Source organism: Olleya sp. HaHaR_3_96 (assembly GCF_019278545.1).
Lineage (GTDB): Bacteria > Bacteroidota > Bacteroidia > Flavobacteriales > Flavobacteriaceae > Olleya.
Genome location: NZ_CP058987.1, coordinates 1,627,301 through 1,742,643 on the forward strand (window position 1 = coordinate 1,627,301; position 115,343 = coordinate 1,742,643).

The following is a 115,343-nucleotide window of genomic DNA, read 5'->3' on the forward strand; positions in this document are numbered from 1 at the left end:
AAGTAATTAAAGTCACACTAAGTACAGTCTAAGTGTTGTATAAATTTAAAAAGCCTTTCCAGTTTGGAAAGGCTTTTTTTTGGTTGTTGATTAATAACGTTATTGATTAATTTTTCCCTTAACAAATAACTAACTATTTATAAGTCTCTGAAGTATTCAATTTGTTACCCTTTTTAATGATTTTTTTTTAGGCTATAATGATGTGAAACAAGTGTTTTACTTCAATTCTACTAGAAAAGAAACATTACTTTGACTAATATTGAAAACTTTACAGAGAAGTTTAAGTAGTTTGAGTGGAATGAGAAATTGATCTAAATAAAAAACAATATTAATTGTTTATCAATTAACAATTACATTCATGATAACCGTTACCTAATGTGCTTCCTGCAGAGAGTAACTATCCAGAACAAAATCCTTCAGAGACGAAGTGTTCACAATATGGGGCTTTTGTTTTTAATTTTTTAAGACCTCCATTGATGGTTTTTTGTTCCGATTGAGTTAAAGTTTGTCCTAAGTTTTTTAAATTGTTCCTAATTAAAATTTACGTAATATTAAATAAATTGTGATCTTTTAAAGATAGTCACAACTTCTGTCTGTTCCCTGCGAGAGACTGTTTTTATTTAAAAATGTCTTTCACTTGATAAAAGAATCGTTCTGTTAATCTTAATTTTTCGGTTATAATCTCAGCAGAACCTCTCATTTCTTGTTTGAATTCTATAGGTTTTTTATAGGATGTAATTAACTCTGATGGTAGTTCCGCTAGAATAAGATAAAACCCTTCACTGTCTGGGATAGGTGAAATACGATTTACTTTAGCTTGTAGAGTTCCAAACTCGGATGTCGGATAATTTTCTAGTTGAATGTTAACACTTTGCCCTATTTTTAACTTTCCAGAATTAGTGGCAGGTGTTTTTAGTTTTGCAATAAAAGTTGAGCTTTCACTCGGTATAATGGTAAATACTAAATCCCCTTGATTGACGGTTTGATTTGGACTCCAATAATTGGAGAAGGCTACTTTGCCATCTATATTAGATTTTAAAACATAGTTTGTTTCCCAAACTCTAATTGCTTTTTTGAGTTGTCTAAAAGATTGAATGACACTTTTTAATAACATCATTTCTTCTTTTGTTTTATTTATTTCTGTGCCTTTTGAAGTGTTATTAGCATTACTAATAGATTCTCTAATTTGCGAAATTGAAGATTCAAAGCTTTTTAGATTTTGTTCTGCTTGAAGAAATTCTACTTGTTTGCTCTCATATTCTAAACGAGCAATAGTACCTTTTTCAAATAGTGTTTTATATCTGTTTAAGTCTTTTTGCTTTAAGGTTAATTGTGATCTATTTAATTCTAATTGTTCTTTGCTGCTTTTAAGTCTTCTGTGTAATTCTGATATAGAGTTTCTATTTGCTATGGCATCATTAGAAAATGGTTGTAAGCTTTTGTTTAAAGTATACTGTATGTAGTTGTTTTCAAATAAGGCATACTGTGTATCTATATCTCCTAGAAATAAAACGGGTAGTTCGTTTACAGGAAAATAGAAAGATTTTGTGTTTACTTTAATAGTATCAATTATAGATTTTAATTTATAAACGTCTTTAAAGTTAGAGGTGTTTTCTAAAATGGCAATAGGACTATTTTTAGCAATAATACTATTGTCACTAATTAAAATGGTCTCAAACTTACCTGTGGTTTGTGATAATAGTTTTTCTGGTGGTATTTTAGTGGTTAGTAAAGCTTCTGCAATTATAACATCAGGGTATTTTATTAGCCAGCTTAAACTGAAAAATAAAATTATTAAACCTAAAAATAAGAGGTTGCCATAGCGTATCATCCAATGGGGGACATAAGATAATATATCTTGTACTTGCTCGCTTCTTAATTCTATTTCTTCTAGTTTTTTTGACATTAGTTTTATAGTTAGGCAGTATCTATGTATTTCGGTCTTTTTTATATTTTTATGTGATTCTGAAATAAAATCACCATAGCGTTAATTTTTTTTTAAACTTTGTTTCATAATTTTGAATGGTTCTAATTCCCAAGTTCTAGTTGGTTTTTAACCAAGTGGTAATAGTTGCCTTTTTTTGCAACTAAGTCTTTGTGGTTTCCTATTTCAACTATTTTTCCGTGTTCTAGAACTACTATTTGGTGTGCGTTTTTTACGGTACTTAGTCTGTGTGCTATCACAACTACAGTTTTGTCTTCAAAAAAAGTGTCAAGATTTTCCATAATAACCTTTTCGTTATTAGCATCTAAGGCTGAGGTAGCTTCGTCAAAAAATAGATAATCAGGATTTTTGTAGACTGCTCTAGCTATAAATAATCGTTGTTTTTGTCCTGTACTTAAACCAGAACCTTCTACTCCAATTTTTGTGTTGTAAGATAATGGTAGCGATTCTATGTAGTCTTTTATATTAGCGACATCAATGGCGTGTGCTAATCTTTTTTTATCTACCATGTCTTCTCCAATAGCTATATTATTTGCTATAGTATCATTAAAAATATAGCCTTCTTGCATGACTACGCCATAATGATCTCGCCATGTTTTTTGAGAGATATTTTGTAATGAAAATTGATTTAATAAAATGTCGCCTTCATTAGGTTTGTAATAGCCCAAAAGCAATTTCATTAAAGTAGTTTTTCCGCTTCCACTTGCGCCAACAATTGCAGTGGTTTTATTTGCAGGAATATTAAGATTTAAGTCTTTTAAAACTTCAATGTCAGATCCTGTGTATTTAAATGTTAAGTCTTTAATAATGATTTTTTCGCTTTTTGGAATATCTTTTATTTTATTCTGTGGATCAATTTCTTCATTTTTTATATTATGAATTTCACCTAAGCGATCTAAAGATATTTTTGCGTCTTGTAATTCTCTAACAAAATTTATTAGTTGCTGTACAGGACTATTTAATTGCCCAACAATGTATGATATTGCCAACATCATCCCTAAAGTGATTTCTCCATCTATTACTAGTTTGGCAGATAGAATAGTAATAAAAATATTTTTTAATTCATTTATAAAAGAAGAACCTACACTCTGTGTTTGCTCTAATGCTAAACTTTTAATAGAGACTTTAAATAGTTTGGCTTGTGTGTGTTCCCAAGCCCAGCGTTTTTGCTTTTCTGCATTATGCAACTTGATGTCTTGCATACCGTTAATTAATTCTATAACTGTACTTTGCTCTTGGCTTAAAGCCGAAAAACGTTTGTAATCTAAAGTGGCTCGTTTTTTTAGAAATATTTTTATCCAAACAAAATATAGAACACTACCAATTAAAAATATGGTGAATATTTGTAAGCTATAGTAGGCTAACACGAAACTGAATATTATAAAATTGACCATTGAAAACAAAACGTTTAATGATGAGGTAGTTAGTATTTTTTCAATACGTTTATGGTCATTAATACGTTGCATTAAATCTCCTGTCATTTTTACATCAAAATAGGAGATGGGTAATAGCATTAATTTAATAAAGAAATCTGAGATTAAGGAAATATTGATTCTTGCGCTGACATGTAATAATATCCAACTTCTAATAGTTTCTATTGCTGTTCTTCCAATAAATAAAGCAACTTGCGCAAATAAAATAAGATAGATAAAGTTGAGGTCGTTATTTTCAATACCTACGTCTACAATGCTTTGCGTTAAAAATGGAACGACTAATTGTAATAAACTAGCAGCAAGTAATCCAATACAGAGTTGGATAATAAAGTATTTGTATTTTATTAAATATTTTGATAAGTAAGTGAAATCAAATTTTTGTGTTTCATTTTCCTCAAAGTCAGTGTTATAAAATTTAGGTGTAGGATCTAGTAATAATGCAATACCATCTTGTGTATTTGCTGTTGCATTATTCCCAATCCAGAATTTTAAAAACTCATCTTTTGTGTAACTTGTTAAGCCATGTGCTGGGTCTGAAACATAAAAAGTGTTTTTTTTTATTTTATAAAGCACCACATAATGATCCTTGTTCCAATGTAGGATACAAGGTAGTGGTGCTTTTTTTAATTCTTCTAAAGTTAATTTAACTCCCAAACTTCTAAATCCAATTATCTCACTAGCATCACTTAAATTTAATAAATTACTACCTTCTCTAGTGGTTTCACTAATATTTCTAATTTGTGCAATAGATAGGTTTTTATCATAATATTTAGTAATGATTTTTAAGCATGTTGGTCCACAGTCTTTTGACTCGGCTTGTTTGTATTTTGGGAATTTTTTCAAATATTAATTTTTAGGTGAATAGCTTATGATATTACATATCCTTTTTGAATAAATTAGTGACATTTTCCAGCCTCACAAGTACCAGTAGCAGTTTGCATTTGATGGACAGTCATACCTGTATTAAGACTGGTTGATTGACAGCTATCACTTGATGAGCAAGGACACCCAGGTGGGAGAAGGGAATCGGCTACAGAACAATACTCATCATACACTTTTAAATAGCTTAGACCTCCAAAGACAGTTTTTTGCTCATTTCGGGATAAAATTTTCCCTAAGTTTTGTAATTTTTTCATAATTAAAAATATTTGTAAATTATATTTGCTGTGAACATTAAAGACACTCACAGTTTGTGTCTATTCTTCGCGAGAGAATGTTTTTTGAGTAAAGCCCTTTAATTAAGGTTTTATTGTTTTTATAAATTTCCTTGTAATTGTTTGGTCTTTTGGGTGTTGTAAGTGTCGTATAGATCTTCTATAAAATATATTAAATCGGTTCTTTCGTAAGCCTTTGGATAGGATTTACTGTTAATTAAAATAGCTGGTGTAAAATTAATATTGTTGTCTAAGCACCATTTGTTTTCAGCTTCAAGACTATTAATATAATTAGCGATATCACCGCATGTTCCCCATTTAGATAGCCATGTTTTAATGTCTCCATCATTATAAATATCGTGCATTGCCTCAAGGCATTTAATTTCTCCTTCCGTGTTAAGAAGCTCCATTAATCTGCTAGTAACTTGTACGGCGTTACTTTTTATATTGCTAGTATTAATATTAAATCTAACTGTAATATTGATGTTGTTATGGTGCTTTTTTAAAATAGATTCAATTAGATTGTGAACACTTTTGCAATGTCCGCAAAAAGGATTTGTGACTACAGTAACTTTTAAAGGGGCATTTAAGTTACCAAAAACTATTTCAGGAGTATTTAGTATGCTAGTGTTTACCTTTTTTGACTTTTGTAGTAAAGTATTAAATAAATCGAAATTTTTTTTAAACTTGCTTGACTGTATTTTTAGTTTTTTAAAGTCTTGTTCTTGTTTTAATTTTGAGCTAATAAATAACCAAATTGAAGCTATGGTAATAAACGTAAATCCAATTATTAAAACTGTTTTTATATCTGTTACAGAAAATGATGAGTTAGAAAAGAAGTAGATAGAAGCTTGTGAAACTAAAACTGAAGCTATAGTTAAACATAAAACACACCAGTTTTTAGATATTTTTATTTGGTAGTAAATGGAGTATATTACAACAGGAGTTGCTGTTAAGCTTATTATATATAATGTGCTTATAGTTTTGGTAGTAAGGCTAATAAAAACGGCAGATATGCTAATAGCTACAAAGTAAACAAGGCTTAGATCACTAAGTTTTATGTTTTTGTATATGGTTGCTCCTTTAGAATTTAAAACAGCATTGCAGTTTGTGGTTTTGCTTTCTTGAGAGCAAATACTATCTATTATTTTTGAGCTTATGCCAAGGTCATGTTGTATGATTAAAAGGCTTACGACAATACCGACTATGGTTAATCCAAAGTATAAGGACACATATATTTCTGGAGTAGAATAATAAAATAAAATAATTAATAAAGCTAAAGCTAAAGCTGTAGCAAATAAAGGTTTTTGAAAGCTACTAGTGGGGATTTTATTTGTATTTTTTATATCGTCTTTTTCGACACCAACAATAATACCTGTAAATTGCTTTAAAAAGTTAGATTGGTTTAAAGATTTTTTTTCTTTGTTATTATAAATGGTTTTGTAGTTATTCCCTTTTTTTACAACTAAAGCAAAATTGGTATTGCCGTTATTGTCCAATTGAGCGATAAAACTATTGGGAAGTTGTTCCAATGTTTCTGTATCTATAGGAACTCTTATGGCAATATTATCAATATCAAAATGGCTTAACACGCCTGTTATAGCATGTAAACTAGGATAAGAGGGATGGCTTTGTATTTGGAAGTCCAGCTCTTCACTATCAATATTTATTTTGTTTTTTTGAAGAAGGGACTGTACTAAAAAGGATAATGTGTCTTTCAAATTAATTAAGAATTTGGTTGTTTTCTTAATTGTTCATACTTGTATCTATTTGTTACCCTTTATTATTTGTTTTTTTAATATAAAGACTAGTAATAAAGTGAATAAAATACTTATAAGTTTGTAATTCAGTGGTTTACTAGGTGTTTTTATTGGAGAATCATCACCTATTAAAATTAAAGACGACCAATAATAAGGAGATATTTGGCTTAAACTATGTGTGTTTAAGTAATCTAATTTAGCTTGTCTTAAGGCAGTATTTTTAGACTTGCCTTTTTTTATGTATTTATAGAAAGACACTGTTATTTCTGAATTGGATTTATCATTAACATTCCACAAGGAGGAAATAACACTATTAGCACCTGAATAGAAAAAGCCTCTTGCAAGACTAAAAACACCTTCTCCTTGGTTTGATTCTCCTAAAGAGCTTTTGCAAGAACTTAAGAATACTAATTCAGCCTGGTTTTTTGTCGTGTATAGTTCGTTAAGTTGTAGTTTTGTGTTTTTGAATGCTATCCAAGGGGGTATTGAATCGTTTGTGTCCGAATGGGTAGATAAATGTACTATTTTATAGTTATTTATGTTTTTTAGAAAACTATTTTTCGTGGCGTATTCATTATTTCTTGATTCTCCGGAAAATAAATTAGCTATAGTTTCAACTTCAGATTTACTCTGTGGTAAATTTATAAGATTATCGTAGTTAAAATTAATTGGAGCAAAACTGATAAAAGTATTTTTAGGATTTCTTTTTATTCTATTGTTCTTTAGTAAGTGAGTGGCTGAATAGGCATAGCTTATTTCGTGGTTTTTTATTAAGTAGTCGTTATTTTTAGTCAATAAAGCCTCAAAGGGAATGCTTTGTAAGTCGCTGTCAGGAATAATTAACAACTTATTATTGACTAAAAGTGGTGTTATTTCTTCGGGTAATAAGTCATTGTACAATGATTTTGCTATGTTTTCAAATTCAGTTTTTTCTTTTAAGCTTGATATTGGCTTTTTTATAAATTTTTTAAATTCGGTTATTTTTCTATCAAATAGTTTAAGATTATTTATTTTGAATAAAATAGTCTTATCCTGGGTAATAGCAATACCGTATAAAACATTAAATTGATTTTCTGTCTTATCCCATAAATAGGAGATTATACAAGTGTTTTTTTCTTTTATTGTATTTTGTAATGCTCTTAATGAGAGGATTTGATTTAGATTGTTTTTTGAGTTTTTATATGTAGGATAGTTTGCTTCTAGAGAGTCAGTTAATAATTTTAAAGTAACTTGCGTTTCAAATAAGTCCTTTTTTGCTTTTAGTAGTGCTTCGTTTTTTAATATATTTATTTCATTCTCGAGTAAGTAGATAGTCTTTTTTAGAAGAGTTTCTCTGGTTTTTATACTATCAGGTAGTATAGGTTTGCTATTAAATGTTATTTCATTTAGTAAAAGCAAGGCTTTACTTTTTTCAGAAAAATAGAAAGCAGATCCAATATCATTTATTTCATGACTAATATGTATCCCTAAATAATAAAAATGATATGCTCTTTTTCTCCAATGTAATTTTGTTTTTTCCGATTTTGTTTCTTTGAAGAGTAAATCAAAAATTTTGTCGGCTAATTTTATAATGTTTAATCCTTTTGTTAGATGCTTTTTGTCTTTTAATTTTATTAAAGCATAAGTTTTTTCAAATAAAGTGTTTAATAGGAGCTTTTTATTCTTGCACTTTTTGACATCGTTTAAATTTATAAGATCACCATTTTTTGTTTTTGTTAAAATTTCAATAGCTCTATTGTGATTTTTAATAGCTGTTTTATAATCACTTAATAGATAGTTTACTATGCCTAAATTTGTGTATATATCAGGGAATGAAATGGAGTCATAACTAAGTGCTGTTTTTATAGTGTTTTGAGCTGTTTTTAATTGTTTTGAAGATGCATTTATGTTTATGTTTATTGTGGAAATATTTGAATAAGTTTTTGATATTTTTTTTGAGTCATTTAGCTTTTTTGCAATAATAATAGCTTTTTTGTAATATTTTATAGCATAATTAAAATTAGATAACGCTTTGTAATAATTGCCGATATTATTACAAAGCGAATACTTTATTTTATTGGTAAGACTGAAACTTTTTTCTATTTCTAAAGCTTCTTTTAAAAAACTAATACTCTTGCTTATACTTTGTTTAGTGTTTAGCTTCCTGTATGCTTTCGCTATATCTAGATAGTTTGTAACAAGATTTTCGCGTTTTTTATTCTTATTATTAATATAAATTACTCTTTCTAAGTAATCTATTTCTTTGTAGTAGTCATTTAAATTGTTATAACATTTGGCTATAAAATTCAGATTTTCAACATGTGATAAATCACATGTTTGCAATGTGTTATTTATAGCTTCTTGATACCGTTTGTTTTGCGCTAATGACTTGGATTTGTTACAGTCGCTATTTTTTTTTTTGATTTCGACGCTATTGAATGAAAAGTAAAGGAGAATTAAGGAAATAAGCAATTTCACAGGCAATTATATTTTTTATTGAATTGTATTACTGGAAAGGACTGAAGGGTAAAATTGCTCTATTTTATCGTCAATTTCGTTAGCGACACAACAAGCTCTTGTAAACCAAAGTTCATTATTATTTACGACAGGTGTTGTTCCGGGTGCGGTTATAAAACCAACATATTCAAAATTTCTAATTTCAAGTAGAAATTTAGTTTCATCATTTTTGAAGTCTTCTCGTATATCAGATTTTTGAGCCTCTGTTTTGTCTACAAGATAGTTTATTCTCATTACGGTTATATAATCTTCGTTTATATCAGGGCTCTCTATGATTAAAGGGAAAGAAGAATTAATATAATTAATTATTGTAGTTAAATTAGTGTTTTGATATCTAAGAATATCATAGTCTATTTTTTTTGTCATAAATTCAATCTCGGTAAATGTTGCTATAAGGTTAGCTCTAAATATTGTTCTTTCATTCACAGTCATATTTGGTTTGTAGCGAATTATAAAGAAGTGATCTCGTGGATCAACAATGTAATTTCTATTTATTGCGCTTTTTGGATTAAGTGCTGTTTTTTTACTGGTTTCAGTAGGGGATAATGTAAGGGGTATTTCACTTTCAATATTTTCCTTTGGTAAATGTTCTCTGGTGCAACCCGTAAATAAAGCTAAACTTATTATTAATAGTAGAAGGGCTTTTCTCGTTTGATTCATTTTCATTTTGTTTAGTATGTATGTTAATACAAAAACGTTCATAAATATATATATTTGTTACCCAGTTGCAAGATCATTTTACGAAATCATTTTTATTATACCTTTTTTGGTGTGATTTTTGGGGATAACAAATTACTAACAAATTTTTCTTTTAATGAAAAAAACAAATTACTTTATTAATGGTTTGAAAACTAAAAATGAAAAAGTAATATTAGAAATCTACAGGACCATCTATCCAAATGTTAAACGTTTTGTGCTGCAAAATTCGGGACAAGAACCCGATGCCGAAGATGTTTTTCAAAAAGCTATTGTACAAATTATGGCTAGGGTGCAAGTCCAAAACATAGAAATTAACGCAACATTTGATGGTTATTTGTTTACGGCCTGTAAGAATTTATGGCGCAGAGAATTAAATAAATCAAAACGGATGGTAACAATTGATCAACCTATCGAACTTAATAGTGACGCTAACGATATGGCTACATCTGTTTTAGAACAAGAACGTTGGGAGTTTTTTCAAGAAAAGCTTGAGTTAATTTCTGGTAATTGTAAAGAGATTTTAAAACGTTTTTTTAAAAAAGTAGCTTATAAGGACATTGCTGTAGAGTTAGATTATAATGATGAAAATGTAGTGAGACAGCGTGTATTTAAGTGTAAAAAGAAATTAATAGAGATGATTACAAAAGATAGTCGTTTTAATCAACTAAAGACATTATGAGTTTATCTGACAACCTACTTAAACAAGCAGATAATTATTTAGAGAAACTATTGTCTGAATCAGAAAGTGCTGCTTTTGAAATAGAATTGTCTACTAATACAGAGTTACGAGAGTATTTATCAATAAACAAAGAACTTGGAATACAGTTTGACAATAAAGACTGGCAGTTTGTTGATACTTCAAAATCACCTCAAGTTAAAGATTTAGAGGATTACTTTAAAAGTGAAGAAGCGCAAGCGTTAAAAGCAGTATTGAATAAAGTTGAGAATAATTATAAGGACACCCCAAAATCTAAAAGTAATAATAAAATAAAACGATATACTATTTTTGCGATAGCAGCTTCTGTGGTCTTGCTTATTGGTTTGTTTTTTTTTAGTAATAATCAGAATATTTATAATGATTATAATTCTTGGCAAGAGTTACCGTCCTTAATAGAGAGAGGGGATTCTGAAAGCATAACATTGCAAGACGCGGAATTGGCATTTATAGCCAAAGATTATTTGACGGCAACTACTTTATGTAGTAAATACCTTACGGAAACAAAATCAATTAATATTAATGTATACCTATATCTTGGAATTGCTCAACTAGAGTTAAATCAAAAAGAAAACGCTTTGTCTTCTTTTGATGCGATGTTAAAAAGTGATAGTATCGATTTTTCTAAAGGTTTTTGGTACAAGACTTTAGTGTATTTAAAAGCTAAGGATACAAATAACGCAATTAAGCAATTAGAGTTAATTGTTAAAGATTCTACTAATTATAAATTTTCTGAGGCAGAAAAGATTTTAAAGCGGCTTAAAAATTAAGAGGAGTTTAGTTAATGTTCTTGTTTGAAAAGACTTACAGTTTTTTAAGCCTTTCATATAAATATTAACCTTAAAACGTATTTCTTTAACATTTTATCGGATTAAAAGTGCGTTTTGACGAGTTGTTTGTCATTTCGTCGATTATAATTGCATTTCACGGAGTTATTTGTCTATATTCGTCGCGTGTTTAAATGTTGAATAATTATGATTAAAAATGTCTCGTTAACAATAGCGTTTGTCTTATTGATGCTATTGCCTATTTGTTTATTAGCTCAAACAGGTCCTGGTGGTGTCGGTGATGCAACCAATCAAGTATTATGGTTAAAGCCTGATGCTTTCTCTGTTGTTGATGGTGCAAGTATAGATACCTGGGATGATGATTCCGGAAATGTTAATACTTTGTCTCAGCCAGATGTTACCTTTAGACCAATAGTCAAAACTAATATATTAAATAGTTATGATGTTGTTAGGTTTGGAGTGGGTAATAGAAGATTGAGAAAAACTAATTTTACAACTTTTCCAACGACCCAAATTACAACTTTTTATATTAATAAAACAACTGACAGTAACGATGGGGTTTTATCTTATGCATCATCTGCTCATAATAATGATTACCTTATTTATAGGAGTAATAGTTTAGAGTATTATCGTAGTAATCAAACAAATATGAATATTGACGCTAACGATGGTAATTGGCACATGGTAGATATGAGTTGGAACAGTGCAGGGGTGGGATTAACGTCTTATTTGGATGGGACGTTAAGAAGAACTGTTGGATTTAAGCTTGGAACCTCAATAACATCCGGTGGTAGTTTAGCATTAGCTGGAGAACAAGATTCTGTAGATGGCAATTATGTTGCTAATCAATCACATCAAGGTGATTTTACTGAGGTTATTATTTTTAATGAAGCTCTAAGTACTGCTAAAAGAGTAATCGTGCAAAATTACCTTACTGCAAAGTATAGTTTAACACTAAATAATGCTGTAGATTTTTATACTCAAGATAATCCTGCAAACGGTAATTTCGATTTTGACGTTGCAGGAATAGGTCAAGCTTCAGATGGGAGTAATCATACAGATTCTCAAGGAACCGGAATTGTAAAGATTAATACACCTTCAGCATTATCAAATGGTGATTTCTTATTCTGGGGAGAGGAAAGTAAGGATCCAAGTTATGGTTTTGTGACAAACGCTTCTAATTATAGTGATGAGCTTAATTCTAAATGGAGAGTTAGTAAGGTTGGAGATCTAGGTACGGTATCTGTCGTTTTTGATGTTTCTGGCATGTCAGTGGGTGCTATTTGTGGCAATTTACAATTAGTTGTAGATAACGATAGTGATTTTAGTAGTCCAACAGCTTACAATCTAACCGTTTCAGGGACAACAGCAACAGCGACAGGTGTGTCATTTTCTGATGCAGATTATTTTACATTAAGATATCCAGATCAGATAGTATGGAATGGAACCGCTTTTTTTAATGGTTCAGGAGCTTTAAATGCGCCAGATAACACTGATTCCTGTTTAAAATTGACCGTTAAATCTGGAAATACAGCCGTTTTAACTGCAGATGCATCTGTAAGAGAGATAGAAGTGGAGCCGGGAGCAACATTACAAGTCAATGATGGTGTATTGCTAGAAGTGGACAATGGAATATTTAATCAAGGTACAATAGAATTTTTAGGAGAAGCCCAGCTAATCCAAAATCATACAGGAGTTTCTTTAAATACAGGAAGTGGAGATTTAAAAATTAGACAAGAAGGGACTTTTAACTTATATAACTATAATTATTGGAGTGCACCAGTCCATAGAAGTGGTGATTGGCAAGTTGGTTATTTAGAAACAGAGGCTGGACCGGTTGGGTTTACGGGAGGGTATGATGCTAATCCATCTGCTAGTCCTATTGAATTAAGTAGTTATTGGTTGTATACATTTAACGATTTAATAGATAATTATTATGGTTGGAATCATATCACTCCAACTACCGGTGTAACTCCAGCTATGGGGTATCTTATGAAAGGTTCTGGTAATACGACACCAACACCAACGACTGATCAAACTTATGTTTTTAGAGGTACGGCAAATGATGGCGATTATAGTATTCCTGTTATTAGTGGTAATCAAGTTTTAATTGGTAACCCTTATCCATCAGCAATAACAGCAACAGCTTTTATTAATGATAATTCGGCTGTAATCGGTGGGTCTATTTATTTTTATGAGCATTTTCAGGAAAATAACACTCATATATTAGCTGATTATCAAGGCGGATACGCTACTCGTAATTTACTAGCAGGTTTAGAAGCACCATCTTTACCTTCTACTGGTAACTCGTCGTCAAAAGGAGCGCCGGAAGATGGTGTTGCAGTTGGGCAGGGTTTCTTTGTCAAAATTCAAAATACCGGTGCTGTTCAGTTTAGTAATAGTCAACGTGTATATGCTCGAGAATCTTTAAGTGAATCTGTGTTTTATAGGTCAGCACAAAATACGCCTACAGATGATAGAATTATATTTTGGCTTAAATTTAAAGACCATTTAAATAACGAATCAACAATAGCTTTAGGTTATGATACTAATGCGAGTGAAGACTATGATAATGGTTATGATAGTGAGTCTTTTAATGAGTTACCAAATGAATTGTATTGGCCAATAATAGACAAAAAAATGTGTATTCAAGGATTGAATAATTTTGATTTTTCAGATGAAATACCATTAGGTATCGACATCACAAACTCAGGAGATTTTACTTTTGAAATTGATAGAACAGTAAACTTCCCTGCTAACGAAACTATTTACTTAAAGGATAATCAGACTAATTTATTTTATGATATACAATCTAACCCTATAACGTTAAGTTTAAGTGAGGGTGATGATGAGTCTCGGTTTTCTATCGTTTATCAAAATGCAGAAAGTTTATCTACAGATGATTTTGATAGTGACGCCTCTGGATTGTATTATAATGTAAATAAGGATGCTTTAGTTTTTGCAACTTTGGATAATTTAAATAACATTGAGGCTATAACTATTTATAATGTATTAGGTCAAAAAGTAAAAGTGTTAGATGATGTAAATTCTAAAGAAGTTGATCTTTCATTTTTGAAAACTGGTATTTATATTGCTGAAATTAATGATAGTTTTTGCCGAAAATTAAAATTTATAAAACCATAGTGGAAAACAAAATAAATGTGTATTAAATAGTTGTCGTTAAATGATTTTTGTGATGTAAAGATTCTAAAATAAAGACGACTAATATTTAAATAATAATGCGTGATAAAGTAGTCTCTAAACTTCAATAAAAATCAAAATTTTGAATATTTTTTATATTGAAAAGGTTCTTTTTTAATTATATATAAAATAGGAAGTGTGGTTTTAACCACAGTAGTCGGTAGTATTTACCTTTCATCGAATTTTATTAACTCCTTCTTTAAAAGCAGTTTAGATTTTATATATTCGCAGCCCCTTAAATCGTTAATAGCATGTTTAAAAATTCTTTATTGTCAATAATGCTTGGTGCATTATTGTTATTATTACCTACTTATTTATTTTCTCAAACAGGTCCTGGCGGTGTCGGTGATGCAACCAATCAAGTTTTATGGTTAAAGCCTGACGCTTTCTCTGTTGCAGATGGTACAAGTATTGACTCTTGGGATGATGATTCCGGAAATATTAATACATTGTCGCAACCAGATGTTGCCTTTAGACCAATAGTTAAAACTAATATCGTAAATGGTTACGATGTGGTTAGGTTTGAAGTAGGAAATAGGCGATTGCGAAAAACTAATTTCACGACTTTTCCTTCTACGGAAATAAGCACATTTTACATTAATAAAACAACTGATTCTGGAGATGGAATCTTATCATATAATTCTGCTGGTCGCGATAATGATTACTTGTTGTTTAACAGTGGAAACTTAAATTATTATCGAGCGACAAATACGACGCTTAATATTGATGCTAATGATGGTAATTGGCACATGGTGGATATGAGTTGGACAAACACTGGTACAGGTTTATTTTCTTATTTGGATGGAGCGTTAAAGAAAAATGTTGGTTTTAGGAATGGTAATTCAATTACTCCGGGAGGAAGCTTAGCTTTAGGAGCAGAGCAAGATGCTGTAGATGGTTCGTATGCAGATAATCAATCGCATCAGGGTGATTTTACTGAGGTTATAATTTTTAATGAAGCTCTAAGTACAGCTAAAAGAGTCATTGTTCAAAATTATTTGACTGCGAAATATGGAATAACTTTAAATAGCACAGTTGATTTTTATACACAAGATAATGCTGCAAATGGAAACTTTGATCATAACGTCGCAGGAATAGGGCAAGCTACAGATGGAAGTAATCATATAGATTCTCAAGGGACTGGAATTGTTAGGATTAATACGCCTTCGGCATTATCTAATGGAGACTTTTTGTTTTGGGGGGAAGATATTAAGGATCCAAGTTATGCTTTTGTAACAAATTCTTCTAATTATAGTGATGAACTAAATTCGAAATGGAGAGTCAGTAAAGTAGGAGATTTGGGTACGGTAAACGTGTCTTTCGATATTTCAAGTATGCCTATCGCTGTTGTATGCGGAGGTTTGCAATTAGTAGTGGATAATGATAGTGATTTTAGTAGTCCTACATCATATAATCTTACGGTTTCAGGTACAACAGCAACAGTTTCAGGTGTGTCATTTTCCGACTCGGATTATTTTACATTAAGATATACGGATCAAATTGTTTGGAATGGGACAGCCTTTTTTAATGGTTCAGGTGCTTTAAATGCACCAGATAATACCGATGCGTGTTTAAAGTTGACGGTTAAATCTGGAAATACAGCAATTTTAACAGCGGATGCACATATTAGAGAGGTCGAAGTAGAGCCAGGAGCCATGTTACAAGTTAATGATGGTGTATTGCTAGAGGTGGACAATGGAATATTTAATCAAGGTACAATTGATTTACTAGGAGAAGCTCAGTTAATACAAAATCATACAGGAACTTCCTTAAATACAGGAAGTGGTGATTTAAAAATTAGACAGGAAGGGACTTTTAATTTATATAATTATAATTATTGGAGTGCACCGGTTAACAGAAGTGGTAATTGGGAAGTAGGATATTTGGAAACAGAGTCAGGGCCTATTGGGTTTACTGGAGGGTATGATGCTAATCCATCTGCTAGTCCTATTGAATTGAGTAGTTATTGGTTATATACTTTTAACGATTTAATAGATAATTATTACGGTTGGAACCATATAACGCCAACTACAGGGGTGACACCAGCAATGGGATATCTTATGAAAGGTTCTGGAAATGCAACACCGACACCAATGACTGATCAGACTTACGTTTTTAAAGGAACAGCCAATGATGGAGATTATAGTATTCCTGCTATAAGCGGTAATCAAGTCTTGGTTGGGAATCCTTATCCATCCACGATGAGTGCAAAAGAGTTTATTAATGATAACTCATCTGTAATTCAGGGGTCTATCTATCTTTATGAGCATTTTCAAGAGAATAATACACATATATTAGCCGATTATCAAGGAGGGTACGCCACTCGTAATAATCTTACCGGTGTAGAGGCGCCATCATTACCTTCTACAGGTAATGCTTCTTCAAAAGGAGCACCTGAAGATGCTGTCGCAGTTGCTCAGGGTTTCTTTGTGAAAATTCAAAGTACAGGGACTGTTCATTTTCGTAATAGTCAACGGGTTTTCGCAAGAGAGTCTTTAGGTGAATCTACATTTTATAGATCTGCACAAAGCACGCCTGCAGATGACCGAATTATATTTTGGCTTAAATTTAAAGACCATCAAAATAACGAATCGACAATAGCTTTAGGTTATGATACTAATGCGAGTGTAGGGTTTGATAATGGTTATGATAGTGAGTCTTTTAATGAGTTGCCAAACGAGGTGTATTGGCCAATAATAGATAAGAAAATGTGTATTCAGGGATTGAATAGTTTTGATGTTTCAGATGAAATTCCATTAGGTATTGCTATCTCGGAATCAGGAGATTTTACTTTTGAAATTGATAGAACATTAAATTTTCCTACTAACGAAACTATTTATTTAAAGGATAGCCAGACTAATACATTTTATGATATACAATCTAATCCAGTGACTTTAAATATAAGTGATGGAGAGAGCCAATCTAGATTTTCGATTGTTTATCAAACTACAGAAAGTTTATCTACAGATAATTTTGATGCTGACGCAGCGGGATTATATTATAATGTAGATAAGGACGCTTTAGTTTTTACAACTTTGAATAATGTAAAGAACATTGAGACTATAACTATTTATAATCTATTAGGTCAAAAAGTTAAAGTATTAGAAGGTGTAGATTCTAGAGAAGTTGATCTTTCATTTTTGAAAACTGGTATTTATATTGCTGAGATTAATCAGGATTACGGTCAGAAAATAACACTTAAATTTATAAAACCGTGAGTACTTTAGGATACCAAGGTATAGGATTAGTAAAAACTTAAAATTATTATGTAGCATAGTAGGAGGACTAAAGTTTATAGTTAGTTTATAAATGTTTTATCCTGATGTGATATGTAATTAGGCCTCATAAATTAGGCAGTACTTTTTGTCTACAATCTGTTTTTAGCTGTGTTTGCCGATTAAACTATATTTTTTACTGCATCTTATCTGACTTATATGTTCTTTGTCGATTTTTATTAATAGTAATATTAAAAACATCTGACAGTCTTTTAGTTTGTATATATTCGTAATGCCCTAAAATTATTACTAGCATGTTAAAAAAATATTTATTATCACTAATACTTTTTGCCTTTTTATTACCTACTTATTTATTTGCTCAAACTGGGCCAGGTGGAGTTGGTTCCAATGATGGTAGTTCAAGTTTAATTATATGGTATCGTCCAGATAACGGTATTTCGACTTCAGGCTCATTAATAGATTTATGGACTAATTCAGCAGGAGTTACTGCTTTTGATATTAGTGAGACGGCGGGCTATAGACCCACATTAAATGTAGCAGCTGTAAATGGTTATGACGAAATAGCGTTTAATGGCGCTAATAGACTTAGAACAGGTTTAACATTAACTACATCTAATTTTGTTACAAATCAAGCTTCTTCATTTACGGTTGCAAAGGCTAACAATACATCACAGAGGTCAGTGGTTTATACTACAGATCCATTAGTAGGGACTACTAGATTTTCTAATCATATTCCTTGGAATGGAACGGTTTATTATGATATTGGTACTTGTTGTGGTGCCGCTGGACGCATCCAGGTCGGAGGCTTGACTGATTTATTGGATTATTCTATATGGTCTTATGATGCGGACCCTACAACAGGTAAGCAGCTGTATCGAAATGAAGATTTACTAGCCACAGTTGCAGGAAGTTCTACTTATAATTCGCATAGTTCTCAAAGATTTAATTTAGGAGGAAATACAACAAGTACTAATGGTTTTTCAGGTGATATTACCGAGTTAGTCATTTTTAAAGAAAAAGTAAACGCATCCCAGCGCATTATTATTGATAATTATTTGTCTTCTAAATTTAATCGTTCTTTAACAAGTAACGACTTATATACTCAAGACAATCTTGCAAATGGTGATTTTGATCATGACGTTGCAGGAATAGGTCAAGCAGCAGATGGAAGTAATCAAACAGATTCTCAAGGAACCGGAATTGTAAGGATTAATACGCCTTCGGCATTATCTAATGGCGATTTTTTGTTTTGGGGAGAAAATATTAAGGATCCGAGTTATGCTTTTGTAACAAATTCTTCTAATTATAGCGATCAACTTAATTCTAAATGGAGAATCAGTAAAGTCGGAGATTTGGGTACGGTAACCATGTCTTTTGATATTTCAAGTATGCCTATCGCTGTTATTTGTGGTGATTTACAATTGGTGGTGGATAACGATAGTGATTTTAGTAGTCCTACAGCTTATAATTTGACCGTTTCAGGAACAACAGCAACAGTTACAGGTGTGTCATTTTCGGACGCTGATTATTTCACATTAAGATATACGGATCAAATCGTTTGGAACGGAACTGCTTTTTTTAACGGTTCAGGTGCTTTACATGCACCAGATAATACCGATGCTTGTTTAAAGTTCACCGTTAAATCTGGAAGTACAGCCATTTTAACTGCAGATGCACATGTTAGAGAGGTTGAGGTGGAGCCAGGAGCAATATTGCAAGTCAATGATGGCGTGTTGTTAGAGGTAGAAAATGGAATATTTAATGAAGGTACAGTAGAGTTTTTAGGAGAAGCTCAGCTAATTCAAAATCATACAGGAGTTTCTTTAAATACAGGAAGTGGAGATTTAAAAATTAGACAAGAAGGGACTTTTAATTTATATAATTATAATTATTGGAGTGCACCAGTCCATAGAAGTGGTGATTGGCAAGTTGGTTATTTAGAAACAGAGGCTGGGCCAATAGGTTTTACAGGAGGGTATGATGCTAATCCATCTGCCAGTCCTATTGAATTAAGTAGTTATTGGTTGTATACTTTTAATGATTTAATAGATAATTATTATGGGTGGAACCATATCACCCCAACTACCGGAGTAACTCCAGCTATGGGTTATCTTATGAAAGGTTCTGGTAATACAACACCAACAGCAACTACTGATCAGACTTATGTTTTTAGAGGTACGGCAAATGATGGCGATTATAATATTCCTGTTATTAATGGTAATCAAGTTTTAATTGGTAACCCTTATCCATCAGCAATAACGGCAACAGCTTTTATTAATGATAATTCGGCTGTAATTGGTGGCTCTATTTATTTTTATGAACACTTTCAGGCAAATAACACTCATATATTAGCTGATTATCAAGGAGGATACGCTACTCGTAATTTACTAACAGGTGTAGAAGCACCATCTTTACCTTCTACTGGTAGCTCGTCGTCAAAAGGAGCGCCGGAAGATGGGGTTGCAGTTGGGCAGGGTTTCTTTGTCAAAATTCAAAATACCGGTGCTGTTCAGTTTAGTAATAGTCAACGTGTATATGCTCGAGAATCTTTAAGTGAATCTGTGTTTTATAGGTCAGCACAAAATACGCCTACAGATGACAGGATTATATTTTGGCTTAAATTTAAAGACCATCTAAATAACGAATCGACAATAGCTTTAGGTTATGATACTAATGCTAGTGTAGATTATGATAATGGTTATGATAGTGAGTCTTTTAATGAGTTACCAAATGAGTTATATTGGCCAATAATTGACAAAAAAATGTGTATTCAAGGATTGAATAGTTTTGATGTTTCAGATGAAATTCCATTAGGTATCGACATCACAAACTCAGGAGACTTTACTTTTGAGGTTGATAGAACAGTAAACTTCCCTGCTAACGAAACTATTTACTTAAAGGATAATCAAACTAATATGTTTTACGATATACAATCTAATCCTGTAACGTTAAGTCTAAGTGAAGGTGAAGATGAGTCTCGATTTTCTATCGTTTATCAAAATGCAGAAAGTTTATCTACAGATGATTTTGATGCTGAAGCCTCTGGATTGTATTATAATGTAGATAAAGAAGCCTTAGTTTTTACAACTTTGAATAATGTAAATTCTATTGAAACGATAGCTATTTATAATGTATTGGGCCAAAAAGTAACAAATTTAGAAGATGTAGACGATAGAGAAGTTGATCTTTCATTTTTGAAAACAGGGATATATATTGCTGAGATTAGTAAGTATTCTGGTCAAAAATTAAAGTTGAAATTTGCAAAACAATAATGTCTAATAAAACGAAATACTCTTTATTAACGGCATTAATCATAATAGCAACTTACGGTACAAAGGAATATTTGGATGTAAGAGATAAAACGGAAGTTGTCGAAGAAGGCGCTACCGTAAAATCTGACACAAACGAATACTTTTTACCAACAAGCACCACGGGGCAAATTGTGCATCATGATGGTTATAGTTTAAGTTATAGCGAACCGCATGAGCAAGCAGAGTGGGTGGCTTATGAACTTAAAAAAATACATTTATCAAAGAACGACTTTAAAAGACCTTATTTTGAAGTGGATGATGCTGTAAAAACGGGTGCTGCACATTGGCGTAATTATAAAAAATCAGGCTATGATCGTGGACATTTATGTCCTGCGGCAGATAGGAAGTTTAGTAAAGCAGCGCATGACGAAACTTTTTTAACGAGTAATGTTTCTCCGCAACGACATGATTTTAATGCCGGTGTTTGGAATCGATTAGAACAGAAGACACGGTATTGGGCAAGTAGGTATGATGGTGTTTTTGTTGTTTCTGGGGGTATTCTAAAAGGTAAAATGAAAACTATCGGCACAGAAAAAGTAGCTGTTCCTAATCAATTTTATAAAGTATTAATAGATAATAATTCTGGTAAAACTAAGGTTATTGCCTTTTTGATGCCGCATCAAGAGTCTGATCAACCATTATATAAATTTGTAACGTCAGTTGATACTATTGAGGATTTAACAGGAATTGATTTCTTTTCAGAATTAGATGATGCTACAGAGAATAGATTAGAAGCGTCAAGTGATTATAAAGGCTGGAGTTTTTAGATTGTTTTAAAAGTAGTAAGTATAAAGGCAAAAGAGAGAAGGTAAAAGGCTGAAGCTGTCAAGAAAAACTTTAAAAAATGATGCTTTCACTAATTAATAGATTTTCTGTAATGTCTAATCAGTATTTTCTAAAATAATTTTTTCTTAACACCGGTCCATCGCAAGTTTCTAATAAATTGACCTTCTTCAATGGATACTAGTTGTTCTGGTTTGTTTCTGGCAGCTTTTAGGTAACCAATAATATAATCTTTAAAGTATCTAAAGCTTTTCTTTTTTAAGCCCATTTTTAAGGCTGTTATAAGTGTAAGTGTAAAACCATAACGCATCTTATACATGGCTTCACCTTGTAGGTGTTTTGCGCCTTTATTATAGCTTGCACCTGTAGGTTTTAAATGTTTGACGTGTAATGTCTCGTCCAATACAATATCATACGTATTATATTTAGCTAATAACTCGTCAATAGTATCCCAACCCATCGCTCTTTTAAGTTGTCCAATAGCTTCAAAACAATCTTTACGGTACGCTTTAAGTGCACCTCTAATATGGTCCTTTCCTGTTATAGGCTCTAAAACCCAATCGTTATTTTTTTTAATATAACAATAGCCAGCAACCATCCCAATGGTTTTACTTTTATTAAAATGAAGCGCTAATGTTTCTAAATAATTTAAAGGAAAAATAAGATCGGCATCAAATTTACAAAGCACATCGTAATTGGTATTCAAAAGCTCATAGCCTTTGTAAAAGGCGTTGATTATTTTAGTTCCTGGTAAGTGTTTGTTTGATGACGTAACGTTAACTAAAGTGATACAATCATGTTGTTTCTGAAAGTCCTCTACAATCGTTTTTGTGTTATCTGTAGAGTTGTCATTAACCACCACAATTTGTTTAGGTGGTAACGTTTGGTCTACTAAAGACTGTAGCGTTAGTCCGATAGAAGATTCTTCGTTATGTGCTGGAATAATAATACTGAAATTCAAAATAGAAAATATTAGAATTTAAAGTTAGATGTATTTAAGCGCGTTCAGCATAAATAATGTAATATCTAGGGGTAAACCATCTTAAAATTGGTCTAATCCCTAGTTTTTTTGTTGGATTGGTCCATTTTTGTCGGTCTATAATTTTCCATCCCGTTTTTTCTAATAGCCAATCTAATTGCCAATCTTCAAACTCGTGATAATGTCTATCCCATGTATCCGTTTTGCTTCTGTAAGCGGAAGAAAACCATAATCTAAGGGGAACACTTATTACTAATTTGTCTGCTTTTATACTTTGTAAAACAGTAAAAGGATTTAGTAGGTGTTCAAAAATTTCAAAAGCAGTGACTACTGTCGCATCTGAGTTTTTTATAGCAGATGTATCAAAATCTAGGTCTTCACCTTTGGTATTCTCAACTACAAATGAGTGGTCCTTTAAAATTTTGGTAAACGGGTTTTCTACACCTAAATCTAACACCGTTTCAGATTTAGAAATATGTTTTTCTAAAAATTGATAGGTTAGTTTAAAGCGTTTATGCGGAAAGGTTTGTTCGTACACAAAAATAGATTTTCGTCTGAAACGGATTCAGATTTTTATTGTTTATAAACTATAGCATTAATATTCATACCTGCACCAACACTAGCAAAAAGGATAACATCCCCTTTGTTAATCTCCTGGTTTTCTAATTTACCATTTAAAATCAAATCGTATAAAGTAGGTACCGTTGCAACACTTGAATTACCAAGTGTACCAATACTCATAGGCATAATACCTTCAGGCATTTTCATGTTATGCAATTTGTATAATCGTTTTACGATAGCTTCATCCATTTTTTCGTTAGCTTGATGGATCAAAATCTTTTTAACATCTGTTATATCGTAACCACTTTTCTCTAAACATGATTTTAAAGCTAATGGTACGTTGGTTAGCGCAAATTCGTAAATTTTACGACCAAACATTTTAATATAACGACGTTGACTATCGGTTTCAGGTTTATTAGTTTCTCCGAAGAAAATATAATGTGCTTCGTCATAAGCAAAAGTGGCAGATTCGTGAGCCAAAATACCACCTTCTTCAGTAGTTTCTTCAACTATGACAGCGCCAGAACCATCACTATAAATCATAGAGTCACGGTCATGTGCATCAATCACTCTTGATAAGGTTTCGCTACCAATAACTAAACAACGTTTAGCTATGCCAGCTTTAATAAAAGCATTAGCTTGTATAACGCCTTCTATCCAACCTGGACAACCAAAAAGTAAATCGTAACCAACACATTTTGGGTTTTTAATTTTTAAAAGGTGTTTTACACGAGAAGCTAAACTTGGCACGGTATCACTTTGTTCCGAGTCTATTTTTACATCACCATAGTTATGTGCTACAATAATATAGTCTAAAGTTTCTTTGTCGATGTTTGCATTTGCAATAGCCTTTTCTGCTGCGAAAAATGCAATGTCAGAATTTGATAGTTCAGGTTTAACATAGCGCCTTTCTTCAATACCTGTTATCGCTTTAAACTTCTCTACGATAACCTCATTTGGGCTATTTATTTTAGAACCATCAGCATTTAAAAATTCGTGATTATAGAAATCTTCGTTTTTTTCTATAGTGCTTGGTATATAACTTCCTGTACCTGTAATCTTAATATTCATAAAAAAAGGATTGCCTTTAATTGTTTATCTGCTAAGATAAGCAGTAAAAATTAAAGGCAATTTTAATTGATTAATTATTTACGATGTTCAACGCTTAGTTTGCCTCTACATATGCTTCAATAGGCGCACAAGTACAAAATAAATTACGGTCTCCGTAAGCATCGTCAACACGACGTACTGAAGGCCAGAACTTGTTGTCTATCACGTAGTCAAGTGGATATGCTGCCTTTTCTCGAGAGTAAGGTAATAGCCATTCGTCACTAGTTAACATCGCTAAAGTGTGCGGTGCATTTTTTAACGGATTATTATCGTCATCCTTTGATGCGGCATCAATTTCTTTTCTAATAGAAATCATAGCATCACAAAAGCGATCCATTTCTGCTTTGCTTTCGCTTTCCGTTGGCTCAATCATCATCGTTCCTGCAACCGGAAAAGACACTGTTGGTGCATGAAAACCATAATCCATCAAACGTTTTGCAATATCTACAACTTCGATACCATTTGCTTTAAACGGACGACAGTCAATAATCATTTCGTGGGCTGCACGACCTTGCTCTCCAGAATACAACGTTTCATAAGCGCCTTGTAATCTGTGCTTGATGTAATTGGCATTTAAAATAGCAATTTCAGTTGATTTTTTTAAACCTTCTGTAGCTAACATTTTAATGTAACCATAAGAAATTAAGCATACTAAAGCTGATCCAAAAGGCGCAGCAGAAATAGCAGTAATAGCTTGATCTCCTCCCGTTTTGATTACTGGGTTACTTGGTAAAAATGGCACTAGTTGTTTAGCCACACATATTGGTCCAACACCAGGTCCACCACCACCGTGAGGTATAGCAAACGTTTTGTGTAAGTTTAAGTGACAAACATCTGCACCAATGTTACCTGGATTAGTTAAGCCTACTTGTGCATTCATGTTGGCTCCGTCCATGTAGACTTGACCACCATTATCGTGTATTATTTGTGTGATAATTTTAATTCCAGACTCATAAACACCATGTGTTGATGGATAGGTTACCATTAAGGCTGCTAAATTATCTTTATGTAATTCTGCTTTTTCACGTAAATCGTCAATATCGATATTACCGTTTTCATCTGCTTTAGTAACAACCACTTTCATTCCTGCCATGACTGCACTTGCAGGATTGGTTCCGTGAGCAGAACTTGGTATTAAACAGATGTTTCTGTGATGATCCTCTCTAGATTCGTGATACGCTCTAATAACCATTAATCCAGCATACTCACCTTGAGCACCAGAGTTTGGTTGTAAAGAGGTCCCCGCAAAACCTGTAATTTCCGTTAGTTGGTCTTCTAATGCTTTTAACATTTGTTGGTAACCTTCGGCTTGATCTATTGGCACAAATGGGTGAATACTTCCCCAGTTTGGATTACTTAATGGTAGCATTTCTGAGGCTGCATTAAGCTTCATTGTACAAGATCCAAGTGCAATCATAGAGTGATTTAATGCTAAATCTTTACGCTCTAATCCTTTGACGTAACGCATTAATTCTGTTTCAGAATGGTGCGTATTAAAAACGTCTAAAGTTAAAAATGACGTTTGACGTTGGATTGAATCTTGAATATTGTTTGCGTCAGTAAAACCATCTATTGTTACTGCCGGCTTTGTTTCCGCTTCAGCGAAAATTGAAATAATCTCGTTTAAATCGTTTACAGAAGTCGTTTCGTTTAGAGAAACAGTTACTGTAGTATCATTAGGGTAATAAAAATTAACCTCACGTTGTTCTGCAATTGTTTTTACTGCAGACGCATTAGCTTTAAGTTGGATGGTATCAAAAAAGGCAGTGTTTATTTGCTCGATTCCCATTTTAGTTAAGGCGTCGGCTAAAGTAGAGGTTGCATTATGTACTTTATTAGCTATAAACGTCAAACCTTTTGGACCATGATACACGGCGTACATACCAGCCATAACAGCTAATAATACTTGTGCAGTACAGATGTTAGAGGTTGCTTTGTCACGTTTAATGTGCTGCTCTCTAGTTTGTAAAGCCATACGTAAGGCTCTGTTACCATTAGCGTCTTTTGTAACACCAATAATACGACCAGGAATATCACGTTTGTAAGCTTCTTTAGTTGCAAAATAAGCGGCGTGTGGACCTCCGTAACCCATTGGGATACCAAAGCGTTGTGTAGTACCAACCACCACATCTGCACCAAATTTACCGGGTGCTTCTAATTTTACTAAACTTAAAATATCTGCAGCTACCGCTACTTTTATGTTATTAGCATTTGCTTTTTCGATAAAAGTTTTGATGTCTGTAATTTGACCATCTTTTCCTGGGTATTGTAAAATAGCTCCAAAAAAGTCAGAAGAAAAATCAAATGATGCTTCTGTACCAATAACTAGCTCAATTCCAATTGGAGTAGCTCTGGTTTGTAATAATGAAAGTGTTTGCGGTAAAATAGCATCACTTACAAAAAACTTGCAAATCCCTGCTTTTTTCTGGTCACGTGCTCTAACCGAGAATAATAAACTCATAGCTTCTGCAGCAGCAGTACTTTCGTCTAATAAAGAGGCGTTTGCTAATTCCATTCCTGTTAAATCAGTAATCATGGTTTGGAAGTTAAGCAATGCTTCTAAACGTCCTTGCGCAATTTCTGCTTGATAAGGCGTGTAAGCTGTATACCAACCCGGGTTTTCTAAAACGTTACGTTGTATAACGGCCGGTAGGATTGTAGGGTGATACCCTAATCCAATGTAGGTTTTATAAGTTTTGTTAAGTTTTGACAGGTTGTTAATATGATTTGAGTATTCATATTCTGTCATGGCTTCGTCTAATTGTAACTCTTTTTTAAGACGAATGTTTGCAGGAACGGTTTCAGAAATTAGTTGTTCTATTGAATCTGCATTAACTGTTTGAAGCATTAGTTTTTGATCATTTTCTCTAGGACCAATGTGACGTAATGCGAAAGCGTTTGTATTCATTTGTGTTGTGTTGTTAATGTCCTATTTTAAAGGACTGACAATAAATTATAGTTGCTTTTTTAATGATTGCAAAATTAACAAAATCTAATAGAAAGTTTTGTTAAAAATTGAAAGTTTTCAACTATTAGGCTCCTTTATTAACAGATTAATTATTTTTGCCTGATGAAGGCGTTAAAACAACTTTTAGATTTTTACATAAATAGCAGTGTCCATGTTGCTTTAGCGGTGTATGCATTAAGCTGGGTGACTCTTAAAAAGTTTGATGTCAATTATGATAGTAGTGTCTTGTGGTTTAATTTTTATGCTACGATTACTGGTTATAATTTTGTAAAGTATTTTGGGATTGCCAAGTGGCACCATAGAAGCTTGGCGAGTTGGTTGCGCGTCACACAAGTGTTTTCTTTAGGCTGCTTTATTTTAATGTGCTATTATGCCTTACAGTTAGCGGAGGAGTCGTTGATTTTGATTGCGATTTTTGGAGGTGTTACTTTTTTATATGCCATTCCTTTTTTACCAAAAAAATGGTATTTGGATACACAACAAAATCTAAGAGATATTAGTGGGTTAAAAGTATATGTTATTGCTTTGGTGTGGAGCGGGGTAACCGTTATTTTGCCACTAGTAAATAACCAAGTAGGTTTTAGTGAGGACGTTATCGTGTCTGTAATACAAATCTTTATATTTGTAATTGCCTTAATGTTACCTTTTGAAATTATAGACTTACGGTATGATAGCCTCAAATTAGCAACGATACCTCAGAAAATAGGAGTGAAGCGTACAAAACTATTAGGATTTGTATTGTTACTAGTCTTTTATGTTTCAGAATTTTTTAAAGACACTATTAAAACAGACTATTTGATAATACAATTAATAGTCTGTCTAGTGTTAGGTCTATTTATGCTATTTGCTAACCAAAACAGAACAAAATATTATACGTCCTTGTGGTTAGAAGCTTTGCCTGTTTTTTGGCTAGTGTTGATGCTTATTTAATTCTTTTTCAAAAGACGACTTAATGGTATCTTTTTCTGTAGAAGATAAGTTTTTTGATTTCACTTTTTCGATTAAAGCCGTAAGCTTACCGTTGGTTTCGGAATGCTGCCTACATACTTTACATATTAAAGTATGAAATTTAAACTTCACTTTTTCCCATATTGAAGCTTCGTGATATTGTGCTTTGTCACAAATGTGACCGGATTCCTCGCAAGAAATCATAAATTTATTCTTCATTTTTAAAACCAATTATTTTGTAAACAACTTGCCATAGATACTCGGGCTCTGTGTATTATAACCCATAGATTAGACGCAGTAATTTCTAATTCATTACAAATAGTTTCCGTTTCGTAATTTAAAATCGTTTTCATTTCAAATATTTGAGCTTGCTTTTTCGGTAATTTTGATAAGCAATTTTCAATTGCATCGGCTAACTCTGTATTTTCAATTTGGTCTTCAGCTGTTTTATCATAGGGATCTGCAACGCGTTCTTCTAACCAATCACCTTCAGTTTCGCTGTCACTATTATAGGACATTCTAACTTCTGCTTTTCCTTTGTTAGAGTTGATTTTACGATAATGGTCAATAACTTTTCTTTTTAAAATGGAAACTAACCACGTACGTTCGCTGGCTTCGCCTTTAAAATTTTTCATACTTTTTAGGCCAGCTAAAAATGTTTCAGAGACTAAATCTTGCGCGATAGCCCTATCATTTACACGTGTGATGGTGTAATTAAACAGGTAATCGCTGTATAAATCAATCCATTTATTGGGATCTATTTTGTGATTAGGCATATAATTAATTTTTCTTTTTCAGGCTAAAAATAGTAAAATTAGAATAAACCTTAAGTTTTATTTTTTTATTAAATCTTTTAATGCTGTTTTTATGTTTGTATACTTAAATGTAAATCCATGCTGAAGCAGTTTTTCAGGGAGTACATTTCTGCTTTTTGTAACTAATTCTGTTTCTGTACCTATAAAAAAGGCCCCTAATTTTAAAAGCCATAATGGATGAGATAATCCAAACGGTATTTTTAAGACATGTCTCAAATTTTGCATGAGTGTTTTGTTGTCTGTGGGTTGAGGGACACAAAGATTAAATATGCCTTCTAGATTGTTGTCCATTAAAAACTGAATAGCATTAGTAAAGTCAGTTTCATGTATCCAGCTTACTTTTTGATGTCCGGATGTTTGTTTACCTCCCAAACCAAATCGTGTCAGTTGTTTCAATGGGATTAAGGCGCCACCATTTTTACCGAATACAATGGAGGTGCGTAAGATTACTTTTTTTGTTTTCGGAGTTGTTATTGCGTTAAAAGTTTGTTCCCAGGATTTAGCAATGCTCATGGAAAAGTCATCACCTATTATTCCGTTTTTCTCGGTATTTGGTGTGTCTAATGATCCTTTATATATTGTTGCAGTGGAGGAATTAAACCAATATTTAGGTGGATTATCACATAAGTTGATAGCTAATCCAAGTAAATTGGTGGTGTCAATTCTTGAATTGTAAATTGCTTTTTTGTTTTTATCTGTATATCTACAGTCCACAGATTTTCCTGATAGATTTATTAATGCGTGTGCGTTTTCTAAATGCTTAGTCCAGTCACCAAGTTCTTTTCCGTCCCAGTGTATATCGTTTTTTGATTTTGGCTGTCTACTTAAAATCAAAACAGTATATTTTTTTTTTGTAAAATGCTTTTTTAAGGCTTGCCCTAAAAATCCAGTACCGCCAGCTATAATTATTGTTTTCATTATTTAATTTATTTAGTACAAGTTATAATGTAATACCCAAAACTTTTCATGTGCAGACCAGATAATAGAGCATAGAAAGACCCTAGTAAGTTGTGCAGACTTTCTTTTTTAAAACCTTTAAGTGTTATTAGGTTTTTTAGGAAGAAGCCCATAATGGTAAACGGAACATGTAATACAGAAGGGGCTACTCTAAGTGAAGCATCTTCTATTTTAATATTTGTAAAGCCGACAGATTGAAGCTTTTTAACCATGTTGTTTTTGGTTTCTAGCTTTTCTAAACTCCAATGACTACATAGTTTGTGATACGCGTATTTTCCACCATAACACAATTCTGTTTCTTCTTTTTTTAAGAAAGCATCAGCAATAACTAATTTGCCATCTGGTTTTAAGATTCGGTATGTTTCTTTAAGCGCCGTTCTACTGTGACCAGAATGACAGAAACTTTCTATGGCTAAAGCAGAATCAAAACTGTTAGTTTTAAACGAGGTGTTATTATAGTTTTCTTTAAGGATTGTTCCTTTTAAGCCTTTTAATAATGTATTGCCTTGTTTAACTTGAAAGTTAGATAGTGTGACACCAATAGCGGTCAGATTTTTATGTTTTCGAATAGCATATCGCATGGAGCCTCCCATACCGCAACCTAAATCTATTAAAGTTGCTTTTTTGTTGGTGTAATTAAAGCGACTGATTACTTGGTTGGTCATTTGGTTTAACATCTCATCTCTTTTAAAAGGGTTTGTTTTAAAAGGAATGTAGTAACCAAAATGCATATTAAAATCTTTACTCCAAAATTCATAGTCTTCTGTTGCTTCGTTATAAAAGTCAACCATTTCTATTTTGTTTTGTTCTGACTGATCCAGTTGTGCTGAGAGTATTGTTTTCATAAGTCTTACGTTTTAATTAATGGCATATGTTTAAAATGAGTAACCAAGTATATATAATTGCGAATGTCACAAATAAGGTGTTCATAAAGTAACTTCCTATTTTGAAAATAGTTTTTTGCGGGATGTCGTACATAGGGTAGTAAGCAATTTGCGTGGCTACTTTACCAACCCAATAGGCAGCAATTAGTCCTGTTAATGTGATTGCTAAGTGTGTTCCGTTTTTTAAATCTGTAGGTATTAGAATTGCTATTAATCCAAAAGAGAAATTTAAACCTTGGATATAACGCCCATAAGTTTTAGCAATTTCTTGATTTAAAGGTTTTAGTTGTTTAACATCATTATACCAATCAAAAACGTTATGACGGATATAAGGATAGATAAGAGCAGTGAATATTTGGCCACAGCCTCCTAAGATTATTAACCAATTTGGAATTTGAATTGTCATGATTTTGAGATATTATAAGTTATGTATAAATGAAAACAAGCTAAGTAGTATTGTAATTAAGACAGACCAATAATTGACTTGATATAAGTTTTTCTTTATTTAATAGTTAAACGCTTGTACTACCAGGTAATGCACAAACACTAAGTATAAGCCAATACACATTGGGATTATGAAAAGAAATAAATAGTTGTAGTCATTTAGCGTTAATAGGTTTGCAAATAAGACATAAGCTGTAAACCAGAGCGCTATTTGTATCCAATAGTAACTTAATAATTGTTGTAACCCTTTTGAGTAGTGGGCTGATTTAGTTTTGAGATATATGGCTATAATGAGTTGTATTATGCCTAAAGCAAACTGAGCAAGAGCGCCATATATTGGTGCTGCTAAAAATAGTAAAATGACGAATAAATAGGTGACTAGGTTAAATATGAATGTGTTTCTCATAATTATAGTTTTTATGAAACTTTCAGAAATTATTGAAAGTTAATAGTAAATTTTTTTATTTGAAAAGTTTAAGTAAAGATTTTGTAATCCAGTTTTGTTTTTGATTTACCAATTTATTTATCATCACGTCCATAGTTTCTGTTAATTCGTGAAGTGCTTTAGTTTGTTTAATTAATTCTTTAGTTTTTGCTGTTCCATCATCTGTAATACTAGACACATCGTTTAACACTTTTACTACAGGTTTGATTTCTCTTCTGCTGCGTTCTACTGCAATAATTCTTGCTAATTCTTGTACGTCTTTTTCAGTAGTAAAAAACTCTTTACGCTCTCCAGCAACTAATGTTTTGGTAACAATACCCCAATCCATTAATTGTCTTAGATTCATACTTGTATTTCCTCTAGAGATTTTTAAATCCTCCATGATCTCCTCCATAGATAATGGTTTAGTGGATATAAAAAGAAGCGCTTGTATTTGTGCCATAGCCTTGTTTATTCCCCATAAAGAACCTAAACTTCCCCAAGTACTAATAAATTTATCTTTTGCTTCTTGATATTCCATGACACAAAGATATAGTTTATTTTTAAACTTTCAGTAATTATTGAAAGTTTAATTTATTTAAATAAAAAAACCATTCCTAATTTAATTAAGAATGGCTTGATTTATTATGTTTAAATATGGATTATTTAATCAGTCCAGCACGTTTTAATAACGCTTCAGGTTTTGGCTCTTGACCTCTAAAACGTTTGTATAATACCATTGGGTTTTCTGTACCGCCTTGAGACAACACGTTGTCCTTGAATTTTTTTGCTACATCTTTGTTAAAAATACCTTTTTCCTTAAAGTAGTCAAAGGCATCTGCATCTAAAACTTCTGCCCATTTGTAGCTATAATACCCAGAAGAGTAGCCGCCTTGAAAGATGTGTGCAAAAGCAGTGCTCATACAGTTTTCTTTTACGTCAGGATATAAGTTAGTGTCTTCAAACGTTTTGTATTCGTGTGTTTTTACATCTGTAATATCCGATGGATTTATACCATGCCAGCTCATGTCTAAAAGACCAAAACTTAACTGTCTTAAGGTTTGCATGCCTTCTTGGAACGTCGCACTCTCTTTAATTTTTGCAACTAAATCCATAGGTATCACTTCACCAGTTTCGTAGTGTTTAGCAAATAACTCTAGTGCTTCTTTCTCATAACACCAGTTTTCTAACACTTGACTTGGTAACTCTACAAAATCCCAAAACACACTTGTTCCAGATAAACTTGGGTAAGTAGTATTTGCAAGCATACCATGTAATCCATGACCAAACTCATGAAACAAAGTAGTCACTTCATTAAATGTTAGTAAGGATGGTTTGCTTTTGGTCGGTTTCGTAAAATTACAGACATTAGAGATGTGTGGTCTTTCATTAATACCATCTTTAATAAATTGAGGCTTGTAAGAGGTCATCCATGCGCCATTTCGTTTTCCTGCTCTAGGGAAAAAATCAGCGTAGAATATTGAGACTAATGCATCGTTTTCATCTAAAACTTCATAGGTCATAACATCTTCATGATACTTATCTATGTTGTCAATTTTTTTAAATTGAAGTCCAAATAATTTGTTAGCCACTTGAAAGGCACCATCAATAACATTCTCTAATTTAAAGTAAGGTTTAAGTTGCTCGTCATCTAAATTAAATAATTTTTGTTTTAATTTTTCAGAGTAGTAAGCTGAATCCCATTTTTCTAATTGATCAATAGTATCAAGTTCTTTTGCGAAATTTTCTAATTCGGCAAACTCACGTTCAGCAGCAGGCTTAGCTTTTACTAATAAGTCCTGTAAAAACGTGTTTACTTTTTCTGGAGTTTCTGCCATGCGCTCTTCTAATACAAAGTGCGAATGCGTTTGATATCCTAATAGGTTAGCACGTTCAAAACGTAATCTTGCAATATCTAATACGTTGTTTTGATTGTCTAAAGCATCATTTTTAAAACCTTTAGCTCCAGACGCTTTTGCTAATTTTTCACGTAAATCTCTGCGATCAGCATACGTCATAAAAGGGATGTAGCTGGGGTAGTCTAATGTAATTAACCAACCGTCTTTGTCTTTGCTCTCTGCTAATTGTTTGGCAGCCTCTTTAGCACCTTCAGGTAAACCAGAGACTTCCTCTTCTTTGGTTAATAGCATTTCAAAAGCATTAGTCTCAGCTAATAAGTTTTCTCCAAACTTTAATTTAAGACTAGCTAATTGTTTGTCAATAGCTCTTAATTTTAATTTTTTGTCTTCAGATAAGTTTGCACCGTTTCTGGAAAAACTTTTGTATTTTTTATCTAATAATGTGCTTTGTTCTGTTGTTAAATCTAAACTATCTTTAGTATCATACACAGCTTTAACTTTAGTAAATAAGTCTTGATTTAATGTAATGTCATTTCCAAACTCTGTTAGAATAGGAGAGATGTCCTGCGCGATTTTCTGAATCTCGTCATTTGTTTCAGCCGAGTTTAAATTAAAGAATATACTCGTGACACGATCTAGTTGTTGTCCAGAAAATTCTAATGCTTCAATCGTGTTTTCAAACGTTGGTGCATTAGTATTATTAACTATGGTGTCAATATCTTGCTTAGCGTCTTCAATAAGTTTTAAAATAGAAGGTTTATAGTCTTCATTTTTTATAGATTGGAATGGTGCCGTGTTAAAATTGGTAGTAAAAGGTTTTAAAAGTATGTTCATTATAACGTTGTAGTATAAATGTTTTGTTAAAATTAATATTTTTCTTGCATATTAATTATATAAATGTCTATTTTCGCAAAGATTTTTTCCCGTGAGCTGGTTACTCACTTAAAAATTATTGATTAATAGCGATAAAAAGCCTCAGATACTTCTGAGGCTTTTTTTTTTGCTTTTTTTTTATCTTTTTCGTTACTCATCGTATTAATGTCTCTTTTAAACTAAAATAAAAAATGTTTTTGAATAACTATTAGAGTTTATTAATTAAAGTAACGTTTTTGCAACTGTTTTTTTGATATGTGTATTTATACCCATATGTATAGAAAAATAATAGCGATGGAAGCCTCAAACTTAGTTTGGGGCTTTTTTTTTGTTTAAAACCCGTGTTTTGTCGGTTATTTAGGGTTTTTTGCCGAAAGCGTTGGTTTTTAGAGGTTTCATTTCTACTATTAGAAGGATAAGTGGCAAATTTGTAATAAGTTTTTTTGATGTGAGATTATATTACCCTCATATAGAAAGATTAATAGCGATTGAAAACCCCAACTTTAGTTGGGGTTTTCTATTTTTAACTATTTAATAGCTTTAGCCGCTTGCTCTACTTTTAATTTTAAACTGTCTTTGTAAGCTATTATTTTGTCTAAAACTAAAGGGTCCGAGGCGCCTATAATTTGTGTTGCTAGGATACCAGCATTTTTTGCTCCATTTAAGGCTACTGTGGCTACAGGAACTCCTCCAGGCATTTGAAGGATAGATAATACAGAATCCCATCCATCAATAGAGTTGCTGCTTTTTACAGGGACTCCTATAATTGGTAATGGACTTAAAGCAGCTACCATACCTGGTAAATGTGCAGCGCCACCAGCACCAGCAATAATTACTTTAATGCCTCTTTTGTGTGCGTTTTTACTAAATTCAAATAATTTTTCTGGTGTACGATGTGCAGATACGATATCAACTTCAATATCTATTTCAAAATCTTTTAAAATATCTATAGCGTCTTGCATGACTGGCATATCGCTATTGCTTCCCATTATTACTGCTACTTTATTCATCTTTTATTGACTTATTACTTTTATACTGTTTTTAACCTCTTCAGCAATTTGACGTGCCGTATTTAAATCTTCGTTTATTATAGTGACATGGCCCATTTTTCTAAAAGGACGAGTTTCTTGTTTACCATATATATGAGGTGTTACACCATTCATAGCCATGATAACTTCAATATTTTTATATTTTACGGGGCCTTCATAATCTTCAGCACCTACTAAATTAACCATAACAGCCGCCGTTTTATTATCTGTCTTCCCTAATGGTAATCCTAATACCGCACGGATATGTTGTTCAAATTGCGAAGTGTAACTCGCTTCAATCGTTTGGTGCCCGGAGTTATGTGGTCTTGGTGCGACTTCATTAATCAGAATCTGGTCGTCTTCTGTTTGAAATAATTCGACTGCCAATAAGCCGACATGATTAAACGCTTCGGATGTTTTTAAAGCAATGTCTTGTGCCTTTTTAGCAACTTCAGAGGGTATTCTTGCTGGGCAAATAACATATTCGACTTGATTGGCTTCTGGATGAAATTCCATTTCGACTACGGGATACGTTTTCGTTTCTCCAGTAGCACTTCTTGCCACAATAACAGCTAGTTCATTTTTAAAAGGAACTAATTGCTCTGCTATACATTCGCCTTTAGGCAAATCTGTTAAATCCTTTAGAGATCGTACTATTTTAACCCCATTACCGTCATAGCCAAATTGTGCTGCTTTCCATACAAAGGGTAGTTTTAACCCACCGTTATCAATCGCATCTTCAATTTCTGAGACATAAGCAAATCGACTAAAAGGAGCAGTTGGTAAATTATGATCTTGATAAAATAATTTTTGCGTGGCTTTATTTTGGATACGTTGCAAAGTTTTAGAGGACGGGTAGACTTTTACGCCTTCATTTTCTAGTTTTTCTAATGCGTCAACATTAACGTTTTCAATCTCAATGGTAAGCACATTAACCTGCTTGCCAAAATTGTAAACGGTATCAAAATCCATTAAATCACCTTGTGTAAATTCGTTACAGGCCATTCGGCTTGGTGCTTCATTGCTATTATCTAAAACGCAAGTGTATATGTCAAATTTTCGAGTATCATAAAGGAGCATTTTACCTAATTGGCCACCACCTAAAATACCTAATTTAAAGTCTGAAGAAAAATAATTCATTAGTCAAGAAACGTGTTAGCTACAAAAATACATTTTAAAACCAAAACAGTACCTAAAAATCGAATTCAAATATCTCTTAAACAGTCACAATTACGTATATTTGCGCTTTAAATTTATAAAATGCAGACGATAACGCTTCACGACAAACAGTTTAAACCATTTATTTCTGAGCAAGAAATTGATGATGCAGTCACAAGAATGGCGCATCAAGTTGCGGAAGATTTAGGCGACGAAGTACCCGTTTTTATTGGTATTTTGAATGGATCTTTTATGTTAGTTAGCGATTTTGTAAAAAAATATCCAAAACCTTGTGAAGTCACTTTTATTAAATTAGCATCTTATGAAGGTGTTAAATCGACAGAAGATATTCAGCGTTTAATAGGTTTAACACAAGACTTAACGGGACGTACAGTTGTTATTTTAGAGGACATTATTGATACCGGTAACACTTTAGTCGAAGTACATCGCATTTTTGAAAACGAGAACGTAAAACAATTATTAATTGCAACACTTTTTTATAAGCCAGAAGCCTATAAGAAAGACTTTAAGTTGCATTATATTGGTATGGAAATACCTAATAAATTTATTGTAGGCTACGGATTAGACTATGATGGATTAGGAAGGGATCTACCAGCAGTATATCAATTAAAAACCACACAACATATGACTAATTTAGTGCTATTTGGACCTCCAGGTGCAGGAAAAGGAACGCAAGCTAATTTTTTAAAAGAGAAATATAATCTAGTACATATATCTACAGGAGATGTGTTTAGATATAATATCAAAAACGAAACGGCTTTAGGGACATTAGCAAAATCATACATGGATAAGGGACATTTAGTGCCAGACCAAGTGACTATAGATATGTTGGAAGCAGAAGTAGACAGAAATGCTGGTGCAAATGGATTTATTTTTGATGGTTTTCCAAGAAATGAAACACAAGCTATAGCATTAGAAAAGATAATGGAGGCTAGAGATTCTGAAGTTAGCGCAATGGTTGCTTTAGAAGTTGAAGATGAGGTTTTAGTACAACGTTTATTAGAGCGTGGTAAAACTAGTGGAAGAAAAGATGATTCTGACGAATCTATTATTAGAAACAGAATTAAAGTATATTATAACGAAACGGCTATTTTAAAAGACTATTACGCAGCACAAAACAAATATTTTGGAGTTGATGGAATAGGATCTATTACAGATATTACTAAACGTTTAAATACTGTAATTGACAAATTGTAATACAAACCAATAGGTTTGAGTTATTGAAGTATTAGTGAAAGCTTTTAACTGATAACGTTTTAATTTTTTAAATAAATTATGACTGAGGGAAATTTTGTAGACTACGTAAAAATGCACGTCTCTTCTGGGAACGGAGGAAAAGGATCTGTGCATTTACACCGCGAAAAATTTATTACAAAAGGAGGACCAGATGGAGGAGATGGTGGACGTGGAGGACACGTTATTTTAAGAGGGAACTCTAATCTTTGGACACTATTACATCTTAAATTTAAACGACACGTCAAAGCTGGACACGGTGGACACGGAAGTAAAAGTAGAAGTTCTGGAGCTGACGGAGAAGATATGTACATGGACGTGCCTTTAGGTACTGTTGTAAGAGATACTGAGACGGACGAAATTCTTTTTGAAATCACTGATGAAGGAGAAGAGGTTATCGTTGCTGAAGGAGGAAAGGGCGGTTTAGGAAACTGGAATTTTAGAAGTTCTACAAACCAAACGCCGCGTTATGCGCAACCAGGTTTACCTTTGGTAGAGCATTTTATTACTTTAGAGCTTAAAGTCTTAGCGGATGTAGGATTAGTTGGTTTCCCTAATGCAGGAAAATCTACACTTTTATCTGTAGTGACCTCAGCAAAACCGAAAATTGCGGATTACGAGTTTACGACGCTTAAGCCAAACTTAGGTATTGTGGAGTACAGAGATTTTCAAACCTTTGTAATGGCTGATATACCTGGTATTATTGAAGGAGCAGCAGAAGGAAAAGGATTAGGATACTACTTTTTACGTCATATAGAACGTAACTCTATCTTACTATTTTTAATACCGGCAGATGCACCAGATATTAATGCTCAGTATGAAATCTTGTTAGATGAATTAAGACGTTACAATCCAGAAATGTTAGACAAAGATCGCATGATTGCTATCTCTAAGTCAGACATGTTGGATGATGAGCTTAAAGCTGAAATGAAGGTAGAATTGGATAAAGTATTACCAATACCTTATCAGTTTATATCAAGTGTAGCACAACAAGGATTAACCGAGTTGAAAGATTCGCTTTGGAAAATGCTTAACTAAGTATTCAATTAGTATATAAAAAAAAGCTTCCTATTAGGAAGCTTTTTTTGTGATTAATGTTTTAGGTATTGTTTGCTATGACACAAAATCAATCTCATATAATGTTAGTACTTGCTCTAAAATCTAGCATTAATCCAATCCGACATTATTTTTAATACAACAGGAGAGAAGGTTTCTTCGTTTGTAAAATATTCATTTAAAAGCCCCGTTTTAGCTGTTTGAAATAAGTGATTGTATCCTTCTAATTGTTTTATAGTGACATCCTTATTATTTGCAGTTTTAAGATGTTTTTCAATTTCAGGCAAGTTAATTTCCGGTAACACTTGTACATCTTTTGATCCGTTTAAAACAAGAATAGGACAGTTAGTCTTTTCTAGATAAGGTTTAGGGTCTAGCTTTATAAAAGCTTGCAACCAAGGATTAGAAAGTTGTGTTTTTAATTGATTAATAGTATAATCATTAACATATACTTTAAAAGGGCTATCCTCAGTTTGTAATTTGACTTTAAATTCTTTTAAAGCATTTTCGATAGCTGTTTTTTGTTTTTCAACCTCAGTTTCAGAAAACATAGCTCGGTATGCTATAGCAGTTAATTCATTATTAAAAGCAATACCTTCATCCGTCGCTCCTTGTAATTTGCCTATCTTTTTACTTTGCGATTGTAGTATTTTTTGACCATTAACTCCGGGCCCAGCAAGCATAATAATATAGGCAACATTGGGATTTGTAGAAGCAACGATAGGTGCTATTACACCACCTTCGCTATGGCCAATTAATCCAATTTTAGACGAATCAATATCTGTTCTAGATTTCAAGTAGTTTATACCCGCTTCTACATCCTTGGCTAAATCAAAAGTGGTTGCTTTACTAAAATCACCTTCGGATTTAGCAGTACCACGTTCGTCAAAGCGCAGCACAGCAATACCTTGATTGGTTAAGTAATCCGCAATAACCCAAAACGATTTATGAGCCATCATAGTACAATCTCTATCATGTGCACCAGAACCATTTATTAATATAACAACTGGTGGTTGCTTTCTATTTTTTGGTAATGTTAATGTGCCTGCTAACGTTATGCTATCCGCGTCTTTATTTACAAACGTGACGTCTTCAATTATATAATCAAAAGGTGCTTTAGGAGTCTGTGGTTTTTCGGTTTGTGCAAAAGATATCGTGTAAATAAACAACGTTAATAAGGATATTACTTTTTTTAAAGGCTTCATATTAATAGATTTACTTGATATTTCCGTTTATCATTATTAGTTGACCGCTCATCATAATTTCAATTATAAAAGCAGATTCTGAATATATCTTTATAAAAACAAATGTAACAATTTACTGTAATTGATTACAAATAAGGTAACTACTAATAATAAAAAGCAACCATCATGAAAAAACCAAACACAAAATTAGTTTTAAGTATTTTAGCTTTGCTGCTATCCATTAGCACATTTGCTCAGGATATTTCTGGATCTTGGAAAGGGACATTGACTGCGCAAGGTCAAGATATCCCTTTAGTATTTAATGTAAAAAACGATAGTGGCATTTTGTCATCTACAATGGATAGTCCGGCACAAGGTGCAACAGGGATTCTTATGGATAAAACTCTTTTTGAAGACAACCAATTAACCATCACTTTTAAGCAAGGCGGAATTAAATATGTTGGTGTTTTAGATAAAGAAGCTATTAATGGAATATTTTATCAAGGCGGGATGGAGTTTCCTTTAAATCTAACCAAAACCATAAAAATCAAACCAGGCGATGTGTCCTTGCCATCTTCTAAAGATGCTTTAGATAAGTTGTCTTCTTTTGATAATGGAACATATAAATATTCTACTGAAGATTATTTTGAAGATCCAGCAACTAGCTCTTTTCAATTTTCGCCTAAAGGGAATTACTTTTCATACAGAGAGAAAGATGCTAATGGGAAAAACCATGTGTATGTAAAAAACACAAAAACTGATAAGGTAACACTTGCAATAGAAGAAGGTGAGGAACTAATTAGAGGTTATGGTTGGGCTAATGATAATAGATTAGTTTATGTAAAAGATAATGGGGGTAACGAAAATTATCAACTGTTTGCTGCTAATATTGATGGAAGTAATCCAAAAGCATTAACACCATTTGATGATGTGCAAGTTAATTTTTCTAACCTTTTAGAGGATCAGCCAGATCATGTTATTATTATGATGAATAAAGATAATAAACAAATATTTGAGCCTTACAAAATCAATATTGTAACGGGAGATATGGAAAAACTATTTGAAAATAAAGATGCAACTTCACCTATTGCGGGTTATGAATTTGATAAAGATGGTAATTTAAGAGGCTATACAAAACAGCAAAATGGAGTGGAGTATGTGTTAAATTACAGAACAGGAGCTGATCAACCTTTTAATCAGGTAGTAACTACTAATTGGAAAGATTCTTTTTCTATCGTAGCTTTTAATTATAATACACCTTATAAGCATGATGCTTTTGTATTAACCAATTTAGAGAGTAATACAAGCGAATTGGTTTTATACGATTTAGCAAAAAAACAAATAATAGAAAAGGTCTATAGCAATCCAACTTTTGATGTAGGTGGTGTTAGTCGTTCTAAAAAAAGAGGGTATGAAGTGGATTACTATTTTTATACAGGAGAAAAAACACACATTGTACCAGTAAGTGATTATTACAAAAAGTTAGATGAAAAATTCAAAAGGGAATTTGGAGATAAAGTGTTCTCTATTGTGGATAAAACTGAAGACGAGGATAAGTATTTGGTAATTATACAGACAGATAAGCTTTATGGAACATACTATACTTATGACGTGAAAAGTGACACGTTTACAAAGCTATTGGATTTAATGCCACAACTGCATGAGGAAGATATGGCAGAAATGAGACCTATTAACTTTATATCTCGAGATGGTTTAAAAGTCTATGGTTACATCACAATACCAAATACTATTAAAAAGGGACAAAGAGTGCCATTAATTGTAAATCCTCACGGAGGACCTTATGGTGTTAGAGACTATTGGGGTTTTAATCCAGAAACGCAATTGTTTGCAAGTAGAGGATATGCTACTTTACAGGTTAATTATAGAGGGTCTGGTGGTTATGGAAAAGAATTCTTTTTAAAAGGAAATAAGCAAATTGGGAGAAAAATGCTTAACGATTTAGAGGATGCTGTAGCTTATGCTAAAACCTTAGATTTTATTGATGGAAATAAAACGGCTATTTATGGCGCAAGTTACGGCGGACTGGCAACTTTAGGTAGCCTTGTTAAAACTCCAGATTTATATACTTGTGGGATAGATTATGTAGGTGTTAGTAATCTGTTTACCTTTTTTGAGTCTTTTCCAGAATATTGGAAACCTTACATGCCACAATTTAATGAGCAGTGGTATAATACTGAGGATGAAAATGATCAAAAGATTATGACAGAAGTATCTCCTGCTTTACACGTCGATAAAATTACTAAACCATTATTTGTAATTCAAGGTGCTAATGATCCAAGAGTTAATATAGACGAATCTGATCAAGTTGTAAAAAGTATGAGAGCTAGAAATATAGAGGTGCCTTATATGGTAAAGTATGATGAAGGACATGGGTTTTCTCATGAAGAAAATAGAGTAGCATTGTACAAAGCGATGTTAGGTTTTTTTGCACAACATTTAAAGTAAACCAGCCAAAACCAATCAAAACCAACCAATCAATTTAGTTAGTAAAAAGCCTTTTAAGCGTAATCTTAAAAGTTTTTTTTATGACTTAAAACCTCTTATTTCCGCTTAGCATAAGCTATTTACCACTCGTCATATTATCACTTTTAAATGCCTAATGTGTCTGTATATTTATGCTATCAATACAAAACGAGTAGTAATTATCAATCAAAAACAACAGTGTTATGATCAATTTAGTAAAAGCAGTCGTTCAATTAATCATTGACGCCGTTTTAAATTAAAATCAATAATTAACCTAAAACCAATACACCATGACAACATCAAAAACAAACAGAACAGACACATTTGAACAACAATTATCAAAATTTAAAAAGTTACTTATAGGAGCTAAACTGGCAAAACTATCATCAATTGTTTTGGTAACTATTTCATTAGCGTTAGCATTTAAATCTAGAGATAATAACCTATCTGTAATACTATTATTAATGGGGGCTTTAGCTATAATCTTTTTTATAGATAAATTTATGTCTCTAAAAGATATAAGACAAAAATCCTATACACAAATGTCCTTATTGGCAAGTATTACAAAACTTAAGACTTATATGTCTAGACGTAAAAAATATGAAATGTATTTTATTGCTTTTTGGATGTTAACTCTAATGCCTTTTTCAGCGACTTATTTTAGTTCAAATGTCTATGGTATTTTAGGTGTTGTTCTTTATATAGCTGTTGTTGGCTTTTTAGGTAACTTAGCTTATAAAAAATCAGATAAAGAGATTTTAGAGTTAGAAATGACTATGAGTAAAGAACTAGAAAATTTTATATAATTACATATTACTGTAAATAGATTAAAAAAATAAGCAGTAAAACTGTGTATAACAATAACGAAGCTTTATTATTGAAAAATGTTAACTGCTAAACCAACTAATATTATTTTAAACAAATGAACAATACAATAGAAATACCATTAAGTAAGAAAAAAATAATATTCGGAATTATTATCTCTTTTCTATTTGTAATAGGTGCTATGTGGATAATGTTTAACACACATTTATATCAAAATTTTCCTTTAAAATTTATGAGAGATCCTTTAGTGCTAAGAATTGTAGTAGGCTTTTGTTTGCTATTTTTTGGAGCAATAGGTGTTTATCTAGGTACAAAATATTTTGATAAAAAACCGGGGTTGATTATCAATCAAAACGGAGTTGTAGATAATTCAAATGCAACTAGTATTGGGCTTGTTAAATGGGGAGATATTACAGATATAGAAATTAAGCATGTAGCTTCAACTAAGTTTATTTTAATTAATTTAAAGAATCCAGAAGCATATATCAGTAAAGCAAATTCTAAAATAAAAGCAAAATTAATGAAATCTAACATGAGGTTGTGTGGTACACCAATTACTATAACATCAAAAAGTTTGATCTATAATTTTAATGACTTAGAGCAACTATTACAAACTGAATTTGCTAAACACAAAATCAATGCTTAATTATGAGTTTTAAAATAAAAAAGGCTATTATGATTTTAATTGTTTTGTCTATTTTGATAAGTGGCATTATAGCTTTAATTCCTTTTTTATTAGGTATGCACCATGGCTACGATTCAGCTATTTTAAAGACTGTAGTTGAAAATAGTTGTGAATGTCAAGTTTCAGCTTTAAAAGAAAACATAAGTAACACAGATCTTATTAAGGATTTAAAGTCTAAAAAAAGAGCCAAAACATTTTCATTGCAATTGGCTAATTGTAAATATCAATCTTTAGACCATTTAAAACAAGATATTTTAAATGCGTTAAAAAAACAAAATTTATGTTTGGATTTGACTATTGCATTTAAAGTTTTAATTTCAGATAGTGATGCACAAATATTTAATATTAATAATTGTAACCTATAAAAAAGATGTCTAAAAAAACAATTTATTATTGGTCAATACAAATTATAGTCTGGACATTATTAAGTGTTCTTGTAGCTTTTTCTTATTGGTTTGGAGGTAATCAGTTAGAGTTACAACTATGGCAATTAATACTGGATTTTTCTGTAATTATGGTGTTAACTGTAATTACAAGTCATTTACTAAAACAAGCATTAAATAGGTTTGTTAAGTTTGACAACTTAAAGCTAATAGATGGTTTTAATGTTCTTTGGTTATTATTTGTTTTTACAAGCCTATTTTATGTTACTTTTTTACTGTACAATTATTTAGTATACAATTATCTTTATGATAGGTCAGATGTTTTATCACATGAGTCTCAAAATTTAAAAAATAATATAATTGTGTTTATTAACTATGGTTTGTATTTTATTGTGTGGACCGTTTTTTATGTCGCCATAAAAGGATTGATGCAATTAAATAAAAGTAGAGAGGCCAGGTTAGCTTTAGAAGCTAATTTGAAGGAGTCTCAGCTCAATACATTAAAAGGACAAATTAACCCACATTTTATGTTTAATAGTTTAAATAATATTCGTGGATTAATGTTGGAAGATGTTAATAAGGCTAGAGTTATGTTAACTAATTTATCAGAAACCTTAAGGTACTCTTTAACTAAAAGCGAAGTTAATGCAATTGCTCTAGAGGATGAATTAGAAATGGTTGAAAATTATGTGGCAATATCCAAAATTCAATTTGAAGACCGTTTACAATTTACTACAGATTTAGACTCTAATACTTTAAGTTGTAAAATTCCACCAATGATTATACAAATGTTAGTTGAGAATGCATTAAAACACGGTATTTCAAATTTAAAAAAAGGTGGTCAAGTATGTTTAATTACAAAAATAGAAGAGGATCAATTAAATATAATAGTTTCAAATTCGGGAGTGTTAAATGTTGCTCAAAACTCAACACAATTGGGACTAAAAAATATTAAGCAACGTCTTAAGTTATTATATGGTGCTTTAGCCATGTTTAATATTGTAGAAATAGATAATCAAGTGGTTGCCACTATTAAAATGCCATTACTATGAAAATATTAAAAGCAGTTATTGTTGAAGATTCTAGATTGGCTAGAAATGAGTTAAAAGAGCTTTTAAAAGCACATAAGGAAATAGAGCTTATTGGCGAAGCTGAAAACGTAGACGAGGGGTTTAAGCTTATAAATGAAACTAATCCAGACTTACTTTTTTTAGATATTAATATGCCCGAAAAAGACGGGTTTGAGCTTTTAGAAATGCTAGACGAAGTACCAACTACTATTTTTACAACCGCTTTTGACGAATATGCTATTAAGTCGTTTGAGTATAATGCGTTTGATTATTTATTAAAACCCATCAATCAAAAACGCTTTTCTGCAACAATAACAAAAGCCTTAGAACAACGTCATGACACTCCAAAAACAGAAACCAAAGAAGTCGGCTTGAGCTTGGATAAAAAGATTTTTATCAAGGATGGCGAAAAATGTTGGTTGGTAAAAGTCCAGGATATCTCGTTATTTGAAATTGTTGGTAATTACACCCGAGTCTTTTTTAATGGTAACACCCCATTAATTTATAAATCGCTTGCTCAAATAGAAGAGAAATTACCTTCAGATATCTTTTTTAGAGCCAATAGACAACAGATTATAAATATCAATCACGTTAAAAAAGTAGTCTCTTGGTTTAATGGAAAATTAAAAATAGAACTGAATTCTGGAGAAGAAATTGAAATCTCAAGAAGACAGTCCTATATATTTAAAGATCAGTTAAGTTTTTGATGGCTTATTAATTATTCTACCTCAATACGAACACCTTCACTATGACTACTAAATTCTGGTGCATACATACTTTGTATGGTTGTTACACCATTACTCATATTACCAGCGTTGTTAACACGTAAATCATATTCAAAAACATAAATACCTTTTGGTAAATAGTCAAAAAAGAAATTTGTTGACGCATCCTTAGTGGCTTCGTAATATCCTAAACCATCTTGATACTTATATTTACTTAATACATTTACAGGTTCTAAACCAGCAGCACGCATATCTTTCATGTGTACAAATTCCATAGCACGATCACTTCTTAACTCTATACGGACTCTCACTAAATCGCCAACCTTAAGTTTGCTGTCTTTAGTGATTGCAGTAATAACCTCACCGGTATCTGTATTGGTTTTTAAATACAATTGCTTTTTCAGTTTTAAAGGTGTTTCTGCAGAAGTTATTTTATCTAAATCTTCAAAATATTGCCAGTATAAACTTCCCCAAGCAATACCATCTCCTTTTTTAGTCAGCTTTACATCAGCCATTTTTGGTGTAATATCAGCTCCAGACCATGACGTTTTGTAGTAACCTGTTCCAGCTTCTACTTTAACATCTTCTAAAGTCGCAGGTGTTATTTTTTCGCCACCTAAAACCACATCTACCATATCTGTAACACTTAACCAGTCATTACCTTGCAATAATAAGGCATACACCACATCTGTAGTGGCTTTAGTTGTTTTCCATCGGTTGGTCTGCTTATTTTTAAGTAACCAGATTTTAAGATTGTCAATAGTTTTTGTTTTCTCTGCTTGTGCTTCGACTGTGCTCAGTTTGGCATCAGTACTTGTTAGATCTATTTCAGCAAAAGCTTCAATCATTAAGGCTTGTGTTTCAATAGACGCTTGATACCAGTAGTAAGAATTGGTGTTTTCTTTCCAGTACATACCTAACTCGTCAGACGTAATACTGTTTTCTTTTACAGATTTTAAAATAGCATTAGACGTTGTTTTGTCCTCGTTTCTATTCATAATTAGTGCCATCATTCCTTTGGCATATAAAGGACGTTTTAGCCAGTAATTTCTAATCTGTGACAAGTAATATTGGTGTATGTCTTGTTGTTTTTTAGATAACTTGTATTCCGGAAAAAAGCTACGCATATATAAATAATGTAATTGCGTATAACTTAAATGATCTTTGGTATAATCCACGTCATTAGTATACTTTGTTAAGTCGTTATATTCTTTTTCAAATGCAGCATCTAAATAATCTAAAGCATTTTCAACCATGTCCGTAATGTCTTCATCTTTATCACTAACCACATTTAGTTTTTTAAGATGTCCAAAACCTGTAATAATATGTTGTGTGATGTAGCGGTTAACGCGGTAATCTCCAAACCAAGACCAACCACCATTGCTCATTTGGTTGTTACGTAGTTTTTTCTTGGCACGTTTTAACTCGCTATTCATTTTATTTAAATCAAATAACAATGCGATACGTTTTTTCTGTTCCGTTTCCGATTGTGCATCACGTAGCCATGGTGTTTCCTGAATTAAAATGGATTTCAAATCTTGATTTTTTTCAAGGTTACTTAATAACGCATCTGTATTTTTCCATTGGCTAAACACCTCTTTAATACGTGGATTGCTATTTACAATATGACTTGCTAAGGCATTAGCGTAAAATCTACTAAACGTTTGCTCATTACATTCATACGGATATTCCATTAAGTATGGTAACGCTTGTACTGCATACCAAGCAGGATTGCTAGTCATTTCTAAGGTTAATTTATGGTGCTTTAAAGTGGTAGAGGTGTTAGTCTTTAATTTGTCTAAAGTAAAAGTTCTGCTCTCGTTACTTCTAATCCACATGGGTAAGGTTTCTGTTACTAACATGCGGTTAGTTAAAACGGGTAAAGCGTTTTGTTCACCATCACTAAAATCGCCTGATTTAGCTAGTATTTTATATTGTACCGCACTTACATTATCAGGAATAGACAACGTCCATGTGACTTGTGTGTTGCCTTTCGCTTTCGCGGAAAAGGATTGCTGGTTTAAAGTATTGGCTAATTCCGAATCTATAGATTTCCCCGTCAATGCATCAAACAACTGAAGCACTGCCGTACCACTTAAATCTTTTGCAGTAAGGTTAGATATTTTTGTACTAATCTGAATTTGATCTCCTTGACGTAAAAAACGTGGTGCATTAGGTAACACCATCAAGTCTTTTTGCGTGACTGTTTGCATGGTTTTTTTAGCATAATTACCTTGCTTATCATGAGCAAACAAATTAAGATTCCATCTAGTCAAAGCTTCAGGAGTTGTAAAATTAAAAGATACATTCCCTTCTGTATCTGTGGCTAATTGCGGAAAGAAAAACGCAGTTTCTTGTAAATTGGTTCTTGCTTTTACTTGTGAAAATTCTTCTTTCTTCCCGTTTTTTGTAGTTATTATTACCACTCCGTTAGCGCCTTTACTTCCGTATATGGCAGTAGAAGAAGCATCTTTTAAAACAGAAACACTTGTGATTTGGTCGGAGTTTAAAGCTCTAAACTCTGCTTCTGATAAAGCAACACCATCGACTATAAAGAGAGGTTTTGATTCACCATTTAAACTACTAACACCTCTTAAGTTGATTTCTGTAGAGTCATCCTCGGAATCAGCTTGATTTGAGTTAATATTTAATCCTGAAACTTGACCTTCCAGTGTTTGTGCCAAACTAGCATTTGGTCTAGAAGATTTCCTTTTTAATGTAGAACCATAACCAGTCACTACAACCTCTTCTAATTTGCTATTTGGATTAAGAGAGATATTAATAACATTATCAGATTCAACAGTTTTTTCTAAAGAAGTGTAACCGACATAATTAAAAGTTAATACATCTCCTTTTTTTACTTTGATTGTATACTTTCCATCAAAGTCCGCACTTGTTCCCGTATCCGTTCCTTTTATTTGTATTGTAGCACTAGGAAGTGGTACTCCATTTTCGTCGTTAACAGTTCCTGCCACAAATCCTTTTTTAATTGTACTATCATAGGACGTTACAACGCGATCAATTCTAAGTTTATTTAAATACTGATTGTACACCCAACGGTTATTATTAATAGTAAATCCAAACCAATTAAATTGATCAAAGCTTTTTAAGTTAATATAACGCTCAAAAGAATAAGGATTAGTAATGTTAAAAGTGGTGGTTGCAAAACTATTGCCATTACCATGTCTGTAAGATGCGTAGTAGCTTCTTGGTGTAAAGTTGGAGTAGTTCCAATTGTGTGGTTTGAATTGATCTAAAGACGCATCGTACATACTCGCTAATACTTCGGATGCTATTTTTTCGCCTTTAGTGCCTTTTATTTTAAAACACCAAGTTTCATCTGTTCCTGGTTGTAGTTTATCTCTAAAAGTTAAGGTTTCAATCTCTAATTCTGTTTTCGGGTAGGGTACATTTATAGTCATACTACCGCCTTCATAGCTATTAAAAGCTGCTGTACTGTAATGGATCCCAAAACCTCCTAAATCGTTTTTTTCAATAGGAATACTTATGGTCTTTTTATTGTTATTTAATTGAATAACATAATTTTTTTTGATTTGAAACTCACGTTCTAGACTTACCGTAACAGTAACATCTTTTGCGGCACTTGCTAAAGTTAGTATCAGGTTATCACCAATCTGATAACTGGTTTTGTCAGCAGTTACAGATAATAATTGTTGGTCTGCTAATGTTTTGTCTTTATCAGAATATAAGGTTGTTTTAACTTCATCTTTCACATCTTGACCAAACTTATCTTTTGTGTTTAGCTCAATAAAATAAGCACCCGATAACCATTTTTTAATATTTTTTAAATCAATAGTTTTAGATTTCTCGGTATCAAAGGTTTTACTTAATACTAAATCGCCTTTTTTCCAATGTTCTGGATTATCTTCATTAGTGTAAGCGTCGTGGGGAAAGTAGTCTTTAAAAGCACCTTCTGTAAAACCAGGATAATCTGGAGCCGTCCAAGGACGTGTTCTTAAGACCGTGTTTGGAGCTTGTAATTTATAAATTTTTAAAGTGCCTTTTGCGGCTACAAATTGACCATTTAGATTTTGTGTTGTAATAGTAATTTGATTATCTTTTTTAGATTTATCAATAACGGGACTAATACCAATAGCGGCTGTTAAAGCATGGTATCCCACTTTTACAATAGTTGAGGTGCTTCTCGTTTCTCCGTTAATATCTGTGACATCTGCAGTGACTTCATAACTAAAAATAGGTAAGCCCGATTTATCTACTTTTTCATCAGGTATTGCTTTAAAAACGATATCGTAATTGCCTTCTGCATCTGTAGTCGTTTCGCCATGTGTAATTTCTTGCGTGTCACTATTGTAATTTGGTCTATACCATCTATACCATGCAGGGTATTGTACGTTTCTAACCACGCGATATACTACTTTGGCATCCGTGATTTTACTTCCAGCAAATGCGATAGCTTCTCCTTTTACAGTAATACTATCGTTAACCTTTAAAGTTTCGGTAATGGGATTAAAATTAGTTTCGAATTTAGGACGCTTATATTCTTCAACAGAAAGACTAGTGTTTCCATAAATCTTATTATCACTAATAGTAATGCTATAATTACCCGTCAGTCCATCGTTTGGTAACATAAATTCCCCAGAAATGGAACCAAACGCATTAGTTACAAGGTCTAAATCACTTACTTTTTCGCCATTAACATTGTATAATACTACGGTTACTTTTTTGTTAGTAATAACTTCCGTTTTATTGTTTTTGTTTTTTAAAGCGATGGCTTTAAAATAAACGGGTTGTGATGGTCTGTAAATACTACGGTCTGTAAAAATAAAAGCTTGATAATTAGCATCGTTATTAGCGCGATTTTTGTAGTAATTATTAATATAATAATTGCCAAAATAACCAGTGTCTGATTTTGTCTTAATAGTAAGGTTAACATTGTTACGGTTGTAATTTGTGCCTTTGTTTAATGTAATAAGACCTTCTGCATTTGTTGTTTGGCTTGTGGTTTTTGCGACTTCATTACGGCTGATATGTTCAATCTCTACTTTGATATTTGTTAAAGGTTGTCCATTATTACGATCAATAACTTGGTAGAATTCTTGATTTTGATCTTCAAAATCCACAATAGCAATGTTTGTTACTTGTGTTAATGTGGTTGCGAAAAAGTTGTCTCTTAGGTTCTTGGATTTTCCAACAATTAAATATAGACCATTTTCTAATTTTGGGACTAACGTTTCTGTTGTGTGTTTTTGGTAATCGGATTCGCTTTTTAAATTTGAATCCCATGTTTTTTCAACTTTAAGTTTGGTAATAAATGTTGTTTTTTCGTCTTCTTTGTACAGTTTTGAAAAAGCATCACGTTGTTTTCTAGTTAGTTTAAAAGCTTGAAAGGTTAAATTTTGGATGTTTTTATAACTAATTAGAAAGCGCGAATGCGTATTGACTGGTACAAACTGTTCGGCAGTAATATTTAATGAGGGCTGTACTATTTGTGACTGTAAAATTTTGCATAAACTAGCCCCTTTACTATCTGGAAAGTCGGTAATAACTTGTTTGCTTAATGTTAACGCTTCCTTGATTTTATATTGAACCTCTGGATTAGTCTTTTTATTATAACGATTACCTTGTACAGTGTATACTGTTGCTATTTTAAAATTGTAAAGTGCAGAGACTTGGTGTGTTTTGTATTTTTCAGCTGCAGCTTTAAGTGTGTTTAAATAGATAGTCTCTTTATTGTTTAAAGTCGCATGGTTGTATACATACTCTAAACGGTCTATATTAACTTCGGTTAAAGCGTATGGGTTTTTATCTTTTAAATGAAATTTAATTAAATTCTGATAGATTTTTAAAGCTTGTAATTGTAATGATGTCGAATCTTTTGAGGTAATAGTTGTTCTAGAAAAGGTGTTTGAGTCCGTTAAATAGTCGGCATTGTCAATTACAAATTTATAAGCTGGTTGTATGATTCTGTTTTCAGATGTTTTATAAAAAGTTAAAGCATTATGATTTAAAAAATCGAATAACGTTGGTCTGTAAACTTCAGAATCTTTCCCTTTGGTAATAATAGCACTAAATTGGCTAGTGTCCGTTTGTTGTAAAATTAATCCATTGCGTAACGAGCGGTCATAAAGTGTTTGGATTTCGGAGAATAAGGTTTCCAAGTCCCAAGTTCTAAAATCAATAGCATCTGCTTTGTCTTCCGTTTTGGTACGGTTGTAAAACTGATATCTATTTTGCTGAAAATATTGCCAATACAAAGTCGCTAACATATTTTCTAACACATTTTTAGTTGGTGCTTGACTTTTAGCGATTTCAGCTTTAAAATTATTGACTATACTCAATTGCGCATCTTCCTCTAGTAACAAAGCAAATTTGCTTTTAAATAGTAAAACTTTTATGCGTTGCTCTGTGTTATTTTCAGCAACAGCTTTAGTCTCGATAGTCGTGAGAATATCTAATGCACTTTTTGGTAAACCATTAATTTCATGCGTTTCCACTTCGGACCAAAGTTTGGAATACTTGTTGGTTTGAGAATAGGAGGTTGCAAATAGTAAAATCATTATATATGTTGGTATGTGCTTCATTTTATTAATTTTTAAACAAGATACTTTGGTTTTTAGGTCCGCTAAAACATAAATGCGTAAAGTAAACGTTTGAGTGAGTGACGTGGTATAAATTTAAAGTTAAATAATATTTAACAATTTAAACAAAAACAATACCAAGAGAATGCTATTTTTGTTAACCTTTATTATTCACTATAAAATGAGTATGACAAATAATTTATCGTATAATACAATCATTAATAGCCAACAACCAGTAACTTATAATAACAAGATCTATAAACACATGAAAACATTTTTAATCGCTTTATTATTTCCTGTTACTATTTTTGCACAGACTTCCATAGAAAAAGGACAAACCTATATTGCTAATAAGCAGTTTGCTAAAGCTGAAAAAGAATTGATAGCCTACGTCACTTATCATGAAGATAATTTACAAGCTATAGAGTTACTTGGTGATGCGTATGGGCATCAAAAAAAATGGGATGAAGCAGCGACAGAATATAAAAAGCTTATTGCAGCTAAGCCAAAGTCTGCAAATTATCACTACAAAGTTGGTGGTGCTTTAGGGATGAAAGCCTTATCGGTTAATAAAATATCTGCTTTAGGAATTATCGGAGATGTAAAATCGTCTTTTTTAAAGGCTGCAGAATTGGATGCAAGTCATATTGAGGCACGTTGGGCTTTAGTGGAGTTGTATATGCAGTTACCAGGTATTATTGGAGGAAGCAAAAAGACGTCTTTAAAGTATGCTAATCAGTTAGAAAATTTATCTAAAGTAGATGGTTATTTGGCTAAAGGTTATATTTATGAATATGATGATGAACCAGAATTAGCAGAAGCGTATTACCTAAAAGCCATTAAAGTAGGCGGTTCTATAACGTGTTATGATAAATTGGTTGCTTTATATGAAAAAGAAAATCAGCCAGACAAAGCTATTGGTGCTATTGAGTCTTCCGGGGTAAAGCATCAGCGTAATGGCTTAAATTACCAAATAGGAAAAGTTTGTGCAGATTATAATGTACAATTGGATAAAGGGGAGCGTTGTCTGGTAAAATATATTGATAATTATTCAGCTAAAGATGGTGTGCCAAAAGCATGGGCCAATTATCGTTTAGCACAAATCTACAAACATAAAAGTGATATAAATAAGGCGTTAACATGTATTAATTCAGCTATAGCTGAATTGCCAAATATTGACGTGTTTCAAGATTTTAAAGACGATATTTAGTGGTCAGTCACAGTCGTTTTGTATTATCAATTAGTAGTTTTTCATTCTAATAGAAACCCTTGGTGTTCTTGTGATATTTGACTTATTTATTGGTCAAATCCATGTCAAAATTAAATCCAATACTTATCTTTACTTTTTATTTATAAAAACTCTATGAACGTACATTTTATAGCAATTGGTGGAAGTGCCATGCACAATTTAGCATTAGCATTACATAACAAAGGATATCAAGTTACAGGAAGTGACGATACTATTTTTGAACCTTCAAAATCAAGACTTGAAGTTAAAGGATTACTACCTGAAACATTTGGTTGGTTTCCTGAAAAGATCACTGCTAATTTGGATGCTATTGTTTTAGGGATGCATGCTAAAGCTGATAATCCTGAGTTGTTAAAAGCGCAAGAATTAGGCTTGAAAATTTATAGCTATCCTGAGTTTTTATACGAACAATCTAAGCATAAAACTAGAGTTGTCATTGGTGGAAGTCATGGTAAAACAACTATTACATCAATGATATTACATGTGATGCATTATCATGATCGTGATGTTGATTATATGGTTGGTGCACAACTAGAAGGGTTTGATGTTATGGTTAAACTAACCGATGATAACGATTTTATAGTTTTAGAGGGGGACGAGTATCTAAGTAGTCCTATTGATAGACGGCCAAAATTTCATTTATATAAACCAAATATTGCATTGTTAAGCGGAATTGCTTGGGACCATATTAATGTGTTTCCAACGTATGAAAACTATGTAGAGCAGTTTAGCATATTTGTAGATAGCATTGTTAAAGGCGGAAGTATTAATTATAACGAAGAAGATGCGGAGGTAAAACGTGTGGTTGAAGCTTCAGAAAACCCAATCCGTAAGATTGCTTATAATACACCAGAATATACTGTTGATAATGGTGAAACACTGTTAGAAACTCCAGAAGGTCCAATGCCTATTGAAGTATTTGGAAAACATAATTTAAACAATTTAGCAGGCGCCAAGTGGATTTGCCAACATATGGGAATTGACGAAGACGATTTTTATGAAGCTATCTCTACTTTTAAAGGAGCTAGCAAACGTTTAGAAAAAATTGCGGAAAGTAAAACGAGTGTGGCTTACAAGGATTTTGCACATTCGCCAAGTAAGGTTAAAGCAACAACAAATGCGGTTAAGGAGCAATATGAAAATCGTACGTTAGTGGCTTGTCTAGAACTGCACACGTATAGTAGCTTAAATGCTGAGTTTTTAAAAGAATATAAAGGCGCTTTAGATGCAGCAGATGTTGCAGTTGTCTTTTATAGTCCGCATGCAGTAGAAATTAAAAAACTAGATTCAGTTTCTGAACAACAAATAGCGGATGCTTTCCAACGTGAAGATTTAATTATTTACACCAATCCTGAAGATTTTAAAAACTATCTATTCTCTCAAAAATTTGATAATAAAGCTTTGTTATTAATGAGTAGTGGAAATTATGGCGGATTAGATTTTGATGAGGTAAAGGAGTTGATTGGGTAGTGTTCAATTAGAATAGACTACTGTGAATTATTATAATATAGTCGTTTTTTGTTTACGTCCCAAAGCAATCAAACCTAATAGAGGTCCTAAAGCCAGTATAAAATAGATACTGTTGGAGTTGGATAACTCAACTAAGGAAGTCATAACCTGAATACTAATTATGGTAATAGTAAACCCAAGACAGTTAACTATGGTAAGTGCAGTTCCTTTTAATTCAGAGCTTGCATTTTGAGCTACTAAAGTAGATAGTAAGGGCGAATCAGCAACCACTACCATTCCCCAAAATATAAGAAAACCAATAAGAAATATTTCCGAAGTTGTAGTAAACACTAAAGGAGATATTAAACAACAGAGACACGATAAAAGCAGCACGATAAACGCTGTTTTTTTTGTGCCTATCATTTGTGCTATATATCCACTAAAGATACAGGCTAATCCTCCTAGTCCTATAATTATAAAGGATAATAAAGGGATGTTAAAGGTGACGTCTGCGTTTATAATGGTGTATTGTTTTAATATTAGGGGTACAAATACCCAAAAAGTATATAATTCCCACATGTGACCAAAATACCCAAAAGCAGCAGCTCTAAAATCTCGTTTTTGAAAAACGTTAAAAAAGGCACTTAAATTGGTGTTTTGGCTAGGTTTTCGAAAAGGTCCATCAGGCACTAATGCTAATAATGCTATGCCTCCAAAAACGGCTAATGCAGATGTTGTGATTAATACGGATTTCCAAGGATAGGTAGTCGTGAGGTCTTTTAGTAGATGTGGGAAAGCGGTACCCAACACTAAGGCGCCCACTAAAAAGCCAAGTGATTTGCCAAGACCTTTGTTGTAATAGTCCGTTGCAATTTTCATTCCTACAGGGTAAATTCCAGCAAGAAAAAAACCAGTCAAAAACCGAAGTGTAAGTAAGCTTATCAGACTATTGCTATCCCAAATGATACACAGGTTAAAAAAGGCGCCAAGTAAAGCACTTATAAAAAAGACTTTTGAAGGCGAAAACCGATCTGCAATGGTTAAAATAGCAAAAAGTAATGTGCCAATAATAAATCCAAATTGGACTGCTGAGGTTAAATGCCCTAAAGCACTTTCGTTAAGATCAAAATTTAAAACAAGCTCATTTATAACGCCATTACCAGCAAACCAAAGCGAAGTACAACAAAATTGAGAGAGGACAATTACGGGAAGTATTATTTTTGAGTGTTTCAATGCTATTACAGGATTGTGTTTAATGCAAATATAAAGTGGGTTTGTTAAACCAAGTTAAAGTAAAGGTTTTTTAACGAAAATTTGAGGACGGATTCAAGTTGCTTCTTTTGGCTAATAAGTTTAAATGCGTTTTTATCTATTCCTTCTATCTAGTTCGTCTTTTGTAATATAACCATCTTTGTTTTTATCTCGATTATTAAAATTATCTTTTAACTTACCTTTTACTTCAGATTTAGAGAGTTTACCATCAGCATTCGTATCCATTTTTTCTAGCATTTTATCAAAAGAAGGCGCTGTATTGTCTTGATTGCCTTCAACCTGTTTAGTTTTAGTGACTTCTTGGTTTAAAATGGTATTAGAAGTCGTGTTTTGTGTAATAGGTAATAACATTAAGTCTTCAGCGTATATAACTACACCAGGATAATTTTCACGTATTTGAGCAGTTGTAGCGGTTTTATCAATAGTTGTAAAGTTAAAATGGGTTAGGACTAAATGTTTGGCATTAGCTTCTTTAGCCATTTGCGAGCTTTCTGCTAAATTAACGTGTGCTTTGTGTTGTGTTCCATGGTTGTTTTTTTTATTCTTTTTTTTGGAGCTAGCTTTTGAGTCTTTGGCAATCGCACCGCCAGAATCCATTATTAGATAATCTACATTTTTAGCCAAAATAGGTAAGGATTTAGAGTATGTTAAATCGCCAGAAATGACAATCGACTCATTACCCACATCAAAACGATAGGCAGTTGTAGCAATAGTATGATTAACGGGTGTGTAGCTAATTTTTATATCTCCGATAGTAAATGTGCCATTTCCAGTGAGGTTTTTGGCAGTAAAATTGGAAGTTACATCGCTTAAGCTTCTTTCGGATTTTGATAATCTATAGTCAATATCTTCTTCATAGATGTCAATGATATTATCAATTATTGAAGTGGTTTGTTCTGGACCTGCAATAATGGTTTGATTTCCTCCAAGCAACGATTGAATAAATAGTGGTGCAAACTCTTCATTGTGGTCTAAATGATGATGCGTAAATAGCAACCCATCTAAGTCTTTGATTTTTGTGTTAATTTGGTTTAGGTTGGCCTGTGTGCCGTTCCCCATATCTACCAAAATTTGAGTGTTTTTATAAGATATAAGCACAGATGGTCCAGAGCGCTGTGTATTAAATTTTGGTGATCCAGATCCAATGATTCTGGCAGTCAAATGGTCATTAACCTCTTGTGCGAATAGTGTTGTCCCTATAAAAAAAAGTAGTAAAGCTAAATGTCCTTTCATCTTATTATTGTTTAAGACTTTGACACTTACTTGTGGTGATAGTTTAATTGGGGGCTGTTTTATTTAGTTAAAGTGAAACGATTGTGAGACAATAGACGTTCTAAAGAAAAGGAGAAATTAATAACGCTTAATGGATAGTATTTATACTAGTGTTCTACTTTTTCGACAAAATTATTACTTATCCAACCTCTTAATTTTTGATTGTCGTATTCATAATCTATTGGATTATTACAAGTTGTAGTGTTTAGGCTTGCGCTATCAATTTCGACAAACAGCCACGTTCTATTTTCCTTAATTAATTCTGCTAAAACTTTAATATTACTATTGGCCTTTAATTTGCCAATAATATTAGTTTTTGATTCGCATGAAAACATGGCGTCGTCTTCGGAATATTCTTTTATATTCGGAGAAAATCGTACATTATAATTGTTATTTATGACCTTAACAATATAGGTGGAACTTAAATATATTTCGGGTGAGATAAGTTCGTAAGTACTATTAAAAAGAACATAGTTTTCTTTAATGACTATGTTGTCAGCATTAAAATTGAAAACTCTGGTAGAAGTAAACGGGCTTTCTCCACAACAGTGATTCAATTTTACGATTAAATCTTTTATTAAATCTTGATATAAAAAGTAATTATAACAAAATTCTGAAATGACTTTGTCTAAGTTGTTATCTACATTTAAGTAAACCTCGATACATTTGGGTTCGGAGCATTGGTATAGGTAGATGTAGTCTAAATCATTATCGTTATCTAAGTCTATTTCTAGTTTTTGATAGTCGGGAATGCCATTGGAAATAATGGTTTTTTCTATCAATTCTAGTTGTGTCTGTATTTTATTTTGTGATACACTACAAAACGAAATAAAAAATAAAATCAGGCAAGTAATTGGTCGCATTGTTATTCTTTTTTTAGTAATTCTTTCGAAATTTGTTCAAAAGGAAGTATGCCTGAAATTTCTCCATCTTTAATTACAAATAAATCTTCACATAAGATTTTGGATTTATTAGCTTTATCTAGCATAATATAATTGTGTATTGCCAGAAAATGACTGAAGTTGTCATCATTTAAGTCTTGTCTTACCACAAAAATAACATCTGATAAAGGTATTGAAACAAACAACTCATCTGTGCCTAGCATTTTGTGGGCTTCTAACATGTGTTTTTTGCTAAGAATTTTTGAAGTAGATGAAGGGGAAATGGGGCATGATAAAATTTTATAGTCTAATTTTTGTCCGGTTTCATTCCAAAAAGAAAAAGGTAAATCCAATTTATCAAAATTAATTTCGCTGTTTATTCTAAGCGTATGTACATAATCTTCGTTTTCATTTTCGGTGATAATTTGAAAAGCGTCCACTTGTCCGTTAACATCAGAAGTCTCAGGATCCATAAAAATATAAATACAAATTAGATCTGCATACATGTTTTCTCTTTGATGTACTGTTCTAACAAACTCATTATTTAGTTTGTATTCGGTAGTTTTTCCTGTAGTTAGAATAGGATAGACATTATCCATATTATAATTAATGGTGCCTTCCTTTATTGTGGATTGTGTTGCTGGTTTAGGCCTTACATTTGACAGCGCTTTGGGACCTAGTCCTAATAATTTTCTGAAAAAATTCATGATATTTTTATTATATTATTGTGTTATACAAAGTGTATTGGTGCGATCAAATGTTGTTTTGCTTTATCAAAATCATTGATATATGAGGTTGCTTATTGCCTTTAAAGTTCTTCGTACAGTGTTTTTATATAGGTAGCATCATATTTGTTTTCAATTTTCCTCATTATAAAATGTCCTTTTGCCATATCTTGAAAGTGATCCATAAACATTGTGTTTATTAATGCGCCTCCAGCAGCCCCAATTATTGGAACAGATTGGCTTATCATTTTTTCCGAAATTTGTATACTAAACCTTTCAGATATTTTGGCGATTAACTTTAATAGTATGGGAGCACCTTCTTCAATAATTCCTTTTTCAGCTATAAATTTTGCTGTTTCAGAAATTGATTTAGCTAATATTGCTTTGATAGCGTAATAGCCTGTTTCTGTGCCATCATCAGATTTAGATTTTCCTCCAAGAGCAAAGACCTCCAAACAGGCTAGTTTTGTTTCAATAGCGTTAATTGGTTCGCCTTGTTCTCGTGCTATATCTGCTATTGACCGTAACATTATGGTTGTAGAAATGGGTAACTCAATAGCTAAACCTGCTAGTCCAAAAAATCCGCCAACGCCACCACTTGCAGCTACTGCTATTTTATGAGTTATATTAGAAGATTTAGTACTGGGTTTATCTTTCATTGTAAAAACAGCAACGTTGGCTGCTTTGAGTAAAGATTTTTGTGTTATATCAACTAGTTTGTCTTTCCAATCTTCAGGCAGTATTTCTAACCCTTTCTCAAAAGGTTTTCCTATAAAATTCGTGATTTTTGCTGCAAATCCAGGGTTTTCTAATAAAGCTTTAGCGTCTTTTAATTCTTGTAAGTCTTGTTGTGTAATGTTCATTTATTTTAATTTTATAAAAGACAAGGGATTTGGTTTAAAGAAAGATTTTATATCGAGATACATTTTTGTGCTTACAAGATATTATTCAATTTTCCATTCTACAAGAACTAGTGATAATATTATCTTACTTTTAAAGTTCAATTGATTGTTTTAATTGATTTTGATTTTTCAGGGCTTTCCTTTGTGGAGCGAGATTTATAGATAAGCCCAGTTTACATCGGATAGAAAGGGGTGTAGATTGTCTTCCAGAATTAGTTTGAGTGAAAGACGCACATCAAGATGTTTTAACCTACTTGAAAGTATTTTTGTAATTGACCCCAAAACAATTTTATTGTTAGTGGTTTTAACCGATGGATTTGATCGTTTTATTAGTAGAAGTGAATGATGTCGTTATGCAGGATTAACGTCTGTTATCAAGCGGAGTGGAAGTGGCGTAAAAGGGCGACTACTAATTAGTGAAATGGGCAATCAAAAGCTTAATAATTTATTATTTATGTGAAGTTTTAGCGCTTGCAAATACAACAAAGCATGCCAAGCTATTTATGAACGATTAGTTGCCAAAGAAAAGCGCAATAAACTTAGCCTTAATAAGTTTGTAATAAGCTATTAGAATAGGTGTTTGCTATTACTAAATCAGGATTAATATTTGATAAAGACTATAAAAGTACGTTAGTTAAAAATGAATCAGATTTTACTTTTTTTTTACAGCAGTACTTTTTGGCTTTAGTTTTCTGCAAATTTTATTAAAGGTTTTATATTTCCATTGTCAGCTTCTCTCAAAGCTTTTATATATTGATTTCTTGTTTCGTTAGCTTTAACCATATTTGATTGATGCCAAGAAAATATTTCATTGCCAAATATTGATTCCATAATTATATCAGCCATCATCCTTGAGTGTCTTCCGTTTCCATTTGGAAAGCAATGAATGGATACTATGCGATGTTTAAATTTTATAGCTATTTCTTCAGGTGGAAAAGTGTTGTTATCTATCCAATATTTAGTGTCGTCCAATAAGTTTTTTAATTCAATTCCAATTTGAGTCCATTTTATCCCAATGTTTTTGTCAGTCTTTCTAAATGCACCTGCCCATTTCCAAACATCGCTGTACATTTTTTTATGTAAATCTTTTATAAACTTTTCAGTCAATATTTTTTCAGGTTTTAAATTAGCACGAATAGTCCATTCTACAGCTTTTTCAATATTTAACTGTTCAAATTCATCGAGTTCTTTCTGCGTTGTTATTGATTTTATTTTTAAACCTTCTTTTTCGTCTTCATCTAAAGGTGTTTGGCCATTTGCGTATTTTAAATTTAATCCCATAATGACTTTCTCATTTCCCTTTTTATTTCATTAGCCAAGTCATTTATTGAATGATCAATTTTATCTTCACTGATTCCTTGGTCCTCTAATTTCATATTTTGATTGGTCCTTAAAACAATTTTTCGGGCCAGTTTTTCAGCCTTTAAGTTGATTAGCCTTTCGATGGTCCCATCTTTAGGAATAAAACCATAGATAAATTTCATATTCAAGGCATTGCCAACATCTTTTAGTTTATTGATGGTTATCTGACCTGTAGCTTCACGTTCCTCAATTTTTTGAATAGCTCCTTTAGTCAGGTCAAGTTTGGTGCCTAATTGGTCCCTTGTCATGTTAAGAGTAGTTCTAATAGTATTTACCCATCCTTTTTGTGGGACCAGAACCATTCCTGCATCTTTAAAATTAGTCAGTTTTTGGTCTAATTGTTCTATGAGTAGTTTTTTCTTGTTTCTCATTTGTTAACATTTTATACATATAAGTATGTAAATTTAAACAAAAGTATACAAATATGTATAAATACATAAATAAAAGAATACTTATATGTATTCTCTTATATCAATAATCATACACATATGTATGAATAAGTTTGTCTAAAAGGTTCTGATTTAAATTAAAGCCAACGTCTCGTATATGAAATGTAGCGCTGAAAATAAGCGATAAATTTCGGATGCTACACAAGCCGAATTTTTAAATTTTATTAATTATTTTATTTTTGGAAATTTGTCAAATTTAAAAATTTGGCTACTTTCCAAAAATGCCCAAGCCTTCGTGTTAGCAACGACTTGCGCTATTTTTTATATACATTGTTACAAAACGTTATTTTTTAATCAGTTTTTTTATTGAAAACTCTGTAAGGGATTTATTAGAGAGTTTCACTATATATAGACCTTTACTAAGTTCCGAAATATTAATTTTTTTGGTTACAATTCCTTGCTTGACAACAATTCCGTTTATCGAGTAAATTTTATAATTCCCTTCTAAATTTTCTGATAAATTAATTTCGTCTTTTGCAGGATTAGGATAAAAACTAAAGTAATCTTTAATGTTTGAAAAAGTTTCAGTGCTTAATGCTGTACTTGAGCAATTACTATTAAACGGTGTAAAAGTTACAATTCCAAGTGAAGTACTGTCATAAGCATCATATATACTTTGAGAAATTTCGCTTTCGATATTAGAACACCAACAATTATTCGCGATGTTAACAGGGTAACTATATAGGTGTTTAAAATTATATTGAGTATTATCACAAATTTTATTATCAAAAATATTAGCACCAGAAACTGGGGATGAGGAAACAGCAGATATACCAATGGTGTTAAATTCAATAGTTGAATTTTTTACTATTAAATCTTCTCTCATTCTAATTCCTACAGCATTATCATGAATGTGACAATTGTCAATTTCACCTTCCATATTGAATGGCCATATGCTAAAGTTGAAAAATTCAGAATTGGAAATAAATATATTCGGAATACTCGCCCAAGAGTGAATTCCTTTTTCTCCATCAGAAAAAACACTATTAGTAAGTGTTATATTCTGACCAAATATATATCCATAATCATTATTATGAACATTCAGATTGTCAAGGATAACCGTATGATTAGAATCACCATCATAACCATAAAAAGCATAATTACAATTTTTAATTTCCGAATTGCTGATATTCAAAATTTCACCACTAGATGAATTCATTATACGGATAAAATTATATGCATATTCTCCTATAATATTAGAAGCAATAATTTTACCTCCTTGATTATTCTCTACCTCTATTCCTTGCCAACCACCTCCTACTGGATTGTTAAAACTAGCTATGAAAATTATTTTATTTTCAGGAGTTCCAGAAGCAATTAATAGTCCTCGTAATAGCATTTTTGTATTATCATTAAATTTAACTGTAACACCAGGTTCAATAGTCAAAGTATAGCCTGGATATAAGGCGATATCTGAAGTTACTGTATAAGGACTTCCATTTATATCCCATGTGGTATTACTAAAAATTCCTCCGCTAACATTTGTTTGTCCGAAAAGAGAATTAGTTGTAATATAAATTAATAGATAAAGAAGTTTGTTTTTCATATTTGAATGTTTTGTAACTAGTTATATAGTGACTAAAGTACTCAATATCCCCTAAATATTACGGGATATATGGAAGTTTTGTTCCTGATTTCGGTTTTGAAAAGCTTATCTACAATTTATAAAGTAGTCTTGCAATATGCAGAACTACGTGTTTTTTATAATTATTAGTCTTAGTGATGACCTGTAATTAGTTTTTGATTACTCACTTATAACCAATATTGCGTTATTTAAAGCGTTCTAAAAGTTGGGCACCTTTATCTTTTAGTTGGTCTGCCCATAAATCTAGAATAAGTAGCTTAGTTGCTTCCTCTTTTATTAATAGGGTTACCATTTTTTTTCTTTCTTTTATAGGGGCTGCTAAATATTTAAAGGGTTGTAATGGTCTATCTGTTGCGACTATTACGCGCTTCTTTATGTTTGATAAATATGGTTGTAGCTCTGCATCAGCCATCAGTTCTTGACACATCAGTGCTAGCATGGTGTTTAACATAAAGTATTCTAAATCGTAAATTTCTTGTTCGTTTTTAGGCCATTCTTGTCTTTCTATGTCTACTAAGTAGCCTTCGTCATCTTCGTATGGTATAGCCTCTAAAATATGATAAACGTCGTTTAAGGAACAGTCGCTTTCGTCAAAAGTTTCATCCGTTATGTATTCCCAATAGTTTTCTTCAATATTTTTTGTAAGTCCTAAAGCAAAACCTTGACCTGTCCATTGTAATTGGAAGTAGGTATAGTGATCTTTTGGGTAGTTTAAAATAGCACGTTTGTATAGGGGTAATATTTTAGTATAAATCACTTCAAACCATTCGCCTTTTTTTAATGGTTCGTAATTTGTGTCATCATCATCGAATAAAAAGTCATAGCCTTTGTCTAGCATGTCGTCGGTAAGCTCGTCTATTCGGTCTTCGCAATTATCCCAGCTTTCAAACTCGGTGATGGTTTTTTGTCCCTCGGTGCCTACTATACCTTCAGTAATTATTAGGTTGTTATCTTGTCGTTCTGCTTTCCAAAATCTATTTGGCTTGCGGTCAGTTGTTTCTAAATAGGATTCATTCATTTTTACTTTTTATTTGGAGGTAACTCAACGTCACCATTAGGATGAATGCGGCAAATTACTTTATTAGCTTGATCGATTAGATTTAATACAAAGACTACAGGGCCGTCTTTTGGTAGCGCTATAAATGCGTCACTTTTAGAAATAGATTGAAGCCCTTTTAGTAATGCAGAAGCAGCATCTTTAAAGCATTTTTCTATAAAATCTTCAGCATCACTTGCAAAATAATCACCGTCGGAGTCCAGTGGAAAAAAGGATTCTAAATTTACGCCACCGCATTCGCTAAAAGTTTCGCCTTCTGATCCGGCACCATACCCCATAAACTCTAAGTCAGGAGGAGAGGTAATCTCTCCTTGCGCAGTAAACATAATTTTGCCAACTGGGCGAATGGGGTCATAGCCAGTATATTCTGTGTTTGCGAATAAGCTTAGGGAGTCTAAAAGTTCAGTCTTTATTAATTGATGTATAGCGTCATTTTGTGTTGCATTCATATTTTTTAAATTATTTATGATGTTATCAGGCTTATCAGTGTCTTTTGACAAGTGGTCCAAAATTAGTAGATAATATAATTTTACTATACCCTGTTTTCCGTGATATTTTGATACTAAGTGTTTTATTTTTGTAAACGTCTTACGGATTATTAAAGGCCTCTAAATGTATTGTGTTAGCCTTTAGTGTGGTCTTGCTTAGTGTAAGTACTATTCAATTTTTTCTTTGCAAATTTCTATAATAGTATCGCAATTGTCACACTCTAATTTTTGAAATTCTACTAACGCGTATCGACCAGAACCACTCAAAAAAACAAGATATTTTTTATCGACTTCAATTTTGGGTTTACCGTAGTGTTTTATGGATTTGAGGTCGTAAGGTTTTCCATAAATCTGATGTTCTACCAATACCTTGTAATGTGATTGTTCTGAGCGTGTACCTATACGCGTGTGTGCTACGTTTTTTATAGTGACAATAGCCACAATTCCATCGTCTGATTTAACCGTTTTAAATGTTTCTGTAGTAATGTTTATAATTTGGGCATGCATCGGTTTGTTGTTGTTTTGAGCAAAAGTAAAATTAAAAAATAATAGTAAACTTAAACTGTTTAACGACCATTTTAATGTATCTGTAATCATCGTGTTACTCGGGTTTAGGGATTTGTGTTTTAAACCTATTTAGGATGAGTCAAAACTTTTTTTGTGTAAAAAATTAATTTTATCAAGTGTATGGATAGGGAAGGGAGTCTGTCTATTTTGGATCTGTAGATAAGCGTAGAAACTATGAAAAGTAGAGTTTTTGTTAATTGCCGTATAGCGTTACTTTTTGTTGTATCCATACTTTTAAAATATTTATTATTTAATAGGGCTTACCAGTGTCTTTTGACAAGTGGTTCAAAATTAGTAAATAATATAATTTTACAATACCCTGTTTTCCGTGATATATTGATAATGACATGTTTTTTTTCTGTGGTTTTATGATAGCATCATAACTATTACCATCTGTTTTTTAAATTTAATAATGACTTGTTTTTCAAATAATTAAAGACTGTTATTTGTAAATATCAAACACTAGTCTTACATTTAACCATGCAAGAAGATTTTCTACAGTATCTATGGAAGCATAAAAAGCTAAACACCTCAAACCTACAAACCACTAATGGTGAGCAGGTCACTATTAGTAATGTGGGGACGCATAACCATAATGCAGGACCAGATTTTTTTAATGGACAATTAACTATTGCTAATCAACTGTGGGCTGGAAATATAGAAATCCATATTAAATCTAGTGATTGGTATGTCCATAACCATGAGGTAGATCCTAATTATGATAATGTCATATTACATGTCGTTTGGGAGCACGATACAGAAGTGTTTAGAAAAGATAATACCCAAATACCAACCATAGTACTTAAAGACTATGTCTCCAAAACAGCATTACATAACTACCATAAATTATTTAATAGTAAACAGACCTGGATTAATTGTGACCATAGGATTGGTGCTGTTAGTCCGTTTACGGTTACTAATTGGTTAGAGCGTTTGTTTTTTGAACGTCTAGAACGTAAAGCGAAGGAGATGGAGGAGATTCTAGACCAATCAAATAATGATTGGGAAGCGGTATTATTTAAATTGTTGGCTAAAAACTTTGGACTTAAAATTAATGGCGATTCCTTTTTAAGTTTGGCTAATAGTTTTGACTTTTCAGTAGTTAGAAAACAGCAAAGTAATTTGCAAAGTTTGGAAGCCTTATTTTTTGGACAGGCTAATTTGTTAGCGGGGGATGTCCAGGGAGGCTATTACCAAACGCTACAAAAGGACTATGGTTTTTTGAAACAAAAATTCAGTTTGGATAATAGCAGTGTTATCCCGTTTCAGTTTTTTAGATTACGTCCTCCAAATTTCCCAACCATTAGATTATCACAATTAGCTATGGTGTATCATGTGCATCACAATTTATTTTCAAAAGTGATTGCTTCAAAAAGTATAGCAGATATTTATAACATATTTTCGGTCTCTACCACCGTCTTTTGGGAGACGCATTATACGTTTGAAAAGGAGTCTAAGGCAAATAAAAAGCAAATCACTAAAGCATTTATTGACTTGTTATTAATTAATACTATTATTCCGCTTAAATTTTGCTACGCCAAACAACAAGGTAAATCTATTGAAGCCGATATTGTTAAGTTAATGACGCAATTAAAACCTGAAAAAAATAGTATTGTAGATAAGTTTAAAACATTGAAGGTCGTGTCAGAATCAGCATTACAAAGTCAAGCAGTGCTTCAGCTTAAAAACAACTATTGTGATAAAAACCGTTGTTTAAAATGCGCCATTGGTAATAGCGTACTGACACAAAAGGAGGTGTAATTGCGGTTTTGTGATTAAATCTTGACATATCTAGACTCGTAGTAGTGCAAAAGCAAGAATCTTATTATAAAATTATTAAATTTATAATTACCTTGCCATATGCAATTTTTATATAAACCATTACACTATTTTCAAAAACGAGGGTACCATGTATGCCAACGTATTGCTGACCGTCTAGGGATCAGAGCCAAAGTGGTGCGTACCAGTTTTATGTATTTAACATTTGCAACATTGGGGTTTGGTTTTGCATTATACTTATTTTTAGCTTTTTGGATGCGTATAAAGGATATTGTATATACTAAGCGCTCTTCTGTGTTTGACCTATAAATTATGACCAATCCATTAATTACGCTTTACAGATCTAAAATTTATACAGCAGTTGCATTATTAATACTGTTATTAATAGTCGGCGTCTTAGGGTTTAGATTTATGTCCAATTATACTTGGGTAGATGCCTTATATATGACCGTAATTACCATTACAACGGTGGGTTTTGGAGAAGTGCAACCTTTGGATGATGTCTCAAAAATATTTACAATATTCTTAATTTTAAATAGTGTGGTTATTGTTGGGTATGCCTTAACAATTATTACCGAGTTTATTTTAAGTAGAAATAATATAGAAGAACTAAAACAAAAGAAAATGCAGAAAAAAATTGATGCTCTTAATTATCATATTATTATATGTGGTTACGGTCGAAACGGAAAACAAGCGGCATCCAAATTATTAGCACACAAGCAACCTTTTGTTATTGTTGAAAAAAACAAGGATATTATTGAAAAGAATCAGGACGAAAACACGCCTTTTATATTTGGTAATGCAAATGAAGACGATGTTTTATTGCAAGCGGGTATTACACGGGCCAGTACTTTAATTTCGGCGTTACCTAATGATGCAGATAATTTGTTTGTAGTGTTGTCTGCAAGACAAATGAAAAAGGACTTAAGGATTATAAGTCGTGCGTCTCAAGAAACGTCTTATGAAAAACTAAAATTAGCTGGAGCTAATAACGTTATTTTACCGGATCGTATTGGTGGTGATCACATGGCGTCTCTAGTCGTTGTTCCGGATTTAATCGAATTTATTGATAATCTGGCCATCGTTGGAGAAAGCAATATTAATATCGAAGAAGTCCAAGTCGAAAAATTATACGATCCTAATACAGGAATTAAATCTATTCTTGATTTAGATTTACGTCATAAGACAGGTTGTACAGTTATAGGTTTTAAAAACGGTACTGGTGAGTATATAGTTAATCCGGAAGCCGAATTAAAATTAGTGCCTGGCTCTAAAGTTATTGTATTAGGAAGACCGGAACAAATTAAAAAATTGAATACTGTTTTTAGTTTAGACTAATGCGGTATTTAACACGTTTTCTTTTAGAAATTCATCATTTTTTTGCATCTTGCTACTCTTAAATTAAATTTTACTAACTAATAATCAAATTATGAAGAAATACCTTCTTTCAATTTTTACATTAATATTACCGCTTTTGACCTTTGCACAGGACGAAAAAGGTTTAGATCAGATTATCGACGAAAAATTCGGAGATGCTACGGGCTGGTTTGTTGATCTTATTTTTTATCAAATAGATTTTGGAGGAGGAATTAAAATATTTTGGGTACTATTCCCTTTAATTTTAGGAGCTTTATATTTTACATTCTATTTTAACTTTATCAATTTTAGAGGTTTTTTTACGTCTATAAACATTGTAAGAGGTAAGTATGACGAGTTAGATCATCATGAGTCAATGATTGCTGCAGGAGATTCTACTCCAGGTGGTGATAATATAGAAACGATTGCTATCGAAAATCATGAAGGAGAAGTGTCACACTTCCAAGCATTAACTGCGGCTTTATCGGCAACGGTAGGTTTAGGTAATATTGCAGGAGTTGCTATTGCGGTATCCATTGGTGGTGCAGGAGCAACGTTTTGGATGATTGTCGCTGGATTTTTAGGGATGGCGTCTAAGTTTGTCGAGTGTACACTTGGTGTAAAGTATAGAGATATTGGAGAAGATGGAACCGTATATGGTGGTCCAATGTACTACTTAACTAAAGGTTTAAAGTCTAAAGGAATGGAAGGCTTAGGTAAAGTCTTAGCAGTTCTTTTTGCAATATTCGTAATCGGAGGTTCTTTTGGAGGTGGTAACATGTTCCAAGTTAATCAAGCGTTTCAATTAGTAGAAAATATAACAGGTGGTGATCAGTCTTTCTTACATGGTTATGGTTGGGCTTTTGGTCTAGTTATGGCAGTTTTAGTAGGTATTGTAATTATTGGTGGTATTAAAAAAATTGCCAAAGTAACCGATAAGATTGTGCCATTTATGGTATTAATATATGTATTGGCATCGTTATTTGTAATTTTTGCTAAATATGATATGATTGGTGATGCATTTGCTCAAATCTGGAATGGTGCTTTTAGCCCAGAAGGAATGGCAGGTGGTGTTGTTGGAGTCTTAGTACAAGGATTTAGACGTGCAGCGTTTTCAAACGAAGCAGGTATTGGGTCGGCTTCTATCGCGCATTCAGCAGTAAAAACAAAATATGCTGCAAGTGAAGGGATGGTTGCTTTATTAGAGCCATTTATCGATACAGTAGTAGTATGTACAATGACAGCTTTAGTTTTAATTATTACAGGATCTTTAGCTGGAGCAGGACCTTCAAGTGATGCAGAAGCTATTTTAATGACTTCAGGAGCTTTTGGTAGTGTTATTAGCTGGTTTCCTTATGTGTTAACAGTAGCAGTTGTGTTATTTGCTTTTAGCTCAATGATCTCATGGTCTTATTATGGTTACCAAGGATGGTCTTTCCTTTTTGGAAGAACTAAAAAAGCAGAGTATACATATAAAGTAATCTTTTGTGTCTTTGTAGTGATTGGAGCAGCAGCAAGTTTAAATTCGGTTATTGGATTCTCTGATGCAATGGTATTTGCAATGATGGTTCCAAACATGATTGGATTAGTGTTGTTAGCGCCAAAAGTAAAGGCTGAACTTAAAAAATATATGGGCGTAATTAAAGCTTTTAAAGCGTCATAAAAACTATACAATGAATATTAAATCCCACTTTGTGTTTTCTAAAAAACAACGAAGTGGGATTTTTTTATTGATAGCTATTATCATAATCTTATTTGGGTGTTATCATTTTGTGCTACCTAAAGTCATGAATACCAACCCTGATTTTTCTACAAGCAGTACCGAAGTGGCTCCCTTTATAAAACAAATAGATTCGCTTAAAGCTATTGCAATAGAAAAACGTAAACCAAAAATCTATCCGTTTAATCCTAATTTTATTACCGATTATAAAGGCTACACTTTAGGGATGACTACTCAAGAGATTGATAGGTTATTAGCTTTTAGAAAACAAGACCAATGGGTCAATTCTGTTAATCAGTTTCAGCAGGTAACTAAAGTTTCGGATTCGCTATTAGCACAAATAGCGCCCTATTTTAAATTTCCGGAATGGGTTACTCATCCAAAGTCCCAAAAGAACGGAAGTACTAAGCCATTTTCCAAGACACCAAAAACAGAACGTCAGAAGTTAGATTTAAATTCAGCTACAGCTGAACAGCTTCAAAAAGTATATGGTATTGGGCCTTCGTATTCAGAACGGATTGTAAAATACAGGCAAAAAATAAATGGCTTTCATGCGTTTATAGAACTACAAGAAGTCTATGGGTTGACACCAGAGGTTATTCAAAATGTAAAAGATAACTTTACTATCAAAACACCAAGAGCAATTACTAAAATTGCTTTAAACACAGCAACAAAAGAACAGCTGGTCACCATTAAATATATTGATTACGAAGTGGCGCACCATATAATCGAAGAACGAACCTTACGTGATGGGTTTAAATCCATTGAAGAATTAACAAAAGTTAACGGTTTTCCTGTTAATAAAATACAGATAATTAAGTTATCTTTACGTCTAGATTAGAACTTAACAATAACACAACGGATTATGGAGAATATGTACTTCAGCGAAGAGCATAATTTATTTAGAGACAGTTTACGCGATTTTTTAAAAAAGGAGGTCGTACCACATATTGATAAATGGGAAAAAACAGGAAGTATAGAACGCTTTATTTGGAAGAAATTTGGCGATATGGGCTTTTTTGGTATTAGTTACCCAGAGCAATATGGCGGAATGGATTTAGATATTTTCTATATGGTTATTTTGCTTGAAGAATTACAGAAAATTAATTCGGCTGGTTTTGCTGCAGCAATGTGGGCACATGCTTATCTTGCAATGACGCATTTAAAAGCGGAAGGAAGTGATGCTATAAAAGATAAATATTTAACAGCTAGTATAACAGGAGACATGATTGGTTGTCTTTGTATTACAGAACCTTTTGGAGGTAGTGATGTTGCAGGAATGCGATCTACAGCGGTTAAAAAAGGAGATACTTATGTTATTAATGGGTCTAAAACGTTTATTACAAACGGAGTCTATAGCGATTACCTAGTAGTAGCAGCAAAAACAAATCCTGAATTAGGAAACAAAGGCATTAGTATTTTCTTAATTGATAGAGATACACCGGGTGTATCTGCAACTAAATTGGATAAATTAGGTTGGAGAGCGTCGGATACTGGAGAGATTGCATTTGATAATGTAACCATACCAGCGTCTAATTTAATGGGAGAGGAAAACAAAGGATTCGCATATATTATGCAACATTTTGCTACAGAGCGTCTAATAATGGGCGTGAATGCACATGCTAGAGCAGAGTTTGCTATAGAGTATACCATGCAATACATGTCAAAACGTACGGCTTTTGGAAAAACAATAGATCGTTTTCAAGCTTTAAGACATCGTTTAGCAGATCATATTACGGAAGTAGAAATCTGTAAAACATTTAATTATACCATTGCAGCTAGATTAGGTAAAGGCGAATATGTTGTAAAAGAAGCAACAATGTCTAAATTAAAATCAACTAAGGTTGCAGATGATGCAATATATGATTGTCTTCAGTTTTTAGGTGGTTATGGTTACATGGAAGATTATCCATTGGCACGACTATTAAGAGATAGTAGATTAGGTCCAATTGGTGGTGGTACTTCTGAAATTTTAAGAGAAATTATCGCCAAAATGGTAATAGATGGTAAGGATTATAAACCAGCGACTAAATAAATAGTGTTATCGTTTTGGCGAAAATCAAATACTGATTATCGCCAAAATGGTAATAGATGGTAAGGATTATAAACCAGCGACTAAATAAATAGTGTTATCGTTTTGGCGAAAATCAAATACTGATTATCGCTAAAATGGTAATAGACGGTAAGGATTATAAACCAGCGACTAAATAAATAGTAGTATCTTTTTGGCGAAAATCAAATATAGGTTAGCGCTAAAATGATAATTGATGGCTGGTATTTTAAGCCATCTAGTATATAAAAAAGTTATTATTTTGGCGAAAATCACAATGTTGATTTTCGCCAAAATTATAAATAATGGTACGGGTTTTGCACCCACTACCAAATAATAAAAATGTTTAAGATGAAAATAACCCAAATCAAATCCTCAGTATTTATTCTTTTTTTACTAGTAGGAAGCTTCGCAACAGCTCAAACCGAAATTAAAAATAAGGTCGCAGATTTTATGAGCATGCTACCTATTGAAAATGCAAGTGTCTATGTGCAAAATACAACTATAGGTACAATAACAAATGCAGATGGTAAGTTTGTATTATTAATACCTAAAGCATATGAGAATGATACTATTGTAGTGTCTTCTATTGGATATAAGAGTTTTAAGACAACGGTAACCGAGTTTGATAATGATTTTGATATACTACTTGAAGAAGATATTGCGTCTTTAGACGAAATTTTGATAGTTGCAGATAACAGACCTAAAACAGGAAACGATATAATGCTTCGTGCATTAAAAAGATTACAAGGAAACAGTCCTGAGGAACCGTATTTGCAAAAAGGGTTTTTAAGACATAAAGAGCGCAACAAAAAACAATTTAAGTGGTTAGTAGAAAGTGCGATTACATTGTATGACGATTCGAGTTATGTTTCTGGAGGAAAAGATAACCTTAAAATTAATGTTGATCAGGTAAGAAAAAGTTACGATTTGCGTGATGTTGATAGTTTGTTTTCTTATTCTACTTATCTAAAGTACAATGCAAACGTCAATTTAAAGCCTAGAAACTTAAGGAGAGATACCATTAAAACAGAAGCTTTGATCAAGTCTATTAAATGGAATGACACTCGTGTTAACGGCTTGGAAAATTTATTTAAGGGTAAACTTAATTTAGTTAGAAACTCAAAAAGCCCTAAAGCCTTATTTGGTGATGCTATTTTAAAAACGCATCTATTTAAATTAGATACTGTTTTAGTAGATAACGAAAGGAAGATTTATAAAATAAAGATTGAGAAAGCTGAAGAGTTTGTAGGGCTAAATACAAAAGGAATTTATAATGAAGGTTATATTGCTGAAGGATGGGTGTATGTCTATTGGGATAATTTTGCGATAAAAAAGATCGAATATCAATTAAGAGCGGGTTCTAATGCACAAAAAAGTAGAAGTAAGACCTTATTTGATACACAAGTCAATCATAAATTGGTAATATCTTATATGGAGTATCAAGATAAGATGTATCCTAATTATATCTATTATGAAACGCCAAAGCTAGTTAACGTTGGATACAAGCCAAGTGGTAAAATTAATAAAGAAGAAGAAGCACTGTTTAATAAAGAAGAACGCTTTTATTATACGATTCAGGAAATATTATTTACAGAGATAATTCAAGATCCACAAAAAATAGAAAGTGCCTTGCAGGAAGATTGGGATCCAGATATCTTTTCTGTAAAACCTTATAATAAAGAATTTTGGGATGATTATAATACCTTGTTAGAGAGTGAAGAAGATGAAAAATTGATTCAGGATTTAACAAAAAGATCCTCTTTATTTAAGAAAGAGTAAATAATTAAAAACAGGTTGATTCTTAGAATTAGCCTTTTTTTTTGTCGATTTACTAATGTAATCAGGTCTTATTTGATTATTTATTAACACGAAAACGTTTGCGTAAGCTGTTTTATTTTGTTGCCACTTGGTATTGGGTTAGCTTTAGGTATAATATAATCCCGTATAACATGAAAAAACTAAAATTAGTAGTCCTATGCGTCTCAATTATCTTTGCTTATAGTTGTAGTAAAGAAGACGTATCTGTAGAGCAAGTAAAAGATAAATCCGTCACCCCAACCGTAAGTGCACAAAGAGCAGGATTAAAACCAATAGGTTCTGGTGTTATGATGCAGGCCTTTTATTGGGATGTTCCCGCAGGTGGTACTTGGTGGAATACAGTCAAAGTAAAAGTTCAAGACTGGAGTGATGCTGGTATTGATGCTATTTGGTTACCTCCGGCGTCCAAAGCACAAAATGGACCATTCTCTATGGGGTATGATCCGTTTGATTATTATGATTTTGGAGAATATGATCAGATGGGAAGTATTGAAACGCGATTTGGTTCTAAAACAGAACTGGTGTCCTTAATTGATACAGCGCATCAAAATGGATTAAGTGTCATTGCAGATATTGTGATTAATCATAATAGTGGCGGAGATAGTGAAGCAAATCCGTACGCAGGAGTAAACACATGGACGGAATTTAATCCGCTTTCAGGTAATTTTTACAGATCTGCAACAGATTTTCATGCCAATAATGTGCATTCAAATGATTCTGGTGCTTTTGGAGGTTTTCCTGATTTATGTCATCATCAAACATATGTTCAAGATTGGTTATGGAATAATCCAAATAGTGTCGCTAAATATTACAGAGATGTTATTGGTTTTGACGGTTGGCGTTTTGATTATGTCAAAGGTTTCGAACCATGGGTGGTTAAGGCTTGGAATGATGAAGTCGGTGGTTTTTCTGTTGGAGAATATTGGGATAGTAATGTCTCTACTTTAGATTGGTGGACAGGCTCAGCAGACGCAAGTGCTTTTGATTTTGCTTGTTATTACAAAATGAAAGATGCGTTTGTAGGTAATAACCTAAATGCTTTAAGTGACAATATGCTATGGAAGCAAAATGCGTCAAGAGCAATGACATTTGTGACCAACCATGATACAGACGAGATTATAAATAATAAAATTTTGGCCTATGCTTATATATTAACGCATGAAGGGTATCCAACCATTTTTTATAAGGATTACGAAGAATGGTTAAATAAAGAAAGATTAAATAACTTAATCTGGATTCATAATAATTTGGCTAGTGGAAGTACTTCCATTCTTCATGTTGATAACGACGAGTATATCGCTAAACGTAATGGTGATAGTGCTTCAGGGTTAATCGTGTACATTAATAATTCTGATGTTTGGCAAGAAAGATGGGTAGAAACTAACTGGTCCAGTGCAACATTAAAAGATTATACAGGGCATTCAAATTGGCAGCCAGTAACACAATCTGGTAAATGGGTTAAAATACAAGCACCGCCAAAAAGTTATACTGTGTGGTCTACTTTTTAAGTTTTAAAGTATTTTTAAAATAAAAACCGAGTGTTTTAAATATCTTTTTATATTTGCACCTCAAAATTTTAAAAGAGAGGAGGTTAAGGCACTATGTTAGTAATTCCAATAAAGGACGGAGAACATATAGACAGAGCATTAAAACGTTACAAACGTAAGTTTGATAAAACAGGTACAAGACGCGCTTTACATAATCGGAAGCAGTTTGTAAAACCTTCTGTAGATAGTAGAGAGAGAGTTCAAAAGGCTCAATATGTACAACGTTTAAGAGATCAAGAAGCGATTTAATTAGTTTCTAATATTATAAAATCCCACTAATTTTTTTAGTGGGATTTTTGTTTGAATACTTTTCCGTTTCAAAAACGGTATATTTATCGTCATTAAAATATGTCACGCCACTCATGTTATTAAAAGCCTTTTTAGATTATTTACTGCTCGAAAAAAAATATTCAGAGCTAACGGTCAATGCCTATCAAAAAGATATTACTTCATTTTTGTCTTTTTTAGAGGAAGAAGAACAAAGTAATACGATTAAAGCAGTTAATTATTCTCAAATTAGATCCTGGATTGTTTTTTTAGTCGAAAAAAATATAGCCAATCGGAGCATTAATAGAAAAATATCAGCATTGAATAGTTTTTATAAATTTTTATTAAAAATTAATGAAGTTGATATAAATCCACTAGCAAAACACAAAGCACTTAAGGTTAGTAAAAAAGTGCAGATCCCTTTTTCTGAGAAAGAAATAACGACCGTTTTAGATCAAATAAATCACAATCAAGATTTTGAAGGTATAAGAAATAAATTAATTATAGAATTATTTTACTCGACAGGAATTAGACGTATCGAATTGATAAACATCACCTTAAAAGATGTTGATTTAGAAAATAAAACAATTAAGATTTTAGGGAAAAGAAATAAAGAGCGTATTATCCCATTATTACCAATGGTTATTGAAAGTATCAATAGTTATGTTTTAGAGAAAAATAAACTTGAAATTATTGAGGATAAAGCGCATTTATTTTTAACAAAAAAAGGCGTTAAAATTTATGAAACTCTTGTTTACAGAATTATAAATGATTACTTTAGTAAAGCTTCCAGTAAAGTAAAGAAAAGTCCACATATACTTAGACATTCTTTTGCGACACATCTTTTAAATCAAGGTGCGGAGTTAAATGCTGTTAAGGAGTTATTGGGACATTCAAGCTTAGCTGCAACTCAGGTGTATACGCATAATAGTATTGCAGAGTTGAAAAAAGTGTACGCGAAAGCGCACCCACGAAGCAAAAAATAAATGTTTAACCACAAAAAATTAAAGTATGAAGGTAAACACACAGGCTGTAAATTTTAATGCCGATCCCCAATTATTAGCGTTTATTCAAAAACGAATGGATAAGCTAGAGACGTATTATGATAAAGTAATACAATCAGAAGTCTATTTAAAAGTAGAAAAAAGCAGTAATAAACTCAATAAAATATTCGAAGCTAAAATAAATGTACCAGGAGATAGCCTAATTGTAAAGAAGCAGTGTAGGACGTTTGAAGAGGGTGCGGACATAGCTGTAGCGTCTTTAGAGCGCCAGTTAAAAAAGCGAAAACAAAAAATAAGAGAAAATTTTAAAAATATTTCATAAAAATGTTTTGAATAATTAAATAAATATTTACATTTGCAGTCCGTTAGAAATAGCGGGCTTTTTTTAGAAGTAAAAACTGCAGAAAAAAGCCGATGTAGCTCAGCTGGCTAGAGCAGCTGATTTGTAATCAGCAGGTCGTGGGTTCGAGTCCCTCCATCGGCTCAAAATAAAGTAAGAATAAATTAATTTTTGTTTTAACTTTGTATAAGTTCTTTAAAAGAGTGAAAAGTTTAAAATTGGGGAGATACTCAAGCGGCCAACGAGGGCAGACTGTAAATCTGCTGACTACGTCTTCGCAGGTTCGAATCCTGCTCTCCCCACTTTTTTTTACCATAAAAAAAGTAAGTTTTAAACACTAAAGGAATTTAAATAATTGCGAGAGTAGCTCAGTTGGTAGAGCGTCAGCCTTCCAAGCTGAATGTCGCCGGTTCGAACCCGGTCTCTCGCTCTAATATTTAAGCCGGTGTAGCTCAGGGGTAGAGCGTTTCCTTGGTAAGGAAGAGGTCACGGGTTCAATTCCCGTCATTGGCTCTGAATAAAGATTAAAAATTGAGAATACACTAATATTATTATATAACTAAGATTAAATTATTAAAACATGGCAAAGGCAACTTTCGATCGTTCAAAACCACACTTAAATATTGGTACAATTGGACACGTAGATCACGGTAAAACAACTTTAACTGCTGCTATTACTAAAGTATTAGCTGATGCAGGTTTATCAGAAGCAAAATCTTTCGATCAGATTGATAACGCTCCAGAAGAAAAAGAAAGAGGTATTACAATTAACACTTCACACGTTGAGTATTCAACAGCTAATCGTCACTATGCACACGTAGATTGTCCAGGTCACGCCGATTACGTTAAGAATATGGTAACTGGTGCTGCACAAATGGATGGAGCTATTTTAGTGGTAGCTGCAACTGATGGACCAATGCCACAAACTCGTGAGCATATCCTTTTAGGTCGTCAGGTAGGAATTCCTCGTATGGTTGTATTCATGAATAAAGTGGATATGGTTGATGATGAAGAGTTACTTGAATTAGTAGACATGGAAATCAGAGAATTATTATCATTCTACGAGTATGATGGTGATAATGGACCTGTTATTGCTGGTTCTGCTTTAGGAGCACTTAACGGTGAGCAAAAATGGGTAGATTCTGTAATGGAATTAATGGAAGCTGTTGATAACTGGATCGAAGAGCCAGTTCGTGATATGGACAAGCCATTCTTAATGCCTATTGAAGATGTGTTTTCAATTACTGGTCGTGGAACTGTAGCTACAGGTCGTATCGAAACTGGTGTTGGTAATACAGGTGATGCTGTTGAAATCATTGGTATGGGAGCTGAAAAGTTAACATCTACAATTACAGGAATTGAAATGTTCCGTCAAATATTAGATAGAGGTGAAGCTGGAGATAATGCAGGTATCTTATTAAGAGGAATTGAGAAGTCTCAAATCTCTAGAGGTATGGTTATTGTTAAGCCAGGTTCTGTAACACCACATGCTAATTTCAAAGCAGAGGTTTATATCCTTAAAAAAGAAGAAGGTGGACGTCACACGCCATTCCATAATAACTACCGTCCTCAGTTCTATGTACGTACAACTGATGTAACAGGAAACATTAAGTTACCTGAAGGAGTAGAGATGGTTATGCCTGGTGATAACTTAACAATTCACGTTGAGTTAATCCAAAAGATCGCAATGAATATTGGTCTACGTTTCGCAATACGTGAAGGTGGTAGAACAGTAGGTGCTGGTCAGGTAACTGAAATTTTAGACTAATTTATAGTCATTAAAATAAAAAACTAAGGCACTTCGTTAGCGTAGTGTCTTGGTTTTTATTTACGGGCGTAGCTCAGTTGGTAGAGCACTGGTCTCCAAAACCAGGTGTCGGGAGTTCGAGTCTCTCCGCCCGTGCAAATTGAGGTAAACGATATTATTCGTTTACCTCAAAATAGAATAAAGTGGTCCGCTCCAATAGGAAGACATTTAAATAAAGACATATGGCTGGAATAGTAAACTATATAAAAGAATCATTTGGAGAGTTAAAAAACAACGTAACTTGGACACCTTGGTCTGAAGCACAAAGTTTAACAATCCTAGTGGCTGTCTTTTCAATTATTTTCTCTTTAGTAATATGGGGGATTGATACTGTTTTTGGTAAAGTTATTAGTACTTACTTTAATCTTATAACAGGTAAATAATTATGGCTGAAGTAGGAGAGAAAAAGTGGTACGTAGTTAGAGCTGTAAGTGGTCAAGAAAATAAAATTAAAACGTATATTGAGAATGAGATTTCTCGATTAGGTTTACAGGATTACGTTGAGCAGGTTTTAGTACCTACTGAAAATGTAGTTCAAATTCGTAATGGAAAAAAAGTAAATAAAGAAAAAGTTTACTTTAGTGGTTACATTATGATTAAAGCAAATTTAACTGGAGAAGTACCTCATATTATTAGATCAATAACTAATGTTATTGGTTTTTTAGGTGCAACAAAAGGTGGAGATCCATTACCATTAAGACAGTCTGAAGTAAACAGAATGTTAGGTAAGGTTGATGAGCTTTCAGTAGATGCAGATGTTAACGTTGCTATTCCTTTTACAAAGGGAGAAACGGTTAAAGTTATTGATGGACCATTTAATGGTTTTGATGGTACTATTGAAAATATTAATGAAGAAAAGCGTAAGCTTGAGGTAATGGTTAAGATTTTCGGAAGAAAGACACCATTAGAATTAAGTTATATGCAAGTAGAAAAAATATAATAATTGTTACAATAAAGAATACTTTTTTTAGGCTTCCACTTAAAATGAGTATAAAACTAAATTAATTAAAATGGCAAAAGAATTAGGTAAAGTAGTTAAGCTACAAGTTAGGGGAGGTGCAGCGAATCCGTCGCCACCGGTTGGACCCGCTTTAGGTGCTGCTGGAGTAAATATCATGGAATTCTGTAAGCAATTTAATGCAAGAACCCAAGATAAAGCTGGTAAGGTTTTACCAGTTGTGATTTCTGTTTACAAAGACAAATCATTTGACTTTGTAATCAAAACACCTCCTGCTGCAGTACAATTATTAGAAGCGGCCAAATTAAAAAAAGGTTCAGGAGAACCACACGTTAAAAAAGTAGCAAAAGTTTCTTGGGATCAAGTCAAAACTATTGCAGAGGATAAAATGGTAGATTTAAATGCATTTACTATCGAGTCTGCAATGAAGATGATTGCTGGTACTGCAAGATCTATGGGTATAACTGTTAAAGGTGGTGATGCACCAAATTAACCTAAAAAGATTTTAAAAAATGGCAAGATTAACAAAGAAACAAAAAGAATCTGTAGCAAAAATTGAAAAGGATAAAGTATATTCTATCAAAGAAGCTTCAGCATTAGTAAAAGAAATAACTAATACAAAGTTTGACGCTTCTGTAGATTTAGCAATTCGTTTAGGGGTTGACCCAAGAAAAGCTAATCAAATGGTTAGAGGTGTAGTATCTCTTCCTCATGGTACAGGTAAAGACGTTAAAGTTTTAGCATTAGTAACTCCAGATAAAGAAGCAGAAGCAAAAGAAGCTGGTGCAGATTACGTTGGTTTAGATGAGTACCTTGATAAAATCAAGAGTGGTTGGACAGACGTTGATGTAATTATCACTATGCCTAGTGTTATGGGTAAATTAGGTCCTTTAGGACGTGTATTAGGTCCTCGTGGTTTAATGCCTAACCCAAAGACAGGTACTGTAACAATGGATGTAGCAAAAGCTGTAACTGAAGTTAAAGCTGGTAAAATTGACTTTAAAGTTGATAAAACTGGTATCGTTCATGCTTCAATTGGTAAAGCATCTTTTAGTGCTGACAAGATTGAGGACAATGCAAATGAATTATTAACAACAATAATGAAACTTAAACCAACTACTGCTAAAGGTATTTATGTAAAAAGCATTTTTATGTCTTCTACAATGAGTCCTAGTATAGCTGTAGATACTAAAATAGGTTAATTAGTTAAAAACTTTAGATTATGACAAGAGAAGAAAAATCACAAGTAATTAAAGACTTAACTGTACAATTAGCTGAAAATTCAAATATCTACATAGCAGATATTTCAGGTTTAAACGCAGGAGTTACTTCGGACTTACGTCGTGCTTGTTTTAAAGCAAACATTAAGTTAGCTGTAGTTAAAAATACATTACTTGAGAAAGCAATGGAAGCTTCGGATAGAGAATTCGGAGACTTACCATCGATATTAAAAGGAAATACATCTGTGATGTATTCTGAAACTGGAAACGCTCCAGCTAAATTAATCAAAGCGTTCAGAAAAAAATCTGAAAAGCCTTTATTAAAAGGTGCTTTTATTGAAGAAGCTGTTTATTTAGGAGACGATCAGTTAGATATGTTAGTAGACATCAAGTCTAGAGAAGAGTTAATTGGTGATATCGTAGGATTATTACAATCGCCAGCTAAAAACGTTATATCGGCTCTTAAATCTAGCGGTGGAACACTTTCAGGTATCTTAAAGACATTATCTCAGAAAGAGGGATAATTCAAACATTACGCACTTTTACAATTATATATTATTAAAAAATTAAAACGATAGAAAAATGGCAGATTTAAAAGATTTCGCAGAACAATTAGTTAACCTTACTGTTAAAGAAGTAAATGAGTTAGCTACTATTTTAAAAGATGAATATGGTATCGAGCCTGCTGCTGCTGCAGTAGCTGTTGCAGCTGGTCCTGCTGCAGGAGGTGAAGCTGAAGAAGCTCAAACTGAATTTGATGTTATTTTAAAAGCGGCTGGTAGTTCTAAATTAGCAGTAGTAAAATTAGTTAAGGAATTAACTGGTTTAGGTTTAAAAGAAGCTAAAGGTTTAGTTGATGATGCACCAAGTGCAATCAAAGAAGGAGTTACTAAAGATGAAGCAGAAGCTTTAAAGACTTCTCTAGAAGAAGCTGGAGCAGAGGTTGAGCTTAAGTAAGCTTACCAAATAATTTTACAAAGGTTTAGGTCTGAAGCATGCGCTTTACGACCTAAACCATTTGTCGTATATAGTGATTAGCTATATAAAATAATATTTTTTTTAATCAAAATTTCGTCCATTGATGTTAGTAACACAAGCTGAAAGATTAAATTTCTCGTCTATTGTAAATAGAACGGAATACCCAGATTTCATGGATATTCAGATTAAATCCTTTCAGGATTTTTTCCAGTTAGAAACAAAATCTGAAGAAAGAGGTGATGAAGGTTTATACAACACCTTCATGGAAAACTTTCCAATTACAGACACACGTAATCAATTCGTTTTAGAATTTTTAGATTACTTTATTGATCCGCCAAGATATGCTATTGATGAGTGTATTGAAAGAGGACTAACCTATAGCGTTCCGCTTAAAGCAAGGTTAAAGTTATATTGTACAGACCCTGAACATGAGGATTTCGAGACCATTGTCCAGGATGTGTATTTAGGAACTATACCTTACATGACTCCATCTGGTACTTTTTGTATCAATGGTGCAGAACGTGTGGTAGTATCTCAATTGCATAGATCACCGGGTGTCTTTTTTGGGCAATCTTTCCATGCAAATGGTACCAAATTATATTCAGCTAGAGTTATTCCTTTTAAAGGATCATGGATAGAGTTCGCTACAGATATTAACCAAGTAATGTATGCGTACATTGATAGAAAAAAGAAGTTACCTGTAACAACTTTATTTAGAGCAATTGGTTTTGAGCGTGATAAAGATATTTTAGAGATTTTTGACTTAGCCGAAGAGGTTAAAGTGTCAAAGTCTGGACTTAAAAAGGTAATTGGTCGTAAACTTGCTGCACGTGTATTAAACACTTGGCATGAAGATTTCGTAGATGAAGATACTGGTGAAGTAGTATCTATTGAACGTAACGAAATTGTTTTAGACCGTGATACAGAATTAGACAAAGATAATATTGAAGAAATCCTTGACATTGATGTAAAAACTATTCTTTTACACAAAGAAAGTGCACAACAAGGAGATTACGCAATTATACATAATACACTTCAAAAGGATCCAACAAATTCTGAAAAAGAAGCTGTAGAACATATTTACCGTCAACTACGTAATGCTGAGCCGCCAGATGAGGAGACAGCACGTGGTATTATTGACAAATTATTCTTTAGTGATCAACGTTATTCTCTTGGAGAAGTAGGTCGTTATAGAATGAACAAAAAACTACAATTGGATATCGGAATGGATAAGCAAGTGCTTACCAAAGAAGATATCATTACTATAATCAAGTATTTAATTGAGCTAATTAACTCTAAAGCTGAGATTGATGATATTGATCACTTATCTAACCGTCGTGTACGTACAGTTGGTGAGCAATTATCTTCTCAATTTGGTGTTGGTTTAGCACGTATGGCACGTACTATTCGTGAACGTATGAACGTTCGTGATAATGAAGTGTTTACTCCAATTGATTTAATTAATGCAAAGACGTTATCGTCTGTTATTAATTCTTTCTTTGGTACAAACCAATTATCTCAATTCATGGATCAAACCAATCCACTTGCAGAAATTACGCACAAGCGTCGTTTATCAGCATTAGGACCAGGTGGTTTATCTAGAGAGAGAGCAGGTTTTGAGGTACGTGATGTTCACTATACTCACTACGGAAGATTATGTCCAATTGAAACTCCTGAGGGACCAAACATTGGATTAATTTCATCTTTATCGGTTTACGCAAAAGTAAACTCTATGGGATTCATTGAAACGCCATATAGAAAAGTTACAGATGGTGTTGTAGATATTAAAAGTGAACCTATTTACTTAAGTGCAGAAGAGGAAGAAGATAAATTAATTGCTCAAGCAACGGTTAAAGTTGATGAGAATGGTAAGATTTTACATGATAAGGTAATTGCACGTATGGAAGGTGACTTCCCAGTAATGGATCCAAAAGATATTCATTATACTGATGTTGCACCAAATCAAATTTCATCTATATCAGCTTCTTTAATTCCTTTCTTAGAACATGATGATGCCAACCGTGCATTGATGGGATCTAACATGATGCGTCAGGCCGTACCATTATTACGTCCACAAGCACCAATTGTTGGTACAGGATTAGAAAGACAAGTAGCATCTGATTCTCGTGTTTTAATTAATGCAGAAGGAGAAGGTGTTGTACAATATGTTGATGCTAATGAGATTGTTATTAAGTATGAAAGATCAGAAGACGACGCTAAAGTTAGCTTTGAAAGTGATGTTAAATCTTATGCATTAGTAAAGTTTAGAAAAACTAACCAAGGGACTTCGATTAACTTAACACCAATCGTTAAGAAAGGTGATAAAGTTAGCAAAGGTCAAGTGTTATCTGAAGGTTATGCAACTCAAAAGGGTGAATTAGCATTAGGTAGAAACATGAAAGTAGCCTTTATGCCTTGGAAAGGGTATAACTTTGAGGATGCTATTGTAATTTCTGAGAAAGTTGTTCGTGAGGATATCTTTACTTCTATTCATATTGACGAATATTCTCTTGATGTAAGAGATACAAAATTAGGTAACGAAGAACTAACTAACGATATTCCTAACGTTTCTGAAGAGGCTACTAAAGACCTTGATGAAAACGGTATGATCCGTATTGGTGCTGAAGTTAAACCTGGTGATATATTAATTGGTAAGATTACTCCTAAAGGAGAATCTGATCCAACTCCAGAAGAAAAATTATTACGTGCTATCTTTGGTGACAAAGCAGGAGACGTAAAAGATGCTTCATTAAAGGCATCACCATCATTACATGGAGTTGTAATTAATAAAAAATTATTTTCTAGAGCTGTAAAGGATAAACGTAAGAGAGCTCAGGATAAAGAAGATATTAATAAATTAGAAAATCTTTATTATACCAAGTTTGATGATTTACAAGCGGTTTTAGTTGAGAAACTATTCACTATTGTAAATGGTAAAACATCTCAAGGTATATTTAATGATTTAGGAGAGGAAGTTTTACCTAAAGGTAAAAAATTCACTTTAAAAATGTTAAATGCTGTTGACGATTATACTCACTTAACAGGAGGTACTTGGACAACAGATGATCATACTAACAAGTTAGTTGCTGATTTAATTCACAATTACAAGATTAAAGAAAACGACTTACAAGGGTCTTTAAGACGTGAGAAGTTTACAATATCTGTAGGGGATGAGTTACCAGCAGGTATCATTAAGTTGGCTAAAGTTTATATCGCTAAAAAACGTAAGTTAAAAGTTGGTGATAAAATGGCAGGACGACATGGTAACAAAGGTATTGTTGCACGTATCGTACGTCAAGAGGATATGCCATTCTTAGAAGATGGAACTCCGGTTGATATCGTATTGAATCCATTAGGTGTACCATCGCGTATGAACATTGGACAGATATATGAAACTGTTTTAGGATGGGCTGGTCAAGATTTAGGTCGTACGTATGCAACACCAATTTTTGATGGTGCTACAATTGATCAAATTAACGCATTAACAGACGAAGCAGGTATCCCTAGATATGGACATACTTATCTTTATGATGGAGGAACAGGAGATCGTTTTGATCAACCTGCAACCGTTGGAGTTATCTACATGCTTAAATTAGGGCATATGGTTGACGATAAGATGCACGCACGTTCTATTGGACCGTACTCATTAATTACGCAACAACCTTTAGGAGGTAAAGCGCAGTTTGGAGGGCAACGTTTTGGAGAGATGGAAGTTTGGGCACTTGAGGCTTACGGAGCATCTGCAACGTTAAGAGAAATCTTGACTGTAAAATCTGATGACGTGGTTGGTAGAGCTAAAACTTACGAAGCTATCGTTAAAGGAGAGCCAATGCCAGAACCTGGATTACCAGAATCTTTCAACGTATTAATGCACGAATTGAAAGGGTTAGGATTAGACATTAGATTAGAAGAATAATTTTAAGTGAGTCGAGCAGTCTATAAATTTATTTTATAGACTGCTTTACAAACTGAACACTATAAGAATTATGGCAAAAAAACAAGATAAGAATACAGTACAGAGGTTTAACAAAATCTCTATTGGTTTAGCATCACCAGAATCTATTTTAGCAGAATCTAGAGGTGAAGTTTTAAAACCAGAAACTATCAATTATCGTACACATAAACCTGAACGTGATGGTTTATTCTGTGAGCGTATTTTTGGTCCTGTAAAGGATTACGAATGTGCTTGTGGTAAGTATAAGCGTATTAGATATAAGGGTATTGTTTGCGACCGTTGTGGAGTTGAAGTTACTGAAAAGAAAGTACGTCGTGATAGAGTAGGACACATTAACTTAGTGGTTCCTGTGGCTCATATCTGGTACTTCCGTTCTTTACCAAACAAAATTGGATACATTTTAGGGTTACCATCTAAGAAATTAGATATGATCATTTACTACGAACGTTATGTAGTAATTCAAGCAGGTAATGCTAAAAATGAAGAAGGAGAGCCTTTAAAAAAATTAGACTTTTTAACTGAAGAAGAGTATCTAAATATATTAGAAACACTTCCTCAAGATAATCAATATTTAGATGACACGGACCCAAGCAAGTTTATTGCTAAGATGGGAGCTGAGTGTTTAATCGATCTATTGTCTCGCATTGATTTAGATACGCTATCATACGAGTTACGTCATAAAGCAAATACAGAAACGTCTAAACAACGTAAAACTGAAGCTTTAAAACGTTTACAAGTTGTTGAAGCATTACGTGAATCTAATGAGCATAGAGAGAATCGTCCTGAATGGATGATCATGAAAGTTGTGCCAATCATACCACCAGAATTAAGACCTTTAGTGCCTTTAGATGGTGGACGTTTTGCAACTTCAGATTTAAATGACCTGTATCGTCGTGTAATTATCCGTAACAACCGTCTTAAAAGATTAGTTGAGATAAAAGCACCAGAAGTGATTTTACGTAATGAAAAACGTATGTTACAAGAATCAGTAGATTCTTTATTTGATAACACACGTAAATCATCTGCAGTAAAAACAGATTCTAATAGACCATTAAAATCATTATCAGATTCACTTAAAGGTAAGCAAGGACGTTTCCGTCAAAACTTACTTGGTAAGCGTGTTGATTATTCTGCACGTTCTGTAATTGTTGTTGGACCAGAACTTAGATTATTTGAGTGTGGTTTACCTAAAAATATGGCGGCAGAGCTTTACAAACCTTTCGTAATTAGAAAATTAATTGAAAGAGGTATTGTAAAAACAGTTAAGTCTGCAAAGAAAATTATAGATAAAAGAGAACCAGTAGTTTGGGATATTTTAGAGAATGTTTTAAAAGGACATCCAGTACTTTTAAATCGTGCTCCTACATTACACAGACTAGGTATACAAGCATTTCAACCTAAATTAATTGAAGGTAAAGCTATCCAATTACACCCATTAGCATGTGCGGCATTTAATGCCGATTTTGATGGGGATCAAATGGCGGTTCACTTACCATTAGGACCTGAAGCTATTTTAGAATGCCAACTTTTAATGTTAGCTTCTCATAATATCTTAAATCCAGCAAACGGAGCTCCTGTTACTGTACCTTCTCAGGATATGGTACTTGGTCTATATTATATGACTAAGCACAGATTTTCTACACCAGAGGTAAAAGTAAGAGGTGAAGGTTTAACATTCTATTCTGCAGAAGAAGTAAATATTGCTTATAATGAGAAGAGAGTTGAATTAAATGCAGGGATTAAAGTTAGAACAATGGACTTTAATGAGGCTGGAGAATTAGTTCCTCAGATTATTGAAACTACTGTTGGTCGTGTTTTATTTAACGAGAAAGTACCAGCAGCAGCAGGTTATATCAATGAAGTATTAACTAAGAAATCTTTAAGAGATATTATTGGTAATATTTTAAAGGTAACTAGTGTACCTGAAACTGCAGATTTCTTGGATGCAATTAAGACTTTAGGGTACTACTTCGCATTTAAAGGAGGATTATCTTTCAGTTTAGGAGATATTATCATCCCACCAGAAAAACAATCTATGATTGATGCTGCCAACGAAAAAGTTGATGGTGTGACTGGTAACTATAACATGGGACTAATTACAAATAACGAACGTTATAACCAAGTTATTGATATTTGGACGTCTACCAATGCAGAATTGACAGAATTGTCAATGAAACGTATTAGAGAAGACCAACAAGGATTTAACTCGGTATATATGATGCTTGATTCTGGAGCCCGTGGATCTAAAGAACAGATTCGTCAGCTTACAGGTATGCGTGGATTAATGGCTAAGCCTAAAAAATCTACTGCAGGAGGAGGATCAATTATTGAAAATCCAATTTTATCTAACTTTAAGGAAGGTCTTTCAATTTTAGAATACTTTATATCAACTCACGGTGCGCGTAAAGGACTTGCCGATACAGCACTTAAAACGGCCGATGCAGGTTACTTAACACGTCGTTTAGTAGATGTATCACAAGACGTTATTGTAAATAGCGAAGATTGTGGTACGTTAAGAGGGGTAGAAGTATCTGCACTTAAGAAGAATGATGAAGTTGTTGAAAAATTAGAAGCACGTATTGTAGGTCGTATTTCATTAAATGATGTATATGATCCTTTAAGTGAAGAAGTTTTAGCTGAAGCTGGTCAATTAATTGACGAAGAAGTTGCCGCTAGAATAGAAAAATCACCAATTGATTCTGTTGAAGTACGTTCACCATTATCTTGTGAAGCTAAAAAAGGAATCTGTGCACAATGTTACGGTCGTAACTTAGCTACCAATAAAATGGTACAACGTGGTGAAGCAGTTGGTGTTGTAGCAGCGCAATCTATTGGAGAGCCAGGTACACAGTTAACACTTCGTACGTTCCACGTTGGAGGTATTGCAGGTAACATTTCGGAAGAAAATAAGTTAGCTGTTAAGTTTGATGGTATTGCTGAAATCGAAGATTTAAAAACAGTTAAAGGAACAAACAAGGAAGGTGAAGAGGAAGATATTGTAATATCTCGTACTTCTGAGCTTAAATTAATTGATAAGAAAACAGGTATTACTTTAAGTACAAATAATATCCCTTATGGTTCTACCATTTTAATTAAAAATGGAGATAAACTTAAGGCAGGAGATGTTGTTTGTCAGTGGGATCCATATAACGGTGTAATTATTTCTGAATTTGCAGGTAAAGTGAGATATGAAAATATCGAACAAGGTATTACTTACCAAGTAGAAATTGATGAGCAAACAGGTTTCCAAGAAAAAGTAATTTCAGAGTCTAGAAATAAAAAGTTAATACCAACGCTTATTGTTGAGGATAGTAAAGGTGAAGCGATTCGTTCTTACAACTTACCAGTAGGTGCCCACATTATGATTGATGATGGAGAGAAAATTAAGGTTGGAAAAATCTTAGTTAAAATTCCTCGTAAATCTTCTAAGGCAGGGGATATTACAGGAGGTTTACCACGTGTAACAGAATTGTTTGAAGCGCGTAACCCTTCTAACCCAGCAGTTGTTAGTGCAATTGATGGTGTCGTTTCTTTTGGTAAAATTAAAAGAGGTAATCGTGAGATTATTGTAGAATCTAAATTAGGTGAAATTAAGAAGTATTTAGTGAAGTTATCTAGCCAGATTTTGGTACAAGAAAATGACTTTATTAAAGCGGGAATGCCTTTATCTGATGGTTCTGTAACGCCTAACGATATCCTTAATATTAAAGGACCATCTGCAGTGCAACAATACTTAGTAAACGAAGTACAAGAAGTATACCGTTTACAGGGTGTGAAGATTAATGATAAGCATTTTGAAGTTGTTGTAAGACAAATGATGCGTAAAGTAAGAATTATTGATTCTGGGGATACAATCTTCTTAGAAGATCAATTAGCTCACAAATCTGATTTTATTGAAGAAAATGATAACATTTTTGGAATGAAGGTAGTGGAGAGTGCTGGAGATTCTTCTACTTTAAAAGAAGGTCAGATTATATCTGCTTTCCAATTAAGAGATGAAAATTCAATTTTACGTCGTGAAGATAAGCAACTTGTAGTAGGAAGAGACGCGCAGCCGGCAACAGCAACGCCAATCTTACAAGGTATTACAAGAGCGTCTTTACAAACTAAATCGTTTATATCTGCCGCTTCTTTCCAAGAAACGACTAAGGTATTAAATGAAGCGGCGGTAGCTGGTAAAATAGATAATCTTGAAGGTCTTAAAGAAAATGTAATTGTAGGACATCGTATACCAGCAGGTACAGGTATGAGAACTTATGAGAATATTATAGTAGGATCTAAAGAAGAATTTGATCAAATGATGAAAGCAAAGCAAGAAGTTAATTATAACTAATTGTTTAACTGGAATGTATAGATTAATTTCTAAAGTATAATAATTAAAAGAATCCTGCATTACTGCGGGATTCTTTGTTTAAAAAATAAAGGTATGGCAGATAATAAGGACAATAAACCAAAACAGGGACAAGTAAATATCGAGTTAGACGAGAAAATCGCGGAAGGGATATACTCTAACTTAGCAATAATTAATCACTCAGTTTCTGAGTTTGTTGTGGATTTTGTGAGCATTATGCCCGGAACTCCTAAAAGTAAGGTTAAATCTAGAATAATATTAACGCCGCAACATGCCAAAAGATTATTAAAGGCATTGGGTGAAAATGTACAAAGATTTCAAAAAGCACATGGAGAAATTAAGGATTACGAGCAACCGCCAATTCCGTTAAATTTTGGACCTACAGGTCAAGCTTAAAATAAAAAGCCTTTTTACTAATTAGTAAAAAGGCTTTTTTTATTGGAACAAAAAAACTATAGTTTTAAATTATAGATTATTGTTTATTAATAAATTAAAATTATATATTATTTTAGAACGAGTGCTTTAAATGGGTTTAAAACAATTTAAATAAATTAATAATCACTTATATTAGGGATAGGTTAATAGTGCTTTAAAATAGCTTTATAATTGTTTTCTACTTATTCAAACTCTGATACGTAATGAAATTTGATACTTGGATATTTTTGTTCCGTCATTTGTAATGAAAACGGAGAATCTGCTAAAAAGACTAATTGACCTCTTTTATCTTTAGCTAAATAACGTTGTTTGACTCTTATAAACTCTTTGTATTCATTATTTTTCTTGTCGGCAGGATCTACCCAACACGCTTTGTAAACATTTAAGTTTTCATAGGTACATTTTGCACCATATTCATGTTCTAATCTGTATTGAATAACTTCGTATTGTAGTGCTCCAACCGTACCAATAATCTTTCTACCATTTAATTCTAAGGTAAATAATTGGGCAACACCTTCATCCATTAATTGGTCTATTCCTTTGTTTAATTGCTTTGATTTTAAAGGGTCTGCATTATTAATGTACCTAAAGTGTTCTGGCGAAAAGCTAGGAACACCTTTATAATTAAGGATTTCACCTTCTGTAAGTGTATCTCCAATTTTAAAAGTTCCGGTATCTTGTAAGCCCACAATGTCTCCTGGATAGGAGATGTCTACAATTTCTTTTTTCTCTGCAAAAAAGGCATTTGGACTAGAGAATTTTACTTTTTTATTATGTCTTACGTGTAAATATTGGGTGTTACGTTTAAATTCACCTGAAACAATCTTAACAAAGGCAAGTCTATTTCTGTGATTTGGATCCATATTAGCATGAATCTTGAAGACAAACCCAGAGAATTTATCTTCCTCAGGCTTAACAAGACGTTCTTCACTTTGTTTAGGTCTTGGTTTTGGCGCTATTTCAACAAAGCAATCTAATAGTTCTCTAACTCCAAAACTGTTTAAAGCAGAACCAAAAAACACGGGTTGTAGCTCACCTTTAAGATAAGCTTCATTACTAAATTTAGGATAGATACCTTCTACTAATTCTATTTCCTCACGTAGCGTATTAGCGGCCTTTTCTCCAATTAATGTGGTTAATTCTTCAGAATTTAAATCATTGATTTCAATAGTATCTTCGATATTTTTTCTACTGTCACCACTAAATAAATTGATATTTTTCTCCCAAATGTTATAGATTCCTTTAAAGTCATAACCCATACCTATAGGGAAACTTAATGGTGTTACTTTTAGCTTTAATTTTTGCTCTATTTCATCTAATAATTCAAATGCATCTTTACCTTCTCGGTCCATCTTATTAATAAACACAATCATTGGTATGTTACGCATACGACAAACTTCAACTAATTTTTCTGTTTGTTCCTCCACACCTTTTGCGACGTCAATAACAACAATAACACTGTCTACAGCTGTAAGTGTTCTAAAAGTATCTTCAGCAAAATCTTTGTGACCAGGCGTATCTAGAATGTTTATTTTAATCCCATCATATTCAAAAGCTAATACAGAAGTCGCTACAGATATACCACGTTGGCGTTCTATCTCCATAAAGTCACTGGTAGCCCCTTTCTTTATTTTATTACTCTTTACAGCTCCTGCTTCGTTAATAGCTCCACCAAATAGTAGTAATTTTTCAGTAAGTGTAGTTTTACCTGCATCGGGATGCGATATAATACCAAAAGTTCTTCGTCTTTTAATTTCGTCTAAGAATTTCATTAAATAAATTTTTACAAATATAGATGTATAGGTTTTAATGTCCTACCTACAAAATCATTTATTGTAAGTTAGTTTGTTTAATTATCAGTGTGTTTTGTCTGTATTTATTTGGTTTAAAACGTTTATTTGTAAGTTGAAAAGGGTGCGTATGTGTATTTAGGCATTCGTTTTTTGTTTTTAATCGTTGATAAGATATGTACGTGAATGATTTTAAATTTGTTATATTTATTTATTATAACCTATAAAGTGACTGTTTAACGAATAAATACACTTTTTAGGAGCTAATTAAATGACAAAAGTCTATTAGTCTATACATTTGTGTTTGATTGTGTTTTAAATCACAATAAAAAATTTTCCTAAAAAATTGATTATAGAATTATATGAAAAACTCTACTCCATTCTTGTTTTACTTTAAGATGTTAAAACCATTTTTTAGTGCTTCTGTAAAGTCTTTATTCTTACTGTGTTTTTTAAATTTGGGCATGACTTATGGGCAAAATAAGTCTACCGCATTAAATAAAGATCCTAATGTAAAGATAGCTCCTGTAAAATATTCCGATGAGGAGATTCATGAAGATTCGAAAGTTGACTCTTTTGAAGGTTTTTTCGGTGGCTTGTCTAAACTACAATCTGATGCTACCGCAAGAACGGTTACTTCAGTCGATTTAAATGGTACAGGTGCAGGGGTTGACAATAGTGTTGCAGCTATAGTTGGTTTTATTTATCGTACTGTCTCAATTGATAATACGGTCACAACGACTAGTGGTACGCTTAATAGTGCAACCATTACTTTTTCTAGTGATCCGTCAGGGACCCCATCCGGTGCTCCCGATCCGAATGATAGAGTATGGTTGTATGATAGTAGTGGAGCGTCTCTTGGATCTGTTACTATTAATGCTGCTTTTGGTCCTTATGTTTCACCGGGTTATGGTACAAATAGTTTTACCATACAAACTTCTGGAAATGGGGTGTATAATATTACAGAAACCAATGGAGCGACTATTTTAGTAGCTAACTTTGAAGATTTTCTTTACAATTTTGCCTATGCTCACACTGGAGGAGTCGTGACTGATGGGACGCGTTATATGATCGTTAGTGTAACAGACGCTAATAATACTTTAAGTGCAACTTCTGAAATAAATCTAGTTAATCCTCCAGCAGCAGTTGATGATGTTAATACTATTCTTGCTAATGCTACTGTACCAGTATCTGGTGATTTATTGTCGAATGATACAGATGCCACTACAGGAGATGTGTTGACAATAACTGAAATTTATGGTTTTACAACTACGGTTGATGCAACTTATGCGACTACTTATGGTTTTCTTACCGCTCAATCGGATGGGAGTTATGATTATATAGCAGATAACAATAATATAGCTGTTCGTGGATTAGGGAATGGTGCTTCTATTACAGATGTTATTTCCTATACGGTTACTGATTTAAATGGTAATGTTGATTTTGGTTATTTAACAATTACAATTAATGGGGTGGATGAATTACCTGTAGCTACAGATAACCTTAATACTGTCGCAGTTAATACAGCTATTACTGCTTCTGGAAATGTTATTTTTGATGATGACGGTTTTGGCGTAGATATTGGTGATAGACCTTTAGCTCAGTTAATATGGGAAGCGGAATATGTAGATGATGCGCCTATAAATGGAACTAGCAGATTGATAAATGGGGTTAATGTGTCTTTTGTAACTAGTGATCCCGGAGCAGTAGGTACTGCTGAGAATCAAACAGTAAATTATGGTACAAATGGTGGACACTCAGGGTATTTGTATTTTAATTCTAACCCATCAGTCAATCCTGCTCAAGATAATACGTTAATTATAAATTTTGATAGTCCTGTTGCTAATCTGTTTTTTACGATTTCTGATATTGATTATTCCCAAGGGACATCATGGCAAGATTTAATGCGTGTAACAAGTTCTTTGGACGGGGCTAATGTAAGTTATGTTTCTAGAGCTAATGGTTCTGTTGTAACTGTTGGTAGTGATACTTTTTATGGGACAGGTTCCGTTCCTGCAAATGATGCTCATGGAAATGTAAGTTTTTATTTTGATACACCTGTTGATCAGATTATTTTGGATTATAATTATGGTCCGCAAGTGACCGATGCTGATCCCAGTAATCAAATTGCAGGTCTGACAGATTTAAACTGGCAAGATAGTGCAGTGCCTAGAGTAGGAGAAGTGTATGGTAATATTGCAGACGTTGGTGTTTCTATTCCTACGGCTTATGGTTTTATTGTTTTAAATGGAGATGGAACGTATACTTATACTTTAGACACGTCGAACCCTGATGTGATTAATTTATTGGTGGGTGATACATTAACGGATGTTATTCCATATACATTAATTGATTCAGTGGATAATACTGGTAATAAAGATACCGCTAACTTAACAATGACCATTAACGGATCTGCTACGGATAGTGATATGGATGGTGTCGTAGATGCGAATGATTTAGACGATGACAATGACGGTATTTTGGATGTTAATGAATTAGAGTGTTCTGCTGGTTTTGTGGATTTAAATCAAACGTTTACTAATAACTCAACAGGAACTAATGGAGGAACAGGGACAGCAACATTGTCAAATTTATATCCGTTTAGTGGTGCTGATGTAGTAACGGCTGTTTATGAAGTTCAGGGTAATGCTAATTGGAGTTCGGGTGTTAGAAGTCTGACTGGTACTGCGGGTATTTCTGGAGCATATATAAATACACAACCTGAAAATACTGATTTTCCTAGTGGTGATGTAGGAGTGTATACTTATACTTTTTCTGAACCAGTATATAATGTAGAATTCAAATTTGGTGGTCTCGATAATCAGGATAGAGCAGATTTTTTGGCCGCGAATAGTGGTGTAAACACCTCGGTTTTTTTAAGTGATATTAATTTGGGGGCTAATGGAACATTTACAGGTCAAAATGTTGTTAGCTCAGCAGGAGGAAGTAATGCTCCTAATAATGCAATACAAGTATCTATTCCAGGTCCAGTAACAGAGGTGACTATAACGGTAGGTAAACAAGATGGTAACGTAGGTAATGTCACCATGCAATTTTATGAATTAGAGTACTGTATTGGACTAGACACAGATGCTGATGGTATACCTGATTACTTAGATTTAGATAGTGATAATGATGGTTGTTTTGATGCTATTGAAGGTGGAGATAATATTTTGTTAGCAAATGTAAATACGGATGGAACGCTAGATGGAACTGTAGATTCTGTAACAGGAGTGCCTAATAATGTTGATGTTAATAATGGACAAACTGTTGGAGGGGCTGCAGACAATACGATTTTTGATAGTTTTAATCAATGTGATCAAGATGGAGATGGGGTTGTAGATGCTAATGATGCCTGTAGTGGTTATGATGATAGTGTTGATATTGACGGAGATTTAGTTCCAGACAGTTGTGATTTAGATAACGATAATGATGGAATTTTAGATAGTAATGAAGGTAAATGTAATACACTAGAACAATCAGGCTCTTGGACAATTTCAGGTACAACAGCGTCCTACACTTTTACTAACGGTATAATAGCAAACGTAACAACTACAAATAGTGCGGGGTTTTTAGAAGATAATTTTACTAATCAAGCCTTTTGGTCAGAAGATTTAGCGAATGATGTTTCTTTAGAAAATTCATATGTATGGGGAACTACATTAACAGTCAATTATGTTGATAGTTTAGGTAACCCTATTAAAGTTACTAATCCAATTATTCATTTGGATAGATTAGGAGGGACGGAAGCTGGTATTCAAAATGGAGCGATAGTGACTTTGTTAAATGGCTCAACATGGAATGCTTTATCAGGAACATCTGATTTTAGTACGACGTCCACAACAGCTTCAGATTCAGGAATTGGTACGACTGCAGATGCTGGTCATATTCAAGATAGTACGCAAGATGATTCAGATGGTACTGCTGCAGGAACGTTACAAATTAATGGAGAAATTTCTACTTTTACTATTGAGTTTGTTCAAGGTGGTTTATTTGGAACTTCTACTGATAGTATTGAGTTAATTCTTGCTGCTTGTCAAAGTTTGGATACTGATACTGATGGAACACCGGATTATCTAGATAATGATTCTGATGGAGATGGTTGTTTTGATGCTATAGAAGGAGGAGATGATATTTTGTTAGCAAATGTTAATTCAGATGGTACGCTAGATGGAACTGTTGATCCAGTAACAGGAGTGTTTAATAACGTTGATGTTAATAATGGACAAACTGTTGGAGGGGCTGCAGACAATACAATTTTTGATAGTTTTAATCAATGTGATCAAGATGGAGATGGTGTTATAGATGCTAATGATGTTTGTAATGGTTTTGATGATTCTTATGATGTTGACGGTGACTTAGTACCGGATGGTTGTGATTTAGATGATGATAATGACGGAATTTTAGACGATAACGAACTAAGATGTGACCAACCTGCTGTAGCAAATCCAGATCCAGCAGAGGCTAATAATCCAGGTGGTGGTATTTATCAAGATCAGCTATACATATTCAATTGGTCTAATACTGTCTTTGATAATGGTATTGATAATAACGATTTTCAAGTGTTTAATCTTCCAAATGGATTAACAATAACGGCAACCTTTTCTAACGTTAATAATACAAGTACGTTTCTCCCTTCTGATCTTCAAACTTGGAGTGGAGCATTGGTTGGAAGAGAATTATATAATACAACACTTCTTGAAGAGGCTTTTTATGGTGCTGATACTGTAGATGCCACGCTAACAGTTACTTTTACAGCACTTAAAAATGGTGTTGCTTATCCTTTAGATATTGTTGCTATTGATGCAGAGTCTACTAATAATGGAACTGAATATATAGAGTTTAATACAGATGGTGAAGACTGGACTGCTTTAGAAGCTTTTGCAGGTGGTGGAGTTTGGACAGGTGTTGGCACACAAACAATACGTGCAACAGATACAGAACAATCAGGTGGAAATACAATTTATTATTCAAGAAATTCAAGTGTAATAGATATTGACATTAATTCAGGAGGTCGACAGGGATTTGCATTTGGTATATTTTTAACTTGTGATACAGATAATGACGGTACACCAAATTATTTAGATTTAGATAGTGATAACGACGGATGTTTTGATGCTTTTGAAGGTGGTGACACAATAAATGAGACTAGCATTGATACTAATGGTCAGTTAACAGGTACTGTTGATTCGACTACAGGTGTACCGAATAATGTAGATGTGAATACTGGGCAAACAGTAGGAAGTTCTACGAATGCTGCTTTTAATGCATGTACAGTCGGAACAGTAAGCGGAACAATCTTAGATGAGAATGGCGATCCAGTATCAGGAATCGTGGTAACATTAAATGATGGCAATGCAGGAACAGTTGATCCAACAGCGACTACAGATGCAAGTGGAAACTATGTTTTCACAAATGTACCAGTAGGCGAGTATACAGTAGAGCAAACAACACCAGCAAATACAACAGTAGTTGATGGCGATACAACAGATGACGGTGATACTGTAGTAAATACAGATACAACAGATAGTAGTATTCCAGTAACAGTAACCGCAGGAGAAGTTGATGCCGATAACAACTTTGAGAATAGTCCAGCACCAGGAAGCGTAAGCGGAACAATCTTAGATGATAACGGAGATCCAGTATCAGGAATCGTGGTAACATTAGATGATGGCGATGCAGGAACAGTTGATCCAACAGCGACTACAGATGCAAGTGGAAACTATATTTTCACAAATGTACCAGTAGGCGAGTATACAGTAGAGCAAACAACACCAGCAAATACAACAGTAGTTGATGGCGATACAACAGATGACGGTGATACTGTAGTAAATACAGATACAACAGATAGTAGTATTCCAGTAACAGTAACCGCAGGAGAAGTTGATGCAGATAACAACTTTGAGAATAGTCCAGCACCAGGAAGCGTAAGCGGAACAATCTTAGATGAGAACGGCGATCCAGTATCAGGAATCGTGGTAACATTAGATGATGGCGATGCAGGAACAGTTGATCCAACAGCGACTACAGATGCAAGTGGAAACTATGTTTTCACAAATGTACCAGTAGGCGAGTATACAGTAGAGCAAACAACACCAGCAAATACAACAGTAGTTGATGGCGATACAACAGATGACGGTGATACTGTAGTAAATACAGATACAACAGATAGTAGTATTCCAGTAACAGTAACCGCAGGAGAAGTTGATGCCGATAACAACTTTGAGAATAGTCCAGCACCAGGAAGCGTAAGCGGAACGATAGTAGACGAAAACGGCGATCCAGTATCAGGAATCGTGGTAACATTAAATGATGGCGATGCAGGAACAGTTGATCCAACAGCGACTACAGATGCAAGTGGAAACTATATTTTCACAAATGTACCAGTAGGCGAGTATACAGTAGAGCAAACAACACCAGCAAATACAACAGTAGTTGATGGCGATACAACAGATGACGGTGATACTGTAGTAAATACAGATACAACAGATAGTAGTATTCCAGTAACAGTAACCGCAGGAGAAGTTGATGCCGATAACAACTTTGAGAATAGTCCAGCACCAGGAAGCGTAAGCGGAACAATCTTAGATGAGAACGGCGATCCAGTATCAGGAATCGTGGTAACATTAAATGATGGCGATGCAGGAACAGTTGATCCAACAGCGACTACAGATGCAAGTGGAAACTATATTTTCACAAATGTACCAGTAGGCGAGTATACAGTAGAGCAAACAACACCAGCAAATACAACAGTAGTTGATGGCGATACAACAGATGACGGTGATACTGTAGCAAATACAGATACAACAGATAGTAGTATTCCAGTAACAGTAACCGCAGGAGAAGTTGATGCCGATAACAACTTTGAGAATAGTCCAGCACCAGGAAGCGTAAGCGGAACAATCTTAGATGAGAACGGCGATCCAGTATCAGGAATCGTGGTAACATTAGATGATGGCGATGCAGGAACAGTTGATCCAACAGCGACTACAGATGCAAGTGGAAACTATATTTTCACAAATGTACCAGTAGGCGAGTATACAGTAGAGCAAACAACACCAGCAAATACAACAGTAGTTGATGGCGATACAACAGATGACGGTGATACTGTAGTAAATACAGATACAACAGATAGTAGTATTCCAGTAACAGTAACCGCAGGAGAAGTTGATGCCGATAACAACTTTGAGAATAGTCCAGCACCAGGAAGCGTAAGCGGAACAATCTTAGATGATAACGGAGATCCAGTATCAGGAATCGTGGTAACATTAGATGATGGCGATGCAGGAACAGTTGATCCAACAGCGACTACAGATGCAAGTGGAAACTATGTTTTCACAAATGTACCAGTAGGCGAGTATACAGTAGAGCAAACAACACCAGCAAATACAACAGTAGTTGATGGCGATACAACAGATGACGGTGATACTGTAGCAAATACAGATACAACAGATAGTAGTATTCCAGTAACAGTAACCGCAGGAGAAGTTGATGCCGATAACAACTTTGAGAATAGTCCAGCACCAGGAAGCGTAAGCGGAACGATAGTAGACGAAAACGGCGATCCAGTATCAGGAATCGTGGTAACATTAAATGATGGCGATGCAGGAACAGTTGATCCAACAGCGACTACAGATGCAAGTGGAAACTATATTTTCACAAATGTACCAGTAGGCGAGTATACAGTAGAGCAAACAACACCAGCAAATACAACAGTAGTTGATGGCGATACAACAGATGACGGTGATACTGTAGTAAATACAGATACAACAGATAGTAGTATTCCAGTAACAGTAACCGCAGGAGAAGTTGATGCCGATAACAACTTTGAGAATAGTCCAGCACCAGGAAGCGTAAGCGGAACAATCTTAGATGAGAACGGCGATCCAGTATCAGGAATCGTGGTAACATTAAATGATGGCGATGCAGGAACAGTTGATCCAACAGCGACTACAGATGCAAGTGGAAACTATATTTTCACAAATGTACCAGTAGGCGAGTATACAGTAGAGCAAACAACACCAGCAAATACAACAGTAGTTGATGGCGATACAACAGATGACGGTGATACTGTAGCAAATACAGATACAACAGATAGTAGTATTCCAGTAACAGTAACCGCAGGAGAAGTTGATGCCGATAACAACTTTGAGAATAGTCCAGCACCAGGAAGCGTAAGCGGAACAATCTTAGATGAGAACGGCGATCCAGTATCAGGAATCGTGGTAACATTAGATGATGGCGATGCAGGAACAGTTGATCCAACAGCGACTACAGATGCAAGTGGAAACTATATTTTCACAAATGTACCAGTAGGCGAGTATACAGTAGAGCAAACAACACCAGCAAATACAACAGTAGTTGATGGCGATACAACAGATGACGGTGATACTGTAGTAAATACAGATACAACAGATAGTAGTATTCCAGTAACAGTAACCGCAGGAGAAGTTGATGCCGATAACAACTTTGAGAATAGTCCAGCACCAGGAAGCGTAAGCGGAACAATCTTAGATGATAACGGAGATCCAGTATCAGGAATCGTGGTAACATTAGATGATGGCGATGCAGGAACAGTTGATCCAACAGCGACTACAGATGCAAGTGGAAACTATGTTTTCACAAATGTACCAGTAGGCGAGTATACAGTAGAGCAAACAACACCAGCAAATACAACAGTAGTTGATGGCGATACAACAGATGACGGTGATACTGTAGCAAATACAGATACAACAGATAGTAGTATTCCAGTAACAGTAACCGCAGGAGAAGTTGATGCCGATAACAACTTTGAGAATAGTCCAGCACCAGGAAGCGTAAGCGGAACAATCTTAGATGATAACGGCGATCCAGTATCAGGAATCGTGGTAACATTAAATGATGGCGATGCAGGAACAGTTGATCCAACAGCGACTACAGATGCAAGTGGAAACTATGTTTTCACAAATGTACCAGTAGGCGAGTATACAGTAGAACAAACAACACCAGCAAATACAACAGTAGTTGATGGCGATACAACAGATGACGGTGATACTGTAGCAAATACAGATACAACAGATAGTAGTATTCCAGTAACAGTAACCGCAGGAGAAGTTGATGCAGATAACAACTTTGAGAATAGTCCAGCACCAGGAAGCGTAAGCGGAACAATCTTAGATGATAACGGCGATCCAGTATCAGGAATCGTCTTAACATTAAATGATGGCGATGCAGGAACAGTTGATCCAACAGCGACTACAGATGCAAGTGGAAACTATGTTTTCACAAATGTACCAGTAGGCGAGTATACAGTAGAGCAAACAACACCAGCAAATACAACAGTAGTTGATGGCGATACAACAGATGACGGTGATACTGTAGTAAATACAGATACAACAGATAGTAGTATTCCAGTAACAGTAACCGCAGGAGAAGTTGATGCCGATAACAACTTTGAGAATAGTCCAGCACCAGGAAGCGTAAGCGGAACAATCTTAGATGAGAACGGCGATCCAGTATCAGGAATCGTGGTAACATTAAATGATGGCGATGCAGGAACAGTTGATCCAACAGCGACTACAGATGCAAGTGGAAACTATGTTTTCACAAATGTACCAGTAGGCGAGTATACAGTAGAGCAAACAACACCAGCAAATACAACAGTAGTTGATGGCGATACAACAGATGACGGTGATACTGTAGTAAATACAGATACAACAGATAGTAGTATTCCAGTAACAGTAACCGCAGGAGAAGTTGATGCCGATAACAACTTTGAGAATAGTCCAGCACCAGGAAGCGTAAGCGGAACAATCTTAGATGATAACGGAGATCCAGTATCAGGAATCGTGGTAACATTAGATGATGGCGATGCAGGAACAGTTGATCCAACAGCGACTACAGATGCAAGTGGAAACTATGTTTTCACAAATGTACCAGTAGGCGAGTATACAGTAGAGCAAACAACACCAGCAAATACAACAGTAGTTGATGGCGATACAACAGATGACGGTGATACTGTAGTAAATACAGATACAACAGATAGTAGTATTCCAGTAACAGTAACCGCAGGAGAAGTTGATGCCGATAACAACTTTGAGAATAGTCCAGCACCAGGAAGCGTAAGCGGAACAATCTTAGATGATAACGGAGATCCAGTATCAGGAATCGTGGTAACATTAAATGATGGCGATGCAGGAACAGTTGATCCAACAGCGACTACAGATGCAAGTGGAAACTATATTTTCACAAATGTACCAGTAGGCGAGTATACAGTAGAGCAAACAACACCAGCAAATACAACAGTAGTTGATGGCGATACAACAGATGACGGTGATACTGTAGTAAATACAGATACAACAGATAGTAGTATTCCAGTAACAGTAACCGCAGGAGAAGTTGATGCAGATAACAACTTTGAGAATAGTCCAGCACCAGGAAGCGTAAGCGGAACAATCTTAGATGATAACGGCGATCCAGTATCAGGAATCGTCTTAACATTAAATGATGGCGATGCAGGAACAGTTGATCCAACAGCGACTACAGATGCAAGTGGAAACTATGTTTTCACAAATGTACCAGTAGGCGAGTATACAGTAGAGCAAACAACACCAGCAAATACAACAGTAGTTGATGGCGATACAACAGATGACGGTGATACTGTAGCAAATACAGATACAACAGATAGTAGTATTCCAGTAACAGTAACCGCAGGAGAAGTTGATGCAGATAACAACTTTGAGAATAGTCCAGCACCAGGAAGCGTAAGCGGAACAATCTTAGATGATAACGGCGATCCAGTATCAGGAATCGTCTTAACATTAAATGATGGCGATGCAGGAACAGTTGATCCAACAGCGACTACAGATGCAAGTGGAAACTATGTTTTCACAAATGTACCAGTAGGCGAGTATACAGTAGAGCAAACAACACCAGCAAATACAACAGTAGTTGATGGCGATACAACAGATGACGGTGATACTGTAGCAAATACAGATACAACAGATAGTAGTATTCCAGTAACAGTAACCGCAGGAGAAGTTGATGCAGATAACAACTTTGAGAATAGTCCAGCACCAGGAAGCGTAAGCGGAACAATCTTAGATGAGAACGGAGATCCAGTATCAGGAATCGTGGTAACATTAGATGATGGCGATGCAGGAACAGTTGATCCAACAGCGACTACAGATGCAAGTGGAAACTATATTTTCACAAATGTATCAGTAGGCGAGTATACAGTAGAGCAAACAACACCAGCAAATACAACAGTAGTTGATGGCGATACAACAGATGACGGTGATACTGTAGTAAATACAGATACAACAGATAGTAGTATTCCAGTAACAGTAACCGCAGGAGAAGTTGATGCCGATAACAACTTTGAGAATAGTCCAGCACCAGGAAGCGTAAGCGGAACAATCTTAGATGATAACGGCGATCCAGTATCAGGAATCGTGGTAACATTAAATGATGGCGATGCAGGAACAGTTGATCCAACAGCGACTACAGATGCAAGTGGAAACTATATTTTCACAAATGTACCAGTAGGCGAGTATACAGTAGAACAAACAACACCAGCAAATACAACAGTAGTTGATGGCGATACAACAGATGACGGTGATACTGTAGTAAATACAGATACAACAGATAGTAGTATTCCAGTAACAGTAACCGCAGGAGAAGTTGATGCCGATAACAACTTTGAGAATAGTCCAGCACCAGGAAGCGTAAGCGGAACAATCTTAGATGATAACGGAGATCCAGTATCAGGAATCGTGGTAACATTAGATGATGGCGATGCAGGAACAGTTGATCCAACAGCGACTACAGATGCAAGTGGAAACTATGTTTTCACAAATGTACCAGTAGGCGAGTATACAGTAGAGCAAACAACACCAGCAAATACAACAGTAGTTGATGGCGATACAACAGATGACGGTGATACTGTAGTAAATACAGATACAACAGATAGTAGTATTCCAGTAACAGTAACCGCAGGAGAAGTTGATGCCGATAACAACTTTGAGAATAGTCCAGCACCAGGAAGCGTAAGCGGAACAATCTTAGATGATAACGGCGATCCAGTATCAGGAATCGTGGTAACATTAAATGATGGCGATGCAGGAACAGTTGATCCAACAGCGACTACAGATGCAAGTGGAAACTATGTTTTCACAAATGTACCAGTAGGCGAGTATACAGTAGAACAAACAACACCAGCAAATACAACAGTAGTTGATGGCGATACAACAGATGACGGTGATACTGTAGCAAATACAGATACAACAGATAGTAGTATTCCAGTAACAGTAACCGCAGGAGAAGTTGATGCAGATAACAACTTTGAGAATAGTCCAGCACCAGGAAGCGTAAGCGGAACAATCTTAGATGATAACGGCGATCCAGTATCAGGAATCGTCTTAACATTAAATGATGGCGATGCAGGAACAGTTGATCCAACAGCGACTACAGATGCAAGTGGAAACTATGTTTTCACAAATGTACCAGTAGGCGAGTATACAGTAGAGCAAACAACACCAGCAAATACAACAGTAGTTGATGGCGATACAACAGATGACGGTGATACTGTAGCAAATACAGATACAACAGATAGTAGTATTCCAGTAACAGTAACCGCAGGAGAAGTTGATGCAGATAACAACTTTGAGAATAGTCCAGCACCAGGAAGCGTAAGCGGAACAATCTTAGATGAGAACGGAGATCCAGTATCAGGAATCGTGGTAACATTAGATGATGGCGATGCAGGAACAGTTGATCCAACAGCGACTACAGATGCAAGTGGAAACTATATTTTCACAAATGTATCAGTAGGCGAGTATACAGTAGAGCAAACAACACCAGCAAATACAACAGTAGTTGATGGCGATACAACAGATGACGGTGATACTGTAGTAAATACAGATACAACAGATAGTAGTATTCCAGTAACAGTAACCGCAGGAGAAGTTGATGCCGATAACAACTTTGAGAATAGTCCAGCACCAGGAAGCGTAAGCGGAACAATCTTAGATGATAACGGCGATCCAGTATCAGGAATCGTGGTAACATTAAATGATGGCGATGCAGGAACAGTTGATCCAACAGCGACTACAGATGCAAGTGGAAACTATATTTTCACAAATGTACCAGTAGGCGAGTATACAGTAGAACAAACAACACCAGCAAATACAACAGTAGTTGATGGCGATACAACAGATGACGGTGATACTGTAGCAAATACAGATACAACAGATAGTAGTATTCCAGTAACAGTAACCGCAGGAGAAGTTGATGCCGATAACAACTTTGAGAATAGTCCAGCACCAGGAAGCGTAAGCGGAACAATCTTAGATGATAACGGCGATCCAGTATCAGGAATCGTGGTAACATTAAATGATGGCGATGCAGGAACAGTTGATCCAACAGCGACTACAGATGCAAGTGGAAACTATATTTTCACAAATGTACCAGTAGGCGAGTATACAGTAGAGCAAACAACACCAGCAAATACAACAGTAGTTGATGGCGATACAACAGATGACGGTGATACTGTAGTAAATACAGATACAACAGATAGTAGTATTCCAGTAACAGTAACCGCAGGAGAAGTTGATGCAGATAACAATTTTGAGAATAGTCCAGTAGTTGGAACAGTAACAGGAACAGTAGATATTACAGATGCTTCAGTCCCAGGCGATACTTTAGATGTTGTTGTTACAGATAACGATTTAAATATAGATTCAGCAGTAATTGAAACTATCGATGTAGTTGTTGTAAATGATGTTACCGGAGAAAGTGAAATTGTAACGTTAACAGAAACAGGAGCAGATACAGGAGTATTTACAGGAACAGTTGATACAGTATTCGGAACAACAGGAGGAACAGATAATGATGGAACGATTAATACACAAACAGGAGATACAGTAACTGTAACTTATGACGATGTATTAGATGCAGACGGAAATGATCCAGTCGCCGTAACCGATACTGATATTGTAGGAGCAGGAGCAACTGGAACAGTAGATATTACAGATACTTCAGTCCCAGGCGATACTTTAGATGTTGTTGTTACAGATAACGATTTAAATATAGATTCAGCAGTAGTTGAAACTATAGATGTGGTTGTTGTAAATGATGTTACCGGAGAAAGTGAAATTGTAACGTTAACAGAAACAGGAGCAGATACAGGAGTATTTACAGGAACAGTTGATACAGTATTCGGAACAACAGGAGGAACGGATAATGATGGAACGATTAATACACAAACAGGAGATACAGTAACTGTAACTTATGACGATGTATTAGATGCAGACGGAAATGATCCAGTAGCCGTAACCGATACTGATATTGTAGGAGATACAGATACGGATGGAGATGGAGTGATTGATTCTGTAGAAATACTTAACGGTACAGATCCAAATAATGCATGTGATTATAACGTAGCAGATATTACAGAAGTAATCACGGCAACAACAGATTGTGATAATGATGGATTAACTGATGCAGAAGAAATCAACGGACCAGATGGAGATCCAACTACAGATGATGGTACTGATCCTACAGAATCAGATACAGATGGAGATGGTGTGTTAGATGGGACAGAAGTTGCAAATGGTACAGATCCAAATAATGCATGTGATTATAACGTAGCAGATATTACAGAAGTAATCACGGCAACAACAGATTGTGATAATGATGGATTAACTGATGCAGAAGAAATCAACGGACCAGATGGAGATCCAACTACAGATGATGGTACTGATCCTACAGAATCAGATACAGATGGAGATGGTGTGTTAGATGGGACAGAAGTTGCAAATGGTACAGATCCAAATAATGCATGTGATTATAACGTAGCAGATATTACAGAAGTAATCACGGCAACAACAGATTGTGATAATGATGGATTAACTGATGCAGAAGAAATCAACGGACCAGATGGAGATCCAACTACAGATGATGGTACTGATCCTACAGAATCAGATACAGATGGAGATGGTGTGTTAGATGGGACAGAAGTTGCAAATGGTACAGATCCAAATAATGCATGTGATTATAACGTAGCAGATATTACAGAAGTAATCACGGCAACAACAGATTGTGATAATGATGGATTAACTGATGCAGAAGAAATCAACGGACCAGATGGAGATCCAACTACAGATGATGGTACTGATCCTACAGAATCAGATACAGATGGAGATGGTGTGTTAGATGGGACAGAAGTTGCAAATGGTACAGATCCAAATAATGCATGTGATTATAACGTAGCAGATATTACAGAAGTAATCACAGCAACAACAGATTGCGATAATGACGGTCTAACGGATGCAGAAGAAATTAATGGACCAGATGGAGATCCAACTACAGATGATGGTACGGATCCTACAGAACCAGATACAGACGGTGATGGTGTGTTAGACGGAACAGAAATACTTAACGGTACAGATCCAAATAATGCATGTGATTATAACGTAGCAGATATTACAGAAGTAATTACAGCAACAACAGATTGCGATAATGACGGTCTAACGGATGCAGAAGAAATTAATGGGCCAGATGGAGATCCAACTACAGATGATGGTACGGATCCAACAAATCCAGATTCAGATGGAGATGGGGTGTCTGATGGTACGGAAGTATTAGTTGATAATACAGATCCAAATAACGTTTGTGATTTTGTAGTAGGGAGTATTACATTACCTCAAGATGCGTTATTCTTAACGCTTGATTGTGATGGTGACGGTGTAACAAACGGTCAAGAGATTATAGATGGAACTGATCCTATCAATGCGTGTGATTATACAGTAGGAAGTCAAGATGAAACTATGGTTTCACTTACTTGGGAAGCATTAGATTGTGATGGTGATGGTGTAATTAATAGTACAGAATTAGATGACAATACTAATCCATTAGATCCATGTGAATTTATCTTATCTAGTACTACTGTACCACAATCAGTGGAATGGTTAGAAGGAGATTGTGATTCTGATAATGTGCCTAACGGAGAAGAATTTCCTTTAGGAGATACTGATGAAGATGGAACACCTAACTGGTTGGATGCAGATGATGACAATGATGGTGTTGATACGATCAATGAAGATTATGCAGATACAGATGTTTCAGATGGGGATGTAGATCCAACAGGTGATAACGATCCAACTAATGATGATACAGATGGAGATTCTATTCCTGATTATTTAGATACGGATGATGATAATGACGGAGTTTTAACGTCTGATGAATATCCTGACCCTAATGATAATGGTATCGGGTTTGGTGATGATGCTGTTGATAGTGATGGTGATGGTTTACCAGATTATTTAGATGTAAATAACGCTTCATCTTCTGAAGATGATCTTGAAATATTTAATGCGGTTACACCTAACGGAGATGGTGATAATGATGTGTTTGTAATTAGAAACATAGAGTTATATCCAGAAAATACTGTTAAGATTTATAACAGATGGGGAGTTGTAGTTTATGAGACTTCCGGTTACGGATCAAATGGTAACTATTTTGATGGTCGATCTAACGGAAGAGTCAATGTTCAGGAAGACGAATTATTACCTGTAGGGACTTACTTCTATATTATAGAGTATACCGCAGGAACTGATACTAAATCAAGAGCAGGATATTTATATATTCAACGTTAATAATTGAAAAATAAAGAGGTAGTTTTAAACTGCCTCTTATAAAAAATAAATTCATACCTATTTATAATGAAAAATAGAATTTTAATTTTAGTAGCTGTAATAAGTACTTTTTGCTCGGTAGATGTATCTGCACAGCAAGATGCTCAATACACGCAATACATGTACAATACACTAAGTATTAATCCAGCTTATGCTGGGGCTAGAGATGGTTTAAGTGCCTTGATATTGTATCGTACACAATGGGTGGGCTTAGATGGAGCACCAGATACAGGGACATTTAATATTCATACACCATTAGGAAATGAAGGTAAGGTTGGTGTCGGACTTTCTGTTGTTAATGACAGGATAGGGCCAAGTCAAGAAACTTTTTTAGATGCTTCTTTTTCTTACTCAATTAATACTTCAGATAAAGGAAAACTATCTTTAGGAATAAATGCAGGTGGAAGTCTAATGGATATAAAATATTCAGAACTAAATCAGTATAACAATGGTGATCCATTATTAGCGACTGATGTAGATAATAAGTTTTCTCCTCAGTTTGGAGCAGGTGTTTATTATAGAAGTGCTGACACATGGTATTTAGGACTTTCTGTTCCTAATATGCTTGAAACAAAGTATTTGGATAAAGGGTCGTTATCTGAAGCTTCTGAGAGAATGAATTTTTATGTAATGGGAGGGTATGTATTTGATATTAATACAGATTTAAAATTGAAACCTGCCTTTTTAGCTAAAGCAGTTTCTGGAGCGCCATTACAGGCAGATTTAACGGTTAATGCATTGTATAAAGATAAATTTACTGTCGGTTTAGCATATCGTTGGTCTGCAGCTGTCAGTGGACTTCTAGGGTATCAGGTGTCTGATAGTGTTATGTTAGGGTTTGGTTATGATAGAGAGGTTACAGATTTAGGATTAACTAAATTTGATTCAGGTTCTTTTGAAGTCTTTTTAAGATTTGAACCAAGGGATGTAACTAAAATTTTATCACCAAGATTCTTTTAATATATTGATACTATAGATTATGAAAAATAAATATATACTTTCTGCCTTAATCATTGCACTAACGTTTACATTTTCATTTGGACAAGATGATGGTATTTCTACAGGTATAGATAAAAAGTATGATAAATTGTCATATGTAGCAACAACAAAAGAATTGTTGAAACTAGTAGAGAAAGGAAATAGAACACCAGAAGTTTATAAAAAGCTTGCTAACTCGTACTATTTTAATAGTAAAATGGAAGATGCCGCTAAGTGGTATGGTGAGTTATTCATGTTAGACGCAGTTGTAGAATATGAGTATTATTATAGATATGCAATGAGTTTAAAGGCTATTGGAGATTATAAGAGTGCTAATGCTACCATGACAAAATTTGCAACTTACAAGCCAGAAGATTCTAGAGCCATTTTATTTTCTAAGTCACCTAATTATTTAGAAACTATTGAAGCGCTTTCCGGAGATTTTGAATTAGAAAATTTAGATTTAAATTCTCGTTTTTCAGATTTTGGAACGTCTTTCTATAAAGATGGAATTGTATTTGCATCGTCTAGAGGTGATGGTGATTTATACAAATGGAATGAACAACCATTCTTAGATTTGTATTTTAAAAGTGACGACTCTGTTGCAGTAGTTCCTTTTTCAGAAAACTTAAATACTAAATTTCACGAGTCTTCAACCTCCTTTACTAAGGATGGAAATACGGTGTATTTTACAAGAAATAATTACTTCAAAGGTAAGGTTAGAAAAAGTGGAGAGAAAGTTAATGGATTAAAGATTTTTAAAGCCGAATTTGTAAATGGTGCATGGAAAAAGATGGTTAGTATGCCATTTAATAATGACGATTATAATGTGGCGCATCCAGCATTAAGTTTAGATGAAACTAAATTATACTTTGCAAGTGATATGCCAGGGACTCATGGTAAATCTGATATCTATTATGTCGATATTTTAGAAGATGGTGCTTATGGCGAACCTGTTAACCTAGGAAGTACTATTAATACAGAGGGTAGAGAAAATTTTCCTTACATAAGTAATAATGGAACATTATATTTTTCTTCAGATGGACAACAAGGGCTTGGAGGATTAGATATTTTTATGACTAATTTAGACGATCCAAATCAAGAGATTACTAACTTAGGTAAGCCAATTAATAGTTCTAGAGATGATTTCGAGTTTATTATAGACGAATTTTCTAATATAGGATATTTAACATCTAACAGATACAATGGTAAAGGGGATGATGATATTTATAGATTTCAAAGAACTTTTTGTACTCAGTTAGTCTCAGGAACGACAGTAAACAAAAAAACAAATATTATTATACCTTACGCAAGTGTAGTGGTTATAAACGAAAAAGGAGTGGAAGTCCAAAACTTAACTTCAGATCAGAATGGCGCATTTAGCTATGAAGGGGCATGTAATAAACAGAAGTATAATGTTATAGCATCTAAAGATGGTTATATTCAAGCAGACCAAACGTTTTTAGTTAATCCTAAAAAGAAAGAAGATGTTGTTTTAAAACTAAAATTAACGCCAGATACGTCACAACCTGCAGAAGTTGGGATGGATTTAGTAGAGGTTTTAAACTTAAAGCCGATATATTTTGACTTTGATAAATCTAACATTAGACCTGACGCAGAACTAGAATTAAGGAAGGTTATTGATTATATGATAAAGTACCCTTCAGTAAGAATTGATGTGCAGTCACATACAGATTCTAGAGCATCAGACGATTATAACTGGGCTTTATCTAACAGAAGAAATGTTTCGACTAAACAATATATTATCCAAAAAGGAGGCATATCTGCTGACAGATTAGAGGGTAAAGGATACGGAGAGACGATGTTGGTAAATAGATGTAGTAACGATGTTAAATGTACAGAAGAAGACCATGATTTAAATAGAAGAAGTAATTTTATTATTATTTCTAGATAAGATCACAAGTTTTAGATAAGTAAAAAGCATCTCTAGTATTAGAGATGCTTTTTTTATTAAAATAAACTAAAAACAAAATATTCAAAATTCTAATTATTAACTTTGTGTATCAATTATAATGAATGAAAGAAGAAAACGTAATTTTAGTTAACCAATTTGATGAGCAGATAGGATTAATGCCTAAAATGGAAGCGCATGAAAAAGCGCTATTGCATAGGGCTTTTTCTGTTTTTGTATTTAATAATAAAAATGAGTTAATGCTACAACAAAGAGCATTAACTAAGTACCACTCTCCTGGATTATGGACAAATACGTGTTGTAGTCACCAAAGAGAAGGAGAAACTAATTTACAAGCAGGTTCTAGACGTTTAATGGAAGAGATGGGGTTTGTAACCGATTTGGTAGAAAAGACCTCTTTTATATACAAAGCGCCTTTTGATAATGGTTTAACAGAGCATGAATTAGATCACATTATGGTTGGCTATTATGAAGACAACCCAAATATAAATAAAGAGGAAGTTGAGTGCTGGAAATGGATGCCATTAGAGGATGTGAGAAAAGATATAGAAGTACAACCGCACTTATACACCGCTTGGTTTATAATTATTTTTGATAAGTTTTACCATTTTATAAATATCAATCATGAGAGTAACAGTTAGTAGAAAAGCTCATTTTAATGCAGCACATCGATTATATCGTAAAGATTGGTCGTTTGAAAAAAATAACGAGATCTTTGGAAAATGTAATAATCCTAACTATCATGGTCATAATTATGAATTGATAGCAAGTGTTACAGGTGATATAGATCAAGAAACAGGATTTGTTATAGATGTAAAAATTTTAAAAGACATTATTAAAGTTGAAGTTGAAGATGCTTTTGATCATAAAAATCTGAATTTAGATGTTGCCGAGTTTAAAGATGTAAATCCAACTGCAGAAAACATTGTGGTTGTTATTTACAATAAAATTAAGGCACAGTTAAAACCTAGCCTAGACCTAGAGGTTACGCTTTATGAGACACCAAGAAACTTTGTTAGTTATTCTGGTAAATAACCTATTTAATATAAATAAAGGCTTTAAAATGCATATAAATAGTTCTAATTTCGAACTTTATATGTAGCTTTGCAGCTAAATAAATTTAAAAGTTATGGCAAATAAAAGAGACCTAAAAAAAGACATTAATTACGTTTTAGGAGATATTATTGAAGCAGTATATGTTTGGGAATATTCAAACACTGATAAGGACAATTCAAAAAGTGAAGCAATTATAGATGACGCTATTGAGACATTTGACGATCTTATTTCTAAATTAAACACAAAAGTTGAAGAAAATAAGAAAGCTCATTTTAACGCTATTAAGTCTGACCTTGAGGTAAAAGGACGTGCGTTAATTGAAAGAATAAATAAATTAGGATAATTTATTAAAAAAAAGTTTGGTCAATCTAATAGTTAGTACTATATTTGCCAACTCTTTTGCCGATGTAGCTCAGCTGGCTAGAGCAGCTGATTTGTAATCAGCAGGTCGTGGGTTCGAGTCCCTCCATCGGCTCCAAAAAGCTTCTCAATTTTGAGAAGCTTTTTTTTTGTTTAAAAAAGCCAAATAAAAAAAGCCATTTAATAATTTAAATGGCTTTTTTTATAACTGTAAATATGTAATCTATTGTTCTGATTTTTTAATATCTAAGATATAGTCATTTAATTGTTTACCATATTTTGAGGCTTTTACCTTAGGTGTTAAAACAGTGTTTATAGTATCTAAGTATTTAATGTTAGCGTCATATATCTCAGAAAGGGCTAAGTAAGGCGCAACCTCACTATCACTATTTGAAACGGCAAAGTTTGCAGTATATAAATACTTTCTTTTAGTAAAGCTATTTAAGGCTAGTTCTATTTGTTTTAACTTGACACTATCGTTTGCTTTAGCGGCTTCAAACAGTTCCTTAGTTAAGTCTAAATTTTTATCATTAAACTTAGCAATCATGGCAAGATACTCTTCCAAAGTTTCATGTTGCTTTGACCCTTTGATTTTAGCATCGTATGAAAAGTTTTTCAAAGTAGTATTAATTTCCGTTACACCTTTGTCCGCAAAAAAGGATATGCGGTCATCTTCTTTAGTGTTTTTATTTAAATACAAATAAAACATCTCTGGTTCAGTTATGTCAGATTGTAATTTAAATTCAGACGTCCCATTAATACTGATGGAATCCATAGTTACTAATAAGGTGTCTTGTACTTTTTTTAAGTAAATAGTTCCTTTTTTTAAACCTTTTACAGTTCCTTGTACAGTTAACTTGTCAGTATCGTTTCCACATGAAAATATAGAAACTAATAGTAATAATGCAATAATTTTTTTCATTTAAAGTCGGTTTTTATCGTTAGCAAATAT

At 33.6% G+C, this 115,343-nt stretch carries 79 protein-coding genes and 6 tRNA genes (1 of these 85 cut by a window edge); 51 read left to right on the forward strand and 34 right to left on the reverse strand.

Going from position 1 to position 115,343, the window contains the following annotated elements; genetic code table 11:
* A protein-coding gene (locus tag H0I26_RS07055; protein ID WP_218701604.1) for a valine--tRNA ligase crosses the window boundary here: on the forward strand, positions 1 to 6 show its 3' portion. 2,631 nt of this gene lie to the left of the window's left edge; 6 of the gene's 2,637 nt are visible here — the last part of the coding sequence; the start codon falls outside the window, past its left edge; it ends in the stop codon at positions 4 to 6.
* A gap of 610 nt (positions 7 to 616) precedes the next feature.
* Here the strand turns inward: H0I26_RS07055 and H0I26_RS07060 are convergent.
* The 5 genes from H0I26_RS07060 to H0I26_RS07080 all read right to left on the reverse strand — a co-directional run bounded on the left by H0I26_RS07060 (position 617) and on the right by H0I26_RS07080 (position 9,448).
* Positions 617 to 1,906, reverse strand: coding sequence for an HlyD family secretion protein (locus H0I26_RS07060; RefSeq protein ID WP_218701605.1), 1,290 nt, complete (start codon positions 1,904 to 1,906; stop codon positions 617 to 619).
* 122 nt (positions 1,907 to 2,028) lie between these two features.
* Positions 2,029 to 4,221, reverse strand: coding sequence for a peptidase domain-containing ABC transporter (locus H0I26_RS07065; protein WP_218701606.1), 2,193 nt, complete (start codon positions 4,219 to 4,221; stop codon positions 2,029 to 2,031).
* A gap of 412 nt (positions 4,222 to 4,633) precedes the next feature.
* Positions 4,634 to 6,253 (reverse strand): vitamin K epoxide reductase family protein, encoded by a 1,620-nt coding sequence (locus H0I26_RS07070; protein ID WP_218701607.1) that lies wholly within the window; start codon positions 6,251 to 6,253, stop codon positions 4,634 to 4,636.
* Between the two features lie 45 nt (positions 6,254 to 6,298).
* Positions 6,299 to 8,749, reverse strand: coding sequence for a CHAT domain-containing protein (locus tag H0I26_RS07075; protein ID WP_218701608.1), 2,451 nt, complete (start codon positions 8,747 to 8,749; stop codon positions 6,299 to 6,301).
* A 15-nt stretch (positions 8,750 to 8,764) separates the two neighbouring features.
* The gene (locus H0I26_RS07080) at positions 8,765 to 9,448 is read right to left on the reverse strand and encodes a hypothetical protein (RefSeq protein WP_218701609.1); all 684 of its coding nucleotides are present in this window, start codon (positions 9,446 to 9,448) and stop codon (positions 8,765 to 8,767) included.
* 154 nt (positions 9,449 to 9,602) lie between these two features.
* Between H0I26_RS07080 and H0I26_RS07085 the strand changes: the two genes are divergently transcribed.
* The 6 genes from H0I26_RS07085 to H0I26_RS07110 all read left to right on the forward strand — a co-directional run bounded on the left by H0I26_RS07085 (position 9,603) and on the right by H0I26_RS07110 (position 21,505).
* Positions 9,603 to 10,166, forward strand: a complete 564-nt coding sequence (locus H0I26_RS07085) for an RNA polymerase sigma factor (protein ID WP_218701610.1) — start codon at positions 9,603 to 9,605, stop codon at positions 10,164 to 10,166.
* The gene (locus tag H0I26_RS07090) at positions 10,163 to 10,972 is read left to right on the forward strand and encodes a hypothetical protein (protein WP_218701611.1); all 810 of its coding nucleotides are present in this window, start codon (positions 10,163 to 10,165) and stop codon (positions 10,970 to 10,972) included. The genes H0I26_RS07085 and H0I26_RS07090 overlap by 4 nt, the downstream gene beginning before the upstream one ends.
* A gap of 204 nt (positions 10,973 to 11,176) precedes the next feature.
* Complete coding sequence (locus H0I26_RS07095) at positions 11,177 to 14,134, forward strand: T9SS type A sorting domain-containing protein (RefSeq protein ID WP_218701612.1); 2,958 nt, start codon at positions 11,177 to 11,179, stop codon at positions 14,132 to 14,134.
* Positions 14,135 to 14,442: 308 nt separating this feature from the next.
* Positions 14,443 to 17,409 carry a T9SS type A sorting domain-containing protein gene (locus H0I26_RS07100; protein ID WP_218701613.1) on the forward strand — a complete coding sequence of 989 codons (2,967 nt, stop codon included), beginning with the start codon at positions 14,443 to 14,445 and terminating at the stop codon, positions 17,407 to 17,409.
* A 311-nt stretch (positions 17,410 to 17,720) separates the two neighbouring features.
* Entirely contained in the window at positions 17,721 to 20,699 is a 2,979-nt protein-coding gene (locus H0I26_RS07105; protein ID WP_218701614.1) for a T9SS type A sorting domain-containing protein, read from the forward strand.
* A complete protein-coding gene (locus H0I26_RS07110; RefSeq protein WP_218701615.1) occupies positions 20,699 to 21,505 on the forward strand; it encodes a DNA/RNA non-specific endonuclease in 807 nt (268 codons plus the stop codon). The genes H0I26_RS07105 and H0I26_RS07110 overlap by 1 nt, the downstream gene beginning before the upstream one ends.
* A gap of 128 nt (positions 21,506 to 21,633) precedes the next feature.
* Here H0I26_RS07110 and H0I26_RS07115 read toward each other — a convergent pair whose 3' ends face one another.
* The 4 genes from H0I26_RS07115 to gcvP all read right to left on the reverse strand — a co-directional run bounded on the left by H0I26_RS07115 (position 21,634) and on the right by gcvP (position 27,079).
* A complete protein-coding gene (locus H0I26_RS07115; protein ID WP_218701616.1) occupies positions 21,634 to 22,482 on the reverse strand; it encodes a glycosyltransferase in 849 nt (282 codons plus the stop codon).
* A gap of 34 nt (positions 22,483 to 22,516) precedes the next feature.
* Entirely contained in the window at positions 22,517 to 23,038 is a 522-nt protein-coding gene (locus tag H0I26_RS07120; protein ID WP_218701617.1) for a methyltransferase, read from the reverse strand.
* Positions 23,039 to 23,073: 35 nt separating this feature from the next.
* A complete protein-coding gene (locus H0I26_RS07125; RefSeq protein ID WP_218701618.1) occupies positions 23,074 to 24,132 on the reverse strand; it encodes a 3-oxoacyl-ACP synthase III family protein in 1,059 nt (352 codons plus the stop codon).
* 94 nt (positions 24,133 to 24,226) lie between these two features.
* Positions 24,227 to 27,079: an aminomethyl-transferring glycine dehydrogenase gene (gcvP, locus tag H0I26_RS07130; protein ID WP_218701619.1), complete on the reverse strand. Its 2,853-nt coding sequence runs from the start codon at positions 27,077 to 27,079 to the stop codon at positions 24,227 to 24,229.
* A 162-nt stretch (positions 27,080 to 27,241) separates the two neighbouring features.
* On the opposite strand from gcvP, the gene H0I26_RS07135 reads away from it, so the two are divergent.
* On the forward strand, positions 27,242 to 28,069 hold the full coding sequence (locus H0I26_RS07135) for a hypothetical protein (protein ID WP_218701620.1): 828 nt from the start codon (positions 27,242 to 27,244) through the stop codon (positions 28,067 to 28,069).
* Here the strand turns inward: H0I26_RS07135 and H0I26_RS07140 are convergent.
* The 10 genes from H0I26_RS07140 to H0I26_RS07185 form a co-directional block, all read right to left on the reverse strand.
* Complete coding sequence (locus H0I26_RS07140; protein ID WP_232735151.1) at positions 28,049 to 28,306, reverse strand: hypothetical protein; 258 nt, start codon at positions 28,304 to 28,306, stop codon at positions 28,049 to 28,051. The two genes, H0I26_RS07135 and H0I26_RS07140, sit on opposite strands and share 21 nt — an antisense overlap.
* A 2-nt stretch (positions 28,307 to 28,308) precedes the next feature.
* Positions 28,309 to 28,863, reverse strand: a complete 555-nt coding sequence (locus H0I26_RS07145) for a sigma-70 family RNA polymerase sigma factor (RefSeq protein WP_101017327.1) — start codon at positions 28,861 to 28,863, stop codon at positions 28,309 to 28,311.
* A 57-nt stretch (positions 28,864 to 28,920) separates the two neighbouring features.
* Positions 28,921 to 29,820: a TIGR01777 family oxidoreductase gene (locus H0I26_RS07150; RefSeq protein WP_218701621.1), complete on the reverse strand. Its 900-nt coding sequence runs from the start codon at positions 29,818 to 29,820 to the stop codon at positions 28,921 to 28,923.
* A gap of 8 nt (positions 29,821 to 29,828) precedes the next feature.
* On the reverse strand, positions 29,829 to 30,704 hold the full coding sequence (locus H0I26_RS07155) for a methyltransferase domain-containing protein (RefSeq protein ID WP_218701622.1): 876 nt from the start codon (positions 30,702 to 30,704) through the stop codon (positions 29,829 to 29,831).
* Between the two features lie 16 nt (positions 30,705 to 30,720).
* Positions 30,721 to 31,149, reverse strand: coding sequence for a hypothetical protein (locus H0I26_RS07160; RefSeq protein ID WP_218701623.1), 429 nt, complete (start codon positions 31,147 to 31,149; stop codon positions 30,721 to 30,723).
* A gap of 99 nt (positions 31,150 to 31,248) precedes the next feature.
* Entirely contained in the window at positions 31,249 to 31,593 is a 345-nt protein-coding gene (locus H0I26_RS07165) for a hypothetical protein (protein WP_218701624.1), read from the reverse strand.
* A 55-nt stretch (positions 31,594 to 31,648) separates the two neighbouring features.
* Entirely contained in the window at positions 31,649 to 32,152 is a 504-nt protein-coding gene (locus H0I26_RS07170) for a GbsR/MarR family transcriptional regulator (RefSeq protein WP_090837464.1), read from the reverse strand.
* 121 nt (positions 32,153 to 32,273) lie between these two features.
* On the reverse strand, positions 32,274 to 34,304 hold the full coding sequence (locus H0I26_RS07175; protein WP_218701625.1) for a M3 family metallopeptidase: 2,031 nt from the start codon (positions 34,302 to 34,304) through the stop codon (positions 32,274 to 32,276).
* Between the two features lie 566 nt (positions 34,305 to 34,870).
* Entirely contained in the window at positions 34,871 to 35,353 is a 483-nt protein-coding gene (gene purE, locus H0I26_RS07180; protein WP_218701626.1) for a 5-(carboxyamino)imidazole ribonucleotide mutase, read from the reverse strand.
* 3 nt (positions 35,354 to 35,356) lie between these two features.
* A complete protein-coding gene (locus H0I26_RS07185) occupies positions 35,357 to 36,511 on the reverse strand; it encodes a 5-(carboxyamino)imidazole ribonucleotide synthase (protein ID WP_218701627.1) in 1,155 nt (384 codons plus the stop codon).
* Positions 36,512 to 36,631: 120 nt separating this feature from the next.
* Here H0I26_RS07185 and H0I26_RS07190 point away from each other — a divergent pair, with 120 nt between their 5' ends.
* Both H0I26_RS07190 and obgE read left to right on the forward strand, forming a co-directional pair.
* Positions 36,632 to 37,747 carry an adenylate kinase gene (locus tag H0I26_RS07190; protein ID WP_218701628.1) on the forward strand — a complete coding sequence of 372 codons (1,116 nt, stop codon included), beginning with the start codon at positions 36,632 to 36,634 and terminating at the stop codon, positions 37,745 to 37,747.
* Between the two features lie 78 nt (positions 37,748 to 37,825).
* Positions 37,826 to 38,821, forward strand: coding sequence for a GTPase ObgE (obgE, locus tag H0I26_RS07195; protein WP_218701629.1), 996 nt, complete (start codon positions 37,826 to 37,828; stop codon positions 38,819 to 38,821).
* A gap of 116 nt (positions 38,822 to 38,937) precedes the next feature.
* Here the strand turns inward: obgE and H0I26_RS07200 are convergent, their stop codons facing one another.
* Positions 38,938 to 40,044: an alpha/beta hydrolase family protein gene (locus H0I26_RS07200; protein ID WP_218701630.1), complete on the reverse strand. Its 1,107-nt coding sequence runs from the start codon at positions 40,042 to 40,044 to the stop codon at positions 38,938 to 38,940.
* 165 nt (positions 40,045 to 40,209) lie between these two features.
* Between H0I26_RS07200 and H0I26_RS07205 the strand changes: the two genes are divergently transcribed.
* From H0I26_RS07205 to H0I26_RS07230, 6 genes are all read left to right on the forward strand, one after another.
* On the forward strand, positions 40,210 to 42,489 hold the full coding sequence (locus tag H0I26_RS07205; RefSeq protein WP_218701631.1) for an alpha/beta hydrolase family protein: 2,280 nt from the start codon (positions 40,210 to 40,212) through the stop codon (positions 42,487 to 42,489).
* Between the two features lie 308 nt (positions 42,490 to 42,797).
* Entirely contained in the window at positions 42,798 to 43,313 is a 516-nt protein-coding gene (locus H0I26_RS07210) for a hypothetical protein (RefSeq protein WP_218701632.1), read from the forward strand.
* 116 nt (positions 43,314 to 43,429) lie between these two features.
* Complete coding sequence (locus H0I26_RS07215; protein WP_218701633.1) at positions 43,430 to 43,978, forward strand: STM3941 family protein; 549 nt, start codon at positions 43,430 to 43,432, stop codon at positions 43,976 to 43,978.
* Between the two features lie 2 nt (positions 43,979 to 43,980).
* Complete coding sequence (locus H0I26_RS07220) at positions 43,981 to 44,382, forward strand: hypothetical protein (RefSeq protein ID WP_218701634.1); 402 nt, start codon at positions 43,981 to 43,983, stop codon at positions 44,380 to 44,382.
* A gap of 5 nt (positions 44,383 to 44,387) precedes the next feature.
* Positions 44,388 to 45,452, forward strand: a complete 1,065-nt coding sequence (locus tag H0I26_RS07225; RefSeq protein ID WP_218701635.1) for a sensor histidine kinase — start codon at positions 44,388 to 44,390, stop codon at positions 45,450 to 45,452.
* The gene (locus H0I26_RS07230) at positions 45,449 to 46,177 is read left to right on the forward strand and encodes a LytR/AlgR family response regulator transcription factor (protein ID WP_218701636.1); all 729 of its coding nucleotides are present in this window, start codon (positions 45,449 to 45,451) and stop codon (positions 46,175 to 46,177) included. Before H0I26_RS07225 ends, H0I26_RS07230 begins: the two co-directional genes overlap by 4 nt.
* Positions 46,178 to 46,188: 11 nt before the next feature.
* Here H0I26_RS07230 and H0I26_RS07235 read toward each other — a convergent pair whose 3' ends face one another.
* Positions 46,189 to 52,758, reverse strand: coding sequence for an MG2 domain-containing protein (locus H0I26_RS07235; RefSeq protein ID WP_218701637.1), 6,570 nt, complete (start codon positions 52,756 to 52,758; stop codon positions 46,189 to 46,191).
* A 262-nt stretch (positions 52,759 to 53,020) separates the two neighbouring features.
* On the opposite strand from H0I26_RS07235, the gene H0I26_RS07240 reads away from it, so the two are divergent.
* Positions 53,021 to 53,965, forward strand: coding sequence for a tetratricopeptide repeat protein (locus tag H0I26_RS07240; RefSeq protein WP_218701638.1), 945 nt, complete (start codon positions 53,021 to 53,023; stop codon positions 53,963 to 53,965).
* A gap of 153 nt (positions 53,966 to 54,118) precedes the next feature.
* On the forward strand, positions 54,119 to 55,474 hold the full coding sequence (locus H0I26_RS07245; RefSeq protein ID WP_218701639.1) for a UDP-N-acetylmuramate--L-alanine ligase: 1,356 nt from the start codon (positions 54,119 to 54,121) through the stop codon (positions 55,472 to 55,474).
* A 30-nt stretch (positions 55,475 to 55,504) separates the two neighbouring features.
* On the opposite strand, the gene H0I26_RS07250 is transcribed toward H0I26_RS07245, so the two are convergent.
* The 11 genes from H0I26_RS07250 to H0I26_RS07300 form a co-directional block, all read right to left on the reverse strand.
* On the reverse strand, positions 55,505 to 56,686 hold the full coding sequence (locus H0I26_RS07250; protein ID WP_218701640.1) for an MFS transporter: 1,182 nt from the start codon (positions 56,684 to 56,686) through the stop codon (positions 55,505 to 55,507).
* Positions 56,687 to 56,818: 132 nt separating this feature from the next.
* Positions 56,819 to 57,958, reverse strand: a complete 1,140-nt coding sequence (locus tag H0I26_RS07255) for an MBL fold metallo-hydrolase (RefSeq protein ID WP_218701641.1) — start codon at positions 57,956 to 57,958, stop codon at positions 56,819 to 56,821.
* Positions 57,959 to 58,104: 146 nt separating this feature from the next.
* A complete protein-coding gene (locus H0I26_RS07260; RefSeq protein ID WP_218701642.1) occupies positions 58,105 to 58,860 on the reverse strand; it encodes a hypothetical protein in 756 nt (251 codons plus the stop codon).
* A gap of 2 nt (positions 58,861 to 58,862) precedes the next feature.
* Positions 58,863 to 59,585 (reverse strand): hypothetical protein, encoded by a 723-nt coding sequence (locus H0I26_RS07265; protein ID WP_218701643.1) that lies wholly within the window; start codon positions 59,583 to 59,585, stop codon positions 58,863 to 58,865.
* Between the two features lie 101 nt (positions 59,586 to 59,686).
* Complete coding sequence (locus H0I26_RS07270; protein ID WP_101017386.1) at positions 59,687 to 60,466, reverse strand: EcsC family protein; 780 nt, start codon at positions 60,464 to 60,466, stop codon at positions 59,687 to 59,689.
* Positions 60,467 to 61,189: 723 nt separating this feature from the next.
* On the reverse strand, positions 61,190 to 61,786 hold the full coding sequence (locus tag H0I26_RS07275) for a mobile mystery protein B (protein WP_218701644.1): 597 nt from the start codon (positions 61,784 to 61,786) through the stop codon (positions 61,190 to 61,192).
* The gene (locus tag H0I26_RS07280; RefSeq protein WP_218701645.1) at positions 61,777 to 62,238 is read right to left on the reverse strand and encodes a mobile mystery protein A; all 462 of its coding nucleotides are present in this window, start codon (positions 62,236 to 62,238) and stop codon (positions 61,777 to 61,779) included. Before H0I26_RS07280 ends, H0I26_RS07275 begins: the two co-directional genes overlap by 10 nt.
* Positions 62,239 to 62,599: 361 nt before the next feature.
* Positions 62,600 to 63,862, reverse strand: a complete 1,263-nt coding sequence (locus tag H0I26_RS07285; protein ID WP_218701646.1) for a T9SS type A sorting domain-containing protein — start codon at positions 63,860 to 63,862, stop codon at positions 62,600 to 62,602.
* A gap of 223 nt (positions 63,863 to 64,085) precedes the next feature.
* Positions 64,086 to 64,919, reverse strand: coding sequence for a WGR domain-containing protein (locus tag H0I26_RS07290; RefSeq protein WP_218701647.1), 834 nt, complete (start codon positions 64,917 to 64,919; stop codon positions 64,086 to 64,088).
* 2 nt (positions 64,920 to 64,921) lie between these two features.
* On the reverse strand, positions 64,922 to 65,458 hold the full coding sequence (locus tag H0I26_RS07295) for a hypothetical protein (RefSeq protein ID WP_218701648.1): 537 nt from the start codon (positions 65,456 to 65,458) through the stop codon (positions 64,922 to 64,924).
* Between the two features lie 156 nt (positions 65,459 to 65,614).
* Positions 65,615 to 66,043 (reverse strand): hypothetical protein, encoded by a 429-nt coding sequence (locus tag H0I26_RS07300; RefSeq protein WP_218701649.1) that lies wholly within the window; start codon positions 66,041 to 66,043, stop codon positions 65,615 to 65,617.
* A 450-nt stretch (positions 66,044 to 66,493) separates the two neighbouring features.
* Here H0I26_RS07300 and H0I26_RS07305 point away from each other — a divergent pair, with 450 nt between their 5' ends.
* From H0I26_RS07305 to H0I26_RS07430, 26 genes are all read left to right on the forward strand, one after another.
* Complete coding sequence (locus H0I26_RS07305) at positions 66,494 to 67,774, forward strand: DUF2851 family protein (protein WP_218701650.1); 1,281 nt, start codon at positions 66,494 to 66,496, stop codon at positions 67,772 to 67,774.
* Positions 67,775 to 67,873: 99 nt separating this feature from the next.
* Positions 67,874 to 68,101, forward strand: a complete 228-nt coding sequence (locus tag H0I26_RS07310) for a PspC domain-containing protein (RefSeq protein ID WP_101017429.1) — start codon at positions 67,874 to 67,876, stop codon at positions 68,099 to 68,101.
* A gap of 3 nt (positions 68,102 to 68,104) precedes the next feature.
* Positions 68,105 to 69,130, forward strand: coding sequence for a potassium channel family protein (locus H0I26_RS07315; RefSeq protein WP_218701651.1), 1,026 nt, complete (start codon positions 68,105 to 68,107; stop codon positions 69,128 to 69,130).
* 91 nt (positions 69,131 to 69,221) lie between these two features.
* Positions 69,222 to 70,811 (forward strand): alanine/glycine:cation symporter family protein, encoded by a 1,590-nt coding sequence (locus tag H0I26_RS07320; protein ID WP_101017432.1) that lies wholly within the window; start codon positions 69,222 to 69,224, stop codon positions 70,809 to 70,811.
* A 10-nt stretch (positions 70,812 to 70,821) separates the two neighbouring features.
* Positions 70,822 to 71,709, forward strand: a complete 888-nt coding sequence (locus H0I26_RS07325; protein WP_218701652.1) for a ComEA family DNA-binding protein — start codon at positions 70,822 to 70,824, stop codon at positions 71,707 to 71,709.
* A gap of 24 nt (positions 71,710 to 71,733) precedes the next feature.
* The gene (locus tag H0I26_RS07330) at positions 71,734 to 72,903 is read left to right on the forward strand and encodes an acyl-CoA dehydrogenase family protein (RefSeq protein ID WP_218701653.1); all 1,170 of its coding nucleotides are present in this window, start codon (positions 71,734 to 71,736) and stop codon (positions 72,901 to 72,903) included.
* A gap of 366 nt (positions 72,904 to 73,269) precedes the next feature.
* Entirely contained in the window at positions 73,270 to 74,700 is a 1,431-nt protein-coding gene (locus H0I26_RS07335; RefSeq protein WP_101017438.1) for a carboxypeptidase-like regulatory domain-containing protein, read from the forward strand.
* Between the two features lie 170 nt (positions 74,701 to 74,870).
* On the forward strand, positions 74,871 to 76,247 hold the full coding sequence (locus tag H0I26_RS07340) for an alpha-amylase (RefSeq protein WP_218701654.1): 1,377 nt from the start codon (positions 74,871 to 74,873) through the stop codon (positions 76,245 to 76,247).
* A gap of 93 nt (positions 76,248 to 76,340) precedes the next feature.
* Positions 76,341 to 76,535, forward strand: coding sequence for a 30S ribosomal protein S21 (rpsU, locus tag H0I26_RS07345; RefSeq protein ID WP_101017442.1), 195 nt, complete (start codon positions 76,341 to 76,343; stop codon positions 76,533 to 76,535).
* A 113-nt stretch (positions 76,536 to 76,648) separates the two neighbouring features.
* Positions 76,649 to 77,539, forward strand: coding sequence for a tyrosine-type recombinase/integrase (locus H0I26_RS07350; RefSeq protein ID WP_218701655.1), 891 nt, complete (start codon positions 76,649 to 76,651; stop codon positions 77,537 to 77,539).
* Positions 77,540 to 77,564: 25 nt separating this feature from the next.
* On the forward strand, positions 77,565 to 77,879 hold the full coding sequence (gene hpf / locus H0I26_RS07355) for a ribosome hibernation-promoting factor, HPF/YfiA family (protein WP_101017447.1): 315 nt from the start codon (positions 77,565 to 77,567) through the stop codon (positions 77,877 to 77,879).
* An 88-nt stretch (positions 77,880 to 77,967) separates the two neighbouring features.
* Positions 77,968 to 78,041, forward strand: a tRNA-Thr gene (locus tag H0I26_RS07360).
* A gap of 76 nt (positions 78,042 to 78,117) precedes the next feature.
* A tRNA-Tyr gene (locus H0I26_RS07365) sits at positions 78,118 to 78,199 on the forward strand.
* A gap of 55 nt (positions 78,200 to 78,254) precedes the next feature.
* Positions 78,255 to 78,327: transfer RNA gene (locus H0I26_RS07370), tRNA-Gly, on the forward strand.
* A gap of 11 nt (positions 78,328 to 78,338) precedes the next feature.
* Positions 78,339 to 78,410, forward strand: a tRNA-Thr gene (locus tag H0I26_RS07375).
* Positions 78,411 to 78,477: 67 nt separating this feature from the next.
* Complete coding sequence (tuf, locus tag H0I26_RS07380; RefSeq protein ID WP_101017449.1) at positions 78,478 to 79,665, forward strand: elongation factor Tu; 1,188 nt, start codon at positions 78,478 to 78,480, stop codon at positions 79,663 to 79,665.
* Positions 79,666 to 79,727: 62 nt separating this feature from the next.
* Positions 79,728 to 79,800 (forward strand) — tRNA-Trp (locus H0I26_RS07385).
* Between the two features lie 86 nt (positions 79,801 to 79,886).
* Positions 79,887 to 80,087, forward strand: a complete 201-nt coding sequence (gene secE / locus H0I26_RS07390) for a preprotein translocase subunit SecE (protein WP_101017452.1) — start codon at positions 79,887 to 79,889, stop codon at positions 80,085 to 80,087.
* A gap of 2 nt (positions 80,088 to 80,089) precedes the next feature.
* Entirely contained in the window at positions 80,090 to 80,644 is a 555-nt protein-coding gene (gene nusG / locus H0I26_RS07395) for a transcription termination/antitermination protein NusG (protein ID WP_101017454.1), read from the forward strand.
* 70 nt (positions 80,645 to 80,714) lie between these two features.
* A complete protein-coding gene (rplK, locus tag H0I26_RS07400; protein WP_101017457.1) occupies positions 80,715 to 81,155 on the forward strand; it encodes a 50S ribosomal protein L11 in 441 nt (146 codons plus the stop codon).
* Between the two features lie 19 nt (positions 81,156 to 81,174).
* The gene (gene rplA, locus H0I26_RS07405; protein WP_101017461.1) at positions 81,175 to 81,864 is read left to right on the forward strand and encodes a 50S ribosomal protein L1; all 690 of its coding nucleotides are present in this window, start codon (positions 81,175 to 81,177) and stop codon (positions 81,862 to 81,864) included.
* 20 nt (positions 81,865 to 81,884) lie between these two features.
* Positions 81,885 to 82,406 carry a 50S ribosomal protein L10 gene (gene rplJ / locus H0I26_RS07410; RefSeq protein WP_101017463.1) on the forward strand — a complete coding sequence of 174 codons (522 nt, stop codon included), beginning with the start codon at positions 81,885 to 81,887 and terminating at the stop codon, positions 82,404 to 82,406.
* Between the two features lie 58 nt (positions 82,407 to 82,464).
* Positions 82,465 to 82,839, forward strand: a complete 375-nt coding sequence (gene rplL, locus H0I26_RS07415) for a 50S ribosomal protein L7/L12 (protein WP_101017466.1) — start codon at positions 82,465 to 82,467, stop codon at positions 82,837 to 82,839.
* 124 nt (positions 82,840 to 82,963) lie between these two features.
* A complete protein-coding gene (gene rpoB / locus H0I26_RS07420; protein WP_101017468.1) occupies positions 82,964 to 86,776 on the forward strand; it encodes a DNA-directed RNA polymerase subunit beta in 3,813 nt (1,270 codons plus the stop codon).
* Between the two features lie 70 nt (positions 86,777 to 86,846).
* Complete coding sequence (gene rpoC, locus H0I26_RS07425; RefSeq protein WP_101017471.1) at positions 86,847 to 91,148, forward strand: DNA-directed RNA polymerase subunit beta'; 4,302 nt, start codon at positions 86,847 to 86,849, stop codon at positions 91,146 to 91,148.
* Positions 91,149 to 91,241: 93 nt separating this feature from the next.
* Positions 91,242 to 91,562, forward strand: coding sequence for a DUF3467 domain-containing protein (locus tag H0I26_RS07430; protein WP_218701656.1), 321 nt, complete (start codon positions 91,242 to 91,244; stop codon positions 91,560 to 91,562).
* Between the two features lie 221 nt (positions 91,563 to 91,783).
* Here H0I26_RS07430 and H0I26_RS07435 read toward each other — a convergent pair whose 3' ends face one another.
* Positions 91,784 to 93,373, reverse strand: a complete 1,590-nt coding sequence (locus H0I26_RS07435) for a peptide chain release factor 3 (protein WP_218701657.1) — start codon at positions 93,371 to 93,373, stop codon at positions 91,784 to 91,786.
* Positions 93,374 to 93,753: 380 nt separating this feature from the next.
* On the opposite strand from H0I26_RS07435, the gene H0I26_RS07440 reads away from it, so the two are divergent.
* The 7 genes from H0I26_RS07440 to H0I26_RS07470 all read left to right on the forward strand — a co-directional run bounded on the left by H0I26_RS07440 (position 93,754) and on the right by H0I26_RS07470 (position 114,509).
* A complete protein-coding gene (locus tag H0I26_RS07440; protein WP_218701658.1) occupies positions 93,754 to 110,025 on the forward strand; it encodes a carboxypeptidase regulatory-like domain-containing protein in 16,272 nt (5,423 codons plus the stop codon).
* Between the two features lie 66 nt (positions 110,026 to 110,091).
* Entirely contained in the window at positions 110,092 to 111,024 is a 933-nt protein-coding gene (locus H0I26_RS07445) for a type IX secretion system membrane protein PorP/SprF (RefSeq protein ID WP_218701659.1), read from the forward strand.
* Between the two features lie 19 nt (positions 111,025 to 111,043).
* Positions 111,044 to 112,957 carry an OmpA family protein gene (locus H0I26_RS07450; protein ID WP_218701660.1) on the forward strand — a complete coding sequence of 638 codons (1,914 nt, stop codon included), beginning with the start codon at positions 111,044 to 111,046 and terminating at the stop codon, positions 112,955 to 112,957.
* Positions 112,958 to 113,079: 122 nt separating this feature from the next.
* Positions 113,080 to 113,616 carry an isopentenyl-diphosphate Delta-isomerase gene (gene idi / locus H0I26_RS07455; RefSeq protein ID WP_218701661.1) on the forward strand — a complete coding sequence of 179 codons (537 nt, stop codon included), beginning with the start codon at positions 113,080 to 113,082 and terminating at the stop codon, positions 113,614 to 113,616.
* The gene (locus H0I26_RS07460; protein ID WP_101017487.1) at positions 113,600 to 114,010 is read left to right on the forward strand and encodes a 6-pyruvoyl trahydropterin synthase family protein; all 411 of its coding nucleotides are present in this window, start codon (positions 113,600 to 113,602) and stop codon (positions 114,008 to 114,010) included. The genes idi and H0I26_RS07460 overlap by 17 nt, the downstream gene beginning before the upstream one ends.
* A 94-nt stretch (positions 114,011 to 114,104) precedes the next feature.
* Positions 114,105 to 114,374 carry a hypothetical protein gene (locus tag H0I26_RS07465; RefSeq protein ID WP_090838980.1) on the forward strand — a complete coding sequence of 90 codons (270 nt, stop codon included), beginning with the start codon at positions 114,105 to 114,107 and terminating at the stop codon, positions 114,372 to 114,374.
* Between the two features lie 58 nt (positions 114,375 to 114,432).
* Positions 114,433 to 114,509: transfer RNA gene (locus H0I26_RS07470), tRNA-Thr, on the forward strand.
* 105 nt (positions 114,510 to 114,614) lie between these two features.
* On the opposite strand, the gene H0I26_RS07475 is transcribed toward H0I26_RS07470, so the two are convergent.
* Complete coding sequence (locus H0I26_RS07475; protein ID WP_218701662.1) at positions 114,615 to 115,313, reverse strand: DUF4369 domain-containing protein; 699 nt, start codon at positions 115,311 to 115,313, stop codon at positions 114,615 to 114,617.
* Between the last annotated feature and the right edge of the window lie 30 nt (positions 115,314 to 115,343).

What these genes read in the sequence shown, in the direction of transcription:
- idi (WP_218701661.1), top strand. Translation starts at nt 113,080, where the DNA reads ATGAAAGAAGAAAACGTAATTTTAGTTAACCAATTTGATGAGCAGATA.
- H0I26_RS07305 (WP_218701650.1), top strand. Translation starts at nt 66,494, where the DNA reads ATGCAAGAAGATTTTCTACAGTATCTATGGAAGCATAAAAAGCTAAAC.
- H0I26_RS07145 (WP_101017327.1), bottom strand. Translation starts at nt 28,863, where the DNA reads ATGCCTAATCACAAAATAGATCCCAATAAATGGATTGATTTATACAGC.
- H0I26_RS07110 (WP_218701615.1), top strand. Translation starts at nt 20,699, where the DNA reads ATGTCTAATAAAACGAAATACTCTTTATTAACGGCATTAATCATAATA.
- H0I26_RS07135 (WP_218701620.1), top strand. Translation starts at nt 27,242, where the DNA reads ATGAAGGCGTTAAAACAACTTTTAGATTTTTACATAAATAGCAGTGTC.
- H0I26_RS07255 (WP_218701641.1), bottom strand. Translation starts at nt 57,958, where the DNA reads ATGAAAGGACATTTAGCTTTACTACTTTTTTTTATAGGGACAACACTA.
- H0I26_RS07235 (WP_218701637.1), bottom strand. Translation starts at nt 52,758, where the DNA reads ATGAAGCACATACCAACATATATAATGATTTTACTATTTGCAACCTCC.
- H0I26_RS07240 (WP_218701638.1), top strand. Translation starts at nt 53,021, where the DNA reads ATGAAAACATTTTTAATCGCTTTATTATTTCCTGTTACTATTTTTGCA.
- rplK (WP_101017457.1), top strand. Translation starts at nt 80,715, where the DNA reads ATGGCAAAAGAATTAGGTAAAGTAGTTAAGCTACAAGTTAGGGGAGGT.
- H0I26_RS07245 (WP_218701639.1), top strand. Translation starts at nt 54,119, where the DNA reads ATGAACGTACATTTTATAGCAATTGGTGGAAGTGCCATGCACAATTTA.
- H0I26_RS07185 (WP_218701627.1), bottom strand. Translation starts at nt 36,511, where the DNA reads ATGAATTATTTTTCTTCAGACTTTAAATTAGGTATTTTAGGTGGTGGC.
- H0I26_RS07475 (WP_218701662.1), bottom strand. Translation starts at nt 115,313, where the DNA reads ATGAAAAAAATTATTGCATTATTACTATTAGTTTCTATATTTTCATGT.
- H0I26_RS07290 (WP_218701647.1), bottom strand. Translation starts at nt 64,919, where the DNA reads ATGAATGAATCCTATTTAGAAACAACTGACCGCAAGCCAAATAGATTT.
- H0I26_RS07310 (WP_101017429.1), top strand. Translation starts at nt 67,874, where the DNA reads ATGCAATTTTTATATAAACCATTACACTATTTTCAAAAACGAGGGTAC.
- rpoC (WP_101017471.1), top strand. Translation starts at nt 86,847, where the DNA reads ATGGCAAAAAAACAAGATAAGAATACAGTACAGAGGTTTAACAAAATC.
- H0I26_RS07220 (WP_218701634.1), top strand. Translation starts at nt 43,981, where the DNA reads ATGAGTTTTAAAATAAAAAAGGCTATTATGATTTTAATTGTTTTGTCT.
- rplJ (WP_101017463.1), top strand. Translation starts at nt 81,885, where the DNA reads ATGACAAGAGAAGAAAAATCACAAGTAATTAAAGACTTAACTGTACAA.
- gcvP (WP_218701619.1), bottom strand. Translation starts at nt 27,079, where the DNA reads ATGAATACAAACGCTTTCGCATTACGTCACATTGGTCCTAGAGAAAAT.
- H0I26_RS07085 (WP_218701610.1), top strand. Translation starts at nt 9,603, where the DNA reads ATGAAAAAAACAAATTACTTTATTAATGGTTTGAAAACTAAAAATGAA.
- H0I26_RS07445 (WP_218701659.1), top strand. Translation starts at nt 110,092, where the DNA reads ATGAAAAATAGAATTTTAATTTTAGTAGCTGTAATAAGTACTTTTTGC.
- H0I26_RS07165 (WP_218701624.1), bottom strand. Translation starts at nt 31,593, where the DNA reads ATGAGAAACACATTCATATTTAACCTAGTCACCTATTTATTCGTCATT.
- H0I26_RS07210 (WP_218701632.1), top strand. Translation starts at nt 42,798, where the DNA reads ATGACAACATCAAAAACAAACAGAACAGACACATTTGAACAACAATTA.
- H0I26_RS07175 (WP_218701625.1), bottom strand. Translation starts at nt 34,304, where the DNA reads ATGAACATACTTTTAAAACCTTTTACTACCAATTTTAACACGGCACCA.
- rpoB (WP_101017468.1), top strand. Translation starts at nt 82,964, where the DNA reads ATGTTAGTAACACAAGCTGAAAGATTAAATTTCTCGTCTATTGTAAAT.
- H0I26_RS07215 (WP_218701633.1), top strand. Translation starts at nt 43,430, where the DNA reads ATGAACAATACAATAGAAATACCATTAAGTAAGAAAAAAATAATATTC.
- nusG (WP_101017454.1), top strand. Translation starts at nt 80,090, where the DNA reads ATGGCTGAAGTAGGAGAGAAAAAGTGGTACGTAGTTAGAGCTGTAAGT.
- H0I26_RS07285 (WP_218701646.1), bottom strand. Translation starts at nt 63,862, where the DNA reads ATGAAAAACAAACTTCTTTATCTATTAATTTATATTACAACTAATTCT.
- H0I26_RS07260 (WP_218701642.1), bottom strand. Translation starts at nt 58,860, where the DNA reads ATGCGACCAATTACTTGCCTGATTTTATTTTTTATTTCGTTTTGTAGT.
- H0I26_RS07160 (WP_218701623.1), bottom strand. Translation starts at nt 31,149, where the DNA reads ATGACAATTCAAATTCCAAATTGGTTAATAATCTTAGGAGGCTGTGGC.
- H0I26_RS07280 (WP_218701645.1), bottom strand. Translation starts at nt 62,238, where the DNA reads ATGAGAAACAAGAAAAAACTACTCATAGAACAATTAGACCAAAAACTG.
- H0I26_RS07435 (WP_218701657.1), bottom strand. Translation starts at nt 93,373, where the DNA reads ATGAAATTCTTAGACGAAATTAAAAGACGAAGAACTTTTGGTATTATA.
- H0I26_RS07315 (WP_218701651.1), top strand. Translation starts at nt 68,105, where the DNA reads ATGACCAATCCATTAATTACGCTTTACAGATCTAAAATTTATACAGCA.
- H0I26_RS07140 (WP_232735151.1), bottom strand. Translation starts at nt 28,306, where the DNA reads ATGAAGAATAAATTTATGATTTCTTGCGAGGAATCCGGTCACATTTGT.
- H0I26_RS07200 (WP_218701630.1), bottom strand. Translation starts at nt 40,044, where the DNA reads ATGAAGCCTTTAAAAAAAGTAATATCCTTATTAACGTTGTTTATTTAC.
- rplL (WP_101017466.1), top strand. Translation starts at nt 82,465, where the DNA reads ATGGCAGATTTAAAAGATTTCGCAGAACAATTAGTTAACCTTACTGTT.
- H0I26_RS07320 (WP_101017432.1), top strand. Translation starts at nt 69,222, where the DNA reads ATGAAGAAATACCTTCTTTCAATTTTTACATTAATATTACCGCTTTTG.
- H0I26_RS07270 (WP_101017386.1), bottom strand. Translation starts at nt 60,466, where the DNA reads ATGAACATTACACAACAAGACTTACAAGAATTAAAAGACGCTAAAGCT.
- H0I26_RS07155 (WP_218701622.1), bottom strand. Translation starts at nt 30,704, where the DNA reads ATGAAAACAATACTCTCAGCACAACTGGATCAGTCAGAACAAAACAAA.
- H0I26_RS07105 (WP_218701614.1), top strand. Translation starts at nt 17,721, where the DNA reads ATGTTAAAAAAATATTTATTATCACTAATACTTTTTGCCTTTTTATTA.
- H0I26_RS07080 (WP_218701609.1), bottom strand. Translation starts at nt 9,448, where the DNA reads ATGAATCAAACGAGAAAAGCCCTTCTACTATTAATAATAAGTTTAGCT.
- H0I26_RS07095 (WP_218701612.1), top strand. Translation starts at nt 11,177, where the DNA reads ATGATTAAAAATGTCTCGTTAACAATAGCGTTTGTCTTATTGATGCTA.
- rpsU (WP_101017442.1), top strand. Translation starts at nt 76,341, where the DNA reads ATGTTAGTAATTCCAATAAAGGACGGAGAACATATAGACAGAGCATTA.
- H0I26_RS07060 (WP_218701605.1), bottom strand. Translation starts at nt 1,906, where the DNA reads ATGTCAAAAAAACTAGAAGAAATAGAATTAAGAAGCGAGCAAGTACAA.
- H0I26_RS07340 (WP_218701654.1), top strand. Translation starts at nt 74,871, where the DNA reads ATGAAAAAACTAAAATTAGTAGTCCTATGCGTCTCAATTATCTTTGCT.
- purE (WP_218701626.1), bottom strand. Translation starts at nt 35,353, where the DNA reads ATGAATAAAGTAGCAGTAATAATGGGAAGCAATAGCGATATGCCAGTC.
- secE (WP_101017452.1), top strand. Translation starts at nt 79,887, where the DNA reads ATGGCTGGAATAGTAAACTATATAAAAGAATCATTTGGAGAGTTAAAA.
- H0I26_RS07335 (WP_101017438.1), top strand. Translation starts at nt 73,270, where the DNA reads ATGAAAATAACCCAAATCAAATCCTCAGTATTTATTCTTTTTTTACTA.
- H0I26_RS07205 (WP_218701631.1), top strand. Translation starts at nt 40,210, where the DNA reads ATGAAAAAACCAAACACAAAATTAGTTTTAAGTATTTTAGCTTTGCTG.
- H0I26_RS07440 (WP_218701658.1), top strand. Translation starts at nt 93,754, where the DNA reads ATGAAAAACTCTACTCCATTCTTGTTTTACTTTAAGATGTTAAAACCA.
- H0I26_RS07125 (WP_218701618.1), bottom strand. Translation starts at nt 24,132, where the DNA reads ATGAATATTAAGATTACAGGTACAGGAAGTTATATACCAAGCACTATA.
- H0I26_RS07465 (WP_090838980.1), top strand. Translation starts at nt 114,105, where the DNA reads ATGGCAAATAAAAGAGACCTAAAAAAAGACATTAATTACGTTTTAGGA.
- H0I26_RS07150 (WP_218701621.1), bottom strand. Translation starts at nt 29,820, where the DNA reads ATGAAAACAATAATTATAGCTGGCGGTACTGGATTTTTAGGGCAAGCC.
- H0I26_RS07300 (WP_218701649.1), bottom strand. Translation starts at nt 66,043, where the DNA reads ATGATTACAGATACATTAAAATGGTCGTTAAACAGTTTAAGTTTACTA.
- H0I26_RS07330 (WP_218701653.1), top strand. Translation starts at nt 71,734, where the DNA reads ATGGAGAATATGTACTTCAGCGAAGAGCATAATTTATTTAGAGACAGT.
- H0I26_RS07225 (WP_218701635.1), top strand. Translation starts at nt 44,388, where the DNA reads ATGTCTAAAAAAACAATTTATTATTGGTCAATACAAATTATAGTCTGG.
- H0I26_RS07190 (WP_218701628.1), top strand. Translation starts at nt 36,632, where the DNA reads ATGCAGACGATAACGCTTCACGACAAACAGTTTAAACCATTTATTTCT.
- rplA (WP_101017461.1), top strand. Translation starts at nt 81,175, where the DNA reads ATGGCAAGATTAACAAAGAAACAAAAAGAATCTGTAGCAAAAATTGAA.
- tuf (WP_101017449.1), top strand. Translation starts at nt 78,478, where the DNA reads ATGGCAAAGGCAACTTTCGATCGTTCAAAACCACACTTAAATATTGGT.
- H0I26_RS07350 (WP_218701655.1), top strand. Translation starts at nt 76,649, where the DNA reads ATGTTATTAAAAGCCTTTTTAGATTATTTACTGCTCGAAAAAAAATAT.
- H0I26_RS07090 (WP_218701611.1), top strand. Translation starts at nt 10,163, where the DNA reads ATGAGTTTATCTGACAACCTACTTAAACAAGCAGATAATTATTTAGAG.
- H0I26_RS07230 (WP_218701636.1), top strand. Translation starts at nt 45,449, where the DNA reads ATGAAAATATTAAAAGCAGTTATTGTTGAAGATTCTAGATTGGCTAGA.
- H0I26_RS07100 (WP_218701613.1), top strand. Translation starts at nt 14,443, where the DNA reads ATGTTTAAAAATTCTTTATTGTCAATAATGCTTGGTGCATTATTGTTA.
- H0I26_RS07430 (WP_218701656.1), top strand. Translation starts at nt 91,242, where the DNA reads ATGGCAGATAATAAGGACAATAAACCAAAACAGGGACAAGTAAATATC.
- hpf (WP_101017447.1), top strand. Translation starts at nt 77,565, where the DNA reads ATGAAGGTAAACACACAGGCTGTAAATTTTAATGCCGATCCCCAATTA.
- H0I26_RS07170 (WP_090837464.1), bottom strand. Translation starts at nt 32,152, where the DNA reads ATGGAATATCAAGAAGCAAAAGATAAATTTATTAGTACTTGGGGAAGT.
- H0I26_RS07460 (WP_101017487.1), top strand. Translation starts at nt 113,600, where the DNA reads ATGAGAGTAACAGTTAGTAGAAAAGCTCATTTTAATGCAGCACATCGA.
- obgE (WP_218701629.1), top strand. Translation starts at nt 37,826, where the DNA reads ATGACTGAGGGAAATTTTGTAGACTACGTAAAAATGCACGTCTCTTCT.
- H0I26_RS07450 (WP_218701660.1), top strand. Translation starts at nt 111,044, where the DNA reads ATGAAAAATAAATATATACTTTCTGCCTTAATCATTGCACTAACGTTT.
- H0I26_RS07325 (WP_218701652.1), top strand. Translation starts at nt 70,822, where the DNA reads ATGAATATTAAATCCCACTTTGTGTTTTCTAAAAAACAACGAAGTGGG.
- H0I26_RS07275 (WP_218701644.1), bottom strand. Translation starts at nt 61,786, where the DNA reads ATGGGATTAAATTTAAAATACGCAAATGGCCAAACACCTTTAGATGAA.
- H0I26_RS07265 (WP_218701643.1), bottom strand. Translation starts at nt 59,585, where the DNA reads ATGAATTTTTTCAGAAAATTATTAGGACTAGGTCCCAAAGCGCTGTCA.